Genomic DNA, 113,799 nt, shown 5'->3' on the forward strand with positions numbered 1-113,799 from the left:
GGGTGGAGACCACCTACCGGTCGCTGGGGAACCTTCTGTTCGCATTGCTCTCGGACACAGCGCAATTGGACGCGGTGCGGGCCGACCGCTCGCTGCTCCCGCAGGCCATCGAGGAGGGCGTGCGCTGGAATCCGCCGTTGCTGACGATCACCCGCACCACCACCTGTGACACCGAGCTCGGTGGCGTCCCGATCCCGGCGGGCTGCTCGGTGCTGCCGATGCTGGGTTCGACGAACCGGCAGGAGGACCGCTGGGAGGATCCGGACGAGTTCAACCTGTTCCGCGCGCAGAAGGCGAATCTGGGGTGGGGCTACGGCGTGCACGTCTGCCTGGGCATGCACCTCGCGCGGCTCGAGATGCGCACCGCGGTCAACCTCCTGCTCGACCGCCTGCCCGGTCTGCGTCTGGATCCCGACGGGGACGACCCGCACATCCGCGGCCAGGTCTTCCGGTCACCCACGTCGCTGCCGGTGCTGTTCGATGCGGTGGGGAGCGACGCGTGACCGATCACCCCGACGCCGACGGCATCGACTTCGAGACCGTCGACTACTTCACCGACGCCGCGCTGGTTCCGGATCCCTACCCTTACTTCGACCATCTCCGGTCGAAATGTCCGGTCACCCAGGCGACCCCGTTCAACGTCCTCGCGGTCACCGGGTACACCGAGGCGCTGTCGGTCTACAAGAACCCTGCGTTCTCCTCGTGCAACTCCGTGGCGGGACCGTTCTCCGGCATGCCGTTCGGCCCGGGCGAGAGCGACGACGTCACCGATCTGATCGAGCAGCACCGGGCGGCGGTGCCGATGGCCGAGCACATCACCTCTCAGGATCCGCCCCTGCACACCCGCACCCGGGGGTTGTTGAGCCGGTTGATCACACCGAAGCGCCTCAAGGAGAACGAGGACTTCATGTGGCGGCTGGCCGACCGGCAGCTCGACACGTTCATCGGCCGCGGGAGCGCCGAATTCCTCACCGATTACGCGAAACCGTTCTCGCTGCTGGTGATCGCCGACCTGCTCGGTGTCCCTGCCGAGGACCACGAGCAGTTCAAAGCGGTGTTCGCCGGGGAGACGGTGGGCGAGCTCGGCAAAGAGGCGCCGACCACGCACAATCCGTTGCAGTGGCTCAATGACAAGTTCCACGCCTACATCGAGGATCGTCGCCGCGAACCCCGCGACGATGTGCTGACCGAACTGGCGCAGGCCAAACACGAGGACGGCTCGACACCGGACATCGAGGACGTCATGAACCTGTCGACCTTCCTGTTCGCCGCCGGCACCGAGACGACCACCAAACTGGTCAGTTCGGCCGTCCGGTTCATCGCCGACAATCCGGGCTACGAGGCCATGCTGCGCCGGGACCGGAGCAAGATCCCGGCGTTCCTGGAGGAGACGCTGCGCCTGGAGAGCCCGGTCAAATCGCACTTCCGGATGGCCGCCACGTCGACCACCATCGGCGACGTCGACGTCCCCGCCGGTACGACCGTGATGGTGCTGCCCGGGGCGTGCAACCGCGATGCCCGCAAGTTCGCCGACCCGAACAGCTTTCGCCCCGACCGGCAGAACGTGCGCGAGCAGATCGCGTTCATCCGCGGCGCGCATTCGTGCCCCGGTGCTCCGCTCGCGCGCGCGGAGGGCCGGATCTCGCTGGAGCGGATCCTCGACAGGATGCAGGACATCACGATCTCCGAAGACCATCACGGCCCCGCCGGCGACCGCCGCTACGCCTACGAACCGACGTTCATCATGCGTGGCCTGTCCGAGCTGCACATCACGTTCACCGAGAAGGAGCACTGATGACCGGGAAACTGGAGGGCAAGGTCGCGTTCATCACCGGCGCGGCCCGTGGACAGGGACGTGCGCACGCGATCGCGATGGCCAGGGAGGGCGCCGACATCATCGCCGTCGACATCTGCCGCGACATCCCGTCGAACCCGTACCCGCTCGCGACGCCCGACGACCTCGCCGAGACGGAACGCTCGGTGAAGGAGACCGGGCGACGCGTGGTCGCACGGGTCGCCGATGTGCGTGAGCGCCACGAACTGCGCGAGGCAGTCGAGGCCGGCGTCGTCGACTTCGGCAAAATCGACATCGTGGTGGCCAACGCGGGCATCCTGCCGATGGCCATGGGGAATCCGGACCCCATGGGTTTCGTCGACGCCTCGGACGTCGATCTGGTCGGCGTGATGAACACCGTCGCGGTGGCGATTCCGCATCTGCCCGACGGTGCGTCCGTCATCGTCACCGGGTCCACCGCGGGCATGATCCGCGGCACCACCACGAGCCCGGACATGGGTCCGGGAGGCGCCGGCTACGGCTGGAGCAAGCGCATCGTGATCGAGTACATCGAGGAGATGAGCCTGCAACTCGCGCCGCGCATGATCCGGGTCAACGGGATCCATCCGACGAACTGCAACACCCACCTGCTGCAGAACGAGGGCATGTACGGGGTGTTCCGGCCCGACCTCAAGATGGAGGGCAAGACCCCGACGCGCGAGGATGCCGAACCGCTGTTCTCGCTGTTCCAGGCGATGCCGATTCCGTACATCGAGCCCGAGGACATGGCCAATCTCGGGGTGTTCCTGGCCAGCGACGACAGTCGTTACATCACCGGACAGCAGATCCGGGTCGATGCGGGGTCACTGCTGAAGTGGCCGAACGGGCCTGGGGGATAGGGGTTCTCGATCAGGGCGGTGGAGGAACCCGTGCAGGACCGCCTGGACCAGTTCATCGACGATGATCTCGCGGGACGGTGGATCCTCCCCGAAGAACGTGGACCTCATGGCCACCATGCCCACGATCGTCGCGACCGTCGAGTGCGCGGGCAGATCCGGTTGCTCGGAGTGCAGTCCGCGCAGCCGCATGCCCTCGGCGCTGATCTGCCCCAGCACGCGCAGCGACCGACGGATGTCGGCGATTCCGGCGGCCTCGATGTCCTCGGCGCTGAGGCCGTCCGCGGCCACCAGCGTCAGCAGCAGTCCCCGGTGGTCGACGAGGACGTCGTAGAGCCGGCCGACGAACTGCCGGGACAGCTCCTCCTCGTCGGTCTCCTCGGGAATGACGGACTGCCAGGTGCTCCGGAACTGGTCGAGGAACGAGGTGAAGGGCACCACCAGTGCCTCGCGGAACAGCCCGGCCTTGGATCCGAAATGGCGGAACAGCAGGTACTCGCTGACACCTGCGGCCTCGGCGATCTCCCGGGTGGTGGTGGCGCGGTAGTCCTTGCGCGCGAACAACTCCCGTGCGGCGTCGAGAAGCAGTCGACGTGCCTCGCCGCGCGGCCGGCGACCGTGGCGGACGTCGGCCTGCGGCTTCTGGGGTGAATTTCGCTGGGGCACCGGCATTCAGCGTAGCGGGGTCTTGACCGTGAGCGTTGTAATAGTGTCCACTATTAACATGGGAGCTCTCATCATGATCGGCAGCCTCGTCGCGATCGCCGTGCTCATCGTCGGGGCGGTTCTCTACTTCGATCCGGAGGCGCGGAACTGATGGGTGGTGAACTCTCGCCGGCGCTGATCGCCGGATTGTCCTTCGCCTACATCGGCGGAATCGTGTTCCTGGCGTTCGGGGTGTACCTGAGCATCCGGCGTGGCCGCCTGCATCCCCTTCTGCTGGTGTCGATCTCGGCGATCTCGTTCTCGTGGATCGAGGCGCCCTACGACTGGGCGGTCTATGCCCAGTTCCCGCCTGAGCTGCCGAGGATGCCGTCCTGGTGGCCGATGAACATGACCTGGGGCGGCGGACTGCCGTCGGCGGTACCCATCGGCTACATCGCCTACTTCGTGCTGCCCGCGGTGATCGGTGCCGCGCTCGGCCGGCGGGTGATCGCCCGGTTCGGGTGGCGCCGGCCGCAGACACTGCTGATCGTCGGATTCCTCGTCGGGTTCGGCTGGGCGCTGCTGTTCAACGGCTTCTTCGGTCCGCGGTTGGGAGTCTTCGTCTACGGCTACGTGATCGACGGTCTGGCGATCTTCCAGGGCAGCAGGTACCAGTACCCGGTGTACGACGCGGTCGCGATGGGTCTGCAGATGATGGTGTTCACCTATCTGCTCGGACGGGTCGACGAAGAGGGGCGCAACGTGATCGAGGTGTGGTCGGACAGGCGGTCGTCGAGCAAGATCGGCTCCTCGTTGTTGTCGATCGCCGCGGTGGTCGTGGTCGGTCACCTGATGTACGGGGCGGTGTTCGCGCCACACCTGGCGACCAAGCTGGGCGGGTACGTCACGGAGGGGCCCACAGAGCAGTTGTGGCCCCCGATCGAGAACCAACCGAGGTAGGAGCGCACACCGTGCCGGCACATGACACCGTCGAGTTGTACTACGACCCCTACGATTTCGCGATCGACGACAATCCTTACCCGGTGTGGCGGCGGATGCGCGACGAAGCCCCGCTCTACTACAACGACAAGTACAACTTCTTCGCGCTGAGCCGGTACGCCGACGTGTCGCGGGCGCTGCCGGACTGGCAGAACTACCGCTCCGGGAAGGGGACCACCGCCGATATCCTGTTCAACGGCATCGAGGTGCCGCCGGGAATCCTGCTGTTCGAGGATCCGCCTTTGCACGACATCCACCGGCGGCTGCTGTCGCGGGTCTTCACCCCGCGCCGCATGCTGGCCGTCGAGGATCTGGTCCGCGGATTCTGCGCGCGCGCACTGGATCCGCTCCGTGACGGGGACGGATTCGACTTCGTCGGCGATCTCGGAGCGTTCATGCCGATGCGCACGATCGGCTACCTGCTGGGCATTCCCGAGGAAGGCCAGGAACAGATCCGCCGCCGCACCGACCAGAACATCGCGGTCGGGGACGCGGCGGGGGATGTCAGCGCGACCGTCTTCGCCGAGTCGCTGGCTCTGTTCGCGGAGTACATCGAGTGGCGCTCGACGCATCCCTCCGATGACCTGATGACCGAACTGCTCAACGCCGAGGTGGACGAACCCGGCGGCTCACGCCGGCGACTGGAGCGCAATGAAGTGCTGGCCTACACCGCGATGATCGCCGGTGCCGGAGGTGAGACGACCGCGAGGCTCATCGGCTTCATGGGGGAGTTGCTCGGCAACCACCCCGATCAACGCCGCGAACTCGTCGCAGATCCGTCCCTGATCCCGTCCGCGGTGGAGGAGACGCTGCGGTTCGAACCACCGTCACCGGTGCAGGCGCGCTATGTCGCCCACGACGTCGAATGGTACGGACAGACCGTGCCCGAGGGCTCGTTCATGTTGCTGCTCAACGGATCCGCCAACCGCGACGATGCCCGCTACACCGACCCGGACACCTTCGACATCCACCGCACCGGTGGACATCTGAGCTTCGGGCAGGGCCTGCATTTCTGTCTGGGATCGGCACTGGCGAGGCTGGAGGCGCGCGTCGCCTTCGAAGAGGTCCTCACGAGGTGGCCCGACTGGGAAGTCGACTACGACAACGCCGAGCGGGCAAGGACGTCGAGCGTCCGTGGGTGGGCGCGGATGCCGGTGCTGGCACGCTGAGGGATGTGCGCACCGCACCGCGGTGCCTTGCTAGCTTGGGCGGATGACTGAACCAGCGCCCGACCCGGCGCGACCGCTGGCCGGTGTGCGGGTCGTCGAGATCTCCAGTTTCGTCGCGGTGCCGTTGGCGGGGATGACGCTGGCCCAACTCGGCGCCGAGGTGCTGCGGGTGGATCCGGTCGGCGGCGCCGCGGACTACCGCCGGTGGCCGCTCACCGAGTCCGGCGACAGCATCTACTGGGCCGGGCTGAACAAGGGCAAGAAGTCGCTGGCCGTCGACATGCGTTCCGGGCAGGGACAGGCGCTGGTCGCTCGGCTGATCGCCGACGCCGGTGTGTTCATCACCAACGTTGCTGGGCGACAGTGGCATTCGTATGACGCGCTGCGTACGGACCGTCCCGACCTGATCCATGCGGAGGTGTCCGGCCGTCACGACGGCGGCACCGGCGTCGACTACACGGTCAACGCTGCCATCGGATTTCCGCTCGTCACCGGTCCTCCCGAGCTCAGCACCCCCGTCAACCACGTGCTCCCGGCCTGGGACGTGACCTGCGGCATCTATACGGCGCTGTCGGTGGTGACGGCTCTGCGGCACCGTGACGCCACCGGTCACGGACAGCAGATCAGCATTCCGCTGGAGAACGTCGCGCTGGCCACGGCGGGCAACCTGAGCCTGCTGACCGAGGCGATGATCAACGGGACGTCGCGGCAGCGCATCGGCAACGCCGTCTACGGGACCTACGGCCAGAACTTCACCAGCAGCGACGGCGTGTCGTTCATGGTCGTCGCGCTCACCGGACGCCACTTCCGCGATCTCAACGCATTGACGGGCACCACGGAATCCGTTGCCGCACTGGCCCGATCGCTGGACGTCGACTTCTCCGACGAGGGCGAGCGCTACCGGCACCGCGAGGCGCTCGGCGGGCTCTACGCCGAGTGGTTCTCCGCGCACACCGGCGCCGAAATCTCCGCGGCGCTGTCGGAGACCTCGGTGCTGTGGGAGCGCTACCAGACCTTCGCCGAGACCGCCGCCGACGCGCGCGTGACCGACAATCCGCTGTTCACCGAACTCGACCAGCCCAGGGTCGGTACCCACCTCGCCGCGGGCCTGCCGGTGTCCATCGACGGCGTGTATCCCAGGGCGGTGCCCGCACCTGCGCTCGGTGACGACACCGACTCGGTGCTGGGCGACTGGTTGTCGCTCGATGCCGCGCGCATTGACGAGCTCAGGGAAACCGGCACGGTGGCATGAGCAGGCTGCTGGAACTCCTCGAGGTCACGCAGGCGCAGCCGCCCACCTGGCGCGGTCCGGCGAGCGGGCCGCAGGGCAAGCGCGCCTACGGCGGCCAGTTGGCCGCCCAGAGTCTGGCCGCGGCCGCCCGCACCGTGGACAGGTCGAAAGCGCCGACGGCGATGCATCTGCAGTTCCTGCGCGGCGGTGAGGCCGGCGACCCGACCGACTACGCGGTGGTGAACGTCCACGACGGCCGCACCGCGGCATCGCGCCGTGTCGACGCGACCCAGGGTGAGCGGCTGCTGACCACCTCGACCGTGTCCTTCGCCGTGGCACTGCCCGGTCCTGAACACGGCAGGCGCGAGCTTCCCGCCGAGGACCCGGAGTCGCTGCCGCAGACCGGTCCGCCGGGACCCGCGCCGTCGCTGCCGCTCGACGAACTCGACCTGCGCTACGTCGATGACGGCAGTGGTGAGGGCTTCGTGCGGCGGCTGTGGTGGCGGACCGTCGTCGACCTGCCCGAGGATCCGCTGCTGCACACGCTGATCGCCGTGTATGTCACCGACGTGTACCTCATCGACCCCGCACTGCAGGTGCACGGCCACTCGATGCGGGCAAGGACGCACCGCAGCGGCACCACCGACTCGTCGATCTGGTTCCACCACGAGGTGCGCGCCGGCGAGTGGAATCTCCTGGAGTGTCGCTCACCGGCGGCGGCGCGCGGTCGCGGCGTCGTCACCGCGAACCTGATCCGGCGCGACGGCGTCCTCGCTGCGACCCTGGTCCAGGAGGGGCTCATCGCCGACCGGGAGCCCGCCCCGCCCGCCTGAACCCAGTCGGCCCAGTCGCTGGCGGGCCAGTGTCACCGCCGCCGACACCGAGACGCCGACGACGATCGCGGCCACCACACCGACCAGTTCGTGGCTGCCGAACAGCGGATAGACCTGATAGTGGGTCAGGTAGATGTACAGCGAGGCCTCGGCGATGACGCCGGCCACCACGGCCACGCCGGCCGGGCACCGGATGGCGGGCACCCAGATCAGCAACGCCAAACCTGTCAGCACCATCAGGTGGCGCGACGGTTCGTCGAAGTAGCCGACCAGTCCCACGACGAGCACCGCCGTCACCGCGGCCCGTTGCCACGCGGAGGTGGCCTTCGATGCCGCCCACCCGGCGGCGAAGAACCAGAAGGCGAGCAACGAGAACATCGCGTCGTCGCCCATCGTGATCCCGAGGGCGTCGTAGCGCAGGGCGAGACCGACGCCCAGGAAACACATCGCGAGCGTGAACGGGAGGCGGCGTTCCAGCCGGTCCATCGCTGGTATGCAGAACAGCGCGGCCAGCGCGATCAGCGTCCACACCAGTACCTCGACGAACCACAGCCGCCCGGCCGTCATACTGTCGTGTGGTCCGAGAATCTTGTTGGCCAGCAACAGGTTCGACGCGTGGTAGTCGTCGGTGATCAGCGACGCGAACGCTATCCACAGCACCGACGGGACGGCGATCCACGCGATCGTCGTCCGCAGATGCCGGATCCGTGTCGGCCTGGGCAGCGGCGTCAGGCAGAAGCGCCCGAAGTTGTACCCGGCCACACCGAGCAGGATGTGCGCGCCACCCCAGAGTTCGAACAGCTCCACATGCGACCCGACGATAAGCAGGATCGCGACGGCTCGCAGGGACACGCTGGTCTCCAGCGTGGCGCCCCAGGATTTCCAGCGCCGTGGCTTCGGCGCCGGCAGGTTCCGCAGTTCGCGCAGCGACATCCGCTGCCAGTCGGTGGGCAGCCGTCCGAGAGCGCGTTCCAGCCGCAGCGACATCATCACGTAGGTCAGGGAGTTGCCGCCCAGGTCGACGAAGCTCGAGTCCTCGGTCACCTCGGCACGATCGAGATGCAACACGTCGGCGAACATGCCGCGAAGATCGCCGTCGTGCGGCGCGGGTGCGCTCGCGGCGGCGGCCAGCGTGCGTGCAGCGGGGTAGTCGGGCTTTCCCGACGGGAGCTTCGGCAGCTCCGGCACGCAGGCGACGTCGACGACTGCCGGCGGCAGGCCTGCGGCGCCCGCCGCAGTGCGCCGCACCTCGTCGGGCTCGTGCTCGGCGGTGGCCACCACCGCCAGACGGTCGCCGCTGTCGGTGCACAGCGCCGGGATTCCCGCGTCCCGCAGCGACGTCTCCAGGCGCTGCAGATCGATGCGCAGGCCGTAGATCTTGACGAAGCGGCTGCGACGACCGACGACCTCGTAGAGGCCGTCCGCGCCGCGGCGGGCGATGTCCCCGGTGCGCAGCACATCGGGGCCGGCATCGAGGACGAGGTCGCCGGGGCCGTGCGCGTAACCCATCATCACGTTGGCGCCGCGGTACACCAGTTCGCCCGAGGACGTGTCGGGCCAGTCCTCGACCGGCTCGATGGAGAACTCACCGCCCGGAATCGGGACTCCGATCGCGGTGGGCCGTTCCCGCGCGAGATCCGGCGGCAGATAAGCCATCCGCGCGGTGGCCTCGGTGGCCCCGTACATCACGAACAGCTGCCAACCGCGGTCGCGGGCGGCGGTGGCGTACCTACGGACCCGCTCCGGTGACATCTTGCCCCCGGCCTGGGTGACATACCGCAGGTGCGGGAGGTCCATCGATGTGAAGCCGATCCGGTCGAGAAGTTCGAAGGTGTACGGCACGCCCGCGAAGCTGGTGCCGCGGTGGCGGGCGAACAGCTCCCAGAACTCGGGATCGGCCACCGAACGCTCGGTCAGGATCAGCGCCGCGCCGACCAGCAGATGACTGTGGACGACCGACAGGCCGTAGCAGTACGACATCGGGAGTGTGGTCGCGGCGCGATCGGTCTCGTCGATACCGAGGTACCCGGCGATGGACGTGGCGTTGGCGATCAGGTTGGCACGCGAGAGGCGCACGAGCTTGGGGGATCCCGTACTGCCCGAGGTGGACAGCAGCAGAGCGAGGTCGTCGTGCAGCGCGTGCGCGCCCTCTGAGCGGACGTGCACGCCGGACCCGTCGACGACGACGTCGGGTCGGTACGTGGCGAGGATGTGGCTGTGGTCGCCGGCGGCGGGGACCGGTATCGCCACGTGCCCACCCGCAAGCACGCCCAGATAGCCGACCAGGGTGCTCAGGTCGTTGCGGGTCTCGATGAGGACGAGCTGACGACGGGTGCCGAGCCCGCCGGCGAAGCGGTCCACCCGGTCGGCGAGCTCGGAGTAGCTCACCTGGGCGGATGCGGTCATCACCGCGATGCGGTCACCATGCGTGCGCAGGTGATCGGCCAGGCGGGTCATCCGGTGAGGATACCCTCACCGAACTTCGGGGCCGGAACGTCACATCCGGCCGTAGCGGCTCCGGACGAAGCTGTAGAGGCCGAAGGCGGCGATCCCGACCGCGGCGGCGATCAGCAGGAACTTGCCGAACGGCGCCTGCCCGAGCGTCTTGACCGCGGCGTCGAGCCCGGTGGCCTTGGTCGGGTCGGCCTGCACCGTCGCGAGGATGACCAGCAGGCCCGCGCCGGCGAGGACGAGGCCTTTGGCGGCATAGCCGGTGACGCCGATGACCGTCACCGACTTCCCGTAGGACCCGCGCAGTTCGTCGAGGAACTTCTCCGAGGCGCCTTTGTAGATGTGATAGGCGCCGACGGCGGCGACACCGATGCCGATCGCGATCAGCAGTGCCTTGCCGCCGGTCGACTGCATGAGCTGGGCGGACCACCCCGCGTTCTGCTGGGCGTTCGACTGGCCGCTGCCCATCGCGTATCGGGCTGCGGAGAACGCGAGCGCGAAGTTGACGATGGCGAGTCCGAGGGGTTTGACGCGCTTCCACGCGGGCTTGTCCTCATTGCTGCGCTCCTTCGGTTTGGAGCCCAGCACGGCCTCCGCCACGTACCACAGCCCGAGGGCGACGAGCCCGGCGGCGATGACCCACAGCATCACCGCGCCGCCGGTCTGTCCGGCGACGGTCGCGAGCGCGCCGGACTGGTCGGCGTTCCCGCCACCCCCTGCGCCACCGCCGACGAATGCGAGCTTGGCGATGATGTAGGCGACCAGCAGGTGCAGCACACCGCTGGCGGCGAAGCCGACACGCGCCAGCTTCTCGAGGGCGTTGCTGTCGGCCGCGCGGTCGGCGGCTCCGTGAAGCGAGCGGGGCATCGACCCGCCTGGCGTGCGGACGGCCATTGGTGTCCTCCTGGTCGGCTGGATGATGCGGTGTACCCCCCTTTTGACGGCGGTGAAACCGGAGGTTCCCCGGCTGGGGATGAATTCGGATCTGGGGATGGATTCGCTGCCCTGTCGGCCGGGCGCAGCAGTGTGACGGCATGACCAGAACGGACACCCGCGCCGGGGTCGGCGCGTTGGGGGAACAACTCGCGGTGGACTACCTGCAGGGGCTCGGGCTGCGGGTGCTGGCGCGAAACTGGCGGTGCCGCTACGGCGAACTGGACGTCGTCGTCGCCGACGATGCGGTGCAGGCGGTGGTGTTCGTGGAAGTCAAGACCCGGACCACCGACCGGTTCGGCGGTGTCGCAGAGGCGGTGACGCCGGTGAAGGTCCGTCGCCTGCGCCGGCTGGCCGGCCTGTGGCTGAGCGAGCAGGACGCACGCTGGGAGTCGGTGCGCCTCGACGTCGTGACGGTCCGGATCGGGCAGGGGCGCAGCCCGGAGCTCACGCACATCGAAGGGGTGGGGTGATGGCGCTGGGGCGGGCGTTCTCCGTCGCGGTGCGCGGTGTCGACGGGGAGATCGTGGAGATCGAGGCAGATATCAGCAATGGCCTACCCGGCGTACACCTGGTGGGCCTGGGCGACGCCGCGCTGCGGGAATCGCGGGACCGGGTGCGCGCGGCGATCACCAACTGCAAGTTCGACTGGCCGCAGGCGCGGCTGACACTGGCACTGTCGCCGGCCACGCTGCCGAAGACCGGATCGCTGTACGACGTCGCGCTGGCGGCCGCGGTGTTGTCGGCGCAGACCAAGAAGACCTGGCCGCGACTGGACAAGTCGGTGCTGCTGGGGGAACTCGCGCTGGACGGAAGGGTGCGTCCGGTCCACGGCGTGCTGCCCGCGGTGCTCGCTGCGGTGCATCAGGGTTGGCCCGCCGTCGTGGTGCCGGTCGAGAACCTGGCCGAGGCCAGCCTGGTGGACGGCATCGACGTGTGGGGCGTTCGCAGTCTGGGCCAGCTGCAGTCCTGGCTGGAGGGCAGGGGCGATCTGGCGCCGCGGGTGGACAGCCCGCTGCGCGGTCCCGAGGTGTCGGCCGATCTCGCCGATGTGGTCGGGCAGACGCAGGCCCGGTACGCGGTGGAGGTGGCCGCCGCGGGCGGACACAACCTGTTGATGACCGGCCCGCCCGGAGTAGGCAAAACAATGCTGGCGCAACGTCTTCCGGGCCTTCTTCCGCCGCTGTCGCACAAGGATGCGCTGGAGGTGACCGCGATCCACTCGGTGGCGGGCCTGCTCTCCGGTGACACCCCGCTGATCACCAGGCCACCGTTCGTGGCGCCACACCACACCTCCAGCGTCGTCGCACTGGTCGGCGGCGGTTCGGGCATGGCGAGGCCGGGCGCGCTCAGCCGTGCCCACCGCGGCGTGCTCTTCCTCGACGAGTTCCCGGAGATCAACTCCGGTGCGCTGGAAGCGCTTCGAACGCCGTTGGAAGACGGGGAGATCCGGCTGGCGCGACGCGACGGTGTGGCGCGCTACCAGTGCCGCATCCAGCTGGTGCTGGCCGCCAACCTCTGCCCGTGTGCGCCTCCGGATCCCCGCGACTGCGTGTGCGGCGCCGCGGAGAGGCGACGCTACCGCACCAAGTTGTCGGGCCCGCTGGTCGACCGGGTGGATCTGCACGTCGAGATGCACGCAGCCAGGGAAGGGACGTTCACCGACGAGGAAGGGGAGTCGACTGCCCGTGTCCGCGAACGGGTCTGGGCTGCCCGCGAGGCTGCCGCCGAGCGGTGGCGCCCGTACGGCTTCACCACGAATGCCGAGGTCAGTGGCGCGCTGCTGCGCCGCAGATTCCGGTTGGGGACCGAGGCGATGAAGCCGCTACGCACCGCGGTGGACCGCGGCAGGCTCAGCATCCGCGGCAGAGATCGCACGGTCCGCGTCGCGTGGTCGTTGTGCGACCTCGCCGGCCGTGTGTCGCCGAGCAAGGAGGACGTCACCGCCGCGATGAGCTTCCGAGGACTGGGGGAGGCCTGATGGACGTGATGGATGAGGCCACTCGTCGGGCATGGGCGTACGTGTCCCGGGTCGCCGAACCGCCGCACCGGCTTCTGTCCGAACTCGTCGCCACCGAAGGCGTGGTCGCGGCGGCCGAGCGCATCCGTCGCCGGGACATCGATCCGAAACTACTGCGAGCCACCGAAGCCAGATACGACCTCGACTGTGCGAGAGACGATCTGGAGGTGCTCGACCGGATGGGCGGACGACTGCTCACCGACACCGACGAGGAATGGCCACACCTGGCGTTCGCGGCGTTCCGGGGTGTGGACCACGCGAGACGGCCCAACGGCCGCCCGCCGCTGGTGTTGTGGGTGCTGGGGCCGTTGCTGCTGTGTGACGTCGCCGAACGCAGCGCGGCCATCGTCGGCACGCGCGCGGCGACGTCGTACGGCGAGTATGTGGCAGCAGACCTGGCCGCAGGGCTGGTCGAACGCGACTTCGCGGTGGTGTCCGGCGGTGCGTACGGCATCGACGGTGCCGCGCATCGCGCCACTCTGGCCGCCGATGGCGACACCGTGGCGGTGCTGGCGGCCGGACTCGACGTTCCTTATCCCGCAGGGCATTCCGCACTGCTGCACCGCGTCGGCAAACACGGCCTGCTGGTGAGCGAGTATCCACCGGGCACCCGCCCGACCCGCCGGCAGTTCCTTACCCGCAACCGGTTGGTGGCGGCGCTGGGCCGGGCGACGGTGGTCATCGAGGCGGGGGTGCGCAGCGGCGCGGCCAATACGGCGGGCTGGGCCGACGCGCTGGGAAGGCAGGTCTGCGCGGTGCCGGGTCCGATCACCTCGGCGTCCTCGGTCGGATGCCACGAGCTGCTCAAGAGGGACGGCGTCACCCTCGTGACACGGGCCGCGGACATCGTCGAGCTCGTCGGGCGTTCCGGCGAGTTCGCGCCCGACCTCGACCGGCCCACCACGGGGCTGGACGATCTCGACGACGTGGAACTCGCCGTGTTCGACGCGCTGCCCGGCCGAGGGATGAGCACGGTGGACGAGATCGCCGTCACCGCCGGTCTGCCCGCCACCGACGTGCTCGGGCCGCTGACCATGCTCAACGTGCGTGGATTGGCCGTCCAGGAGAACGGCGGCTGGAAGCTGGCGAAACGCTGGCCCCCTGCGGCGCAGCTGCCGCTCGTATAGTCGTCGGGGAGAGCTGAGCAGTGGAGGATTCGTAGTGGCAGGACGTCCCGTGCACACCTTCGAGGTCGTGCGCACCGAGCAATTGACCCCGCACGTCATCCGAGTTGTGCTCGGCGGCAACGGTTTCGACACGTTCACACCCGGCGACCACACCGACTCCTACGTCAAGCTGGTCTTCGTCGCCGACGACGTCGACGTGTCGTCCCTCGAACAGCCCCTGACGTTGGACAGCTTCAACGCGCTTCCGGCGCAGCACCGGCCCACCGTACGCACATATACGGTGCGCAAGGCCGACCCTGAACGCCGGGAGATCACCATCGATTTCGTCGTCCACGGGGATCACGGCGTCGCGGGTCCGTGGGCGGCGTCCGCGACCCCAGGTCGGCGACTCTTCGTGATGGGGCCCAGCGGCGCGTATTCGCCGGATCCCGCCGCCGACTGGCACCTGTTCGCCGGCGACGAGTCGGCGGTGCCCGCGATCAGCGCTGCGCTGGAGTCCCTGCCCGCCAACGCGATCGGCAAGGTGTTCCTCGAAGTCGCCGGACCGGAGGACGAGATCGAACTCCAGGCCCCCGCCGGAGTCGAGGTGTCCTGGATCTACCGCGGCAGCCGCGCCGACCTGGCGCCCGAGGAGAGTGCGGGCGACCACGCGCCGCTGATCGACGCGGTCAAGGAGACTCCCTGGCTGCCGGGTCAGGTGCAGGTGTTCATCCACGGCGAGGCGCAGGCGGTGATGCACAACCTGCGGTCCTACATCCGCAAAAAACGTGGCGTCGACGCCACCTGGGCGTCGTCGATCTCGGGGTACTGGCGGCGGGGGCGCACCGAGGAGACGTTCCGCGAGTGGAAGCGTGAACTCGCCGCCGCCGAGGCGAAATAGCGCGGAAACCACCGCGCGCGATGGCAGGCTGAGGCCATGACGTTCGGGAACTATCAGCTCGAGATCTACCTGCAGGGTCTGTCGGGCATCATGCCGGCCTACCCGATGGACTTCGCGGGCTGGGAGGCCAGGGCGCAGGCTTCGATGCCGCCGTCGGTCTGGTCCTATGTCGCGGGCGGCGCCGGTGACGAGAACACCCAGCGGGCCAACCGCACCGCGTTCGATCGGTGGGGACTGATGCCCCGCATGCTGGTCGGCACCACCGAGCGCGACCTGACCGTCGACGTGTTCGGCCTCACGCTGCCGTCTCCGATCTTCATGGCGCCGGTCGGTGTCGCCGGGATCTGCTCGCAGAGCGGCCACGGCGACCTGGAGGCGGCCCGCGCCGCGGCGCGCACCGGCGTCCCGATGGCCGTCTCCACCCTCACCGAGGACCCCCTGGAAGACGTTGCCGCCGAATTCGGCGACACACCAGGCTTTTTCCAGCTCTACACACCCACCGACCGCGACCTCGCGGCCAGCTTCGTCCAGCGCGCCGAGGCCGCCGGATACAAGGCGATCATCGTCACCCTCGACACCTGGATCCCGGGCTGGCGTCCGCGCGACCTGTCGACCTCGAACTTCCCGCAGCTACGCGGCCGCTGCCTGTCCAACTACACCAGCGATCCGGTGTTCCGCGGCCTGCTCCCGCAACCGCCCGAGGAGAACATGCAGGCCACCGTCATGCAATGGGCCGGCATGTTCGGTAACGCGCTGTCCTGGGACGACCTGCCGTGGCTGCGATCCCTGACCGACCTGCCACTGATCCTCAAGGGCCTCTGTCACCCCGACGATGTCCGTCGGGCCAGGGACGGGGGAGTCGACGGCATCTACTGCTCGACACACGGCGGCCGCCAGGCCAACGGCGGCCTGCCCGCCATCGACTGTCTCCCCGGTGTGGTCGAGGCGGCCGACGGGCTGCCGGTGCTGTTCGACTCCGGTGTCCGCAGCGGCGCCGACATCGTCAAGGCGCTCGCGCTCGGCGCGACCGCCGTCGGCATCGGCAGGCCCTACGCCTACGGGCTCGCCCTCGGCGGGACGGACGGTCTGGTCCACGTGCTGCGCTCGCTGCTCGCCGAAACCGACCTGATCATGGCCGTCGACGGCTATCCCACGCTGGCGGATCTCACTCCGGACACAGTGCGGCGCGTCACCTGAGGCCGCCCCCCGCGGTCTGAAACGGTGGGGAAATGGACACGGTGCTCGAGGAGTTCGATCGGTACCTGGAGCTGGAACGCGGCCGGTCGGAGCACACCCGACGCGCCTACCTGGGCGATTTGCGGTCGCTGTTCGTTTTTCTCGACGAGCGCAGTCCCGGCACCGGGCTGGGCGGCCTGACGCTACCGATGCTGAGGTCGTGGCTGGCAGCCCATGCTGCGGAGGGCACCGCCCGGTCGACGCTGGCACGCCGCACCTCCTCGGTGAAGACGTTCACTGCGTGGGCGTCGCGCCGCGGCCTGATCGGTGACGATCCCGCGAGCCGGCTCCAGGTGCCGAAAGCGCGGCGTACCCTTCCGTCCGTCCTGCGTCAGGACCAGGCGCGCGATGCGCTGGAGGCGGCGGAATCCGGTGCGCAGCAGGGGGATCCACTCGCGGTGCGCGATCGTCTGGTGGTCGAGATGCTCTACGCCACCGGCATCCGTGTCAGCGAGCTGTGCGGGCTCGACGTCGACGACGTCGACACGTCGCGCCGGCTGCTGAGGGTGCTCGGCAAGGGCAACAAACAGCGGACGGTCCCGTACGGCGAACCGGCCCACGCGGCGCTGACGGCCTGGCTGCACGAAGGCCGGCCGGCGCTGGCCACCGCGGATTCCGGTCCCGCGCTGCTGCTCGGCGCGCGCGGGAAACGACTCGACCCGAGGCAGGCCCGCACCGTCGTCCATCAGACGGTGTCCGCCGTGGGCGGCGCACCCGACATCGGTCCCCACGGTCTGCGGCACAGCGCCGCGACGCATCTGCTCGAAGGCGGGGCCGACCTGCGCGTCGTGCAGGAACTGCTGGGCCATTCCAGCCTCGCCACCACCCAGCTCTATACGCACGTCACCGTCGCGCGGTTACGCGCCGTGCACGACCAGGCCCACCCCCGGGCGTAGGCGGCGGGGGTCAGCGCAGGGGTTTGAGTCGAACGGGCACGGTGACCACCAGTCCCGTCGGGTCGACGTAGTCGGCCCGCGACGACGGACCCCACATCGCGCCCCAGTGCAGGCACGCTGCGGCCGCGCATCCCGGATGGCCCGCCACCAGGTGCCCGAGCGCGGTCCCCGTGGAGACGACCTGGCCCCGCCGCACCACCGGAGACACCGGCTCGTAGGTGGTGCGCAGCCCGCCTGGATGCGCCACCGAGATCAGGGGCCGTCCGGCCAGCTCACCGGCGAACACCACCGTGCCGGACGCCGCGGCCTGGATCACCTGCCCCTCGGCCCCGCCCAGATCGACGCCCCGGTGGCCGCGCTGCCAGTTCGGCGCCGGGGCGTCGAACGCGCGCACCACGGGCGGACGAGGTCGCATCGGCCACTCCAATCGGCCGTCATCGGCCTGTGCGGGGGCGGTGCAGAGCGCGACCAGTGCCGCCACGAGGACAAGAACCCGCATTCGACCAGTTCACCGGGGTGGGAGCGGCCGGCGGTAGCCTCGTTTGCACATCCTGTGGATGTCGCGCTCGGTGGTCAGAGCACCCGTGTCCAGCGTGTAAACTCCTATCCGCAGCTCGCTTGCGCGAGCTGACTTCGCGCGTCTGCGAAACGGACTCCCGCAGTTCAGGAGCACCGTCACCTCGCATGCCGGCGGTCCCGCCTCGACAGAGACGGGTCCGGCATCGAAGCAGTCGCCAGGGTCCGGCTCACCCGATGCCGGACGACAACCGACAACAAAGAGGTATGGCCACATGGCTGTCGTAACCATGAAGCAGCTGCTCGACAGCGGCGCTCACTTCGGGCATCAGACCCGTCGCTGGAACCCCAAGATGAAGCGGTTCATCTTCACCGACCGCAACGGCATCTACATCATCGACCTGCAGCAGACGCTGACCTACATCGACTCGGCCTACGAGTTCGTCAAGGAAACCGTCGCGCACGGCGGTTCGATCATGTTCGTCGGCACCAAGAAGCAGGCGCAGGAATCCATCGCCCAGGAGGCGACCCGCGTCGGGATGCCGTATGTCAACCAGCGTTGGCTCGGCGGCATGCTCACCAACTTCCAGACCGTGCACAAGCGCCTTCAGCGGATGAAGGAGCTTGAGGCGATGGAGCAGACCGGTGGCTTCGAGGGTCGCACCAAGAAGGAAATCTTGATGCTGACCCGCGAGAAGAACAAGCTGGAGCGCTCGCTCGGCGGCATCCGCGACATGGCCAAGGTTCCGTCGGCGATCTGGGTCGTCGACACCAACAAGGAGCACCTCGCCGTCGCCGAGGCCCGCAAGCTGAACATCCCGATCATCGCGATCCTGGACACCAACTGCGATCCGGACGTCGTCGACTACCCGATCCCGGGCAACGACGACGCCATTCGTTCGGCTGCGCTGCTGACCAAGGTGATCGCCTCCGCGGTCGCCGAGGGCCTGCAGGCCCGCGCGGGTGCCGGTGCCGACAAGGCCGAGGCCGGCCAGGACGGGGCGGCCGCCGAGCCGCTCGCCGAATGGGAGCAGGAATTGCTGGCCGGTGCCACCACCGCCGCACCCGAGGCTGCCGCGGGCGAGGCCGCCGCCGCACCCGAACAGTCCTCCTAAACCACGCCGCGTAAGGAAACATTCTCATGGCTAACTACACCGCTGCCGACGTCAAGCGCCTTCGGGAACTGACCGGCGCCGGCATGATGGATTCGAAGAACGCGCTGGTCGAGGCCGAAGGTGACTTCGACAAGGCCGTCGAGTTGCTGCGTATCAAGGGCGCCAAGGACGTGGGCAAACGCGCTGAGCGTGCCACCGCCGAGGGCCTGGTCGCAGCCAAGGACGGCGCGCTCATCGAGCTGAACTCCGAGACGGACTTCGTCGCCAAGAACGCCGAATTCCAGGCTGTCGCAGAGCAGATCGTTGCCGCTGCGGCCGCCGCGAAGGCCACCGACGTGGACGCGCTCAAGGCTGCCAAGCTCGGCGACACGACGGTCGAGCAGACCATCGCCGACCTGTCGGCCAAGATCGGCGAGAAGCTCGAACTGCGCCGCGCGACGTACTTCGACGGTCAGGTCGAGACCTACCTGCACAAGCGGGCTGCCGACCTGCCGCCCGCGGTGGGGGTGCTCGTCGAGTACACCGGTGATGACAAATCGGCGGCCCACGCGGTCGCGCTTCAGATCGCCGCGCTCAAGGCCAAGTACCTGACCCGCGAGGACGTGCCGGAGGACATCGTCGCCAACGAGCGGCGTATCGCCGAGGAGACGGCCCGCGCCGAGGGCAAGCCGGAGCAGGCGTTGACCAAGATCGTCGAAGGGCGTGTGACGGGCTTCTACAAGGACGTCGTGCTGCTGGATCAGCCGTCGGTGTCCGACAACAAGAAGTCGGTCAAGGCTCTGCTCGACGAGGCCGGCGTGACCGTCACGAGGTTTGCCCGTTTCGAGGTCGGGCAGGCCTGACAGGCCGAACCCGTCGCGGTTCGGGCCCCGGCCCGCGCTGACGACACAGAACATCTGGGAACCCCCGAGACCTTCGGTCTCGGGGGTTCCGTCATCTGCGCAGGAGCAGGGCATGTCGTCGCTGCGTGAGAGCGGAATTGCAGAGAACGGGCCTGTCTGTTCGGCACGTTTGCTGTAATCCGTTCGGAGGATGCTACTCACACGAAAATATGTCGAACGGCGAGCAGGGAGCTTTTGCCGGCTGCCGATATTTACGGATACAGCAAATTCTATAGCTAACTCGAACTTTTATTTACGTGTGCGTAGGCGTGCTATTTGTCAACGTCCTTTCACGTGCCGAGTTAACCTATTCGGCATGGCGGAATGCGAAAACTGTTCTGGTCAACGTGACCAACACGGTTGACACCGCCCGTACGGCAAAGGCCGTCACAAACGGGAGGACTTCAGAGGTAGCTCCGGCCGATGGCGGCCAGCTACACAAACGCAGGGGCTGGGAACCGTTCCTGGCGGCGGCGATCGATCTGTCGACGGGATCGCTGGCGGTCGCCGTCGGCATGACGTGGGCGACGGCGAGCGACCTCGAGCTGCCACCCACGTGGATGCTGTTCTTCTTCGCGCCGACCCTCGTCGGCCTGTGTGCGATGCGCGGTCTCTACCGACGCTCCCTGAGGCGCACGTTTCTCGATGAGCTGCCGACGATCGAGTCGTCGACCGCACTGGCCGCGATGCTCCTGCTCAGCGGACTCCTTCTCAGTCCGTTCGTCGACGGATCCGGGGGATCGTCCGTCGGCCGCCTGTGGATGTGCGCCGCGATCCTGGTCCCGCTCGGGCGGCTGCTGTGGATCACGATCAAGAACTACCACTACCGGCACGACCGGCTGACCGCACCGACGCTCATCGTCGGCAACGGAAGAGTCGCCGCCAAGGTTGTCGACAGGCTCAAGGTCACCCCGGAGTACGGCATGACGCCGGTCGGCATCGTCGACGACGAGATGCCGATGATGGGCACCGACCGGGACAAGCCCGCGAGCATCCCCTATCTGGGCAAGCTGGCCGACCTCGACAGCGCGATCGCGGCGACGGGGGCCGAATGCCTGATCGTCGCGTTCTCGCGCACCAGGGACGAGGCGATGTCGGCGGCGGTCAACCTCGCGCACGAGCGCGGGATGTCGGTGTGGATCGTGCCGCGCATCTTCGACACCATCGGCGTGCGGTCCCACATCGACCACATCGGCGGCCTGCCGCTGATCGCTGTGGCACACACCAATCCGCGAGGGTGGCAGTTCGCCGCGAAACACGTGTCGGACCGCGTTCTGGCAAGCGTCGGTCTGTTGCTCATCTCGCCGCTGTTCCTGACCCTGATGCTGCTGGTGCGGCTCAGCTCGCCGGGGCCGATCTTCTTCGGACAGCCGCGGATCGGGCGCGACGGCCGCGAGTTCAGCTGTCTGAAGTTCCGTTCCATGCGCGAACCCAAGGAGTCCGACGCGGCGTTCGTCCGCAGTGCCGACTCCGCCCCCGGCGGCGTCGAGGGCGAGGACCGCCGCACGACGATCGGCAAGATCATGCGGTCGACGTCGATGGACGAGCTACCCCAACTGCTCAACGTGATCAAGGGCGAGATGAGCCTGGTGGGGCCGCGCCCGGAGCGTCCCGAGTACGTCGACCTGTTCAACATCCAGATCGCCCGCTACGGCGACCGGCACCGCGTCAAGGCCGGTATCACGGGGTGGGCGCAGGTACACGGCCTGCGCGGTAAGACCTCCATCGCCGATCGCGCGGAGTGGGACAACTACTACATCGAGAACTGGTCGCTGTGGTTGGACTTCAAGATCCTCGCGATGACGGTGGGGGCCGTCCTGCGCCCAGCCGAGTGACGTACCGTCACGCCATGGAACGTATTGCTGCGTTCGGCGACGACGCCCTCGCAGATTCCGATGCCGTCGGACTGGTCGAGGCGCTGCGCGCCGGTACGGTCTCGCCGACTGAACTGCTCGACGCCGCGATCGCGCGTCTGGAGAAGGTCGACCCGCACCTGAACGGGCTCGCGCACGCCGCCTACGACGGCGCCCGGGCTCGCGCCGCGCAGCACCGCCGCTACGGCGGTTTCTTCGACGGGGTGCCGTCCTTCCTCAAGGACAACGTCGCGGTGGCGGGGATGCCGACGATGAACGGCACAGATGCCTGGGCGCCGTCCCCGGCGGCCGCCCACGGAGATTTCGCGCGCGCATATCTGGCCACCGGCCTGGTGCCCGTGGGCAAGACGCAGATGTCGGAGTTCGGATTCAGTGCTGCGGCGGAACATCCGAGACTCGGTGCCGTGCGCAACCCCTGGAACACCGACCACACCGCCGGCGCCTCGTCCTCGGGCTCGGGGGCGTTCGTCGCCGCAGGCGTCGTCCCGATCGCGCACGCCAACGACGGCGGTGGTTCGATCAGGATCCCGGCATCGTGCAACGGGCTGGTCGGGCTCAAGCCGTCGCGAGGACGGCTGCCGCTGGACCGCGACATGCGGCAGATGCCGCTGCGCATCGTCGCCAACGGCGTGGTGACGCGCTCGGTGCGCGACACCGCCGCGTTCTACCGCGAGATGGAGAAGATCTCCGCCGGCCCCAAGCTGCCCCCGATCGGCGACGTGACCGGTCCGGGTGTGCGACGCCTGCACATCGCGGTGTGCACGCAGTCGATCATCCGGGAGGCGAGCGCCGAAGTGCGCGACGCGACACTGGCGACCGCGGCGCTGCTGGAGGGCCTCGGCCACCGGATCACCGTGATCGACAACCCGGTGCCGAAGAACTTCATCGATGACTTCGTGCTGTATTGGTCGTTCCTGGCCTTCGCTCTGGTGCGGGGCGGACGCCGCACCTTCGGGGCGAGCTTCGAGCGCACCCGACTCGACAACCTCACCCTCGGACTGGAGAGGCACGCCGCGCGCAACCTCCACCGCGTGCCCGCCGCGACCGCGCGACTGGCCCGGACCCGGCGGATCACCGCAAGCCTCTACGGCACCTACGACGCGCTGCTGACACCGACGCTCGCCGAGACCACACCGCCGATCGGCCACCTGGATCCGACGGCGTCCTACGAACAGATCATCGACCGCCTCATCGAGTGGGTGGCGTTCACGCCCCTGCAGAACGCCACGGGCGAGCCGGCGATCTCGTTGCCGCTCGCGCAATCCGCGACGGGTCTGCCGATCGGTCTGATGTTCGCGGCGCCCGTCGGCCACGAGACCCGCCTGCTCGAGCTGGCCTTCGAGCTCGAAGCCGCGCAACCGTGGCCGCGGCTCGCGGCCTGACACAGTCGTGCGGAGCGCCCTGCGGCCCGTGGGGGTCAGGCCGCAGGGCGCGGTTCGCGGCGCAGATGCCCCCGTCCGGTGCATTGCCGGTTGACGACCTCAGCCTAAATTAACTGCTTCGAAATTAACGCCGTTTGGGCGCCGAACTTTCTGCACGACATCACGACGTAACCGGTGGCCGTCCGTGTTAACGCGGGCGAGACCGCGCGCTCCCGCTCACGAAACCTTGCCCTCGCACCATCGCATCTCGTGGAGACCAGTCGGGTCGGCAACGTGCCCACGGCAATTCGCGCGCCGCAGCCGGCGGCGGGGTCAGGAAACACGGTGACGTGCCTGATCCGGTTCGCCCTGGCGAACATTCGCCGCCGCCCGGAGCGCTTCGTATTGGCCGTGCTCGGTATCGCGCTGGCGATCGCGTGTGTGACCGTCGTGCGGACGATATCGGCGAGTTTCGCCGCCACGGGTGAGGAATCGGTCGCCGACGTGCTCGGATCCGCGGCGTTGTGGGTGGTGCCCGCTGCCGGTGTCCATTACGACGCGCAGGCCGGTGCGCTGGTCGCCGACGGAGACGCACCCGAGATCTCGATTCCGGGCGGATGGACCGCCACCCGCGTCCTCTCGGGTCTGGTCGACATCGACGGTGAAGGCGTGTCGTTACGCGGCAGCGACGAGATCGCTTCGGGGACAGCAACTGTGGGCCACGCGTTGGCCGAAAGGCTTGCTGTCGTCGACGGTGGGACCGTGACGGTCGGCGGGCAGCGGCTGCAGGTGTCGGTAGAAGCCGCGGGGCAGTCGCTCACGGTGCAGACTGCACTCGCCAGATCGCTGGTCGGCGAGCGCGGCTGGTGGTTGGTGAACGCGCCGCCGGGCGGTGAGCACCGTCGGGACCTCGGTGCGGCCTTCGCCGCCGCGGTCGGTCTGCCGTTCACCCCGGACCCGGCGGTCCGCCCGGACGGCGACGGTGCGGGCCTGATCTACGACACCGTCGGCGGTTCGGGGCCGTTGACCTTCGAACAGAAGTACTCGGCGCTGTTCTCCGGCAAGGTGACGAGTTCGACGCTCGGACTGATCTCGACCATGGGACTGGGCCTGGGTTTCGTCATCGCCGTGTCGTCGTTCCTGGCGGCGGTGACCGAACGGCGCCGCGAATTCGGCATCATGTCCAGTATAGGCCTGGCCGACGAGGTGCTGTACTTCTTCCTCGTCGAATCTGCGGTCATCTTTCTGACCGCATACCTGGTCGGCGTCACTGCCGCGGGAATCGCTGTGGCCGTGGTGATCCCGGGCATCGCCTCGGTGGCGTCGTGGTTGCAGGGAGCGGCGTTGACGGCGATGTTCCTGCCGGCCATGGCGATTGTCGGAGCGCTGGTCCCCGTTCACCGGCTGCTGCAACAGCGCCCCGTCTCGCTGCTGGGGGACAGATGAGCACGCAAAAGGTTCTGGCCTACGGCTGGCTCGCCGCGAGACGCCGGGTCCGGGAGATGGTGCTGCCGGCGATCACCACGGCAACCGGTGCGTACCTTGTCGTTCTGGTCTTCGGCATGTCCGCGGGCATCAGGGAGCAGTCGGAATCACTCGGCTACGCCGACGAAATCGGCCGCGCCGTGGTGCTCATCGCGGTCACCGTGCTGCTGGTCGGTGTCGCCGAAGTCGCTGTCGTGACCACCCGCACAGTCGCACACCGGACCCGCGAGCTCGGGGTGCTGGCGGCCAACGGCGTTCCCCGGGTGCCGGTGGTGGCTGCGCTGCTGGTCGAGCCGCTCCTTGCCGCTGTCCTCGGTGCACTCGCCGGAGTACTGCTCGCAGTCGTGACCGGCATCGTGCTGGGTATCGCCGGTCTGGTCGCCACGGGGGTCTCGTCCGCCGGCCTTGCGGCGGGCTCGGGCATCGCCGTCGTCGTGAGCGTGGCCGCCGCAGTGGCCACCAGCGTGGTACCGACCTGGAAGGCCGCGTCGCGCCCGCCCGTCCAATCTCTCGCGTCAGGAGCCTGACCATGACCGTCGTCGACGAAACCCCCGACACCCCAACAGGTCCCGTCGCCGACCCGGCGCCCGTGATCGAGATCTCCGATGTGTGGAAACTGCACAAACTCGGCGACGAGGTCGTCAAGGCGCTGATGGCCGCCGAACTGACGGTGATGCCAGGGGAATTCGTCTGCCTGATGGGTCCCAGCGGCAGCGGCAAGTCCACCCTGCTGAACATCATCGGAGGCCTCGACCGTCCCACCAAGGGCAACGTCCGCATCGCGGGCACCGACACCGCGACGCTGACCGAGAGTCAGTATGCCGCGCTCCGGCACGACACCATCGGCTTCATCTTCCAGAGCTACAACCTGATCCCGTTCCTGTCGGCGGTGGAGAACGTCGAGTTGCCGTTGATGTTCGAGCCGTACGACCGAAAGGCGCTGCGCAAGCGCGCGATCGAACTGCTGGAGCTGGTGGGTCTCGGACACCGCATCAATCACCAACCGACCAGGATGTCCGGTGGTGAGCAGCAGCGCACCGCGATCGCGCGCTCGCTGATCAGCAACCCGGCCCTGGTCCTGGCCGACGAGCCCACCGCCAATCTCGACCACCGCACGGGGGAGACGGTGGTGCGCATGCTGCGCGACCTGTGCTCGACCATGGGCGTCACCGTGGTCGCCAGCACCCACGACCCCACGGTGGCCGACGAAGCGAGCCGTGTCGTCCGGATGAAAGACGGACAGATCGTCAACTGATCGAAAACCATAGTGGGAGAGACGAAATGACACAAACGGAGCCTTCGCCGTCCGCCGGGCGTGACAAGCTCATGACCACCGAGCTGGTGCCCGAACAGATTCTGCCGAAGGTCATGACGACGTTCGGCCTCACCGCCGCGTACGTGTTCATCATCTGCTGGATCACCGGCTCGTCGGTGATGGCCGGTGGCGGCTGGACCGCGATCCCCATGTGGGTGCTCGGCATCCTCACCTTCCTGGTGCCCGCGGGCATGGCCGTCGTCGAACTCGGCAACCTGTGGCCGGGCCAGGGTGGCGTGTACATCTGGGCCACCCGCACCATGGGCGAGACCTGGGGGTTCATCGGCGGATACCTGTCCTGGGTGCCGGTGATCCTCAACGCGGCGTCCTCGCCCGCGGTGGTGCTGCAGCTGCTGCTGCTCGCGTTCCACGCCGAGCTCGGACTCACCACCAGCATCATTCTGCAGCTCGTGATCCTGTGGACCGTCATCGGTCTGGCGCTGGCGAAACTCGCCGCCAATCAGAAGATCATGAACGTCGTCTTCGTCGTCTACGGCGTCCTGACGCTGACGATCTTCATCTCGGGTTTGATGTTCGCGGTCGAGAACGGCTCCGCGACGCCGTTCAGCTGGGCCGAGGCGACCATCCCGAACTTCGCGGTGGCCGGGTTCCTGTACGGCACGGTGCTGCTCTACCTGCTCGGGGTGGAGACCCCGTACAACATGGGCGCGGAGTTCCTGTCCGTGCGCAAGAGCGGTCCGAAGATGATCCTCTGGGGATCGGCCGCACTGGTGGCGATCTACCTGCTCACCACGCTCGGGACCATGATGGCGCTGCCCGGTGACCAGATCGACCCGGTGACCGGGGTGATCGGGATGCTGGACGTCGCCGGGTTTCCCGGCCTGATGGAGATCGGTGCCGTCGTGCTGGCCTTCATCGTGATCGTCGCCCTGATGACCTATCAGGTCGCCTACTCCCGGCTGATCTTCGTGTCCGGTCTGGAACGCCATCTCCCGCGGATCTTCACCCACCTCAACCCGCGCACACGAAATCCCGTGACCGCCATCCTGATCCAGGGCGTGATCTCGTCGCTGATCCTGGTCGGGCTGTACTCGCAGAGCAGCATGGCCAACGTCACCGTGTACCTGCAGGGCGGCCTGAGCACCGTCTGGTTGCTGTCCGGGTTCTTCTTCCTGATCCCGGTCGTCGTGGCGCGTAAGAAGTATGCGGATCGCTATGAGAGCGAACAGTTCTGGCGTATCCCGGGCGGCATGGCCGGTGTCTGGACCACCGTCGTCGTCGGTTCGCTGGCCACCGCCGGCGGCATCTACTACTCGTTCGTGACGCCGTGGATCGATGTCCCGTCGTCGACGTGGATGACCTGGGTCGGCAGCATCAGCCTCGGCATGTTCGCCCTCGGCCTCACCGTCTACATCTTCGGGCGCCGCTCCGCGCACAAGGTGAGCCAGGAGGATTCGCTGGCCCATCTCGCCGTCTTCGATCTCACCAACAAGGAAGAGGAACCGACGAAATGACCATGGAGGACACCCGCATCGGTGCGGACCCGGCCGCAGGCCTCGCCCCCTACCCGCTCGACCCGCTGACCGCAGCGGAGATCGAGTCGGCTGCCGCCGTGGTGAGGGCTTCCGACTACGCCACCCCGACCTTGAAATTCGTGATGATCCAGTTGGCCGAGCCCGCCAAGACGCCGTCGCTGACGTTCGCCGACGCCCCCGACACCCCGCGGTGTGCGTTCCTGACGATGTACGACGCGGCGGCCAAGATGATCTACGAGGCCGTCGTCGATCTGAGGGCCGGTCTCATCGAGAGCTGGACGCCGATCCCGGGACGGTTCCCGTCGTATCTGGTCGAGCACATGACCGGCGTCGAGGAGAAGGTCCGCGAGGATCCGCGATGGCAGGAGGCGATGCGCAGGCGCGGCGTCACCGACTTCAGCCTCGCGATGATCGACCCCTGGCCCGCAGGCTATTACGGGGCGCAGGACCATTACGACAACTCGCCACTGGTGTGCCGCCCGCTGACATTCATGCGGGCCGCTCCCTCCGAACACGGGTACGCGCGACCGGTCGAGGGGTTGATCGTCACGTTCGACCTCGACGCGATGGCGGTGATCGACGTCGAGGACCACGGCGTCGTGCCGTTGCCTCCGACGGCGGGCAACTACAGCGAAGCGTTCATGTTCGACCCGAACAACCGGCCGGCGTTCACCGCGTTCCGCGATGACGTCAAGCCGATCGAGATCACCCAGCCAGACGGCCCGAGCTTCACCGTCGACGGCTGGAACGTGAAGTGGCAGAAATGGTCTCTGCGTATCGGGTTCAATCCGCGCGAGGGCATCACGCTGCACGAGGTCACCTACACCGACCGCGGCGAGACCCGGCCCGTCCTGTACCGCGCCTCGCTCTCGGAGATGGTGGTGCCCTACGGCGACTCCGCACCCACGCACTGGAACAAGAACGTCTTCGACATGGGCGAGGTCGGCGTGGGGTTCTCCGCGAACCCGCTGACGCTGGGGTGCGACTGTCTCGGCGAGATCCACTACTTCGACGGCACGGTCAACGACTCCGCCGGCAACGCCGTCACCATCCCCAACGCGATCTGTATGCACGAAGAGGACTTCGGGATCTCCTGGAAGCACACCGACTTCCGCACCGAGGAGGTCGAGGTGCGCAGGTCGCGACGGCTGGTGATCTCGATGATCTGCACCGTCGGCAACTACGAGTACGGCTTCTTCTGGTACTTCTACAACGACGCGTCGATCGAGGTCGAGGTCAAGCTCTCGGGTGTGCTGACCACCGGCGCGGTCGAGATGGCGCCGGGCGAACAACCGCGCTGGGGCAAGATGGTCGCGCCCGGCATCTACGGGCCCAACCATCAGCACTTCTTCAACTTCCGGCTGGACATGAGCGTCGACGGCCCGGGAAACAGTGTCTACGAAGTGGATTCGATACCGGAACCCGACCCGGCGCGCAACCCGCACCGCAACGCCTGGATCACCCGGGACACATTGGTGGCATCCGAGTCGGACGGGGCACGCGACTGGAACTGGTCCACGGGCCGCTACTGGAAGATCGCCAACCCGTCCAGGCGCAACGAGCTCGGAATCCCGGTGGCCTACAAGCTGGTCCCCAAGGACGTCGTCCCGGTGATGGTGCAGGAGGGGTCCTACATCTACGACCGGGCGCGGTTCCTGCAGCACAACCTGTGGGTCACCAGGTACGACCCCGCCGAGAAGTTCGCCGCCGGCGACTACATGTACCAGTCGGCCGACACCCAGGGCCTTCCGGAGTTCGTGGCCGGTGACGAACCGCTGGAGGACAGCGACGTCGTGCTCTGGTACACCCTCGGTGCCCACCACGTGGTGCGACCCGAGGACTGGCCGGTGATGCCGTGCGCCTACACCGGCTTCCACCTGAAGCCGATCGGCTTCTTCGACGGAAACCCGGCCCTGGACCTGCCGCCGTCGCCGCCGAAGGCGTGCCATGCCACCCGCGCGGGGCTGCCCGTGGCCGAACGCGCGCTGGAGTCCTGACCTCCCGCCCCTTGTTCGGCGAGCGCGCGTGTCTGCCCGGCAACACGCCGGTTAGCGCGTGCACTTCGCGCGCGCTCGCCGGGGGTGAAGGCGCGCCTCTCGCCGCCCGTCGAGAGCAGGGCGACCAGGCGTGCTCCGTGGCTGCCCTTCGGTCTCGCCTGACGACGAGACACGCGGGGCAAACGTGTCAGTGGGTGGCGACGAGCGCGCGCTGAATGCCACGGATCGCGGCGTGTCGGCGTGCGGACACTCAGTGTGATGGTGGACGTGCCGCTGTTGCGGTGGTTGGGTCTTTCCACCTGGTGTCTGGCTCTTGTAGACACTGCCTTTGTGGCATTCGCGCGTTGTGCCGGCATCAGGTGGGAAGGACCGACCGGCAAATGACCTGATAGGAGCGTGGCACCGCCCCCACTGAGATATGTCTTGCCGGCCGGCCCGACCTTCACCTCATCCCTTTTCGATGAAAGAAGGCACCGTCCATGGTGATCGTTGGTACCGATGTCCACAAGCGCACCCACACCTTCGTCGCTGTCGACGAAGTCGGACGAAAGCTCGGCGAAAAGGTCGTGCCCGCCACGACCGCCGGGCACCGCACGGCGGTGGCCTGGGCCCGCGAGCAGTTCGGAGACGAGTTGTTGTGGGGTATCGAGGACTGTCGCAACCTCTCGGCACGACTGGAAATCGACCTGCTCGGGATGGCCCAGTCCGCGGTGCGGGTCGCCCCGAAACTGATGTCCCAATCCCGGGCGTGTGCCCGCACTCGGGGCAAGTCTGATCCCATCGACGCGTTGGCCGTGGCGCACGCGGTGTTGCGTCATCCCGACCTGCCGGTGGCCGCCCACGACGAGGTCTCCCGGGAACTCAAGCTGTTAACTGATCGCCGGGAAGACCTTGTCGCCCAGCGCACTTCGACGATCAACCGGCTCCGCCAACGCGTCCACGAACTCGACCCCGCCGCCGAACCCAACCCCGGATCACTGCACCGACCTACACCGTGCGCCACCTTGGCCGCCTGGCTGAACACCCAGACTGGGATTCTCTCCGAGCTGGCCCGCGACGAACTCGCCGACATTGTGCGCCTCAGCGAGGCGATCAACGCTGTCGCTGCCCGCATCGGTGAGCGTGTGCGCGAGGTCGCCCCCACGCTGCTGGCGCTGCCCGGCTGCGGGGAACTGACCGCCGCCAAGATCCTCGGCGAGACCGCCACCGTCAGCCGGTTCCGTAGCGAAGCCGCCTTCGCCCGCCACACCGGCACCGCACCCATCCCAGTGTGGTCAGGTAACACCGCTGGCCGGGTGCGGTTGAGCCGCTCAGGCAACCGTCAACTCAACGCCGCTTTACACCGCATCGCGATCACCCAGATCCGGCTCACCGACAGCGCCGGCCAGCGCTACTACCGCAAACGCCTCGCTGAGGGCAAAGCCACCAAAGAAGCCCTCCGATGCCTCAAACGCCAACTCGCCCGCATCGTCTACCGCCACCTACACACTGACGAAAACACCCGCAAGACAAAGCCCCACAACAACGCACAAACCGCTGCTTGACATAGGAGCAATGCGCGCTCGCGGGGCGAGGTTCGCCGGGCAACCGCACCCATTCGCCAGCGGGGACCGCCGAGTTTGGCAGGATTGGGGCGACTGCGCGTGATGGCAACTGCGTCGATGGCATACCTCGTGCGCGGACCGGAAGGAGCCCGATGGCGGACCCAGTGACCGACCAGACCCCCGAGAGCAGGCGCGCCTACACCAGGGTCCTGCTCAAGCTGGGTGGAGAGATGTTCGGCGGCGGACAGGTCGGACTCGATCCCGATGTGGTCGCGCTGGTGGCGCGCCAGATCGCCGAGGTCGTCCGCAGCGGCGCGCAGGTGGCCGTGGTGATCGGCGGCGGGAACTTCTTCCGCGGCGCCCAGTTGCAGCAGCGGGGGATGGAACGCACCCGGTCGGACTACATGGGCATGCTCGGCACGGTGATGAACAGCCTTGCGCTGCAGGATTTCCTGCAGAAGGAAGGGATCGACACCAGGGTGCAGACCGCCATCACGATGGGGCAGGTCGCCGAACCCTACATTCCGCTGCGGGCCGTCCGTCATCTGGAGAAGGGCCGCGTCGTCATCTTCGGCGCGGGCATGGGCCTTCCGTACTTCTCGACCGACACGACTGCCGCGCAGCGCGCCCTGGAGATCGGCGCCGAGGTGGTCCTGATGGCCAAGGCCGTCGACGGCATCTACACCGACGACCCGCGGCTGAACCCGGCCGCCGAGATGCTCACCGCGATCAGCCACCGCGAGGTCATCGACCGCGGCCTCAAGGTCGCCGATGCGACGGCCTTCAGCTTGTGCATGGACAACGGAATGCCGATTCTGGTGTTCAACCTGCTCACCGACGGGAATATCGCCCGTGCGGTCGCAGGTGAGAGGATCGGAACGCTGGTCACCACGTGACCGGCGGGCGACAGCGACGGGAGACTGGACTGTGATCGACGAAACCCTCTTCGATGCCGAGGAGAAGATGGAGAAGGCCGTGTCGGTGGCACGGGACGACCTGGCGTCGATTCGTACCGGCCGCGCGAACCCCGGCATGTTCAACCGGATCCACATCGACTACTACGGTGCCTCGACCCCGATCACCCAGCTCTCGAGCATCAACGTGCCGGAGGCGCGCATGGTCGTGATCAAGCCCTACGAGGCCGGCCAGCTGCGCCCCATCGAGGACGCGATCCGCAACTCGGACCTCGGCGTCAACCCGACCAACGACGGCAACATCATCCGGGTGTCCATTCCGCAGCTCACCGAGGAACGGCGCCGGGACCTGGTCAAGCAGGCCAAGTCCAAGGGGGAGGACGCCAAGGTCTCCATCCGCAACATCCGCCGCAAGGCGATGGAGGAGCTCGCGCGGATCAAGAAGGACGGCGACGCCGGCGAGGACGACGTCACCCGCGCCGAGAAGGATCTGGACAAGAGCACCCACCAGTACACCAGCCAGGTCGACGATCTGGTCAAGCACAAGGAAGGCGAGCTGCTGGAGGTCTGATCATGACCGACCAGCACTCGACTCCCGTGGGACCTCAGCCGGTCGACGAGCCGCCGAAGAAATCGTCACGCGCAGGACGCAACCTGCCCGCCGCGATCGCCGTGGGCGTCCTGCTCGGCGGCGGCCTGATCGCGATTCTGATCTTCGCGCCGTACCTGTGGCTCGCGCTGCTCTCAGCCGCGGTGGCGATGGCCACCTACGAGGTCAGCAGTCGCCTCGGCGAGGCCGGCTACCGAATCCCGTTCGTGCCGCTGCTGGTCGGTGGCCAGGCCACCCTGTGGCTGACGTGGCCGTTCGGGCCCTCCGGTGCGCTGGGCGGCTTCGCGGCCACCGTGGTGGTCTGCATGATCTGGCGCCTCGTCGGCCACGGCCTCAACCACGCCCCGCAGAACTACACGCGCGACATCGGTGCGACGGTGTTCCTGGCGACCTGGGTGCCGCTGTTCGCCAGTTTCGGCGCGCTGCTGATCTACCCCGACGACGGCGCCAACCGGGTGTTCTGCCTGATGCTCGGCGTCGTGTTCTCCGACATCGGCGGCTACGTCGCGGGCGTGCTGTTCGGCAGGCACACGATGGCCCCGGCGATCAGCCCCAAGAAGTCCTGGGAGGGACTGGCCGGTTCGCTGCTCTTCGGCGTCACCGCGTCGGTGCTCGCCGTGGTGTTCCTGCTCGACAAGCCGTGGTGGGCCGGCGTGGCGCTGGGCCTGATGCTGGTTATCACGGGCACGCTGGGTGACCTGGTGGAATCGCAGTTCAAACGCGACCTCGGCATCAAGGACATGAGCAACCTGCTGCCGGGCCACGGCGGCATGATGGACCGTATCGACGCGGCGCTGCCGTCGGCGGTCGCGACCTGGATCGTCCTGACGCTGTTGGCCTAGTACTACAGCCGTAGATCGTTGCTCGTCGGCGTGTTTGCCTTGCTGGATTGGGTGACCGCGGCATCGTTCGGAGTTTGTGAGAACTAACGATGATGCCGCGGTCGCCGCGGCTTACAGGGTAGACGTTGATCGGTGGCGAAGTGGCTTTGATGAGGTGCTGGATCGGGTCGCGTCACGGTTCGCTCGGTGCGAGCCGCTGCGCAACGCCGGCGCGTTGATGCTCGGGTTGGTCTGTGACATTGACCGTAAGAACTGTTGGACGCTGGCCGAGCGTTGCGGCCACAGCAGCCCGGACCGGATGCAGCATCTGCTGGCGCGGGCGAAGTGGGACGCCGAGGGAGTGCGTGATGATCTTCGCGCCTACGTGGTCGACCACCTCGGCGATGACGAGGCGATCCTGATCGTCGATGAGACTGGAGACGTGAAGAAGGGCACTCATACCGTCGGGACTCAGCGCCAGTACACCGGTACCGCGGGCAGGATCGAAAACGCCCAAGTCGCTGTGTATTTGGCCTATGCGGGGCCCAACAGTCACGCACTGGTGGACCGCGAGCTATACCTGCCGAAGTCGTGGATCGACGACTCGGAACGCCGTCAGTGCGCCGGGGTGCCCACCGATGTCGAGTTCGCCACCAAACCTGCGCTGGCCGAGCGGATGATCACTCGTGCTGTGGCCGCCGGAGTCCCTGCGCGATGGGCCACCGGCGACGAGGTCTACGGCGCCGACCCCGACCTGCGCGCCGCGATCGCCGCCCAGGGGCTGGGCTATGTGCTGGCCGTCGGGTCCAATCGCACCGTCACCACCAGTACGGGCAGCCAGCGAGTAGACGAGCTTGCCCGGTCTCTGCCGCGGCGGGCCTGGCGGCGCGTCAGCGCCGGAACCGGCGCCAAGGGCCAACGCTGGTACTCCTGGACGTTGGTCGAAATCACCGACGCCGAGCCCGGCCACCATCACCTGCTGGTGCGCCGCAACGACAAGACCGCTGAATTGGCCTATTACCGCTGCTACAGCCCCAATCCGGTCACCCTGGCCGACTACGTACGGGTCGCCGGGCGGCGCTGGAAGGTCGAGGAATCGTTTCAAGCCGGCAAGGGCCTGGCCGGGCTCGACGAGCACCAGGTACGGACCTGGACCTCTTGGCACCGCTGGGTCACCCTATCCATGCTTGCCCATGCCTTCCTCGTCGTCACGACCGCCGCTCAACGGCGCAGCGACGAACCCGACGACCAGACCGGCCAGACACTGATCACGTTGACAGTCAATGAATTCCGCAGACTCTTCATCGCCCTGGTATTGCAGCCGCTACACGCGGTTGCCGACGTCCTCGCCTGGTCCACCTGGCGGCGACGACATCAAACGAGAGCCCGCACCTACCATTACCGCAAACAACATCAACAACAATGAACGCTATCTACGGCTGTAGTACTAGCCGCCCGGCCTCGGGGGATACTGGAGCGCAGTCATGCCTGATCCTCTTCCTCTGGTCTTCGATGCCCCGCGTCGCGCGCTGCCGCCGCGGCATTTCGCCGACCTCGCCGACACCGAGCGCGCCGCAGCCGTCGCCGATCTCGGACTGCCCGCATTCCGCGGAAAACAGCTGGCCAACCAGTACTTCGGTCGGTTGATCTCCGATCCGTCGCAGATGACCGACCTTCCCGCCGGTGTGCGGGACCAGGTGGCGGCCGCGCTGTTCCCGGCGCTGCTGGAAACCGCCCGCGAGATCGAATGCGACCGCGGCGAGACGCGCAAGGTGCTGTGGCGTGCGGTCGACAAGACGACGTTCGAGTCGGTGCTGATGCGCTATCCCGACCGCAACACCGTGTGCATCTCGTCACAGGCCGGGTGCGGGATGGCCTGCCCGTTCTGCGCGACCGGCCAGGGCGGTCTGAAGCGGAACCTGTCCACCGCCGAGATCCTGGAGCAGGTCCGCTTCGCGAGCGCCGAGCTGCGTGATCGCGACGGGGGCCGGCTGTCGAACATCGTCTTCATGGGCATGGGGGAGCCGCTCGCCAACTACAACCGCGTGGTCGCGGCGGTCCGAAGGATCACCGCATCATCTCCTCATGGCTTCGGTATCTCCGCGCGGTCGGTGACGGTGTCGACCGTCGGACTGGCACCGGCGATCCGCAAGCTGGCCGACGAGAAACTCAACGTCACGCTGGCCGTGTCGCTGCACACGCCCGACGACGAACTGCGCGACACACTGGTGCCGGTGAACAACCGCTGGAAGGTCGACGAAGTCCTCGACGCAGCGCGCTATTACGCCGACCTGACCGGCCGCCGGGTCTCGATCGAATACGCGTTGATCCGCGATGTGAACGACCAGCCGTGGCGCGCCGATCTTCTCGGCAGGAAGCTGCACGCCAAACTCGGACCGCTGGTGCACGTCAACCTGATCCCGCTCAACCCGACGCCGGGCAGCGAGTGGGACGCGAGTCCCAAACCGGTCGAGCGCGAGTTCGTCCGCCGGGTCCGCGCCAAAGGTGTGTCCTGCACGGTACGTGACACCCGCGGCCGCGAAATCGCCGCCGCCTGTGGCCAATTGGCCGCGCAGGGCTGAGCCTCTAGGACGGTCCGCCCGGACGGTTCACGAACCACACGTTGTCCTCGCGCAGATGACGGCTGCGCCAGCCGTCCGAGGTCCGCACGAGCTCATGGTGGTAGTACCCGCCGCAGGAACTCTGCTCGGCCATGCCGGGTAACTGCATCGGGTTGTAGAACATCGCGCGGACACTCGCGGTGTCGGAACCGCGTTCGAGCACCTCGATATTGGTGATGTAGTGCATCGTCCATGGAATCGCCTCGAACGCCGCGCTGAACAGGTCGGCGATCTCGTCCCGCGATCCCGGCGGGATGCCGGCCGACGAGTAGTCGATGTGCGCGTCCTCGGTGAACACTGAGCGATACAGGTCCCAGTCCTTGGTGTCGACGGCCCGGGCGTAGCGGTACAGCAGCGCGTGGATCTCCAGTTCGTCGGCGAACCCCGGCTCGCTCATCATCTGTCGTTCGCTCGCAAGCTCCCTCACTGGTCGGGCATGCCGATCGTCTTGGCGTCCAGGTACTCCTTGTAACCCTCTTCGCCGTTTCGGTAGCCCAGGCCGCTCTGCTTGGTGCCGCCGAACGGGGATCCGATACCGAAGTGGCTCTTGCCGTTGATGGTCACGTTGCCGGTCCGCATCCGCGTCGCGACGGCGAACGCGCGCTCCAGATCGCCGCCGCTGACTTCACCGGAGAGGCCGTAGATGCTGTTGTTGGCGATCGCGACGGCGTCCTCGTCGGTGTCGTACGGCGTGACCGTCAGGACGGGCCCGAAGATCTCCTCCTGCGCCACCTGCGAATCGGGGTCGACGTCGGCGAGCAGCGTGGGCTGGGTGTAGTAGCCGACGGGCAGGTTCTCCGGGATCCCGCCGCCGGTGACCAGTCGGGCGCCCGAATCGATACCGGATTTGATCAGGCCGAGCACCTTCTGGCGCTGGGTGTCGCTGATCTGGGGTCCCTGCATGATGCCCGGTGTCCACGGGTCGCCGACGGGGAAGTTCTCCATCATGTTCTTGAGGATCTCGATGCCCTCGTCATACCGGCTGCGCGGCAACAGGATCCGACTCGGCAGGATGCAGCTCTGTCCCGACATCACACACGCCATCATCGCGGCCATCGACAGGGCGCTGTTGAAGTCGGCGTCGTCGAGCACGATGTGCGCGGACTTGCCGCCGAGTTCGAGCAGCGTCTTCTTCACCGTCGAGGCTCCGGCGGCCAGGATCGCCCGGCCGGTGGCCGTCGAGCCGGTGAACGTGATCATGTCCACCCGCGGGTCCGACGACAACGCGGCGCCCACCTCGTTGGCGTTGGAGACGACCACGTTGAACACCCCGGCGGGGATGTCGGTCTCCTCGGCGACGATGCGGCCGTACTCGCTACCCGACCACGGGGTCAGCTGGGCCGGCTTGAGCACGACGGTATTGCCGGCCATCAGCGCGGGCACCGTCTCGGCGATGTTGAGGTAGAACGGCACGTTCCACGGGGTGATCGCGCCTACGACGCCGACGGCCTCGTAGTGGATCTTGCGCCGCGCCGGACCCAGCGGGGTGTCGTGGACGCCGTTGTCCACCAGATAGTCGAAGTTCCTGCCGTGCTCGGCCCAGTGTCTGACTTCCTCGATCGGGCTCTCGATCTGGCTTCCCGTGACGCTGACCGGGCAGCCGACCTCGGTGATCAGGATCCGACGCAGCCGCTCCTTGTTGCGCTCCAGCGCCTCGTGCAGCTGGGTCAGGCAGTGGTACCGGAAGTCCAGATCGCGCGACCAGTCGGTGGTGTCGAAAGCCCGACGTGCCGCACCGACCGCACGGGACATGTCGTCGACCGTCCCGTCGGTCGCCACGCCGGCCACCTGCTCGCTGGCGGGATGGATCACATCGAATGTGGCTCCGCTGCCGGTGTTTTGCAATTCCCCGTCGATGAGCATGCGCTCGTCGCCCGCAAGTACCCCGGTCTCTGTCTCCGCTGTCGTCATGGATGACAGCTTTACAAGTTTTCAGCCGAGTGTCACGTGTTTTCGCTTAGCTGGTCTTAATTCCGACGGCATGGCGCAACTGTGCCAGGAACTGGTCGTCGTCGTCGGCGCGCACGATGTAGTGACAGACGGCGACGCGGACCGCGGTGGCGGCCTTGACGGCGCCGTTCGCGCCGGGCAGCAGCTTCTCCAGCTGGGCGCGCATCAGCGGGATGATGTGCGCGAGGCGGGAGATGACGACCTCGGGTTCGATGTCGACGAGACGTACGCCCGAATAGGACTGTTGATATTCGACGATGAAGCGCATCGCGGCGTCGACGCGCTCGGTGCCGCGCAGGCCCGCGGTGGCCTTGAGGATGCCGGTCTCGAACATCTCGCGCTCGTGGACGCCGAACGCCTCGAGCAGCGCCTGCTTGTCGGCGAACCAGCGGTACAGGGTGGGGCGGGAGACCCCGGCCTGCAGGGCAACCTCCGAGAGGCTCAACTTGGTCTGGCCGCTGCGGCCGAGCACTTCGGCGGTCGCGGCGAGGATCCGCTGCCGCGTCGACACGTCGTCGGGCGTCTGGGCGTCGTCTGCAGGTTGGTTCACGTACCGGCCTTACTTACGGGTTCGAGGTAGATCGTAAAGCGCCACGCAGCCTCGGGCGGGCGGCGCGCGGGGCGTCCTTGATCACACAGGCGATCACAGGTTCTTCTCCAGCAGGGCGACCGTCTCAAGGTCGTCCAACGCCTCCAGCGCACGTTCGAGTCCCTTCATCGCGATGTCCTCGACCTGCATGCCTCCCATGCCGACGGTGATCAGCGTCGCGACGTACGGATACAGGGCGGCCTGTCGGTAGCGGTCCCACAGGTCGTCGCGGTCGAGCTCGGGTCCGCCGCCGGCCGCCAGCGCACGCCGGTACACCTCCAGCAGTTCGCGTTGGGATTCCCGGCGCCTCTCGGCGGTCATCGATGTGGTCAGCGTGTAGGCGAGTTCACGGCTGGGATGGCCGCGGCGGACGGCCTGCCAGTCCAGCAGCCCGGCCTGCCCGGCGCGAAAATACAGATTGCCCGGGTGGGCGTCACCGTGCATGACGGTGTGCGGTCCGCGGTCGATCAACGCCGCGGCTGCCCGGTAGTTCTCGTCGATGAAGCGGCCGCGTGCGACCGGTAACGCGGAGCGCTCGGCGAGTCTGCGCGCGGAGGTGCGCAGCAGCGGCGCGGTGAGCAGCGAGGCGCTGTCCTCCGAGGCGGAGTACAGCCAGCCCAACGGTCCGGCGCCCCGGCGCCCGGGCAGCCTGCCCCAGAACGTCGCGTGCAGCCGGGCCAGGAGCTCGACGACGAGCGCGGCGCGGTCGGCGTCGATGGGGTGGAGGGTGTCGGGGAACTCGCACGGACCGGCCGACGCATCGGCGAGATCCTCCAGGATCAGCACGAAGCGCCCGGTGCGGGGGTCGAAGCGCGACCCGTGGCAGCGGGGCACGCCGGTCAGTTCGGCCGACAGATGGCTGTAGAACCGCGTCTCGGTGTCGGCGAGGTTGCCGAGTTCACCCATCAGCCGGGTGGCGACGGTCTCGGCCGCCATCTTGACGAACACGGTCGCCGGTACGCCGTCGCCGGTCAGGGCCAGTCGGGCTCGCGACGAGGTGCCGGCATCGCCGTCGAGTACGGCCACCGAGGTGACCGATCGGCCCATCAGCGACGACATCGCGGCGGGGTCGAGGTCGCCGATGGTGCGGGGCAGGGGGAGCAGACGTCCGATGAGCGTGTCGGTGCCGATTCGGCGTACGCCGCGACCAAGATGCGAGGCGAGCCCCACGGCGGACGCGATCCGCTCGGACAGGACGGACACACGAGCCTCCTAGGCTTGAAAACGCGGCAACAGGTTTACAAGATAGCGGGAATTTGTAAGATCCGACCCGCTTCTCGGCAGGAGAGGACGAAGTATGGCGGGTCCGCTGGAGGGCGTCAGGGTCGTCGAGCTCGGGGTGTGGGTGGCGGGCCCCGCGGCCGGCGGCATCCTCGCGGACTGGGGCGCCGACGTCGTCAAGATCGAGCCGCCCACCGGCGATCCGGCCCGCACGTTCGGGCGGATGCTCGGCATCCCCCCTCAGGACCGACATCACGTCAGCCCGCCGTTCCAGATGGACAACCGCGGGAAGCGCAGCGTCGTGCTCGACCTGGCGTCACCGGACGGGCGACGCAGCGCGCGCGAGCTGATCGACGGGGCCGATGTCTTCGTGACCAACATCCGCGTGGGCGGCCTCCGGCGCATCGGGCTGGATTTCGAGGCGCTGGCCGCGGCGAACCCGCGGCTGGTCTACGGGTTGATCACCGGCTACGGCACCGAGGGGCCCGACGCGGACCGGCCGGCCTACGACGTCGCGGCGTTCTGGGCGCGGGCGGGCCTGGCCCATCTGCTCACCCGTCCCGGCGATGTGCCTCCGTTCCAGCGCGGCGGGATGGGCGACCACATGGCGGGGATGACGCTGGCCGGCGCGATCTGTGCCGCGCTGGTCGCGCGGGCGCGCACCGGAACCGGGCAGTTGGTGTCGACGTCGCTGTACCGGCAGGGCGCCTACACCGTGAGCTTCGACCTGACCACGTTCCTGATCACCGGCAATCCCATCGCGATCGGGCAGCGTGAGGTGATGGGCAACCCGTGCATGAACAACTACAGCGCCGCCGACGGCAAGCGCTTCTGGCTCGTCGGTCTGCAGGGGGATCGGCACTGGCCCGCGCTGTGCGCGGCTGTGCAGCGGCCGGATTGGCCGACCGACGAACGCTTCGCCACGGGCCGGGCGCGGGCGGCCAACGCCGCCGAGCTGATCGCCGAACTCGACGCCATCTTCGCCCGCAGAACGCTGGCGGAGTGGACGGAGGTGTTCGCCGCGCACCCCGATCTGTTCTGGTCGCCGATCAACTCGATGGAGGACGTGATCGGCGACGAGCAGTTCCACGCCGCGGGCGGGATCGTCTACGTTCCCGACGACGAGGCCGGGTCCGTCCCGATGGTGGCCACACCGGCGGACTTTCACGGCACACCGGCGCAGATACGCTGCAGCGCACCGGAACTCGGGGCGCACACCGAGGAGGTGCTCACCGAGCTCGCTCAGCGCACGAATCGCTCGACGTAGGGAGCGAAGCGCCTGCGCAACTCGTCCCTGTCGAGACCGAGATCCTCGGCCCGGTAGTCGACCGTGCCCAGCCGGCCCCTCGTGTGCCCGGCGAGGTATTCGGTGACCGCGGCGCGGGATTCGTCGCTCGGGGTGTATCCGGCGGTGTCCCAGACCCGTTGCACCATCGCCAGATCGTCGGCCATGAACTCGTCGAAGCGCACGTCGATGGTGCGCTCGGCCGGCAGCTTGTCGTGATCGCGCAGGCACGCCGAGAGCATCTTGTCGATGCGGTCGATCCAGTAGCCGGCGACTGTCGGCACGTCGACCTCGTCGACGCTCATCCGCATGGTGTAGGTCATCATCGTGGCCATCGACACCGAGACGTCGACGGGATCGCGGTGGGTGACGATGAACGTCGCGTCCGGGAACACGTTCATGATGGGCACGAACTGTTCCAGATGCTGGGGGCTCTTGAGCACCCAGCGGCGCGTGCTGCCGTCCTGGTGGGAGAGCACCTGCAGCATCATCCGGAGGAACTGGTAGCCCGGCGTCTGGTCGTGGTCGCGCAGGTAGTCCGACCACCGCGGCAGGTGGGTCAGCGTGGTGAAGAACCCGCTGGAGAAGTCCTGCACCATCAACCCGATGTCCTCGTGGATGTGGTCGACGGTCATCTCGTGCATCAGCTGGAAATACGGCATCAAGGTGTTGGAGATGTTCAGCGCGTCCCCGGTGCGCTGTCGGCGCGGCTCGATCGTGCCCTCCTCGCCGGGCGGGGGCAGCGGCTCCTGGGCCTCCCAGTAGGGGAGGGAGCGCAACGCCGGGTCGGCGGCGAGCATGCTGTGCAGGTGGGTGGTCCCGGTCCGGGGCAGGCCCGCGATGATCATCGGCGCCGCGATGTCGATGTCGAAGACCTCGGGATGGCGTTTGAGATGGTCGACGACCTGCAGCCGGCCTTTGAGGAACGTCAGCATCAACGAGAACGCATACGTCCGACCGAAGGACGTCAGCCCGGGGAGCTCCTCGAAAGCCTGCAGCAGCACCGACATTCGTTCCCGGTAGCCCTGGTCGCCGAAATCGGTCAGGCCCGTCTGTGCGGACGCCTGCTCGTGCAGGGCCTCGGCGGTCAGCGGGCAGTACGGCGCCATCGCGGCCATCCCGTCGATGATCACCTGCGCCTGCGGCGTGAACGTCGGGCGGGCGAGATCGGTGATGTGCACGGCCACGGCGGGGACGCTACTCGACCATTACAGAACTTACAAGCAGTGTTGCTTTGTAAATTTGTCGATATCATGCTGCCATGTCCTCCACCGAGAGCGCGGCCGCATGGCGCGAATTACTGTCTGCCTTCGCCGAATTCGACAACCAGTTCCTCGACGGGCCGAAAGCGGTGCGGGGTCAGACGGCGGTCGCCGAGGGGTACCAGAACCTCGCGACGATGCTCGCCCTGTCCCTGGACATGCACTTCTTCGCCGATCCGGTGGCGCCGCGTTTCCTCGACACGCTGACTCCCTTCCGGCCCGACCGTCGTTGGGGCGGAGACAACACCGACTGCTACTACGGGTATGCGGTCGTCGACCCGCGCCGCACCTACCGCGTCAGCGGTACACCGAACGACAGCGTCATGTACTCGATCACCGTGTACAACGAACCCGAGCCCGGAGCGTGGCCCAACCGCACCGTCGGCCTGCTCTACGACACCGACATGCCGATCGGGGAGGACGGCCGCTTCTCGTGCGTCCTCGGCCCGCGGCGTCCCGACGGCTACGGCGGTCCCTTCATCGAACTCGCCCCCGATGCCCGCGGCATCATCACCCGTGACTATCACGAGCATCCCGAGTCCGGGGTCCGCGTCGAGTGGGACATCGAGGTCGTCGACCACGCCGGCCTTGAGGTCGTGCCGGCGAAATCCGATGCCGACGTGGCGAGATCGTTGCGCGCGACGCTGCGGTTCGCCCAGGACATGTATGCGCTGATCCCACTGATCCTGGCCGAACGCAAGCCTGTGGAGCTGGCCGACGGACAGTCGCTGAGTCTGAACACCCTCGCTCCGCCGTACCGTGCCGGCGCTGCGACGCACGGCTTCTCGATGCAGGACGCGTGTTACAGCCTCGGTGGGTTCTCGCTGGAACCCGGTGAGGCGCTGGTGATCACCTCGACACACCCGAGGTGCCGGTTCTGGAACCTGACGCTGTGGAATCAGTACATGGCCGCGCTCGACGTCGAATACGGCAGGGCCGGAATCAATTCCGGATCGGCGGTGCCGAACTCCGACGGTTCGGTCACCATTGTGGTGAGTACCGAGCAGCTCGCTCATCCCAACGCGCTGTCGACCAAGGGGCACCCGGAGGGGTTGATGTCGTTCCGCTGGTTCCTCAGTGACGACCTCCCTGAGCGTCCGGTCGCCGAGGTGGTGCCGGTCGCACAGGCACCGGTGTCGGTCAGCTGACGGGGCCGGCGCCCGCTGCCATCGCAGGACCGATCCACAACCGCAGGTACTCGCGCAGCGCGACCGGATCACGCGGCGGGTCCGGCGGTGCGATCACCATGGACTGGATCATCCGCAGCAGGAACTCCACCAGATCGTCCATCCGGCTTCCGCCGAAACCCGCTGATGCCCAGTCGATTCGGGTGTTCTCGAGCATCTCGCGCGAGCGCCGCACCGCGGCCGGCATCACCATCTGACGGCTCATCACCCGTGTCCGGTCGGTTTCCAGCATCGTCGCCAGCAGCGGTTCGTGGGGCAACTTCTCGATCAGATACGCGACGGCTTCGACGAGGAAGTCGGTGGCGTCCTCGAGCCTGACCGCCATCCGGCCGATCCGCGCCGTCCAGTGGTCGAGTGCGATTTCGGCCGCCGCGGCCAGCAGCTCGTCGGTGGAGCCGAAGTGGCGATAGATGGTGGGTCGGGTGATCCCGAGATCGGCGGCCACCTCGGTCAGCGTGGTCAGGCGCGGCCCCCGGCGCTCGATGCTGGCCAGTGCGGCGCGCAGGATGCGGTCACGCGCTTCGGCGTCATCGGTGGGCGGGACCCCGCCCCATCCCTTGCGCCCCATGGGGGCACTTTACCGACCCGGATGTCTGACCCGGGCCGCGTGACGCAACTGGGCGAGGAAGTCCGCGGAATCGTCGCTGCGGACCAGGTACTGCGAGATCGCGACACGGACGGCTGTCGCGGCGGACAATGCCGCGTCGGGTCCCGTGCACAGACGTTCCAGCCGCTCGCGCATCAGCGGAAGCACCCGCGACATCCGCCGGATCACCTGATCGGGTTCGACGTCGACCATGCGCATCCCGGGATAGGACAGCTGGTATTCGACGATGACCCGCAGCGCGGCATCGAGTCGTTCGTGGGCCGGCAGCTCCGCGGTGGCCTTCGCGATCGCGCGTTCGTAGTACTGACGTTCCCACACGACGAAAACGTCGAGTAGTTCCCGCTTGTCGGCGAAATAGCGGTACAGCGTGGGGCGGGAGACGCCGGCCTGCGCGGCGACCTCGGACAGCGACAGCCTGGTGGTTCCGTTGCGGCCCAGCACCTCCGCCGTGGCAGCCAGGATGCGCTGGCGGGTCGGATTGTCCGGATCCGCGGAGCCCGGCGCCGGCGATGGCATGGTCATAGCTTTACAAACAATCGGCTAAGTGTCACGCTTATGGCAGAATGTCGCGAAACCCGTTCAGAGAGAGGCTGACTCGCATGAAGGTGGAAGTCGATCTCGCGAAGTGCACCGGACACGGGATCTGCGAGACGATCGCCGAGGACGTCTTCGAGGTGCAGGATGACGGCACTGTCGTCATCCTCGACGCGGTGCGTCCGGAGAGCGACCGCGAGCGGTTGCAGCAGGCGGTCACGCAGTGCCCCGCGGCGGCGCTGCGTCTGCATGAAGGCTAGCGCGGCCGCACCAGAACCGACTGCTGGATCGCCCCGACCGCACCGGTCTGGTCGAACAGTGTGCCGAGGGTCGTGCCGATTCCATCAGGCCCGTAGCTGGTTTCGGCCCTGATGCCGATCCATTCGCCGTCGGGCAGCCGGTGGATGTGCACCGCCAGATCGGTATTGAGGAACGTCCACCTGCGGATGTCGAGCCTGGTGCCGATGCCGTTGGCGTCATCGGCGACGGCGAACAGCCGCTGCAGCGGTGTCATCGCCTCGCCGCCGACCAGATCGACTTCGGGCCTGATCCATGACTCCCCGGGGCCGTCGGCCATCGGCGCGGTCAGCCACCGCCAGTCCAGGCTGTGTACGTAATTGCGGTCCCAGTCCTTCTTCATGTCGCGGCTGCGGGCCTGCGAGAGCGGGCGCAGCGGTGCTGCCGGCGCGTGCAGCACAGCGACGGTGTCGAGGGTCTGCAACCTCCATCCACTCGCCCTGGCGACGGGCCGCGGCTCGCCGTCGGGACCGGGTGCGAGCAACTCCGTCACGACCAACTCGATCTGCCTGCCCGGACGTTCGATCCGGGCGCGCACCCAGAGGTCGCCTTCCGCGGGCACCGGACCCAGCAGGTCGACGAGCACCCGGCTCAACCTGGTGTCGTCACGCCGTTCGCAGTGCTCCAGCGCGCGGACCAAGAGGGCCGACACCGGTGCCGCGTGCTGGATCGAGGCAGACCACGTGCTGCGCACGAGGTCGGTGGCCGCGAACCTCTCCCCGCGCGCGTCGTCGGCGTCGACCAACTCGTAATAGGAATCTGACATGTCGCCCTCTCAGTGCCTCTTAATGCACGTGCACTTCGCCGACGAAGCCCGCTGCCGGGACGTCGACGGTGACGGCGTCGAGACGCGACAATGTCGTGCCGCGAAGCCGTTCCGGATAGGCGTCGGTGGTGGTCACCAGAAACAGCGTCCTGCCCTCCGGACCGCCGAGCGTGCACGCGATCGCGGTGCGTCCGCCCATGTCGATCCGGTCGGTGACCCGGGCCTGGCCGCCGGTCTCGACGACCCGCTCGAACTGGTGGGCCAGTGTCATGCCCACCCACACCCCGCCCTCGTCGTCGAGGCAGATGCCGTCGGGAGGGCCGTCCAGGCCGTCGGCGAAAATCCTTCTGTCAGAGAGGGTGCCGTCATCGGCGACGGAGTAGGCCGTCAATCGTCGCCCGGTGGACTCCGCGACGATCAGTGTCGCGCCGTCGGCGGTGAGCGCCATGCCGTTGGGGAACTGGAGATTCTCGGCGACCACCGTCGCGCGTCCGGTGTCGGGATCGACCCGCACGATGACCCCGCCGTCGCGGGCCTGTGATCCGACGTACGCGCAGCCGTGCCGGTCGACGGTCATGTCGCCGAGATTCGCCGGGACCAGCGCCGACAGGTCGGCGACGGTGACGACGGTTTCACCGTCATAGCCCAGCACCTGCCGCAGTTCGGTGGACACGATCAGCAGCGTGCCGTCGGGGCGGAAACCGAGACCGGACGGCGCATGACCGGGCAACGCGAGAGTGCTCGTCGCGCCGTCGAGGGTCACGGTGTGCACCGCTTCGCCGAGCATGTCGGAGAACCACACCAGACCCTCGAACCAGCGTGGTCCCTCGCCGAAGCAGAAACCGTCGGCCAGTGGGGTGAGCGTCATTTCGTGACTTTACAAAACACCGGACAAGTGTCACGCTCGCTGGGTGCAGCTGTCAACCAGGAGCATGTCGTGAACATGAAGAAATATCACAGCCACACCCTGCTCTATCTGCACGAGACCATGGATCTCGGGACGGCCCGCGGGGATCGGTTCATCGCCGAGTTCAGTGCCGTGTACCACCCGATGATGAGCGAGCTCGGCGCCCGGCTGTTCGCGATCTGGGAGACCACCCCCTACAACGGCCACTGGCCGCAGGTCACGATCATCTGGGAGATCGACGCTTTCGCCGACTACGCGCGGATCGGGCGGGCTCAGGCGCGCGGCGGAAGCCATGAGGCCGCCGCCGCGGCGTGGTCGACCTATCTGCACGACACCGGAGTTCGCGGCGAGGGCAGGATCATGTACGCCGGACGCAGCAACAGGACGCTGGCGCAGTTGCAGGAGGCCGACTTCAAGGCCGGCCTGGTGATCCAGGAGGTCATGCAGACCAAGCCGGGCCGCCAGGACGATTACATCCGGGAACTCGAACGGCTCTACGTGCCGTGGTCGGAATCGACCGGCAAGCGCTGGCTCGGCTCGTTCATCACGACGTTCCGCTTCAACGAGGTGATCCACTACTGGGCCCTCGAGGGGGACTGGGCGTGCTTCGAGAACCACTATCCGTCATGGAAAGACAGTCCGCCGGCAGAGATCGTCACCTGGATGAGCGTCGCACCGGCGCTGCGTGACGGCTGGGAGGACTCGATTCTGGCGGCCCTTCCACCGTCCCCGCTGCAGTGAGATACGACCCGTTCGATCCGGCCGTGATGGCCGATCCGCTGCCGTACTACCGTGTCCTGCGCGACGAGCACCCCGTCCATTACCTCGAGACATGGGACACCTACGCCCTGTCACGGTTCGACGACATCTGGAACGTGTTGGAGATCAACGACGGAACGTTCGTCGCGTCCGAGGGCACACTGCCCGCCGCCGCGGTGCTGGCGCGGCACAACGACGGCCCGGTGGCCGATCCGCCGCTGCACCCGATGCCGTTCCACGCCAACTTCGACAGCCCGATCTACGAAGACGTCCGACGGTGCACCGCAACGCCTTTCCGGCCGAAGAACGTCGCGAAGCTGCGGGACCGGATCCGGGTGCTGGCCAACGAACGGCTCGACGAACTGTTGCCGCTCGGCCGGTTCGACCTCACTCAGGACTACGGCGGGATCGTGGCCGCGTCGGTCGTCTGTGAACTGGTCGGGCTTCCTGCCGAGATGGCGGCCGATGTGCTGGCCACCGTGAACGCCGGTAGCCTCGCGCAGCCGGGTAGCGGCGTCGAGGTGGCCAACGCGCGCCCGGGCTATCTGGAGTACCTGACGCCGGTGGTCGAACGGACCCGCGCGGGCGAACCGGGCGACCTTCCGATCGTGGACAACCTGCTGGCCTACCGGCTTCCGGACGGCTCGGCACTGTCCGACATGGAAGCCGCCGTCCAGATGCTCGGAGTGTTCATCGGCGGCACGGAGACCGTCCCGAAGATCGTCGCCCACGGCCTGTGGGAGCTGTCGTCGCGACCGGACCAACTTGCCGACGTCGTCTCCGATCTCGACGCGAACGTGCCGGTGGCCCGGGAGGAGATGATTCGCTACTGCGCTCCGGCCCAGTGGTTCGCCCGCACGCTGCGCCGTCCGTTCACCCTGCACGGCACCACGATGCGTCCGGGACAGCGGATCATCTCGCTGCTCGCGTCGGCCAACCGTGACGAGCGCGAGTACCCGCAGCCCGACGAGTTCCTCTGGAACCGGCCGATTGCGCGCCTGCTCGCCTTCGGGCGCGGACAGCACTTCTGCCTGGGCGCGCACCTGGCTCGCCTGGAGATCACCATCATGGTGACCGAATGGCTCAAGCGGGTCCCGGAGTTCCGGGTCGACGCCGCCGCCGCGTCGCGGCCGCCGTCGAGCTTCCAGTGGGGCTGGAACAACCTGCCCGTCGACGTCCACGGGGTGGGTGGCTGACGTGTGGTCCTACCGGCTGGTCGCGCCGTACACCTTCGAGAGAACCGAACAGCCGCAACGCTCCCCGGAGTCACTGGCCGAGAACCAGGTGCTGCTGCGCTTTCTCGCCGGCGGAATCTGCGGTAGCGACCTGCCGGGATTCCGGGGCGCCAGGGGCAGGTTGGCGTTCGACACCGGACGACAGGCGGCCGAGAAGGACGGCTTCCCGATCCACGAGGTCGTCGGAGAGGTGCTCGCGAGCAGGCATCTCGCGCACACGCCGGGAGACCGCGTGGTGGGCTGGGCGTCAGGGTTCGACGGGCTGGCCGAGGAGGTGGTCGCCGACGGGGAGGGGCTCGCCTCCTACGATCCCTCGCTGGATCCGGCCCACGCCGTCGCACTGCAGCCGCTCGCCTGCGTCCTGTACGCCGTCGAGCAGATGCCCGATCTCGCCGGACGCCACGTCGCGATCCTCGGACAGGGTTCGATCGGGCTCCTCTTCTCCTATGTCGCCAAAGCCGCAGGGGCAGCCCATGTCACCGGCGTGGACCCGGTCGACCGCTCCGCTGTCGGGGCCGCGTTCGGCGTGGACACCGTCGTGCGCGCCACCAGCGACCGCTGGGTCAGCCACCTGGGCGCCGATGACAGACCCGACGTCGTGATCGAAGCCGTCGGTCATCAGGTGGCCACCCTCACCCACGCCGTGGAAGCCGCGGCGTTCGGCGGCTTCGTCTTCTATTTCGGTGTGCCCGACGATGATTGGTATCCGATCAGCATGCGCACGATGCTCAGGAACAACCTGACACTGAAAGCCGGGGTCACGCTGGAGCGTCGTCGGGTGTTGCGGTGTGCCGACGAGTTCGCCGCCGCGCACCCGGGGCTGCTCGACCGCTACCTGACCCACACGTTCGGTGTCGACGACGTGCAGCAGGCCTTCGAGCTGGCGGCGCGTCCCGTGCCGGGGCGCGTCAAGATCGCGATCGAGGCGCGATGACGAGTCGACTGCAGCAGGCGCTCTCATCCGGAGGGCCGGTGTGGGGAGGCTGGGTGGTGGGCCCGACCGTGATCGGGCCCGAGGAATACGCCGCCGCCGGGTACGACTACGTCGGAATCGACGTCCAGCACAGCTATCTCAGCGACGCCGACGTCGCGCTGATGCTCCGCCGTCTCGAGCACGTGCCGATCGCCACGGTGGTGCGACTGCCCGATGCGGCGCCCGCGCCGATCGGCAGGGTGCTCGACGCCGGCGCGGACGGCGTGATCATCGCGATGGTCGAGTCCGCAGCGGACGCCGCCGCCGCGGTCGCGGCCACCCGGTACGCCCCCGGCGGTGTCCGCAGCTTCGGTCCGTTGCGCGCAAGCCTCGGGCTGGACCCGTCGGCGCTGCAGGAGCGGGCGTCGGTGTTCGCGATGATCGAGACGACGCGCGGACTCGCCGCCGTGGACGAGATCTGCCGGGTCGACGGACTGACGGGGATCTACGTGGGGCCAGCGGATCTGGCGATCTCGATGGGACACGGACCGACCGACGCGTGGTCGCGCCGCGATGTGTTCGACGTCATCCTGACCGCCCAGCGCGCCGCAGCCGCCGCCGGTGTGGTCAGCGGCATCCACGCCAGTGCCGGTTCCGCCGGTAACATGCTGGCGCAGAACGGATTCCACATGATCACGCTCGCCTCGGAGTCGCAGGCGTTGCGCCGGGGCGCGGCCGCACATCTGTCCGACGCGCGAGGGGAGTCCGGCGATGGCCGCTGATCGTATCGCTCTGGTCACCGGCGCGGCCCGCGGACAGGGCGCGGCGATCGTGACCAGGCTGCTGCAGGACGGCTTCCGGGTGGCCGCGTGTGATCTGCTCGGCGACGACGTGACCCGCACCGTGGCCGCACACGACACCGACCACGCCGTCGCGATCGAACTCGACGTCACCTCGGCCGAGCAGTGGACCCGGGCAGTCGGTGAGGTCGTCGACAGGTTCGGCGGACTGAGCACGCTGGTCAACAACGCGGGAGTGCTGCACCGGGCGTCGCTGGCCGATGAGACGCCGGACGGTTTCGAGGGCAGCTGGCGGGTGAACTCACTCGGCCCGTTCCTCGGGATCCAGGCCGCACTGCCGCACCTGAAGGCGGCCGAGGGTGCAGCGATCGTCAACACGTGCAGCACCGGCGCGATCCGTCCGTTCCCCAACCACGCCGCCTACGGTTCGTCGAAGTGGGCGCTGCGCGGCCTGACCCAGGTCGCGGCGGTCGAGCTCGCGCCGTCGGGGATCAGGGTCAACGCGGTGTTCCCGGGCCCCGTCGAGACCCCGATGCTGGACGCGAACACCCAGACCAGGTTGGCCGCGAACGCATTGATGGGCCGTATCGGCAAGCCGATGGAGATCGCCGACGCCGTCGCGTTCCTGGTCTCCGAGCACGCCACGTTCATCACCGGCTCCGAGCTCATCGTCGACGGTGGGCAGTCACTGCAGATTGGATGACGACCCTATGGCCAAGTCACTGTCGGTGGGCATCATCGGCGCCGGACCCGGTGGGCTGGCGCTCGGAATCTTCCTGCGCAGAGCGGGATTCGACGACTTCACGATCTTCGACCGGGAGGACGGCGTCGGCGGGACGTGGCGGATCAACACCTACCCGGGGCTGGCGTGCGATGTGAAATCGCACCTGTACTCGTACTCGTTCGATCTCAACGCGCACTGGTCACGACTGTGGTCCGGGCAGAAGGAGATCCTGGAGTACTTCGAGCGGTGCGCGCAGCGGTACCGGCTGCAGGAGAAGCTGCGGTGCAACACCGAGATCGTCTCGGCCCGGTGGGTTCCGAGCGAGCGCCGGTGGCGGCTGAGGACCTCGACCGGCGCGGAGCACAGCTTCGACGTCGTGGTGTCGGCGGTGGGGATGTTCACCCAGCCGGTGATGCCGGACCTCGTCGAAGAGGAGCCGTTCACCGGGACGGTCATGCACACGGCGCGCTGGGACCACTCCGTCGACCTGCGCGGGGCCAGGGTCGCGGTGCTGGGGACGGGTTCGACTGCAGCGCAACTCGTTCCGGAGGTCGCCAAGCAGGCCGCGGCCGTGTACTCGGTGCAACGTTCCCCGACATGGGTGCTGCCCAAGCCGGACCGGCCCTACACGGACCGGGAGAAGTGGATGTTCGCCCATGTCCCGTTCGCGAAGAAGATCTACCGGACCAGGCTGTGGCTGCGCAGTGAGTCCAACATCTCGGTGATCGAGCACGGCAGCGACAAGACCCAGGAATTCAAGAGCATCGCGCTGCGCACGCTGGAGGCGACGGTCTCCGACGACGAGTTGCGTGCCCGGCTGACACCGGACCATCCGCTGGGCTGCAAGCGCCTGGTGTTCGCCACCGACTATCTGAAGACGCTCACCGAACCTCACGTCGATGTGGTGTCCAGCCCGGCGCGCGCGTTGCGGTCCAGGTCGCTGGTCACCGAGGACGGCACCGAGCTCGACGTCGACGTGGTGCTGTGCGCGACGGGGTACGCCGCCGCCGACTACCTCGGCCAGATCGACGTGCGCGGCGCCGACGACATCCCGCTGAGCCAGACCTGGCGCGACGGCGCATTCGCCTACCTCGGGATGTCGGTACCCGGCTATCCGAACTTCTTCATGCTGTACGGACCCAACACCAACGTCGGCTCCAACAGCGTGATCTTCGTCCTCGAAGCGCAGGCCCGCTACATCGTGCGCGCGCTGAAACACCTGCGCCGCAGAAACAGGTCGTACATCGAGGTGCGGTCCGACGTGATGAAGCGGTACCTGGACAAGATCGACTCGTGGATGCAGGGGACCGTGTGGCTCACCCGGTGCAGCAACTACTTTCGGGCTCCCAACGGGAGGGTCGTCACACAGTGGCCGCGCAGCGCCCGCGACTTCTGGGCGCTGACCCGCTGGTTCCGGGCCGGGGACTACGTCTTCGAAGCACCGAGCGCCCGGGAGACCATCAGCGTCGGCGCCCAGGCGGAGGCCGAAAGGTGACCCGCGACATCGCCGAACGTCTGGACCCGCAGTTGCGGCACCTCGCCGCGGCCCGAACCGATCTGTCCCCTCCGGTGCTGGGCGCGGTGCGGGACTCACTGAACCAACGGCGTGCGGAGACGGCCCGCACCGCGGATCTGATCGGCGTCGAGGTCGAACAGCGCGAGGTCCCGGTGCCGGCCGGACATACCGTCACAGTCCGGATCTACCGCGGTGGGCCGCCGCAGTCGCCCGCGGTGATCTACTGCCACTCGGGCGCTTTCGTGCTCGGCAACCTCGACACCGACCACCGGCAGTGCATCGAGATGGCCCGCCGGGGACGCTGCACCGTGCTGTCCGTGGACTACCGGCTGGCCCCCGAGCATCCGTATCCGGCGGCGCAGGACGACGTGTCGGCGATCCTGGACTGGGCCGTGCGCTGCTCGGCCGAACTGGGCATCGACGCTACCGCCGTCGCTGTCGCCGGAAGCAGTGCGGGCGCTGCGCTGGCCGCGGGTCTGGCCCGCCGTTCCGCGGCGGGGGACGGGCCGCCGGTCGTCTTCCAGATGCTGCACCAACCGGTGCTCGACGACCGGCCCTCACCGTCGAAGGACGAGTTCACCACCACACCGGGATTCGACGCCGAGGCGGTGGCGTGGATGTGGCGTCACTACGGCGGTGACGCATCACTGCCGGACGAGGCCGTGCCCGCCCGGATCGAGGAGATGTCCTCGCTGCCCGCGGCGTTGATCACCTGCTCGGAGCTCGACCCGCTGCGTGATGAAGCGCTCGACTACGCACTGCGTTTGCTGTGGGCCGGGGTCGCCGCGGAGCTGCACGTGTTCAGCGGAACGTGCCACGGATTCGACTCGCTGGTCCCGGAGTGGGAGATCAGCCGCCAGCTGTTCGACATCCAGGGCACCGCGCTGCGCCGGGCCTTTCTACGCTGAATCCTCCAGCGCCAGTTCGCGCGCCACGGCTTCGTGGTAGGCGTCGATGTTGGCGGGGTTCACGGTGCGGAAGAACCCGTCGGGCAGCGGAGCGTCCCGGTACGCCTCGACGGTCATCGTCCGGCTGAACAGCGTGATGCCCTCGCCGGGCTGAGTGAACTTGTACTGCACGGTGATCCGCCCCGGCATGCCGCCGTTGCCGTCGCTGTCGTGGCCGAGGTTGCCGACCGAGTTGAACATCCACAGCTTCGGCCGCATCGCGATGGCCAGATGCCAGGTGAAGATGCGCGAACCGTCCGGGCCGGTCTCGGTCCAGGTGTCACCGACCTCCAGCGGCAGCTTCTCCGGGATCCGGCCGACGTGTGCGCTGCCCGGGTATGTCCGGGTCCAGTTCACCGGGTTGGTCACGAAGTCGTAGATCTGCTCGGGGGACTGCGTGAACGCGGTCTCCGAGGTCGTCGTCACGATTCCCACGCTGCTCGCCTCTTTCGGGTACTTTACAAAGTGTTGCCATAATGTCACGCTGCGTGGCAGGCGCCAAGTGTGGGTGACGGAGCGGACGTGGGGGTGGCGGTGGACTTCTCGGAAGTGGAACTCTGCGACGCGGACAAGGCCTTTCGGGACGAGGTGCGGGAGTTCCTCGCCGCGGTCGTGACCGACGACGTCATCCGCCGTGATCTGGAGAGCGGCGACAACTTCGACGAGCAGGTCCACCTGGCGCTGGGTTCGGCAGGGTATCTGGAGCGGGACTGGCGCGCCGAAGCCGACGGCGGGTTCACCGCGGTGCAGAGGCGGATCTTCGAGCTCGAGATCGGACGGGCGCACACCCCGTGGTTCCACTGGCCGACGACCGCGATGGTCGCGAACGCGGTCGACCACTTCGGCTCCGATGAACTCAAGGACGAGGTGCTCCCGCAGGTGCTCGCGGGGCGGTATCGCCTGTGTCTGGGCTACACCGAGCCCGAGGGCGGGTCTGACATCGCAACGTGTAAGACGCGGGCGGTGCGGGAAGCGGATGGTTCAACGTGGATCATCAACGGCTCCAAGATGTTCACATCGAATGCCCACCACGCCCAGTACGTGTATCTGATCACCAACACCGATCCGCAGGCGCCCAAACATCAGAGCCTGACGATGTTCCTGGTACCCCTTGATTCGCCGGGAGTCGAGATCCAACCGATTCGCACCGTCGACGGTGATCGCACGAACATCACCTTCTACAGCGACGTCCGCGTCGACGACCGTTATCGCATCGGACCGGTCAACGGCGGGTGGGGAGTGCTCAGGGAGGCGCTCAACGCCGAACACGGAACCGTCGAGCGTGATGCGAGCGGTCTGCAGAAGATCGCCGTGATGACCGAGCACGCGCTGCTTCTCGCCGAGGAGGTGGACCGGGTCGCGTCCGTCGTGGGCGACCGGTTGGGCGACGGGGAGGTGGCCTATCGGCTGGGCCGCAGCGTCGCGCGGCTGGAAGCGGCGCTGAGCACGCCGGAGATGTTCGGCCGGGTGGCGATAGCGCAGACGCTGCGGGACATCACACCCGACTTGATGGACATCCTCGGCCCCGCTTCGGTATTGCCGTCCGGCCGCAGCGCTGAGTACCTGTTCCGGCTCGCGTTGCCGATGGGTATCTACGGCGGGACGCTCGACGTGTTCCGCAACATGATCGCCCAGCATGCGCTCGGGCTGGGAAAGCCGAACTACTCACCACCGCGCTAAAAAGGCGGGTCGTTGCCGCGGGGGCTGTCGGTGCGGTGTTCGACGTTGTGGGTGCGTTCGGCGGTGATGTAGGCGGCGCGGTTCTGGGCGCGGGTCTTCGCGCGGCGGGGCATCATGGCGCCGCGCCGTTCACGGATCGGGACCTGGGGTGGGTCGCCGGTCCAGAGGGTGGCGGTGGGGCGGCAGAGGGTGGGGAAGAGCAGGCGGCTGCCGGGGTGGGTGATGTAGGTGTGGCCGGTCGGGCTCGTCCAGGTGATGGTGCCGTCGGGGTGTTGTCGGTCGTGCCAGCCGCCGGGTCCGGTCCAGAACGTTTTCAGCAAGTGATGAAAACGGCACAGGCATTTCAGGTTTGACGCGTGGGTGGGTCCGACGGGGTGGGCGACGGTGTGGTCGATGTCGGCCTCGGTGGCCGGTGTGTCGCAGCCGGGGAAGCGGCAGGTCAGATCGCGGCAGCGGATGAAGTCGGCCAGCGCGGTGGAGGGGGTGTAGCGGGGTTCGGGTCCGGCCTGGCCGGGGTGGATGATCTCGCGGATCTTGGCACCGTCGAGCAGGGCGTCGTCGAGCAGGGCGTCGAACAGTGGGGCGGGCATGAACCCGGACCCGAACAGGTATCCCGAACGGCCGGGCAGGAGTGTGGGCTTGGAGCGGCGGGGCTTCGGTGCCGTCGGCGGTGAGGACGTGGGTGGCGGGGTGGGCTGTTGTGCGGAGGTGCAATCAGCGTCAGCCGCGGCGACGCCGTCGGTTTCGGGGGCGTCCTCGTTGTCCGATTCGGCGGTCGCGTCGCCTCGCGGTTCTTCACTCACGGCGTCTGCGGTGGTCTGGTCGGTGAGGGCGTAGACGGTGAGCTCGCGTGGGGGTCGGGGGTTGGTGGCGGCGTCGCAGTCGTCGTTGGCGCAGCGGCAGGCCAGGGTGGTGATGCCGTGGAAGAGGGCGGTGAGGGCGTCGTTGCGGCGCTCATCGAGGGTGCGGGGGTCGTTGTCGCAGACGCTGTAGGCCATCGCGGTCAGGGTGCGTTGGCCGGCGGCGGCGTCGCCGGCGAACATGCGCGCCCAGACGGTGGTGTATCCGGGCGCATCGCCGGGGTTGCCGATCTCGATCGTGCGGCCCACGTCGTGTTGACGGCTTTGGCGCACGGCGTCGGGGTCGTGGCGTTCGACGATGTGGTCGATGGCGGCTTCGGTTTTTTTGGCCGACTGTGGCCCCCAGTGCAGGATGTCGGCGGCCAGGTCGGCGTCGACGACGGCGATGAGTTCGGGGTCGGTGATCAGGTCGGTGCGGGTGATGATGGCGCGGACCAGCAGTTCACTGAGTAGCCCTTGCAGGAACAAGGCCCCTACTTTGGGGAGGCGGTCGCGCAGCACGACGGCCCGGTAGGTCTGGTGGGTGGCCAGGCCCTGGGTGATGGTGACCGCGGCGGCGATTTCGGCGGCCACGGCGGCGTCGGGGTCGACCCACCAGTTCAGCCGGTCTTCGGGGGCCAGATCGACGCGGCGGGTGAACAGTTCGGCCATCACGGCCAGCTTGCGGGCACAGACCGCGTTCTCCGCGCGCGCGGCGGCGCCCGCGGCGTCGACGAGTTCGGCATCCGAGAGCCCGGCCAGGGCACCAGGCTCGGGAACCAAACTATCGAACATGTGTGCGAGTTTACCGTTCCGCACCGACAGGTCGGGGCACAATTTTCACGGCCTGGGGATCAATTCGGATGTGTGGATACTCGGCGTCAGAGTCGCGGAATGATCTCGGAGGCAAGCAGTTCCAGTGTCTGATCCGAGCAGCGGTCGTGGGTGAACAGCACGATCTGCCCGAAACCGATTTCCACAAGTCGGCCGAGCTTGGCTGCGATCTCGGCCGGCGTCCCGATCAGCCCAGTATCGTGAAGTCCGAAACCCGGTCCGCGGAAGCGCTTTTCGGCCAACATCCGCACCGATTCGAGCGATTCCTGGTCGGGGGCGACCGCCATCACCGCCTCGATCGAGAGCACGATGCTGTCCGGGTCCCGACCGATGTCCTCACAGATCGACCGCAGCACCGCGATCTTCGGCTCGATCTGGTCCAGGGCATAGGTGGGCACGTTCCACACGTCGGCGTAGCGAGCCACCAGCGGCAGCGTGTACTTCTCGCCGACTCCACCCACCACGATCGGCGGGCCGGACTTCTGCACCGGACCCGGTTTGATCGGAAAGTCCGTCACCGTGAAGTGCCGGCCGGCGAAGTCGACGCGCTCGTCGGTGAACGCCTGCCGCAGGATCTGCAGCGTCTCGCCCAGCTGTGCGGAACGCTCGGCGAACGTCCCCCACGGCAGGCCGGCGCGCCGGTGCTCGTCCTCGATCGACCCGCTACCGATGCCCAGCGAGAGTCGTCCCCCGGAGATTTGATCCAGGGTGGTCACCATTTTCGCCAGTGTGACGGGATGCCGAAACTGGTTGCACAGCACCATGTGTCCGATGCGCAGCCGCTCGGTACGGCTCAGCAGAGCGGTCGCCAGCGTCCAGGCCTCCATCGACGGGTAGTCCGGCATCCCAGGCCCGTACAGGTGGTCGTAGAGCCACAGGGAGTCGATCCCGAGGTCTTCGCAGCGCCGCGCCCGGTGCAGGACCTCATCGAACGAGAAGCCCATCTGGGGCAGGTAGACGCCGATCTCCGGCCTGCGCATGTTCACTCCCGCCGCTGTACATTCCGTCGCTCGCATGGTAACGACATTCTCGTAGCTGGAGAAGCCGGTTCTGACAAGAAGGACGCTCGATGCAGTTCGCGATCACCCATCCGATGCACAGTCACCCGTACAACCCCGAGCTGGTGACCGGTGCGGGCATCGCACGGGTGGCCGTCGCGGCGGAGAAGGCCGGGTTCGGCGGGTTCGGGTTCACCGACCACCCGGCGCCGACGCAGCGATGGTTGGAGGCCGGCGGACACGACGCGCTCGACCCGTTCGTCGCGATGGGATTCGCGGCCGCGCACACCACGACGCTGCGACTGATCCCCAACATCGTGGTGCTGCCGTACCGCAACCCGTTCGTGGTCGCCAAGGCCGGCGCGACGCTGGACTTGATCTCGGACGGGCGGTTCACCCTCGCCGTGGGAGTGGGTTACCTGAAGCGTGAGTTCGCGGCGCTCGGAGTCGAATTCGACGAGAGGGCCGCCGTCTTCGAAGAGGCGCTGGACGTGATCACGCAGATCTGGACCACCGACGACCTCAGCTACGACGGCAGGAATTTCAGCGCCAAGGGCATCACCGCGCACCCGAAGCCGCTCACCACCCCGCATCCGCCCATCTGGGTCGGCGGCAACACCTCGGCGGCACGCGCGCGGGTGGCCAAGTACGCACAGGGGTGGTGCCCGTTCCGGGCTCCCGCGATGCTGGCGCAGACCGCGCGCACCGCGGCGCTGGAGACGACCGAGCACCTCGCGAAGGGGATCGACGATCTGCGGCGCCGGCTCGAGGACGCCGGTCGCGACCCCGCCGACGTCGACATCACCTTCACCAACGACGCCGGCGGGGCACCGGGCACCGACGACTTCAATGCCGACGAATTCCTGGCCGGGGCCGAGGAACTCGAGCGAGCCGGGGTGACCTGGCTTCAGGTGAACGTGCCCGGCGACAGCCTGGCCCATGCGGTGGAGGCGATCGAGGGTTTCGGCGAGACGGTCATCGCCCAGCGGTGAGCGCGGGCCCGACCCAGCGGTGCAGGTAGCTACGCAGTGCCGCCGAATCCCGCGGCGGCTCCGGGGGAGCGATCACCATCGACTGGATCATCCGTAGCAGGAACTCGATCAGTTCGTCGATGTCGGCGTCGCTGACATAGCCGAGCCCCTCCCAGTCGATCCGGCTGTGCCGCAGGATGACTCGGCACCGGTCGATGACCGGGGCGCTGAGCATCCGGCGGCTGAACTGGTTGGTGCGGTCGTTCTCCAGCAACAGCGTCAGCAGCGGCTCCTCGGGCAGCCGTTCGACGATGAACGCCACCACCTCGACCAGCTGTCCGGCCACGTCGTCGATATCGGCGGTGATCGTCTCGATCCTGCGGACGAACCCACCCAGCGCGACTTCGGCTGCCGCGGTGAACAAATCCTCGGTGGTCGCGAAGTAGCGGTACACCGTCCTGCGCGTGATGCCGAGTGTGTCGGCGACATCGGAGAGGCTGGTCTGCGACGGACCGTGACGCTCGATGCACGTCAGTGCGGCCTCGACGATCCGCGTGCGTGCCTCCTCGTCGTCCCGCGGGGGCGCGCCGGCCCACCCCTTACGGCCCATGGTGATTGACTCCTTCGCGGTCGGCAGGTCATCATTACAGAAGATACACCAGATGTCTCAGTGTGTAATGATAGCCGGAGGTCGATGCCATGACGGAGCTGCACGTGCGTCGCCCTCGCTTCGACTTCACCGCCGACGTCCCGTGGCAGTGGAATCCGGCCAGTCCCGCCTTCTCGTACTTCATGAACGCGACGTCGATCATCGCCGTCTGTTTCGAGCAGATGATCGTCGCCGCGGTCACGGAGGCCAGGCCATTGATCTCCGACCCGTCGGTCGCCGAGGAGGCCACGGCGTTCCTGCGGCAGGAGGCCCAGCACTCGGCCAGTCACCGCAAGCACGTCAACGCGCTGATCGCGCACTATCCGGGTCTGCAGCACACTGTCGACGCGACGATGGCGGAATTCGACGCCCTGACCGCATCCACCCCGCCGGCCTACCGACTCGCCTACATCGCCGACCTCGAGGCGACCTTCACGCCGAGCTTCAAGCTGATGCTCGACAACGAGGCGTCGCTGTTCCGGCCCGGTGACGAACGGGTCGCGTCGCTGTTCCTGTGGCATTTCGTCGAGGAGGTCGAACACCGCAGTTCGGCATTGGTGATCTACGACGCCGTGATCGGCGACCCCTGGTACCGCCTGCGCAAGGTGCCCGCGGTGGTCAGGCATCTCCTCGGCGTCATCGCGGTGATCGCCGAGGGCGTCAACACCCACATCCCGGAGTCCGACCGGGCGGTCGACGCCCGGACCATGCATCCGTGGCATGGAACGCGAACCGCCCTGCGGCAGAAGATCTCCCGCGACCGGCACACGGCCCCGCCCGCATTCGCCAGCGTGCCCCGCACGCAGAAGCTGATCGCGGGATGGCGGGTGCTGCTGAGCCAGCTGCCGTTCCACGACCCCGCCGACGAGCCGCTGCCCGGATTCGCCGACGAATGGTTCGCACGTTGGGAGCGCGGCGAGGACGTCACACGCTGGTACTCGTCACAACGAGCGGGTTGAGGCGTCGTCACCGATGCCGAGCCTGACCAGGGTCTTGCCGGTGTTGACGCCGGTGAACAGGCCATTGAGCGCGTCGACGCAGGATTCGATGCCGTCGAAGATGTGCTCACGATGAGTGAGCAATCCCTGCTCCTCCCACCGACGCAACGCGGCGAACGCCTCGTCGAACCGTCCCCATTCGTCGAGGGCGTTGAATCCCTGCATGGTGGCCGTCTTGGCGAGCAGGTTCACGTAGTTCGCCGGGCCGGGGTGCTCGCCGGTGAGGTAGCTCGAGATCACGCCGCACAACACCACGCGCGCCTTGTGGGCGAGCCGGCCCAGCACGGCGTCGAGGATGGGGCCGCCGACGTTGTCGAAGTAGACGTTCACCCCCTGGGGGCAGTGCCGTTTCAGCTCGGCGCGGAGGTCGTCGTTGCGGTAGTCGATACATGCGTCGAACCCGAAGTCCTCGACGACCGCCCGGCACTTGTGCGGGCCGCCGGCGATGCCGACCACCCGGGCGCCGGCGATCTTGGCGATCTGGCCGGCCACCGAACCGGTCGCGCCCGCGGCCGCCGATACCACGATCGTCTCGCCCGGTTGGGGACGGCCGATACCGACCATGCCGAAATAGGCGGTGGCGCCCGTCGGTCCGTAGATCGACATCACGGCGAGTTGATCGACCTGGTCCGCGGGGCCGGGGACCGGGGTGGTGAACAGGTCGTCGCGCACCAGGGTGTACTCCTGGAAACCCGTCAGCGTGGTGACGATGTCACCGACGGCGTAAGCCTCGCAACGGCTTTCGATGACCTCGCCGATCCCGGCCGCGCGGATCACCTCGCCGAGGCCGACGGGCGGAAGGTAGCCGGGCTGGTCGTCGAGCCAGGTTCTGGCCGCGGCGTCGATGCCGACATAGGTGGTGCGGACCAGGGCCTCGCCGTCGGCTGGTTCGGGCGCGGGAACCGACACCAGCTCGGTGTCCTCGGGATCGACCAGCCCGGTGGGACGGCGTCGTAACAGAATCTGGCGGTTCGTCAGCGTCGACACTCGCCAGAACCTACCGAAGGGTGCCGGTCCCGGTGCCCGATCTCGTGATACCGCCTCGGATCACAACCGCCACAACGCTTCCTGGGTGGTGGTGGCGACCAGCGAGCCGCTGCCGTCGTACAACGAGCCGTGCACCAGCCCCCGGGAATCGCCGACGTTGAGTGGGTGCACCTCGTAGCGATGCCATTCGTGCGGGTCGAAGGGGCGGTGAAACCACACCGAGTGGTCGAGGCTGGCTGCCTGACCCGTCCCGGGTCGCAGCGGGGTGTGCTGCGGATGGGCCGCGGGTACCGGCCCGAAATCGGACAGGAACGTCAGGGCGCACGCCCGGATCAGCGGATCGTCCTCGACCTGTTCGCGGCTGCGGATCCAGAACGGCGGGATCACGAAGATGGACGGGTCGCCGGGTCCGGTGCGGATCTCGAAGAGATCGGTGAACTCGACGTCGGGTTCCATGCTCTCCGTCTCATCGAGGGTGACCGACGGCGGATGCGGCGGGAACTCGTCGGCGCCGGGCTCGGGCGTGTGGAACGACGCGATCATCTCCAGGATCACCGCGCCCTGTTGCACCGCGGTGACCCTGCGGGTGTCGAAGGATCTGCCGTCGCGGGTGCGTTCCACCTGCAGTTCGACATCCGCGTCGTACCGACCACCGCGGACGAAGTACAGGTGCAGTGACTGTGGATGCTTGCCCGGGTCGACGGTCGCCCCCGCAGCGCCCAGCGCCTGCGCGGCGATGAGCCCGCCGAACAATCGCAGTCCCGGAGCCACCTCGGGCGGCGTGGTGACGAAGGTGTCGCCACGGCGCTCGAACTGCAGGAACTGCGAAATCCAACTCAACTTGACACCTGTCATCAGGAGTCGACCCTATCGGGCGTCCCGCTATCCGCGCTCCGGGGTTGCCGGCAGCTCAGCGGTCACGGCCACCCGGGTCTCGTCGAAGCTGACCATGCCGGCGATGGGCAGGCTCTCGGGTGGGGGGTCGGCGTAGCTCCACGCGACGTCGTCGACCACCGTGCCGTCGATGTCCAGGCTCCAGTACGTCGCGTAGCCCTTGTAGTTGCAGTAGCTCGTCGTCGATGAGCGCCGCAGCAGGTCGGTGCGCACCGCCGAGGGGCGCACGTACAGCCGCGGCGGCAACGCCGTCTCGAACAGGATCGTCGTGTCGGTGGTGTCGACCAGCGTCACCTCGCCCGCGTCCACCCGCAGCCGTCGGGCGGTGGGGCGGCAGTCCACCCGGTGATACGGGTTGGGGGGATAGTGCACCAGCTCTCTGCCTTCCTCGAACCAGCTGTCCACCGCCGACCACGGCACGACCGCGTAGCCGGGTGCCTCCGGAACGGGGGTGCTCGGCAGGTCTCCGATGTCGCCGGCGCTGAACGCGTAGCTCAACGGTGCGCCGCGCCGATGCACCATCAGCGCGTGTTCGGTGTCGATCACCGTGCGGCCGCCGAGGACGGCCTGCACACGGCGGGGGTGCGGTTCGACGTACACCAGATCGTCGGCGACCGGAGGAAACAGCTGACCGGCCCGGTCACGGCTGAGGGGTCCGCGGCCGGCCACCAGGCTCATCGAAGTGTCCCGGTGGCAACAGTTTTCGTCGGGCTCATCGGTCCTCGGCTCTCGTCGGTGTGCAGTGGCGACCATGCTGGCAAACTCACCGCCGATTGTCACCGGGCAGTGTTGTGCCGATGCCGGGGCGCGTCAGATCTGCTAACAAAGGAGTATCAATTCGGCGGACAGCCATCCCAGGTTGGCGAATACGGGTGAAACGGGTACGACACTTGCGCGGATCGAGGACAAGGGGTGGCAGCGGTGAAACGACTCAATGGCGTGGACGCCATGATGCTCTACAGCGAGACGCCCGAGATCCATATGCACACCCTCAAGATCGGGGTGCTCGACGTGTCCGGCATCGGCGGCTACGACTTCGAGTTCTTCCGGCGGGCCGCGCTGCCGCGACTGCATGCGCTGGCTCCGCTGAGGTATCAGCTCGTCGACATCCCGTGGAAGCTCCATCACCCGATGTGGATCCAGAACGCCGAGATCGACGTCGACTACCACCTGCGCCGGGCGAAGGTCGCCGCGCCGGGAGGGCGGCGTGAACTCGATCAACTGATCGGCGAGATCGCGGGCACCCCGCTGGACCGCACGCGTCCGCTGTGGGAGATGTACATCGCAGACGGTCTGGCGGACAACAAGATTGCGGTCATCCACAAGGTTCACCACGTACTCGCCGACGGTGTCGCCTCGGCGAACCAGCTCGCCATGGCCATCCAGCCCCGCGAACCCGCCGTCGGTGGTCAGCTCGAGGCGGTGCCGGCCGACTCGATGGGCCGCGCGAATCTTCTCGCCGGCGCGGGCCGCGACCACTGGCGACAGGTCCGGCGGCTGCCGAAGTTGGTGGGCGAGACGGCCTCGGGAGTGTCGCGGGTGCGCAGGAAGGCCAGGGAACGCGGCGCCAATCCCGACCTCGCGAAGAACTTCGCTCCGCCGCCGACGTTCTTCAACCATGTCGTGACGCCGGGGCGCCGGTTCGCGACGGCGCCGCTGTCGCTCGCCGACGTCAAGGAGACGGCACGTCACCTCGGTGTCACGCTCAACGACATCGTGCTCGCGACCGCCGCGGGCGCGCTGCGACAACTGCAGCTCACCTACGACGGGCACGCCAACTCCCCGTTGATCGCCGGGGTTCCCGTCAGCTTCAACTCCTCTCCGGACCGCCTGATGGGAAACGAGTTCACCTATATGACGCCGTCGCTGCCGGTCCACATCGAGGACCCGTTGGAGCGGGTGAAACTGACCGCGACGGCGACGGCGATCGCGAAGGAGAATCACAACCTGCTCGGCCCCACCCTGCTCCCGTCGTGGCTGACCTACCTGCCGCCGGGCACGACCCCGCAGGTCTTCCGGTCGCAGGCGCGGCGCGTGGAATCGGCGATGGTGATGAACCTGACCATCTCGAATGTGCCCGGTCCGCGGGAGCGCGGTTGCATGGAGGGCGCGGTGATCGACGAGATCTACTCGGTGGGTCCGATCGTCGCGGGCAGTGGAATGAACATCACGGTGTGGAGCTACGTCGACCAGCTGTCGATCTCCGTGCTGACCGATGACCGCACACTCAAGGATCCGCACGAGGCCACCGACGCCCTGCTCGCCTCGTTCGTCGAAATCCGTCGTGCGGCTGGGCTGCCAAAGGAGTTGACACCCGTCGAGAAGGCCATGCCGCCGGCGCCCGCCCTCTGAGTACCGGAACCTGTTAAGCCCTAAACGGTTTCGTGTCAGCACCGCCCCCGGCGGGATGGTCTGAGATCTGATCGACACTTTACAGATCGTTTCCGAAGTGTCACGCTGTCTGAGGCACGACGCGATGGGCCGAAGGGTGGCGCGATGACGATGTTCGAAGTGGACGGCCTCGGGTCCTCCGAAAGGGCGGGATCGGGAGTGCGGGTCTCGGCCGAGGTGGTCCATTCCTACGACCTGACGGTGATCGCCGCCGACGTCGACGGGGTCGTCGCGTCCGCGGGCGGCTGGCTGTGCGACCGCGTCCGGGCCGGGTGGCAGGTCACGGTGCTGGTAGCAGCCGGCGCCGACACAGGTGCGCTCACCGTCCTGGGCGTGCGGGACGAAGCGCTGGACTCGGCTGCCGCCGCGCTGCGCCGACCCACGGCCGCAGTCGCCGTCGACACCCGCGTGCTGACTCACGACGAGAACGCGCGCACCGAGGTGCTGCGCCTGCTCGACTCCGGTCGCACCGAGGTCACAGTGTGGGGGACACCCTCGCCGGTGACCTCCGAGCTGCTCTCCGACGCGCGCTTCGACACCGTGTGCCACCGGGCCAGTGCGGCCGCCCGCGCATTCAAGGCCGGCGCGCTGCGGACATGCGGACACGACGCGACCGGCCCGAGCGTCGAGACCTTCATCAGCGCGGGGCTCTGGTATCCGCCCGACGGTGGCGATCTGGTACCGGTCTCGGGAACCTGATGGCGTCGTCGCGGCGGTTCATTCCGGCCGGCAAGCCCGCGGACGGCGAAGGCCTGCACCGCTACCGCGTCGTTGCGGTCACGTCCGACATCGCCGCGCTCGTCGAATGCGCGGGAGGATTCCTCTGCGACCGGGCCCGCGCCGGGTGGAATGTCCGGGTGCTCGTCGACGGACCCGGCGAGACGCGTCCGCTCACGATTCTCGGGGTGTCGGCGGACGCGGTGAGCGGTCAGACCGACGCGGGTGCGGCGATGAGCGGGTTCGGCCCGGGGACAACCGTGATCGTCGGCGCCGACCTGCTCACTCGAGACTCCCGCCTGCGCGCGAGCGCGGCGCGTCTGGCCACCGCGGGCGCCGCCGTCCACGTGTGGGGGCCGCCGTCGTACCCGGGGTGCCGGCCCGCGCCGATCCAGCACGAATTGAGCACGGCGGCACAGGCGTTCAAGAACTCGGCGCTGCGGGCGGCGCGGATCGACCGCGCTGCTGAACCCGTGGAGACGCTGTACCGGTTGGCCGACGGATCGCCGCGCCGGCTGCGCTCGGTCTGAACGTCAGCGGGTGTCGCGGTTGCGGGTGGTGTACACGCTGCGTGCCACCAGACCGAACGTCAGCAGCGCGAACCCGATCATGAACAGGTCCTCGACATGACCCTGATGGTTGCCGATCGTCAACAGCAGGAAGAAGATCCCGACGATGGTGCCGCCGATCTGGTATCCCCGCACGCTGCCCGACGACCAGCCCCACTGCGCGGACGGCACTTCTTCGACGTCGACGCCGGTGTGTCGTTCCACCTCGGTGCTTGCCACGGCTGGCTCCTCATGCTCTTCGATGGTCGGTGCGCAACGTCGCCATTCTGACACAGACCTACTACACGTCACCGTAGAGCCTGACTTTGCGCACAGTAGGCTGACCGGTCATGACGGCTGATGCGCCCCACGGTCTCTTCGACGGCAAGGTCGTGCTGGTCACCGGCGCCGCCCGGGGCCAGGGCCGCGCCCATGCGGTGCGCTTCGCCGAGGAGGGCGCCGACGTCATCGCCGTCGACGTGTGCGCGCAACTCGACTCCGTCGCCTACCCGATGTCGACTCCCGAGGACCTCGACGAGACCGCGCGGCTGGTGGAGAAGACCGGCCGGCGGGTCGTCGCCGAGCAGTGCGACGTCCGCGACCGCGACCGGCTCGCAGACGTGGTGGCGGCCGGGGTCGAAGAGTTCGGTCGGCTCGACTTCGTCCTCGCCAACGCCGGAATCCTGCCCATCGCCGGGGACCAGGGCCGTTCGATCACCGCGTTCACCGACGCGGTCGCGGTGATGCTGAACGGCGTGTACTTCACCGTCGACGCCGCGCTGCCCGCCCTGTTGCGCAACCCCGACGGCGGCGCGATCGTCATCACCAGCTCGGCGGCCGGATTCACCTCCGTGAGCACCGGGTTCGACACGATGAACCACGGCGCCGCGGGCTACACCGCCGCCAAGCACGGCGTGATCGGCGTGATGCGCCACTTCGCACGCTCGCTGGCCGAGAAGAACATCCGGGTCAACTCGGTGCACCCGGGCGGCGTCGCGACGCCGATGGTGCTCAACGAGGCACTGGCGCAATGGTCGGGCGAGCATCCGTCGTTCAGCCAGGCCCAGCAGGCCCTGCTGGCCATGCCGATGATGGAGCCCGAGCACATCAGCGACACGATGGTCTACCTGTGCGGGCCCGCGGGCCGGTATGTCACCGGTGTGGCGCTGCCGGTGGACGCGGGCCAGACACTGAAATAGGCGTTCGGCTCAGCCCCGCAGCGAGTTGTAGCGCCGCAGCGCCTCGGCGCGCTCCTGCGCGTGGTCGACGATCGGCTCGGGATAGTCGGCGGGCCGGTCACGGTCCAGGTTGTGGACGTCGACAGAACTGGCAACGTCGCGGAGCTCTTCGACCCAGCGCTTCACATACACCCCGGCCGGATCGAACTTCTTGCCCTGGGTGGTCGGGTTGAATACGCGGAAGTACGGTGCGGCGTCGGTGCCGCACCCCGCGGCCCACTGCCAACCGTGCTGATTGTTCGCCATGTCGCCGTCGGTGAGCTGATCGAGGAACCAGCGCGCACCCCACTGCCACGGCAGGTGGAGATCCTTGACCAGGAACGACGCGACGATCATGCGGACCCGGTTGTGCACGAACCCGGTCTCGGCCAGCTGACGCATCCCGGCATCGACGATGGGGAAGCCCGTCCTCCCCGCTTTCCACGCCTCGAACGCTCGCTGTGCGTCGGGCCCGTCGTCGACCTCGATCGCGTCGAAGGTGGAGTTCCAGTTCCACCACGTGCTGCGCGGCCACTCCGCCACCACCGCCGCATAGAAGTCGCGGAACGCCAGCTCACGCAGATACGCCTGGGCGCCCTTGCCCCGGCCGAGATCCGCCGCGAGGGTGCGCGGGTGGATGGTGCCGAACTTCAGATGCGCCGACATCCGGCTGGTCGCGGCGAGGTCCGGACGGTTGCGGTCCTCGGCGTAGCCGGCCAACCCGTCGTCGACGAATTGTTTCCACTGCCGGCGGGCGGCCGTCTCCCCGGCGGGCAGGTCGAGTTCGACCCCGGCGTCGGGGATGTCGGTGATTCCGGGTTTGCCCGCAACGTCGGCGGGGTCGAGCCAGTGCGCGGACCGGGGTCCCGATTCCGCCGGCGGGCGCCACCCGTGCTGACGCCACGCGTCGAAGAACGGTGTGAAGACCTTGTAGGGCGAGCCGTCACCCTTGGTGACGCGGCCCGGTGACACCAGATACGGCGAGCCCGTCGCCACCAGCTCCACGTCGCCCAGCGCGTCTCGGACCTGCTCGTCGCGGCGCATGCCGAACGGTGTGAAGTCCTCCGAGACGTGCACCGACGACGCGCCGACGGCCGCGGCCAGCACCGGAATCCGGGAGACCGGATCGCCGCGGGTGATCAGCAGCCGACCGTCGAGCGATTCGCGCAGATCGCGCAGGGCGTCGTAGAGGTACTGCAGCCGGCGCGAACCTCCCGTCGCCTTCAGCCGCGGGTCTAGGACGTAGCAGGCGAGCACGTCGCCGTCGACCTCCGCGGCGGCCACCAGAGCGCGCAGGTCGGCCAGCCGCAGATCGCGGCGGAACCACAACACGGCAGGCATTCCTTGATGCTGCCCGCGATCCCCGGACGAGAAACAGAAGCCGGTCGTTGTGACGAAAGGGTCAGATCTGCGTCAGATCTGGGTGGCGCCGACACGACGATCCCCGCACCCCCGGGGGAGGGGTGCGGGGACCGGTGAGGGGTGCGTCTACATCGCAGGCGGCATCAGCACGGTGTCGATCAGGTACACCGTCGCGTTCGCGGTCTGCACTCCGCCGCAGGCCACCGAGGCGTCGTTGACCATGAGGTGATCCGGTGCGCCGGTGACGTTCACCGTCGCTCCCTGAACGGTGACGTGCTCACCGACGACCTGATCGGGCGCAGCCTGACCCGGAACCACGTGGTAGGTCAGGATGTTCGTCAGCAGGTTGCTGTCCGTCTTGAGCGTCTCGACGGTCGCCGGGTCCAGCTTGGCGAACGCCTCATCGGTCGGGGCGAACACGGTGAACTCCGCGCCGTTGAGGGTGTCGACGAGGTTGACGTTCGGATTCAGTTGGCCGGACACGGCTTTCGTGAGCGTCGTCAGCAGCGGGTTGTTCGATGCCGCGGTCGCCACCGGGTCCATCGCCATACCCTGCACGGAACCCGGACCTTCGGGAACCTGCTGCACGTAGGCGGCACATCCCGGGCCGGCCGGTGCGGCCGACGCCGTCGTCGCGGTGGCGAACGACAGCCCGAGTGCGGCCGTGACGGCCAGCCCCGCCCCGGCGAATGATTTCATCATGATGGTCATCTCGTGAATTCCTTTGCAGAGCAGATCAGTTGGCGGGGGGCATGAGGACGGTGTCGATCATGTAGACGGTCGCGTTGGCGGTCTTCACCCCACCGCACACCAGCCCGGCGTCGTTGACCATCAGGTCGTTGCCCGCGCCGGTCACCGTCAGCGGCGCACCCTGGACAGTGGTGTGCTCGCCGGCGACCGCGTCGGGCGCCGCCTGGCCGGGGACCACGTGGTAGGTCAGGATGCTGGTCAGCAGCTCGTTGTCGGTCTTGAGGGTCTCCAGCGTGGCCGGATCGATCTTGGCGAACGCGTCGTCGGTCGGGGCGAACACAGTGAACTCGGCGCCGTCGAGGGTGTCGACGAGGTTGACGTTCGGATTGAGCTGACCGGACAGGGCCTGGGTCAGCGTGGTCAGCATCGGGTTGTTCGACGCCGCGACGGTCACCGGATCAGCAGCCATACCCGCCACCGATCCCGGCCCCTCGGGGACCTGCTCGGCGTAGGCGGCACATCCTGAGCCGATGAGGTTGGCGGCCGGGTCGGCCATCGGCGCCGACGACGATGTCGTCATCTCACTGGTCGCCGACTCCATCGCCGACGTCGCCGAGCTCGTCGCCGAGGACGCGTTGTTTCCGGCTTCCTCGCTCGAACAGGCGGCACCGAAGATGGCCACCGCGGCGATCCCCGCAACTGCGGCTGTCTTTCGTCGAGTTGTCATCATTTCCTCATCCCTTTTCATTCCCATCGAGCGCCGGGCACCGTTGCCCGCACACCGGTGATTCCCAGCTGCGGTCGGTTTGGATGGGTGATGAGCGCCGGTGTCATATTCACGTAACATCTGCCGGCCCGGCACAATGGACAGGTGAATGAGCGGCTTCGCGTACTGATCCTCGGCAGCACCGGCTCGATCGGAACCCAGGCGCTCGAGGTGATCGCCGCCAATCCCGACCGGTTCGAGGTGGTCGGGCTGGCTGCCGGCGGCGGCAACCGCGACCTGCTGGCCAGGCAACGCGCCGAGACCGGAGTCACCAACATCGCCGTCGCCGACGAGGCCGCGGCCGCCGCGCTGGGTGAGGTCACCTACTCCGGACCCGACGCGGTGACCCGGCTGGTCGAAGCCACCGAGGCTGATGTCGTGCTCAACGGACTCGTCGGAGCGCTCGGCCTCAAGCCCACGCTCGCCGCGCTGGCCACCGGGGCCCGCCTGGCGCTGGCCAACAAGGAGTCGCTGGTCGCCGGCGGGCCCCTGGTGCAGAAAGCCGCCGCACCCGGGCAGATCGTCCCGGTGGACTCCGAGCATTCCGCGCTCGCGCAGTGCCTGCGCGGCGGTAGCGCCGACGAGGTCGCCACACTCGTCCTGACCGCATCCGGGGGTCCGTTCCACGGGTGGTCGGTGGACCGGCTCGAGGACGTCACGCCCGAGCAGGCCGGCGCCCACCCGACGTGGTCGATGGGGCCAATGAACACGCTGAACTCGGCATCGCTGGTCAACAAGGGTCTGGAGCTGATCGAGACCCACCTGCTGTTCGGCATCGACTACGACCGCATCGACGTCGTCGTGCATCCGCAGTCGATCGTGCACTCGATGGTGACCTTCACCGACGGATCCACCCTGGCCCAAGCCAGCCCGCCCGACATGAAGTTGCCGATCGCGCTGGCGCTGGGCTGGCCCGCACGTGTCGCCGGCGCCGCCGCGGCCTGCGACTTCAGCACCGCTTCGCGCTGGGACTTCGAGCCGCTCGACGACGAGGTCTTCCCGGCGGTGGCCCTGGCCCGCGAGGCCGGCAAGACCGGGGGATGCATGACCGCGATCTACAACGCGGCAAACGAGGAAGCGGCCGAGGCGTTCCTCGCGGGCAGGATCAGGTTCCCCGCGATCGTGCGCACCGTCGCCGAAGTGCTGCGCGCTGCCGACCAGTGGGCCGCCGAACCAGCTACCGTGGACGACGTACTCGACGCACAGAACTGGGCCCGTGACCGGGCGCGGAGCGCCGTCGAGCGGGAATCCGCAGGTAGCAGAAGTTAGGACTGGCCGCCACGATGATGTACGTGCTTGGCGTGACGCTGTTTGCGCTCGCCATTCTGGTGTCGGTCGCGCTGCACGAATGCGGCCACATGTGGGTGGCGCGCGCCACAGGCATGAAGGTGCGCCGTTACTTCGTCGGCTTCGGGCCCACGCTGTGGTCCACCCGCCGCCCGAACAAGCTGGGGGAGACCGAGTACGGCATCAAGGCCGTGCCCCTCGGCGGCTTCTGTGACATCGCGGGCATGACGGCGGTCGAGGAACTCGACCCCGCCGACCGGCCGTACGCGATGTACAGGCAGAAGACGTGGAAGCGGGTGGCGGTGCTTTTCGCCGGGCCCGCGATGAACTTCATCATCGGCCTGGTCCTGATCTACGGCATCGCGATCGTGTGGGGGCTGCCCAACATCACCGCCCCGACCACCGCCGTCGTCGGTGAGACGTCCTGCATCAAATCCGAAGTGACACAAGGGGAGTTGGGTGACTGTGTCGCCAACAGCCCGGCGGCCGCTGCCGGCATCGAGGCCGGCGACGTCATCGTCAGGGTGGGCGACACCGAGGTCCCGACGTTCGACGCTCTCGTCGAGGCGGTGCGACAGGAGAGCGGTCCCACCGTCCTGACCGTGCAGCGCGACGAGAACGGCCAGGTCCGGGAGTTCACCACCACCGTCGATGTCACCCCGAGCCAGCGCTACGTCGCCGGCGAGGACGGCGGACCCGCGGTGCCGGTCGATGTCGGCAGCATCGGCGTCACGGCCGCGCAGTTCGGGCCGACCCAGTACAACGCGTTCACCGCGGTGCCGGGGACCTTCGTGTTCACCAAGGACCTCGCCGTCGAACTGGGCAAGGCCGTCGTCAAGATCCCGACCAAGATCGGGGCGCTGGTCGACTCGATCAGCGGCGGAGAGCGCGATCCCGAGACGCCGATCAGCGTCGTCGGCGCATCCCGGATCGGCGGCGAGACCGTCGAGGCCGGCATCTGGGTGGCGTTCTGGTTCTTCCTCGCGCAGCTCAACTTCGTGCTCGGCGGCATCAACCTGGTGCCGCTGCTGCCGCTCGACGGCGGACACATCTCCATCGCGCTGTACGAGAAGGTCCGCAACAAGATCCGGGAGGCGCGCGGCAAAGTGGCCGCCGCACCCGTCAACTACCTCAAGCTGATGCCCCTGACCTATGTCGTGATCATCGTGATGGTCGGCTTCACCTTGCTCACCGTGACAGCAGACGTGGTCAACCCGATCACGCTGTTTCAATAAAGACGTGGTTCCAACGATCACTAGGTTCCAGTAGGAGAATCAATCGTGACCTCCACCGCCGGCGTCGGGCTCGGGATGCCCGCACCGCCGCCCCCCGTTCTCGCACCCCGCCGCAAGACCCGCCAGCTGATGGTCGGCGACGTCGGCGTCGGCAGCGACCACCCGATCGCGGTGCAGTCGATGTGCACCACCAAGACCCACGACATCAACGCGACGCTGCAGCAGATCGCCGAGCTCACCGCCTCGGGCTGCGACATCGTGCGGGTGGCCTGCCCGCGCCAGGAGGACGCCGACGCGCTGCCGGCGATCGCGAAGAAGGCGAACATCCCGGTGATCGCCGACATCCATTTCCAGCCGAAGTACATCTTCGCCGCGATCGACGCGGGATGCGCGGCGGTGCGGGTCAACCCCGGCAACATCAAGGAGTTCGACGGCAGGGTCAAGGAGGTCGCGAAGGCCGCCGGAGATGCAGGCATCCCGATCCGCATCGGGGTCAACGCCGGCTCGCTGGATCCCCGGATCCTGAAGAAGTACGGCAAGGCCACCCCGGAGGCACTCGTCGAATCGGCGATGTGGGAGGCGTCGCTGTTCGAGGAGCACGGCTTCGGCGACATCAAGATCAGCGTGAAGCACAACGACCCGGTCATCATGGTCGCCGCCTACGAACAGCTCGCTGCGCAGTGCGACTATCCGCTGCACCTCGGCGTCACCGAGGCGGGTCCGGCGTTCCAGGGCACCATCAAGTCGGCGGTCGCATTCGGCGCGCTGCTGAGCAAGGGCATCGGCGACACCATCCGGGTGTCGCTGTCAGCGCCGCCGGCCGAGGAGGTCAAGGTCGGCAACCAGATCCTGGAGTCGCTGAACCTGCGGCCGCGCGGTCTGGAGATCGTGTCGTGCCCGTCATGCGGGCGCGCGCAGGTCGACGTCTACACCCTGGCCAACGAGGTGACCGCGGGCCTGGAAGGCCTCGAGGTGCCGTTGCGGGTCGCGGTGATGGGGTGCGTGGTCAACGGACCCGGTGAGGCCCGGGAAGCGGATCTCGGGGTGGCCTCCGGTAACGGCAAAGGTCAGATCTTCGTCAAGGGCGAGGTCATCAAGACCGTGCCCGAGGCTCTCATCGTCGAGACGTTGATCGAAGAGGCGATGCGGCTCGCCGCCGACATGGACACCACGCCAGGTTCCGAGGAAGCCTCCGGTTCGCCCGTTGTGACCGTAAGCTGAACCCGACCCCAGGGGGTGGGGTCGCCCTGTCGGGTCAGTCGCAGAAAGAACGCAGATGTCGGCTCCTCCGCTTTTCCGCCTCGTTGACGAGCGAAGAGTGTCGGTGGTTCGCGACATCCAGGCGGTTCGACAGGTTCTCGACGACGATCCGGTCGCATCCTGCATGGTCGCCAGCCGCGTCGCCGAACACGGCATCGACCCCGCCGCCATCGGCGGTGAGCTGTGGACCCGGCGACGCGCCAACGAGTCCCTGTGCTTTGCCGGCGCCAACCTCATCCCGCTGCGCGGCGGCGCGGGCGACCTGAACGCGTTCGCCGACAAGGCGATGAGCAGCGTCCGCCGGTGTTCCTCACTGGTCGGTCGCGCCGAACTCGTGCTGCCGATGTGGCAAAGGCTCGAACCCGTCTGGGGCCCCGCGCGCGACGTGCGCGCCCATCAACCGCTGATGGCGCTGAACACCGCGCCGTCCTGTCCGACGGACCCCGCCGTCCGGCCGGTGCGCATGGAGGAACTCGACGCGTACCTCGTCGCGGCCATCGACATGTTCATCGGAGAGGTCGGGATCGACCCGCGTCTGGGGGACGGTGGCCGCGGCTACCGCCGACGGGTGGCGGGGCTGATCGCCGCCGGACGCGCCTGGGCCCGCTTCGAACGTGGCGAGGTGGTGTACAAGGCGGAGGTGGGTTCGCAGTCGCCGGCGGTGGGCCAGATCCAGGGGGTGTGGGTGCATCCCGAGCGGCGGGGCTGCGGGCTTGGCACGGCCGGCACCGCCTCGGTGGCCGCCGCCGTCGTGGGCGCGGGCCGCATCGCCAGTCTCTACGTCAACAGCTTCAACACCGTGGCCAGGGCGACCTACGCGCGCATCGGATTCACCGAGATCGCGTCCTTCGCGACCGTCCTGCTCGACTGAGCCCCGCGCCGCCTACTCTCCAGACATGACGGAGCACGATTCGACCGCGACACGTCGGGAGATCGCCGACGCGATGATGAAGGCGCTCGACCGACGCCATGAGCTCCTCGACGCGGTCGTCGCCTCCGAGGACTACGACGCGGCGATCGAGGCGATCGCCGACCTTCTCGACGCGTCCGCCGAGGCCTCCGAGGCCGTGCTGCGGTTGTCGTTCGACCGGCTGACCAAGGTGTCGCGGCGCCGCATCGCCGCCGAGTTGGAGAACCTCAACAGCAAGGTGCTGACCTTCGCGTCCTCCGAGCAGACGCCGGGTTCTGCGCGCCGGCTCATGCTGAGGCCGTTCTCCGCTGCCCACGACCGGGACGTCTTCGCCGAGCGCACCGCCGATGTACGCTCGGCCGGCGACGGGACCGCTGCTCCCGCAGGCGATCTCGGGGATGAGATCCGCGCGGCGGTGACACGGATGGCCGCCGAGGAGGCGGTGTGGCTGGTGGCCGAGGTCGGCTCGACCAAGGTCGGCATGGTCTTCGGCGAACTGGCCGACGGTGAGGTCGACGTCCGGATCTGGATTCACCCCGCGCACCGCAAGCACGGCTTCGGCACGGCAGCCCTGCGCGCGTCGCGCTCGGAGATGGCGGCCTACTTCCCGGCCGTGCCGCTGGTCGTGCGGGCACCCGCCGCGGGCTGACGATCCCGCCCCACCCCCCGCCGAAATTGTATTCCACGGGCGATGTCAAGCTGCTTGGAGTCGGTCGGGGTCGTTTTCGGTGGGGAGGTTGATGCCGACGACGGGGCTGGGGCTTTTGGTTCGTGGACGGTTGCGGAACCGTTCGGGGTGAGCGTCGTAGTAGGCCTGTAGGGCGGTGTCTCGTCGGTCCCAGAGCTGCGCCCACGTGCCGTCGTGGACGGAGTCTGGGGTGAACAGTTCGACGCCGCTGTGGCGGTGATGCTGGTTGTACCAGGACACGTAGGCGCTCACCCAGGCGCGGGCGGAGTCAAGATCTGTGAAGACACCGGGATAGTTCGGTCGGTACTTCATCGTGCGGAACTCCGATTCGGAGAACGGGTTGTCATTGCTGACCCGGGGCCGGTTATGGGTTTGGCCAATCTTGAGACCGGCCAGGAGGTCTTTGAGGACCGTCGAGCGCATCGCCGGCCCGGAATCGGCGTGCACGACCGCGGGGAGGCCGTGCCCGGCGAACGCGGCTTCGAACATGTCCACGGCGAGGTCGTCGCATTCCCGTTCCTCCACGCGCCAGCCCACGATCTTGCGGGAGTAGATGTCAAGGATCGAGTACGCCTTGAACGCCACACCGCGCCACGGGCTGCGCAGGTCGGTGATGTCCCAACTCCAGATCTGTTGTGGTCCTGTCGCTTTGAGTACCGGCGCCTGCCGGGGCGTCTTGCTCGTCGAGCGGGTCGGTGCGACTGGGCGCGCACTTTGGTCCTCGATCGCGGCGGCGATCCGCCACCAGGAACGCCGCGAGGCCAACATCACGCCCTCGTCCCAGCTGGCGGCGAACGCATGGTCCACCGAGCTGCCCGCCTCCCAGCCGGCGAGGATCTTGTCTCGGATCACTGCCCGGTCGGCCTCATCGATGCGCGATGGGTAAGCCCGATGCTTCTGCGGCAGCGGGTCGCTGACCGGCGGGCGCGGGTTGGTCCGGTAATGCCACGTCGAACGCGACAGATCGATCATCGCCAGCGCCTGACGTTGCGAACCGATCGCCGCGGTCAACTCGGTGACAAGTCCGTTCTCGGCGTCGATGAATCGTCGAGATCGTGGATCGTCGGGGCTGCGTCGGGCTCGTGCGCGCTCATCGTGTGCAAGAGCCCGATAGCTTTTCCCAAAGCCTCGTTGGTTGCCTCGAGCTCGCGAACTCGCTCTCGTAGCTGAGCGAGTTCGGCCTCGTCGCGGTCCTGCCTGGCTGCATCAACTTTGGCCAACGCTTTGCGCAGCGCCGGGGGAACTGTCATCTCACTACCTTCTCGCGGAATCAGGCCACGGTCGAGGTCACCGCTAAACACTGCGGCCTGCCACCGTCTGAACTGACCGCCAGAGACCCCTGAAGCAGCAAGCCACGACCCCTTCTGCCCATGAGGCACCCGCTGATACTCGACAACGAACTCACGAATCTCGGCGATACTGAACCCTGCACTGATCGACACACTCATCCCCTTCGCACTGACTCCCACTGACTCACAACGAGCGTGGCAAAGAGGGCCAGCAGGACTTTTGCGAGTGCGGGCCTGCCGGAATGCAATTTCGGCGGAGGATTGGGGGTACCGGAGCGCGGTGTGCCTCCCCACGGTTGAGGTCTCAGCTTCGTAACATCAGTCGCAATGGCATCACTGTTCACATCAGTCACACGCGCGGCGGCGCTGGCGTCGGCCGCGGCGCTCGTCGTCACCCTCGGCGCCTGCACCCCGCGCCCCAACGGACCCGAACCCACCGCCGAGGAGTTCTTCGAGGCGCTCGCGACCGGGGACACCGGCGCGGCGGCGCAGCTCGCCGACGACCCCGAGGGGGCGCGCGCCGCGCTCAACGAGGCGTGGGCCGGTCTGCAGGCCACCGGTCTGCAGGCCCAGATCCTGAGCTCCAAGTACGCCGAGGACACCGGCAGCGTCACCTACCGCTACACCTGGCACCTGCCCAAGGACCGCACGTGGACCTACGACGGCCAGCTGAACCTGGTTCGCGACGAAGGCCGCTGGGAGGTGCGGTGGAGCGCCACCGGCCTGCACCCGAGGCTGGGGGAGAACCAGACGTTCGCGTTGCGCGCCGAAGCGCCGCCGCGGGCATCGGTCCACGAGCGCACCGGCACGAATGTCCTGGTGCCCGGATACCGGTACCACTTCGCCCTGGACGCCAAGGCCGCCGGCGCCGACCTGATGGCCACGGCGCGCACCGTCGCCGGTGATCTGCACCGTTTCGACAACACCCTCGACCCGCAGCGGCTCGCCGAGCTCGCCAGCTCGACCAGGGGTGCGCTGAGCCTGATCACGCTGAACCAGGCCGATCACGATGCGGTGGCGCCCGCGCTGCGCTCGCTGCCCGGTGTGGTGATCACGCCCCAGCCCGAGATGGTGCCGACCGACCCGACCTTCGCGCCCGCGGTGGTCAACGAGGTGAAGAGGAACGTCGCCGAGGACCTCGACGGTGACCCGGGGTGGCGTGTCGTCACGGTGAACCAGAACGGCGTCGACGTCGACGTCCTGAACGAGGTGGCCGGGACGCCGGCGCCGTCGGTGAGCATCAGCCTGGACCGGTCGGTGCAGACCGCGGCACAGAACGCCGTCAACATCACCGGCAAGCAGGCGATGATCGTCGTCATCAAACCGTCCACCGGTGAGATCCTCGCCGTGGCCCAGAACGCCGCGGCCGATCGCGAGGGACCGTTGGCCACGATGGGGCTCTACCCACCCGGGTCGACGTTCAAGATCGTCACCGCCGGCGCCGCGATCGAGCGTCAGATGGCAACGCCCAACACGCTTCTCGGTTGCCCCGGCCGGATGGACATCGGGCACCGCACGGTGCCGAACTACGGTGGCTTCGACCTCGGCACGGTGCCGATGTCGCGGGCGTTCGCAAGCTCGTGCAACACCACGTTCGCCGAACTCGCCAGCAGGATGCCGCCGCGTGGTCTGACCGAGGCCGCGTCGCAGTACGGCATCGGGCTCGACTACGACATCCCCGGACTGTCCACGGTCAGCGGATCGGTGCCGCCGACCGTCAACCTGACCGAACGCACCGAGGACGGCTTCGGTCAGGGCAAGGTTCTCGCCAGTCCGTTCGGGATGGCGCTGGCGGCCGCGACGGTGGCGGCCGGTCACACCCCGGTGCCCCAACTCATCGCGGGCCGCGAGACCGCGGTCACCGGTGCGCAGCAACAGATCCCGCAGGACGTGGTGGAAGGCCTTCGCCCGATGATGCGGCTGGTGGTCACCAACGGCAGCGCCAAGGATTTGGCCGGAAGCGGCGACGTGCGCGGCAAGACCGGCGAGGCCGAGTTCGCCGGCGGTTCGCACTCCTGGTTCACCGGTTACCGCGGCGACATGGCGTTCTCGGCGCTGATCGTCGGCGGCGGCAGTTCGGAGTACGCGGTCCGGATGCTCAAGGGCATGCTGGACTCACTCCCGCCGGATTACCAGGCGTAGCCCGGAGGGCGGTGCGCGCCGGGGGTACCGTGGAAACGCCATGACCGACATCAACCACGGCCGATCCCTCGAACCCGTCGAGATGAGGATCTCCGACGCCGACCGCAACGGCACCCTGCGCCGGCTGCACAACGCCGTCGCCCTCGGGCTGATCGACATCGGCGAGTTCGAGGAACGTTCGGCGATGGTGTCGCAGGCGCGGCAGCGGTCCGAGCTCGACGCCCTCGTCGGGGATCTGCCCGGCCCCGGCGCGATCGTGACCTCGGCCGCGGACCGGGTCGAACTGCGCGGCGTGCTGGGCTCGCTGAAACGGCAGGGGGAGTGGGTGGTGCCGTCGCGGCTGGCGCTGCACCGGCGAATGGGGTCGGTAGACCTCGACCTGACCCGGGCGCGCTTCGCCGGTCCGATCGTCGTGATCGAGCTCGACATGAGGTTCGGCGGGCTGGATCTGCGGCTGCCCGACGGCGCGAGCGCGTCCATCGACGATGTCGAGGTCAACGTCGGCAGCGCCCACGACCACCGCAGAGACGCACCGGCGGAAGGCAATCCGCACGTAATCCTCACCGGCAAGGTGGTGTGCGGCTCGGTCGACATCCGGGGACCGCGAAAGTCGTGGCGCCCGGGGCTGTTCCGCGCTACCTGAGCACTTCGTCGGGAACGCCGAAGCGCTCCTGGTAGGTGCGCACCTGCGCGCGGACCTCCGCGGCGTCCAGACCGGTGTCGGCCCAGCGATAGCGGTCGCCCGCGTGGTCTCCGGGATGGGCGGCCAGAAAGTCCCGCATCCGCTGTTCGGCGACCGGCTCGAGCTCGCGCCCCAGTCGGGCGTACAGTGCGCGGATCGTCTCGAACGGGTCGCGCATGAAGTCCCGGAAATGCACGTCGACGATCTGGTTCGCCGCCGGCACCCCGGAATCACGAAGTCGCACCGCGTATTCGAGCCCGGCGACGATCTGCTCGCGCGACTGTGCCGCACACTCGGGAATCGACGAGTCGTCGGAGGCCAACCTGCGCAGGTGGTGCAGCAGCGCGCTGATCGACGCGATCACGTTCAGTGGATCGCGGTGTGTCTGCACGATCAGCGCATCCGGATACTCGGCGAGCAACGCCTCGAGTTGCCACAGGTGGGCCGGCGACTTCAGCAGCCACTGGCAGGACGGCCCGCCGACACCGGACTGCAGGTGCTGCAGGAACATACGGTGATACCGATAGGCCGGACCGTGATCGGCCTTGTAGAGCAGCCACCGGTAGTAGTCGGGCATCCGGTATTGCGTCGGGTAGATCATCGAGCAGAACTGGCCGGCGACGATCCGCACGCATTCCTGGCCGACGAGCGCGCCCATCGGGTGGTGGCCCAGCAGGCCCGGCACGATCTGCTCGGACATCTCGATGCTCGCCTGCGTCTGCGCGATCCGCGGGTCGCTGGTGTAGGTGTCGAGTCGGGGGAGCGGGAACGGGTTGTCGACCTCCCAGGTCAGCGGAGGCCGCAGCGCGGGATCCTGGGCGAGCAGGTCGAACAGGATGGTCGTCCCGGTCCGTGGTTGCCCGACGATGAAGATCGGACGCGCGACCGGCGCGGCGGCGATCTCGGGATGCTGCGTGCGCCAGCCGACGATGTGAAGCCGGCTGGTCAGCGCCCGGTGGAGGTCGGCGGCCGCGATCTCGACGCCGATCTCGTTCAGGCGCGCATCGGTGGTCAACCCGTCGCAGACCAGGTCGAGGCCGTCGCGCCAGGTGTCGTCGTCCCCGAAGTCGTCGAGTCCGGTCGCCTCACAGGCCCGGACGATGAGCTGCTCGGGTGCGAATCGGTTCACGGTCACGGAGCGCCGCGCACGACAGTGCTGCGCACGGTGGGGGCCTGCGGGTTGTCGAGCCACCGCACCACGACGAACCCGCGGCGCCGGCCGCCGGTATCGAGCCAATGGCCGTGCCCGAAGTCTCTGGCGCCGATGGCGATTCGCACCTGGCCGGCCGAATCGGGGCGCACTCCCGCGTTGGTGACCGAGCCTCCCTGCCGGCGGGGTGCGACGCATTCGTGCCAGACGCTCTCCAGGGCGACATTCCAGTAGCGGGTGTCGGGCGGTGTGAACTCCAGAACCAGAGTTTCGTCGGAGTCCAGTGCGAAGGACCCGATCATGTACAGGTTGTCGGGGGTGGTGTCGGCGCTGCCGAGTTCGGCGGCCTCGGCGGTGACCAGAACGTTGGGCCGGGTCAGCAGTTCGGGCTTGATGGTGCGGTGCAGCGTGGTGAGCTTGACGATCGTCCACGCCATCGCCGTGAACGTCTCTGCCAGAGCCGGATCCGAAAGGGGTTCCGCGGGCCGGCTGTCGAGGCATTCGATGGTCATCATCGCGGCGAGTTCGCTGTCGAAGTCGGCGATGTACTCGCGCACCACGATGGAGGTCGCATCCGCGGGGATCTGCACCCACTGGGCTGCGCCGAGCACCTCGGGCGCCGGCTCGTGTGCGGACAGGAGGAAGTTGAACGTGCCTCTGCTGCAGTGTAATTCGCGATCGCTGAGGTAGGCGGCCATCCGGCGGGGATTCATCCCGGAGCCCGCAAGCACCTGGAAGCCGAGATAGGCCGAGTCACCCCGGCTTCCGATCACGCGGTAGGTGCGGTCGCCCCGGATCATCGCCAGCAGATACCTGCCGTCGGGATTGGAACCGCCGAGCAGGCGGGTGTCGGTGCTCATCTCGAAGAAGCGCGGCCGCTGCGGGTCGGCTTCGACGGTCATCTCGGTGCACAGCGCGGTGACCTTGGCCAGCACGCTGAGCCCTTCCAGCAGCTCGCGCTCGCTGGTCGCGTCCTCGATGACGGTCTTGGTCAGATCGGCGAGCATCTGCTGGACGAACGTCCATGCCCCGAGGCTTGCCGCCGCCGCTTCCCTGACGTTGCCATCCGCATCCATGTGAGACATAGTCTCATCATGGACGCAGTCTCAGGTCCGAAATCGGGGGAAAGCCTGACGGTCCGCAGGCAGCGCGCGACGAAGGCCCGCATCGCCGCCGCGGCCGCCGAGGCGGTGGCCGCCCACGGCCTGGCGGGGGCGACGATCGAGCACATCGCCGCGGCCGCCGAGGTCGGCCGCGCGACCTTCTTCCGTTATTTCAGCGCCAAAGAGGATGCGGTGGTCGAGGGGATGGCGGCGCACTGGCTCGATGCCATCGCCGACGCCATCGCCGCCCAACCGCCGGAGCTGGCCGCCGACGCCGCGGTGGTCGCGGCGTTCCAGGATCTCGGGCACGGCTTCGAGGCGGTCAGCGACCAGGTGCGCGAACTCGCGGTGATGACGCGGTCGTCACCGGTGTTCAGCGCGTGGACGCTACAGCTGTATCTGCGCTACGAGGCCGCGATCGCCGACCTGGTCGGCATTCGGATGGCCGACCCGGCGCCCGACGACCCCCGGCCCCGGCTACTGGGAGCGCTGGCGATGGCCTCGGTGCGGATCGCGCTGGACGACTGGCTGGTGCACGGCGGCTCGCTGCCCGAGCGGGTGCGCACGGCACTCGCGTCGCTGCACGTCCGTTAGCGCGGGTCGAGCACCGCGAAGCTGACGGTGGCACGCGCGGCGAGGCGATCGCGGGCGACATCGATCACGTCCACCGCGATCACCGACACCCGTCGTCCGGCCCGGACCACGGTGGCCACAGCGCGCGCCGGACCCTCCAGCACGGGCGCCAGATAGTGGATCGTCAGGTCGGCGGTGGTGACGTCCTGACCCGGACCGACGTGGCGGTCGGCGAGCCTGCCTGCGGCGATGTCGATGAGCGTGGCGACCAGACCGCCCTGCAGGGCGCCGCGCCGGTTCACCAGATCCGGCCGGTTGTCGAGCTCGATGACCATCCGCTCATCGGTGTCCTCGACGTCACGGAAATCCAGCTGGGCGAACAAATGGCCCGGGGTGACCTGCATGGCGGAACGCTAGCATTACTACATGTCTGTACGGACCGCCCTCCGACCCGGCACGGTCTCGCCGATGCTGGCGGTGCCCAAGTCGATCGACCGCCCCGAGTACGTCGGTAAGCCGACCGCCCGAGAGGGCAGCGAGCCGTGGGTCCAGACCCCCGAGGTCATCGAGAAGATGCGAGTCGCCGGACGCATCGCCGCCGGCGCGCTGGCCGAGGCCGGCAAGGCCGTCGCACCGGGAGTGACCACCGACCGGCTCGACCGGATCGCCCACGACTACATGGTCGACCACGGCGCCTACCCGTCGACGCTCGGCTACAAGGGCTTCCCCAAGTCGTGCTGCACCTCGCTGAACGAGGTCATCTGCCACGGAATCCCGGACTCCACCGTCATCGAGGACGGCGACATCGTCAACATCGACGTCACGGCCTACATCGACGGCGTCCACGGCGACACCAACGCGACGTTCCTCGCCGGCAACGTCTCCGAGGAGCACCGCCTGCTCGTCGAGCGCACCCACGAGGCCACGATGCGGGCGATCAAGGCGGTCAAGCCGGGACGCGCGCTGTCGGTCGTCGGGCGGGTGATCGAAGCGTACGCGAATCGCTTCGGCTACAACGTTGTTCGCGACTTCACCGGGCACGGGATCGGCACCACCTTCCACAACGGGTTGGTGGTCCTGCACTACGATCAGCCGTCGGTGCAGACAGTTCTCGAGCCCGGGATGACGTTCACGATCGAACCGATGATCAACCTGGGCAGTCTGGACTACGAGATCTGGGACGACGACTGGACGGTCGCGACCAGGGACAAGAAGTGGACCGCGCAGTTCGAGCACACGCTCGTGGTCACCGAATCCGGCGCGGAGATCCTGACCCAGCTGTGAGGCGTCGGTAGCCTGAGCCCATGACCAGGCGTGCGGCGATCGCGGCGATCGCGGCGTGCCTGCTCAGCGGATGTGGTCACGACACCACCGGAACGGCCACCTGGCCCGGCGCGCGCCTGGAGAAGGCGGTGCTGACCGAGGCCGACTTCCCGTCCGGCGTGGTTTTCGAGCGCATCACCCGCGATCCGGCCGACGGCGACGACGCCGCCGGGCCGCCGCCGATGCTGTCGGAGCCCGAAGGGTGCACCGACGGTCTCACCCGGGATATCGCCGGCGATGCCGAGCGCGGCCCGGGCAGCGCGGTCGAATACGTGGTCGTCTACGACGGGGCGCGAATGGTCATCACGGTGCTGTCGTGGCGCCTCGATCTCGACCGGCTCGCCGCGACCGCGCAGCGGTGCGCCGAGTACCGGACCTTCTTCGACGAATCCGATCCCGGCGTCGCGATGACGACGACGCCGGTGCCCGTCTCGCGTGCCGACGCGCTGGCCTATGAGCAGACGATGTACCTGCCGGGTCAGGAGACCAGCGTGTACTTCGCGTTCGAGAACGTCGGCGCCATGGCCGTCTTCGGCATCGCGTTCCCGACGCCCGATCCCTCTATTCCGGTCAAAGGTGCGCTCCCGCAGACCTTTCTGGACATCACCGCCAAGCAGGCCGAGCGCGCGCGGACGGTCTGACGCCCGCAAAGCACCTCGCCGACGCACGTCCGCCCTGTAGCGTGGCGCAATGCCCACTCCGATGGTGACCGTTGACGGCTTCGGTGTGCCCGTCGAGGTCACCGGACCGGACAAAGGATCCGTCGTCGTGCTGCTCGGCGCGGCGCATCAGGCACCGGCCGCCTACGAGGGCATCTGCCAACGGTTGCACACGGCGTCGCTGAAGACCGTTGTCATCGGGGCGGATCCGCGGCTGACCGCCAAATCGGTGATCAGCATCCTCGACGAGGTGGAGGTCCGGTGGGCCCTGCTCGTCGGGGACCGGCACGGCGGCGAAATCGCATGGGACCTCGCAGCGACCCGGCTCGACCGCTTCATCGGCCTGGTGGTGATCGACCGGGGCCATCCCCGTGTCGCGGACCTGACGGGCGCGGTGCGCGACGAGCACTGTCCGCCGGTGGAACTGAACACCACAGCCCTGGTGAGCACCAGCGCCGCCCGTGCGGTGGCCAAAGCCAGCCAGCGTTTCGTATACGGCGAGTACCGCATCGTCGATCTGCTGGGCCGGCGCAACGCCGCGGATTCGACAGCTCAGCTGGCCGCCGAGATCGTGATGCGCACCAGCACCTGGTGACGGTGCGTCAGGACTGGACCTCGTCGGGGGTCCACGCCTGCGGCAGCCCCGGCTGGTTCGGAAACAGGAAATCCACGAATGCCTGTGCGGTGGGCTGTGGTTCGTGGTTGGCCAGCCCCGGGCGTTCGTTGGCCTCGATGAACGCGTACTCGGGTTTGGTCACATCGGGCACGAGCAGGTCGATGCCGGTGACCGGGATGCCGATGGCGGCTGCGGCCGCGACCGCCACCCGGCACAGCTCGGGATGCACGGTGGCGGTGACGTCGTGGATCGTGCCGCCCTGGTGCAGGTTCGCGGTGCGGCGCACCCGCAGGCGCTCACCCTCGGGCAGGACGTCGTCGAACGTGTAACCGGCTTCGCGCACGGTGTTCTCGGTGACCGCGTCGATCGGGATCTGCGACTCGCCACCGGTGGCCGCCGCCCGGCGCCGGCTCTGGGTCTCGATCAGTTCGCGGATGGTGTGTCGGCCGGTCCCGGTGATCTCGGCGGGCATGCGCAGCGCCGCGGCGACGACCTTGCCGTCGATGACCACGAGTCGCAGATCGTCGCCCTCGGCGCGCTGTTCGATGAGCACCTCGGGGTGCTGCTCGCGGGCCCGGGCCAGCGCGGCGTCGAGTTCCTCGGCGCTGTCCACGCCGACGGTGATGCCTTTGCCCTGCTCTCCGCGGGTGGGTTTGACCACGACGTCGCCGACCTCGGCGAGGAAATCGTGATCGGCCTGATCGAAGGTGGCGAGGCGGCCCTTGGGCACGGTGATTCCGGCCTCGGACACGATGCGCCGGGTGAGCCGCTTGTCGTCGCACCGGGCCATGGCGACCGCCGAGGTGTATTCGGACAGCGACTCACGGGTCACGACGGTCCGGCCGCCGTGCGAGAGGCGCATCTCGCCCGCCTCGGCGTCGAGGACCTCGACCCAGATGCCCCGGCGCATCGCCTCATCGGCCAGGATCCGCGCATACGGGTTGAGGTCGTCGACCGTCTCCGGGGGATGGGTGAACAGCGGTTCGTTGATCGCGTTCTTGCGCTTGACCGCCATCACCGGAACCCGTGCGAATCCGAGCTTCTCGTACAGGGCGATCGCGGCGACGTTGTCGTGGGCCACCGACAGGTCCATGTAGGCCCGTCCGCGGTCGCGGTAGAGCGAGGCCAGGGCGCGCGTGAGGGCAGCGCCCACGCCGGGCAGCGCGGCCGTCGGATCCACGGCGAGCGTCCACAGGCTCGACCCGTTCTCCGGGTCGGAGAACAACGCGACGTGATCGACCCCGGTGACCGTGCCGAGCACGGTGCCGTCCTCGTCGCTGACCGCGACCAGGTAGTCGACCGACGGCTGTTCACGGTGGTTGTCCCACAACACATCCGTCGGCGCGGGCACCATCCCGCACCGCAGGTAGACGCGGTTCATCTCGTCGGCGTCGGCGCGCTCGGCCAGGGTGCGCACCCGGAACCCGGTGGGCGTGGAGCCGCTGTCCTCGACCTCGGCGAACCGCAGGCGGTAGGTGTGGCTGGGGTCGATGAACAGTTCGGCCGGCGCCTTGGACACCAGCACGTGCGGCTCGCGCGCGTAGATACAGATGTCGCGACGACCCTGCCCCTCCTGGCGCAGCACCTCGGCGAGCCGCTCGGGGTCGGCGAAGGTCTGCCCGAAGATCAGACGGCCCCAACCGAGTTCGAGCACGACATCGTCGGCCATCGAGTCCAGCTGATCGGCGGTCGCGGCCTCGTGCAGTGCGAGGGTGATCGCTTCGGGGTTGTCCGCGGTGGGATCGGCGGTCATGCGGCGGCGCCGGTGATGCCGTGGCGCTGCAACCACAGTTCCAGCAGCGCGATCTGCCAGAGTTCGTTGCCCCGCAACGGCGTCAGCCTGCCGTTGGGATCGGCCAGCAGCCGCTCGACCGCGTCCGGCCGGAACAGGCCGCGTTCCTTGGCCACCGGCGCGTAGAGCGCGTCACGGACCAGCTCCAGATACGGACCCTCCAGGTGCGTCAGCGCCGGGACCGGGAAATAGCCCTTCGGCCGGTCGATGACCTCGGACGGAATGACCTGGCGCGCAGCCTGTTTGAGGACGCCCTTGCCCTCGTGGGCAGTCTTGTACTGCGGCGGGCAGGTGGCGGCGAGCTCGACGAGCTCGTGGTCGAGGAACGGGACGCGGCCCTCCAGGCCCCACGCCATCGTCATGTTGTCCACGCGCTTGACCGGGTCGTCGACCAACATCACCGTGGTGTCCAGACGCAGCGCGCGGTCGACCCCGGTCTCGGCACCGGCCCGGGCGAAGTGCTCGGTGACGAACAACTCGCTCGGGTCGTCGCCGGTGAGGTAGCCCGGCGCCACGATGTCGGCGTAACCCGCCCGGTCGCGGTCGAAGAACGCCCCGCGGTAGCTGGCGACCGAGCCTTCCAGCGATGCGGCCGCCGGCTCGCCCATCGGCGGATACCAGTGGTAGCCGGCGAACACCTCGTCGGCGCCCTGACCCGACTGCACGACCTTGACGTGCTTGGCGACCTCCTGGCTGAGCAGATAGAACGCCACGCAGTCGTGGCTGACCATCGGCTCGCTCATCGCGCCGATCGCACCGTCGAGGGCGGGCAGCATGCGGGCGGTGTCGATGCGGATCTGGTGATGGTCGGTGCCGAAGCGTTGGGCGATGATGTCGGAGTACTTGAACTCGTCGCCGGCGACGCCGTTGACCGACTCGAAGCCGATCGAGAAGGTCGCCAGGCCGTGCTGGCCGGCCTCGGCGAGCAGACCGACGATCAGGCTGGAGTCGACCCCGCCCGAGAGCAGGCAGCCGACGGGGACGTCGGCGACCAGGCGTCGCTTCACGGCGGTCCGCAGCGAGTCGAGAGTCGCTTCCTCCCAGTCCTTCTCGGACCAGTCGGCCCGGTCGGCATGCCGGGTGAAGTCGGGCTCCCAGTAGGTGGTCGTCGTGATCCTGCCATCCGGCTCGATCGCCATCAGCGACGCCGGCGGAAGCTTCGTGACACCGCGCAGGATGGTGTGCGGCGCGGGCACCACGGAATGGAACGTCATGTAGTGGTGCAGTGCGACGGGATCGATGCGGGTGTCGACACCGCCGCCGGCGAGCAGCGCGGGCAGCGACGACGCGAACCGGATCCGGTCCGGGGTCAGGGTGAGGTAGAGGGGCTTGATGCCGAGGCGGTCGCGGCCCAGCAGCACGCGTCCACTGTCACGTTCCACGATCGCGAAGGCGAACATGCCCTTGAGGTGATCGACGAAGCGGTCACCCCAGTGGTGGTAACCCTTCAGCAGCACCTCGGTGTCGCTGTGGGAGAAGAAGCGGTAGCCGTGACCGGCGAGCTCGTCGCGCAACTCCTCGTAGTTGTAGATGCAGCCGTTCCAGGCGATCGTCAGACCGAGATCGGAGTCGACCATCGGCTGGGCGCCCGCCTCGGTGAGATCGATGATCTTGAGGCGCCGGTGGCCCAGGGCCACCCGGCCCTGCGACCAGGCGCCGGCGGCGTCGGGACCGCGGGGGACCATGACCTCGGCCATGGCTGCGACAGCTCGGACATCTGGGCTTGTGCCGTCGAGTCTTACCTCGCCGGTGGCTCCACACACGTGATCGACCCTACTCTGTGGCGGCTGAACGGGCAGGCCCTGCATCTGGCCTGGGGCAACCGTGCCACGCGAGGTAGCTCGGCAGCGCCGTCGTTAATTACCCCCGCACCCTCGGGCCAAACCGGCCGCGCGGAAATCAAGATCGAGACAGTCGTCACAGGGACGCGTGCGCTGAATTCTTTCGACAAACCGGTCGTCTATTGGTTGGTTGCCCTACCTTTGGACAGGGAAAAGGGTTCATGGGATCGTGACAGACCGTACGAAGGGCAGGCTTGAGCTGATGACCACACGCGGAATGCTGACGCTGGAGGACCTGGAGAAACAGGTCGCCGACGGAGACATCGACACCGTCATCGTCGCGTTCTGCGACATGCAGGGCAGGCTTACCGGAAAGCGGATCTCGAGCCGATTGTTCGTCGACGACGTCGCCGAGCACGGCGCCGAATGCTGCAACTATCTGCTCGCGGTCGACGTCGACATGAACACCGTCGACGGGTACGCGATCTCGAGCTGGGAGAAGGGCTATGGCGACATGGTCATGACCCCGGACATGTCGACCCTGCGCCGGGTGCCGTGGCTGCCCGCCACGGCGCTGGTGATGGCCGACCTGTCCTGGACGGACGGTCGTCCGGTGACGCAAGCGCCCCGCGGCATCCTGCGCGCCCAACTCGACCGCCTGGATGCGCTCGGCCTCGACGCCGTCGCCGCGACCGAGCTCGAATTCATGGTGTTCGACACCGGATTCCGTGACGCCTGGGCCGCCGGGTACCGCAATCTCAAACCCGCCACCGACTACAACATCGACTACGCGATGCACGCGTCCACGCGGATGGAACCGCTGCTGCGCGACATCCGGCTCGGGATGGACGGCGCCGGCATGTACTGCGAAGGCGTCAAGGGGGAGTGCAACCTCGGGCAGCAGGAGATCGGATTCCGGTACGAGCAGGCGCTGGTGACCTGCGACAACCACACGATCTACAAGAACGGGGCCAAGGAGATCGCCGACCAGCACGGCAAATCCCTGACGTTCATGGCCAAGTTCGACGAGAGCGAGGGCAACAGCTGCCACATCCACATCTCGTTCCGTGGGCGTGACGGTAGTCCAGAAGATATAGCCGTCTTCGCCGACGACAGCGACGAACTGGGGATGTCGTCGATGTTCCGGAGCTTCATCGCGGGCCAGCTGGCCACCCTGCGGGAGTTCACGCTGTTCTACGCGCCGAACATCAACTCCTACAAGCGATTCGCTGAGGGAAGCTTCGCCCCGACGGCAGTGGCGTGGGGTCTGGACAACCGCACCTGCTCGCTGCGCGTGGTCGGGCACGGCCAGGGCATGCGGATGGAGAACAGGGCGCCCGGTGGCGATGTGAACCAGTACCTCGCCGTGGCGGCGCTGATCGCCGGGGGTCTGTACGGCATCGAGAACAAGCTCGAGCTCGAAGACGCCGTGGAGGGCAACGCTTACACCAGTGGCGCCGACCGGCTGCCGACCACGCTGAGCGAGGCCGTCGAACTGTTCGAGAACTCGAAGATCGCCCGCGACGCATTCGGCGACGACGTCGTCGATCACTACGTCAACAACGCGAGGGTCGAGCTCAAGGCGTTCAACGCCGCCGTCACCGACTGGGAGAGGGTGCGCGGGTTTGAGCGTCTCTAGCCGCCCGGTGATCGGTCTGACCACCTATCTGCAGCAGGCGCAGACCGGTGTGTGGGACGTCCGTGCCAGTTTCCTGCCGGCCATCTACTTCGAAGGTGTCGGGATGGCGGGCGGCATCGCCTCGCTGCTGCCGCCCCAGCCCGTCGACGACACGATCGCCGAGCGGGTGCTCGACGGCATCGACGGCCTGATCATCACGGGAGGCCGCGACGTCGACCCGTCCACCTACGGCGCGCAACGCCATCCCAGGACCGACGAACCGGACACCGACAGCCGCGCCCGCGACGCGTTCGAGTTCGCGTTGGTGCGGGCGGCGCTGCGGCGCGCCATGCCCGTCCTCGGGATCTGCCGCGGCGCGCAGGTGCTCAACGTGGCCCTGGGCGGGACACTGCACCAGCACGTTCCCGACGTCGTCGGCCACACCCGCCACCAGCAGGGCAACGCGGTGTTCACCACCTCCTCGATCGCGACCGTGCCCGGCAGCCGGGTGGCCGCCCTGGTCGGCCCCGACACCGAGGCGCAGTGCTATCACCATCAGGCCATCGACCGGCTCGGCGACGGTCTGGTCGTCAGCGCCTCCGATACCGACGGCGTGATCGAGGCTGTCGAGGTCGATCTGTCAGCCCACCCGGACCATTGGGTGATCGCGGTGCAGTGGCACCCCGAGGAACGGCTCGACGATCTTCGGCTGTTCGCCGGACTGGTCGGGGCCGCAGGCGTTTACGCGACACAGAAGACACAGAAGGTGAATCGATGACCGCAAGTGATGTGATCAACCCGGCGACCGAGGAGGTGCTGCGTACCGTCGAGCACACCGACGAGGCCGGCGTCGACGACGCGGTGGCCCGGGCCAAGGCCGCCCAACGTTCGTGGGCCCGTCAGGCACCCGCCGAACGGGCGGCGGCGCTGCGCGCGTTCGCGGCGGTGGTCGATGCCCATGTCGAGGAACTCGCCGCGCTCGAGGTGGCCAACTCCGGGCATCCGATCGGTAACGCGCGGTGGGAGGCCGGCCACGTCCGCGACGTGCTGCAGTACTACTCCGCGTCGCCGGAACGGTTGTCGGGAAAGCAGATCCCGGTCGCCGGCGGCCTGGACGTCACGTTCAACGAGCCGCTCGGCGTCGTCGGCGTGATCACTCCGTGGAACTTCCCGATGACCATCGCCTCGTGGGGGTTCGCACCCGCGCTCGCCGCCGGCAACGCGGTGCTGGTCAAGCCCGCGGAGTGGACCCCGCTGACCACGATCCGCCTCGGCGAGCTGGCCGTCGAGGCCGGTCTGCCCGCCGACCTGTTCCAGGTGCTGCCCGGGCGTGGATCCGTCGTCGGGGAGCGGTTCGTGACCCATCCCGACGTCCGCAAGATCGTGTTCACCGGATCCACCGAGGTCGGCACCCGGGTGATGGCGCAGGCGGCCACCCAGGTCAAGCGCGTCACCCTGGAGCTGGGCGGCAAGAGCGCCAACATCGTGTTCGACGACTGCGATCTGGAACGGGCGGCCGCGACCGCACCGTACGGGGTGTTCGACAACTCCGGTCAGGACTGCTGTGCGCGCAGCCGGATTCTGGTGCAGCGCAGCGTCTTCGACCGGTTCATGGAACTGCTGGAGCCCGCCGTCAAGGGTGTGGTGGTCGGCGATCCCGGCGCCGAGGGCACCGAGATGGGGCCGTTGGTGTCCAAGGCGCACTGGAACTCGGTGTCGTCCTATGTGCCCGACGACGCACCCGTCGCATTCCGTGGCTCCGCGCCGCAGGGTCCGGGCTTCTGGTTCCCTCCCACGGTGCTGACCCCGGCGCGTGACGACCGCACCGTGGTCGAGGAGATCTTCGGCCCGGTGGTGACCGTGCTCCCGTTCGACGACGAGGCCGACGCCATCGCGCTGGCCAACGACACCGTCTACGGACTCTCCGGATCCATCTGGACCGACAACATCTCCCGGGCGATGCGGGTGTCGCGCGCCGTGGAAGCCGGCAACCTGTCGGTCAATTCGCACTCCTCGGTGCGCTACAGCACGCCGTTCGGCGGCTTCAAGCAGTCGGGGCTGGGCCGCGAACTTGGCCCGGACGCCCCGCTGTCGTTCACCGAGACCAAGAACGTCTTTTTCGCAGTAGAGGAGAACTAGATGGACCTGAGTCAGCGCCTCAAGGACAAGGTCGCCGTGATCACCGGTGGCGCAAGCGGAATCGGCCTGGCCACGGCCAAGCGGATGCGATCCGAGGGTGCCATCGTCGTCATCGGCGATCTCGACGAGAAGACCGGCAAGTCGGTCGCCAACGACCTGAACGTGACCTTCGTGCAGGTCGACGTCTCCGATCAGGTCGCGGTGGACAATCTGTTCGACACCGCGTTCGAGGTCCACGGCGGAGTCGACATCGCGTTCAACAACGCCGGCATCAGCCCACCCGAGGACGACCTGATCGAGAACACGGGCATCGATGCGTGGGACCGGGTGCAGGACATCAACCTCAAGTCGGTGTTCTTCTGCTGCAAGGCCGCCTTGCGCCACATGGTGCCCGCGCAGAAGGGGTCCATCGTCAACACCGCGTCCTTCGTGGCGGTGAACGGATCGGCGACGTCGCAGATCTCCTACACCGCGTCCAAGGGCGGCGTGCTGGCGATGTCGCGGGAACTCGGAATCCAGTACGCGCGCCAGGGAATCCGGGTCAACGCGCTGTGCCCGGGGCCGGTGAACACGCCGCTGCTGCAGGAGCTGTTCGCCAAGGATCCCGAACGTGCCGCGCGGCGGCTGGTGCACGTGCCGATGGGTCGGTTCGCCGAACCCGAGGAACTCGCCGCCGCAGTGGCGTTCCTGGCCAGTGACGACGCGTCGTTCATCACCGGATCGAGCTTCCTGGTCGACGGAGGCATCACCGGTCACTACGTCACGCCGCTGTAGCGCGCGATGGCCGCGCCGGACCCCGCCGACAGCAGCGATGCCAGTGAAGCGCTGTTGCGTCCGGTGCGGCCGCTCAACGCCTTTGAGGACACCGTCGAGCGGCTGCTGCAGACGATCCGGCTCGGCGTGCTCACCCCCGGCGAATCCCTGCCCCCCGAAAGGGAACTGGCCGCGCGGCTGGGGGTGAGCCGTGACACGGTGCGGGAGGCGATCAAGTCGCTCGCGGACGCCGGTTATCTGGTGTCCCGCCGCGGGCGCTACGGCGGGACGTTCCTCGCCGACGCGTTGCCCGCGCCGCGGGCCGACGGAACCGAGATGCACCGCGACGACATCGACGACGCGGTGCGCCTGCGCGAGATCCTCGAGGTCGGGGCAGCGCGGATGGCAGCAGTGCGCACGTTGGCCGCGGTGGAGCGGGAGGCCCTGCGGAGTCGACTCGCCGATGTCCGAGGCGCCGACCCCGCCGACTACCGTCGCCTCGATTCTCGGCTGCACCTCGCGATCGCCGAGGCGGCCGGGGTGCCGTCGCTGGTTCCACTGGTGGCGCAGAACCGGATGCGGCTCAACGAGTTGCTCGACCGCATACCGCTGATGACCCGCAACATCGCCCACTCCGACGAACAGCACGAGGCGATCGTGTCCGCGATCCTGGCCGGTGACGCCGACACCGCGGCGCAGACGATGGCCGCCCACGTCTGGGGCTCCGCGGCGCTGCTGCACGGCTTCCTGGACTGAATCCTTGCGGCGGCGAATCGCTCCCACGCGCCTGTGACCTGGTGGAAGCTGTGTTCATGAGGCAAACCACAGTTCACGAAGGAGTACGACATGGCGACCGTCGACAACGAGGACGACAGGGCATTGAAGGCCAAACACCGCGCGCTCTGGGCGTCCGGTGACTACCCGGCCGTCGCGGCCGAGCTGATCCCGTCCCTCGGACTCGAACTGGTCCGTGCGTGCGGTGTCCGGTCCGGCGACCGCGTCCTCGACGTCGCCGCCGGGTCGGGCAACGCGTCGATCCCCGCGGCCGCCGCCGGCGCGGTCGTCACCGCGAGCGACCTGACGCCGGAACTGTTCGACGCCGGGCGCCGCATCGCCGCCGAGCGCGGCGTCGCGGTGGAGTGGGTGGAGGCCGACGCCGAGGCGCTTCCGTTTCCCGACGACAGTTTCGACGTCGTGATGTCCTGCGTCGGTGCGATGTTCGCGCCCCATCATCAGGCGACCGCGGACGAGATCGTGCGGGTGACCCGTCCCGGCGGCACCCTCGGGCTGATCAGCTGGACACCCGAGGGTTTCATCGGCCACCTGTTCGCCACGATGAAGCCCTACGCACCACCGCCGCCCCCGGGCGCCTCCCCGCCGCCGATGTGGGGCTCGGAGAATCATGTCGCAGCGCTGCTCGGCGACCGTGTCAGGGATCTGACGATGCGCCGGCAGACCGTCCGCTTCGACCACTGCGCCTCACCGCTGGACTTCCGCGAGTACTGGAAGCGCAATTACGGTCCCACCCTCGCCGCCTACAGGTTCAACGAGGACCGGCCCGAGCGCCTCGCGGAACTCGACGCGGCGTTCCTGGACTTCCTGACCACCTGGAACCAGGCCGACGGCGCCGACGGTACCGCCTACGACGCGGAGTATCTGCTGGTCACCGCCACGAAACGCTGACCGGGCGGATGATGGTCACCGCGGGGTGGCCGGGTACTACATTTGCCCTGTGGAGGATCAGCAGCTCGTCGACCGGGCCTCGTCGGCGTTGGCGGAGGTGGACACCCCCGGCTGGGCGCAGCGCTTCGACCTGGTGTCGGACCCGCACCGCCTGGAGATCCTGCTGTGTCTGCACCGCGCACCGGGCATCTGCGTCAGCGACCTCGCCGCCGCGCTGGGGCGGTCGGAGAACACCGTCTCGCAGGCGTTGCGGGTGTTGCGCCAGCAGGGGTGGGTCACCAGCACCCGTGCCGGACGCTCGGTCACCTACCGCCTGGAGGACGAAGTGGTCCACGACCTGCTGCACTGGATCGGCGCCCGGCACGGCTGAGCCTCCTGTTCATATGTTCAGCTAGACAGGTGACGGAAAGGCGGCCTACGCTCGCCGAGTGAGCGCCCACTACGTCGCGATGCACATGAGCGACGGCATCATCAATGCGCCGATCTCCATGTTGTTCGTCGCGATCGCCGTCGCAGCGCTCGGTATCTGCGCGTGGCGGGCCCGCGAAGAACTCGACGAGCGCACGGTGCCGCTGGCGGGGCTGGTGGCGGCGTTCGTCTTCGCCGTGCAGATGGTGAACTTCCCGATCCTGCCCGGCGTCAGCGGTCACCTGCTCGGCGGCGCCCTTGCCGCGATCCTCGTCGGTCCCTACACCGGGGCCCTGTGCGTCTCCATCGTGCTGATCGTCCAGGCGTTGCTGTTCGCCGACGGCGGGGTGACCGCGCTCGGCACCAACATCACCAACATGTCCGTGATCGGCGTCGCAGCCGGCTACGGCACCGCGGTGCTGCTCTACCGGGTGCTGCGGCGCCGGCGGGCCGACCTCGCCGTGCCCGTGGTCGGGGTCATCGCCTTCGTCTCCGCTGTGGTCGGGACCGTCTGCGCGGCAATGGGATTCGTCGCGCAGTATGCGCTCGGAGGGGCGGCGACGACCTCGCTCGGAACGGTTGCGGCCTACATGTTCGGCACCCACGTGCTGATCGGTATCGGGGAGGGCGTCATCACCGCGCTGACCGTGATGGCGGTCGTGCGGGCGCGCCCCGACCTGGTCTATCTGTTGCGAACCCACCCCGCGCGGCAGGCGGTGCCGGTATGACCCGGCCGTCGGGCGGACGCCGCTGGTTCTTCTGGGCCGCATTCGCCGTCGCCACGCTGCTGATCGCCGGTGTCGTGTCCTCCTTCGCCAGCTCCAGCCCCGACGGTCTGGACTCGGCGACGTTGCGGGGCTGCGAGATCGTCGAAACCGCGGCCGGAGAACAGCTCCGGGGCGAGTGCATCGCCCAGCATGCGCAGGAACATCCTCTGACGAGTTCACCGCTGGCCGACTACGCCGTCGAGGGCCGCGACGGCACTGGGGGTGCGGCGGGTGTCGTGGGCGTGCTGGTCACCGTGCTGGTTGCCGGCGGCGTGTTCTGGTCCATCGCCCGATCGCGCGCACGGCCGAAATCGTCAGTGGGGGAGTAGCGGTGGGCGGCGGGCATTCCCATCCGCTCTACCGCGACGGCGACTCACCCGTGCACCGGCTGCCCGCCGAGGTCAAGATCGTATGCCTGGCGGCCTTCGTGCTCGCCGTGGTCGCCACACCGCGAGAGCTGTTCTGGCCGTTCGGTGTCTACGCGCTCATCATCCTGGCCGTGTGGCGGGCGGCGCGCATCCCGCTGCGGTGGATCCTGCCGAGAATGCTCATCGAGGCGCCGTTCCTCGTGCTGGCGGTGCTGCTTCCGTTCTCCGAAGGCGGCGAGCGGGTCAGCCTCGCCGGGATGCACCTGTCGATCGCGGGCCTCTACGCGGCGTGGGGCATCGTGATCAAGGGCACGTTGGGTGTCGCGGCGTCGCTGACGGTGGCCGCGACGACGACGTCACGCGAACTGCCGGTCGCGTTGAGCAGGCTGCGGGTCCCGGCGATGATCGTGTCCGTGTTGACGCTGATGATCCGCTACATCGACGTGCTGGCCGCCGAAGCCCGCCGGATGCGGATGGCGCGCGTCTCCCGCGGCGACTCGCCGCGGATGTTCCATCAGATCGGCGCGACCGCCCGCGGTGTCGGATCGCTGTTCCTGCGGTCCTACGAACGCGGTGAGCGTGTGTACCTGGCCATGCTGTCGCGCGGGTTCGACGGCCATGTCCCGGCGCTGGCGGTCGGGGCGGGCAGCGTCGCGGCCGCGACGCCGCGTCAGTGGGTGATGGCGCTGCTGCCGGCGGCCGCCGCCGTCGCGGTGGCCGCGAGCGCGTGGGCGACGCTGTGAGCGGACCGGCGATCCGCGTCAGGGGCCTGCGGTACAGCTACCCCGACGGGCACGTCGCACTCGACGGGATCGACCTCGACATCGCCGACGGCGAGCGTGTCGCGTTGCTGGGACCCAACGGGGCCGGCAAGACCACCCTGATGTTGCATCTCAACGGCGTGCTGCGCGCCTCGGCCGGCGACGTCGAGATCGGCGGGACCGTGCTGTCACGCAGCACGCTGCGCGACATCCGCCGACGGGTCGGGCTGGTGTTCCAGGATCCCGACGACCAGTTGTTCATGCCGACGCTGGCCCAGGACGTCGCCTTCGGTCCGGCCAACTTCGGGGTGCGCGGCGCCGAGCTCGACGCCCGCGTCGCGCACGCACTGGCGGTGGTGTCCATGACCGAGCTCGCCGGACGCAGCCCCGCCCACATGTCCGGTGGGCAGCGGCGCAGAGCCGCGCTGGCGACCGTGCTGGCCTGCGAGCCCGAGGTGCTCGTGCTCGACGAACCGTCGGCCAACCTCGATCCGGTCGCCCGGCGCGAACTCGCCGAGACACTGTCGGGCCTGGACGCGACGATGCTGATCGTCACCCACGACCTGCCCTACGCCGCGCAACTGTGCCGGCGGGCGATCGTGATGGACGGCGGCGTCATCGTCGCCGACGGTGCGATCGACGACGTGTTGTCCGACACCGCGCTGCTCGCCGCACACCGCCTCGAATTGCCCTGGGGCTTCACCGTCGGGCTCCGCTGACCCAACCCTGCGCCGAAATTGCGTTCCAGCAGGGGAAGTCGAGAAGCGGCCTGCTGGAATGCAATTTCGGCGCTAATGCCGCCGGGGCTTCGGCTTCTGCCTAATGCCGCCGAGGCCGCGGCCAGGGCGGCTCGCCGCACAGCGACAGCAGCGCATTCTCCACCACCTCCGGCAACGCCGGATGGATCCAGTACTGGCCGCGCGCCATGTCCTGGGCGGGCAACCCGAACGCCATCGCCTGGATCAACGGCTGAATGATCGACGACGCCTGATGACCCATGATGTGTGCGCCCAGCAGCAACCCGGTCTCGTCGTCGACGATCAGTTTCGCGAACCCGGTCGAATCCTCCATCGCCCACCCGTAGGCGACGTCGCCGTAGTCCTGCACCTTCGACCGGATCCGGTACCCCGCCGCGCGGGCCTCGTTCTCGGTCAGCCCCACGCAGGCGATCTGAGGCTCGGTGAACACCGCCGACGGCACGTTGTCGTGATTGGCAGGCATCAGCGCCTCGGTGTCGTCCCAGTCCTGAAGCAGGTTGTGCTTGACGACCCGTGCCTCGTGGTTTGCGACGTGCTTGAGCTGATAGGGCGAACTGACATCGCCGAGCGCGAACACGTTCCGTGCCGTGGTGCGCTGGAATTCGTCGACGGTCACCAGGCCGTCCGTGACCTCCACGCCCGCGAGGTGCGCATCGAGGCGGTCCCCGTTGGGGACGCGGCCCGTGGCGACCAGCAGGACGTCGGCGCGCAACGTCGCGCCGTCGTCGAGTCGCAGTGACACACCGGACCCGTCTGATTCGCCGGAGACGATGTTGCGTCGACTCCGGATCTCCCACTTCTTGCCCGCGATGTCGGTGAACCGTTCACAGACGGTGTCGTCGCAGTGGCTGAGCATGGTCGTGCCACGCAGCACGATCGTCACCCGGGAACCGAGCGCGGAGAACACATGCGCGAACTCCGCGGCGACGAAGCCGCCGCCGACGATCACCAGATGCTCCGGCAGATCCGAGACCCGCATGATGGTGTCACTGGTGTGGTAGGGCACCCCGCACTCGAGAATCGCCTGCGGCACAGTGGCTCTCGCGCCGGCGGCGATCACCACCTGCTCGGCGGTGAACTCGTCGCCGTCGTCGGTGTGCAGCCGGTATCCGTCGCCGGAATCGGGTCCCGCGAACCTGGTGTGGCTCGCGAACACCTCCACGTTCGGCGACGAGCGGCGGTACTGCTCACCGCCGCCGGCCAGCGGATCGATCCTGCCGAAAACCCGCGACACGATGTCGGGCCAGCGCACCCCGTCGAGGCGCCCGTCCACGCCGAAACGGGCTGACTCCCTGATCTGTTCGGCCACCCCGGCGGCATAGACGAACATCTTCGTCGGGATGCACCCGACGTTCAGACACGTGCCGCCGAACACACCCTGCTCGCAGATCGCCACCCGCTTGTCGACATAGCGTTCGTCGAGGATCGAGTTGCCCGAGCCGGTGCCGATGATCGCGAGGTCGAAATCAGCCATGGGGTGTGCTCCCGTCGGACGGTGGTGGCTCGGAGGGTGTCGACGGCGCCGCCGACCCGGCCAGATATGAGTCGAGCCAGCGGTCGAGCTCGGCGTACGCCGCGGCGCGCGGCCCGGGCAGCGACAGGAAGACGTCGTGTTTGGCGTCGACGACAGGCACGATCGTCGACCGGTTTCCGATGCATCCGGCCCAGCGCGCGATCTGCGCCACGTCGAGCACGGCGTCGCCGCGCTGGATCAGCTCCGGGTCCGGCGCCTCACGCACGCTGTGATCGGAACGCAGGATCAGGTTGGGCACCCCGACGTCGAGACCGCGGTGCAATGCCGCCTGACCGCGCCGGATGGCGTGGATCCAGCCGACCGTGACCGGAAATCCGCCGATCGGCTTCCACTGCAGGTTGTAGTCGAACTCGCCCGCGTAGTCGCGGTGCAGCGTCGCGCCGTAGCCGCCGCCGGGGTTGGGCCGGCGGACCACCGAGTGCTTGCGCGTCCGCGCCATCGCCCGCAGCGCCGCCGTGATCGGCGGCGTGCGCAGGATCGCATGCCCCTGCAGATCGAGCCACGGTGCGTTCAGGACGAGGCCGGCCACGCCCGCGGACGCGGTGGCGCCGCGTGCCCGCAGCCGGTCCAGCCACAGCGACACCACCAGACCGCCGGCCGAGTGACCGTAGACGAGCACCCGCGCGGCGGATTCCTCGGCGATGACGGCGAGGGAACGTTCGAGCTCGACGTCGTAGCGCGCCAGGTCGGTGGTGAAGTGCGGCGTCTGACCGTCGCGGTGTGAGCGCCCGCATTTGTGCAGGTCCAGCGCATAGAACGCGAAGCCGCGGGCAGCGAAGTGATCGGCGAGCTCGGTGTTGAAGAAGTAGTCGGTGAAGCCGTGCACCATCAGCACCGCATGTCGGGCGCGGGTGTCGGGATCGCCGCGGCGCACCAGCGTCGCCTCGAGATCGCCCTCCCCGTCGGGATCGGGCCCGAGGGCAAAGGTGCGCTGCCGGTATCCGGGCAGCGGGTCGGGCTCCCATCCGGACACGACAGCCACCCTAGTGGCGTGTTGCCGCCGGCGAGCGCCGCCTGAGCGCGGTCGCCCGGTTACGACGGACCCTGGCGGGATAACCTGAACACCGGAAAGCCGTGTGCAACGGGCAGCGACCACGAAGGACTCACGAAAAGGTGTCAGAAGCAGAGAAGACCGACGTCCTGCTCGTCGGCGCCGGCATCATGAGCGCCACCCTGTGCGCGCTACTGCGGCTGTTGGAACCGAACTGGTCGATGACGCTGGTCGAGCGCCTCGACGGCGCGGCGGCCGAGAGCAGCGACCCGTGGAACAACGCCGGTACCGGCCACTCGGCGCTGTGTGAGCTCAACTACACCCCGGCGCGGCCCGACGGCTCCATCGACATCGCCAAAGCGGTCAACGTCAACGAACAGTTCCAGGTGTCGCGCCAGTTCTGGACCTACGCCGTCGAGAACGGCGTGCTGCCCGACGTCCGCAGCTTCCTCAACCCGATCCCGCACGTCAGCTTCGTGACCGGGGCCGACAACGTGCAGTACCTGCGCAAGCGCTACGAGGCGCTCGTCGGCAACCCGCTGTTCGGCACCATGGAGTTCATCGACGACGCCGGCGAGTTCGCCCGCCGCCTGCCGCTGATGGCCGAGGGTCGCGACCTGCGCGAGCCCGTCGGTTTGAACTGGACCCAGGACGGCACCGACGTCGACTTCGGCGCGTTGTCACGACAGCTCCTCGGCTTCGGCGCCCAGCAGGGCATGGACACCCTGTTCGGCCACGACGTCACCAACCTCAGCCAGAATTCCGACAGCACGTGGACGGTCAAGGTCGTCAACCGCCGGACCGGCCGCAAGCGGACGTTCAACGCGAAGTTCGTGTTCGTCGGCGCCGGCGGCGGAGCCCTGCCGCTGCTGCAGAAGGCGGGCATCAAGGAGGCCAAGGGCTTCGGCGGTTTCCCGGTCGGCGGCCAATGGCTGCGCACCGGCAATCCCGAGCTCACTGCGAAGCACCAGGCGAAGGTCTACGGACTGCCGCCGCTGGGCGCGCCGCCGATGTCGGTGCCGCACCTCGACACCCGGGTGATCAACGACAAGTCGTGGCTGCTGTTCGGTCCGTTCGCCGGCTGGTCGCCGAAGTTCCTCAAGCAGGGCAAGGTCACCGACCTGCCGTTCTCGGTGAAGCCCGACAATCTCGTGTCGATGCTCGGCGTCGGGCTCACAGAGATGGGTCTGCTGAAGTACCTGATCGGGCAACTGCTGCTCAGCGAGGCCGCCCGCGTCGAGAATCTGCGTGAGTTCGCGCCCAGCGCAAAGGATTCCGACTGGGAGCTCGACATCGCCGGTCAGCGCGTGCAGGTGATCCGCAAGGCCAAGGGCAAGGGCGGCGTGCTGGAGTTCGGCACCACGGTGCTCTCGGCCGCCGACGGCAGCATCGCGGGCCTGCTCGGTGCGTCCCCGGGTGCGTCGACGGCGGTGCCGGCGATGTTCGACGTGATGAAACGCTGCTTCGCCGACCGTTACCCGAGCTGGGAGCCCAAGCTCAAGGAGATGGTCCCGTCGCTGGGCGTCACGCTGTCCGACGAGCCGAAGCTGTTCGAGGAGGTGTGGGCGCGCGGCACGAAGGTGCTCAAGCTCGACAAGCCCGCCGGGGCGATACCGGCCACCACGGACGGCCAGTCGACGGCGGGCACCGAACACACTCCGACAGCGGCGACCGTTTGATCCGGGCGCGCACATGACGGTGGCGCTGCGTCGCAGCTGGGCCAAGGACCTCAGCGCCGCGACGCTCTACGAGCTGTTGAAGTTGCGCGTCGAGGTGTTCGTCGTCGAGCAGGCCACCCCGTATCCCGAGCTCGACGGTCGCGACCTGCTCGCCGAGACCCGGCATTTCTGGCTGGAAAACCCTGAAGGAGAAGTCATTTCGACATTGCGGCTGATGGAGGAACACCCGGCCGGCCAGAAGGCGTTCCGGATCGGCCGGGTGTGCACCAAGCGCACCGCCCGCGGTCACGGACACACCGCCCGGTTGCTGACCGCCGCGCTGGCCGAAGTCGGTGATTTCCCGTGCCACATCAACGCCCAGACCTATCTGGAGGAGATGTACGGCAGGCACGGGTTCGTGCGCGACGGCACGGAATTCCTCGACGACGGCATCCCGCACGTCCCGATGGTCAAACCATGACCGGCACCGCGTCCCCGCCCATCTATCCGCTCAGCGCGGTGATCGGGCACGACCGTCTCCGGCTCGCGCTCGTCCTCTGCGCGGTGCGACCCGACATCGGGGGAGTGCTGATCCGCGGGGAGAAGGGGACCGCCAAGTCGACCGCGGTGCGGGGCCTGGCGCAGGTGCTCTCCGCGGCGTTCGCGGCGGCGGGAGACGACGGCGGCCAGTTGGTCGAGTTGCCGATCGGCGCCACCGAGGACCGCGTCGTCGGCTCGTTGGATCTGCAGAAGGTGCTGCGTGACGGTGAGCACGCATTCTCTCCCGGCCTGCTGGCGCGCGCACACCGTGGTGTCCTCTACGTCGACGAGGTCAACCTGCTGCACGACCACCTCGTCGACGTGCTTCTCGACGCGGCGGCGATGGGTCGTGTGCACATCGAACGCGACGGTGTCTCCCACAGCCACGACGCCCGCTTCGTGCTGATCGGCACGATGAATCCCGAAGAGGGAGAGCTGCGTCCGCAGCTGCTCGACCGGTTCGGGCTCACCGTCGACGTGGCGGCTTCGCGCGACGTCGACGTCCGCGCCGAGGTGATCCGGACCCGTCTGGCGTATGAGGCCGACCCCGTGGCGTTCGCCCGGCGGTACGCCGACGCTGACGCCGACCTCGCCGCGCGCATCGCCGACGCCAGGGCACTGGTACCCGATGTGGTGTTGCCCGACAACGAGTTACGGCGCATCGCCGCCCTGTGTGCCGCCTTCGACGTCGACGGCATGCGCGCCGATCTGGTGGTCGCACGGACCGCGATGGCGCACGCGGCGTGGCGCGGTGAGGTGACCGTCGACGAGGACGACATCCGGGTGGCAGCGGAACTGGCGCTGCCGCACCGCCGCCGCCGCGATCCGTTCGACGATCCCGGGCTGGATCCCGGCACCCTCGACGAGGCGATGGAACAGGCCGGCGAATCCGCCGACCAGACGCCGGATCCGGAGCCCGAGCCGGACCCGCCGGGAGGCGGAGCGGACGGCTCGGCCGACGGGCAGCCGCCCCAACAGAATTCGTCGTCACATCCATCCTCATCGACGCGCCAGAGCGCACCGCCGTCGCCCACCTTCAAGACCAGGACGCTCGTCGTCCCCGGCGTGGGCGAAGGCGCCCCGGGCCGGCGCTCACGGGCCCGCAACCGCACCGGGTCGGTGGTGTCGGCGACGTCGGACCCGCACGTGGGCCACGGCATGCACGTGTTCGCGACGCTGCTCGCGGCGGCCGGCCGGCAGACCGGTTCGGGCGCAGTGCGTCCCGGTCCCGACGACGTGCACCGTGCCGTCCGGGAAGGGCGTGAGGGCAATCTGGTGATCTTCGTCGTCGACGCCTCGGGGTCGATGGCCGCCCGCGACCGGATGTCGGCGGTCAGCGGGGCGACGTTGTCGTTGCTGCGCGATGCCTACCAGCGCAGGGACAAGGTCGCGGTCATCACGTTCCGGCAGCAGGACGCGCAGGTGCTGCTGCCGCCGACCACGTCGGTCCACATCGCCAGTCGCCGGCTCGCCCGCTTCGACACCGGCGGTAAAACGCCGCTGGCACAAGGACTTCTGGCCGCTCGGGACATGGTGGTCCGGGAACGGGCGCGCGATCGCGCGCGCCGCAGCCTCGTCGTGGTGCTGACCGACGGGCGCGCCACCGGCGGGCCCGACCCGCTGGGCCGGACCCGGACGGCGGCCTCGCGGCTGGTGGCCGAGGGTGCGGCCGCCGTCGTGGTCGACTGCGAAACCTCCTACATCAGGCTCGATCTCGCCCAGGAGCTGGCGCGGCAGCTGGGTGCGCCGGCGGTCCGGCTGGAGGAGTTGCGGGCCGAGAATCTGACCGCGCTGGTGAGAACCGCCGCGTAGAAGGGTGATGCGATGCCTCAGGGACAACCGCTGACGGTTCCCGATGACGGCCTGACGACACGGGCCCGGCGCAATGCCCCGCTGCTGGCGGTGCACACCGGCCCGGGGAAAGGGAAGTCGACCGCGGCGTTCGGGATGGCGCTGCGCGCCTGGAACCAGGGGTTCGACATCGCGGTGTTCCAGTTCGTCAAGAGTGCGAAGTGGCGAGTCGGGGAGGAGTCCGCGCTGACCGAACTCGGCCGCGCGCACGACGAACGCGGCGTCGGTGGGCCAGTGGAATGGCACAAGATGGGGTCGGGATGGTCCTGGACACGTAAGTCCGGCACCGAGGTCGACCACGCGGCGGCCGCCGCCGACGGCTGGGCCGAGATCTCGCGGCGGCTCGCCGAGCAGCGCCACGACTTCTACGTGCTCGACGAGTTCACCTATCCGCTGAAGTGGGGCTGGGTGGACGTCGACGACGTCGTCGAGACACTCGCGCGCCGGCCGGGGAACCAGCACGTGGTGATCACCGGGCGCGACGCCCCGCAGGCGCTGCTGGACGCCGCGGATCTGGTCACCGAGATGACGAAGGTGAAGCATCCGATGGACGCGGGCCGCAAGGGCCAGAAGGGGATCGAGTGGTGAGCGTGCGCCGCGGTCCGTGCGAGCGTGCGCAGAGTTCGGTAATGGCGCGGCGTGTCGCCCGCGGACACGCACGCTCGCGGCTGTGGGGGAGAGCGGCGTGAGCACGCCCGCTGTGGTGATCGCCGCCCCGTCGTCGGGCAGCGGCAAGACCACCGTCGCGACCGGGCTGATGGGCGCACTGCGCCGGGCCGGGCATCGCGTCGCGCCGTTCAAGGTCGGCCCGGACTTCATCGACCCCGGCTACCACGCGCTGGCCACCGGGAGGCCGGGACGCAACCTCGACCCCGTCCTCGTCGGCGAACCCCTGATCGGCCCGCTGTACCGGCACGGCAGCGACGACGCCGACATCGCGATCGTCGAAGGGGTGATGGGCCTGTTCGACGGGCGCATCAGCGACGGCGGAGCCGGCCCGGCCCGCGGCTCCACCGCGCACGTCGCCGGACTGCTCGGCGCCCCCGTCGTCCTCGTCGTCGACGCCCGGGGGCAGAGCCACAGCGTCGCGGCGCTGCTGCACGGGTTCGCGACGTTCGACCAGACGGTGCGGCTGGCCGGGGTGATTCTCAACCGCGTCGGGTCGTCGCGGCATGACGAGGTGCTGCGCCAGGCGTGCGACCAGGCCGGTGTCGCGGTGCTCGGCTCCATCCCGCGCGCCGACGAACTGGCCGTCCCGTCCCGCCATCTCGGACTGGTGACCGCCGAGGAGCACGGCAGGCACGCGACGGCAGCGGTGGCCGCGATGACGGAACTGGTGACACGCCACGTGGATCTGGCCGCGGTGACGGCGGTCGCGGGCGGCGACGTCGCCGACGCGCCCTGGACCCCGACGCAGTTCGCCGCCGGACCGACGGCGACGGTCGCGCTGGCGGCGGGCAAGGCGTTCACGTTCGGTTACGCCGAGCATCGCGAGATCCTGTGCGCTGCGGGCGCAGACGTCGTCACGTTCGATCCGCTCTGCGACCCACTGCCCGTGCACACGTCGGCGCTGGTGCTGCCCGGCGGCTTTCCCGAGGAGTTCGTCACCGAGCTGTCGGCCAATGAGCCGGTGCGCAGCCAGATCCGGGCGCTGGCGGCCGCCGGCGCGCCGATCCACGCCGAGTGCGCGGGCCTGACCTATCTGGTCGACGAACTCGACGGCCACCCGATGTGCGGGGTGCTGGCCGGGTCGGCGTCGTTCACGCCCTCGCTGACCCTGGGCTACCGGGACGCCGTCGCGGTCGCCGAATCGTCGCTGCACGCCGTCGGCGAGCGGGTGACCGGACACGAATTTCACCGCACCGCAGTGCAATTCGCGAGCGACAGGCAGGCGGCGTGGCAGTACAGGGGCCGCGGTGGGGCCGCCGTCGAGGACGGCGCAGTGCTGGGCGGGGTGCACGCCGGCTACCTGCACACCCACGCCGCGGCGCACCCGCAGGCCATCGCCCGCTTCGTGGCCGCCGCGGCAACCACTAAGCCTTGATCCACCGATCGAATAGGAGTTGGGGCGGGTTGTAAAAACGAAATGCCCTGTCGCGGTGAAAGAATGGGATTTGTCTAGGATCACATTCGGTCAGAACGAAGGGCATCTCGTAGATGCAACTATCTCACACTCGTCCTGTGGCGTCAGCCCGCTTTGATGACCCCAATCTGGTGTCGTGTGCCGGGCTGGTCCCGATGGCCGCTCTGGCTCATCAGTGCGGGTTGAGCAGCCTGGCTGATGAGCACATCACGGTGCCGACCGACAAGGGCGCCAACGCCGGGGCGAAAGTCTTGTCGCTGGTCGCGGGCATGGTAGCTGGTGCTGACAGCATCGATGACATGGCCTTGCTGCGCCACGGCGCGATGGGCACCGTGTTCGACCGCCCGTACGCCCCGTCGACGCTGGGATCGTTCCTGCGCGAATTCAGCTTCGGTCATGTCCGCCAACTCGACGCCGTGGCGGCGCGGTTGCTGGCCGGTCTGCACGAACGCACTCCGGTGCTGGCCGGTGTTGACGGTCCGGTGTGTGTTGATCTCGATGACACCATCATCGAAGTGCACGGCTACACCAAACAGGGATCTGGTTACGGATACTCCGGGGTCCGTGGGTTAAATGCGCTGATCGCCACGCTCACCACTGAGCATGGTGCACCGATCATCTGCGGCCAACGCCTACGCAAAGGCGCCTGCGGATCAGCACGTGGAGCTGCCCGCATCGTCGGCGACACGCTGGCCACCGTGACACGACTGCGCTCTTCGGCGGCAGCCACCCGGCCGCTGCTGCGAGCCGACTCGGCGTTCTACGGCTACCCAACCGTGGCGGCTGCTCTGCGCGGTGGTGCCGACGTGTCGATCACCGTGCGCCTGGACCCAAAAGTCAAAGCCGCCATCGCCGCCATACCCGAGGACGCCTGGATCCCGATCCAGTACACCGACGCGATCTACGACGAGAACACCCAGCGCTGGATCTCGCGCGCCGAGGTCGCCGAGATCGACTTCACCGCGTTCAGCTCCCGCAAAACCAGCGAGCAGATCCCCGGCAGGCTGGTGGTGCGGCGCATCCCCGACCTCAACCCCGCCAGCGGCGAGGGGCAGACCACCCTGTTCGACACCTGGCGCTTCCATGCCTTCTTCACCACCACCGACCTCGATACCGTCACCGCCGACAAGACCCACCGCGGCCACGCGCTCATCGAGCAGGTCCACGCCGACCTCAAAGACTCTGCTCTGGCCCATCTGCCCTCGGGGCGATTCGGCGCCAACGCCGCCTGGCTGGTGTGCGCAGCGATGGCGTTCAACCTCACCCGCGCCGCGGCCACCCTGACCGGACCAGCGCTGGCCAAAGCCCGCACCGGCACCATCCGCCGCACCCTGATCAGCGTGCCGGCACGCATCGCCTCCTCGGCCCGACGCCTGACCCTGCACCTGCCACGCAACTGGCCCTGGGAAACCGCGTGGAACACCCTGTTCCACAGTCTGTTTGGCCGAAACCGGCCACTGCTGGCCTAACAGAGCAACCCCAACCGCCCGCACGAGACGAAAGACCCACAGGAACAAGCCGATACCGAGATCGGGCCATCACACACACCCACCTCACGGCACACCCCGGGCCCAACGCACACAATCGAAATCGACTTCACACCGACAGCTCACCGGTGGATCGAGGCTAAGCTCGCCGGGTGAGTACGTACGACAACGCCTATCTGGTGGGCCTGCGCCTTTCCGGCAAGAAGGTCGTCGTGGTCGGCGGGGGCACGGTCGCGCAGCGACGACTGCCGCTGCTGGTCTCCAACGGCGCCGACGTCCACGTCGTCACCAAGGCCGCCACCCCGGCCGTCGAGGCCATCGACGGAATCACCCTGACACTGCGGGAGTTTCGTGACGAGGATCTCGACGGCGCCTGGTATGTGATCGCCGCCACCGACGACCCGGCCGTCAACGCGGCCATCGTCGCCGGTGCCGAGCGCCGCCGCATCTTCTGTGTGCGTGCCGACATCGCGGTCGAGGGCACCGCCGTCACCCCCGCCACCTTCGAGTACGAGGGCCTCGAGGTCGGCGTGCTCGCCGGTGGCGAACACCGCCGGTCGGCGGCCATCCGCACCGCGATCCGCGAAGCGCTGCAGCAGGGCGTCGTCACCGACGAGAGCGGCGACGCGCCCGGCGTCGTCAAGGGCGGCGTCGCACTGGTCGGCGGCGGTCCCGGCGATCCCGAGTTGATCACCGTGCGGGGCCGACGGCTGCTTGCGCACGCCGACGTGGTCGTCGCCGACCGCCTCGCCCCGCAGGAACTGCTCGCCGAACTCTCGCCCGAGGTCGAGGTGATCGACGCGTCGAAGATCCCGTACGGCCGGGCGATGGCGCAGGACGCGATCAACGCCGTCCTGGTCGACCGCGCCAAGGCGGGCAAGTTCGTGGTCCGGCTCAAGGGCGGAGACCCGTTCGTGTTCGCGCGCGGCTACGAAGAGGTGATCGCGTGCGCCGAGGCCGGCATCCCGGTCACCGTGGTGCCCGGTGTGACAAGTGCCATAGCAGTGCCCGCGCTGGCCGGCGTTCCCGTCACCCACCGCGGTCTCACCCATGAATTCGTGGTGGTCAGCGGCCATCTCGCGCCGGACCACCCCGAATCGTTAGTCAATTGGGATGCGCTCGCGGCGATGAGCGGCACCATTGTTTTGCTGATGGCGGTCGAGCGCATCGAGCTTTTCGTCAAGGTTCTTCTCAAGGGCGGCCGACCTGCGGATACTCCGGTTCTGGTCGTGCAGCACGGAACCACGTCGTCCCAGAGGACTTTGCGGGCGGGGCTCTCGGAGGTGCCGGAAAGGATCCGTTCGGACGGGATCCGGCCCCCGGCGATCGTCGTGATCGGCGCCGTGGCGGGCTTCGGCACTTAAAGGGTTCTTAAGATTACTGTAAGGTAACCCGGTATGACGGCTCTCAACGATGCGGAGCGTGCCGCCATCCAACGTGATGCTGAAGGCAGAGGAAAACGAGGCTCGGATCGGGCCTCGGGTCGTGCTCTGCCCGCTCGCGTCACCGGTTCGGGTGAGTCGGCGGGTGGCCGCGGAGGTGACGCGGGACGCCGGGGCAGGACCCCGGCCTGGATGCCGTCGCGCCGGTTCTTCGCCGCGGTCATCGCGATCGGCGGCATGCAGTTGCTGGCGACGATGGACAGCACGATCGCGATCGTCGCACTCCCCAAGATCCAGGACGAGCTGGGTCTGTCGGACGCGGGCCGCAGCTGGGTCATCACCGCCTACGTCCTGACCTTCGGCGGTCTGATGCTTCTCGGTGGCCGCCTCGGCGACACCATCGGACGCAAACGGACCTTCATCGTCGGCGTCGCGCTGTTCACCATCGCGTCGATCCTGTGCGGAATCGCCTGGGACGAGGCGACGCTGGTGATCGCGCGGCTGCTGCAGGGCGTGGGTGCGGCGATCGCGTCGCCGACGGCGCTGGCGTTGATCGCCACGACATTCCCCAAGGGCCCCGCCCGCAACGCCGCGACCGCCGTGTTCGCCGCGATGACCGGTGTCGGCTCGGTGATGGGTCTGGTCGTCGGCGGTGCGCTGACCGAGGTGTCGTGGCGGCTGGCGTTCCTGGTGAACGTCCCCATCGGCCTGATCATGATCTACCTCGCGCGCAAGACGCTGCGCGAGACCAACCGCGAGCGCCTCAAGCTCGACGCCGCCGGCGCGCTGCTCGCCACGATGGGCTGCACCGCCGCGGTGTTCGGCTTCTCGATGGGCCCCGAGGCGGGCTGGATGTCGCCGGTCACGATCGGCTCCGGCATCGCCGCGGTCGGCTGTCTCATCGCATTCCTGTGGGTCGAGCGCACCGCCGAGAACCCGGTCGTGCCGTTCGAGCTGTTCCTGGATCGCAACCGGGTGGCCACGTTCGCCGCGGTCTTCCTGGCCGGCGGCGTGATGTTCACGCTGACCGTCACCATCGGGCTCTACGTCCAGGACATCATGGGGTACAGCGCCCTGCGCGCAGGCGTCGGCTTCATCCCGTTCGTGATCGCGCTCGGCATCGGCCTCGGCGTGTCCTCCGCGCTGGTCTCGAAGTACCCGCCGCGGGTGCTGGTGATCGGCGGCGGCGTCCTCGTGCTCGCCGCGATGATCTACGGCTCGACACTCGACGCCAACATTCCGTACTTCCCGAACCTGGTGCTGCCCATCACCATCGGCGGCCTCGGCATCGGCATGATCGTGGTGCCGCTGATGATCTCGGCCATCGCCGGCGTCGGCTTCGACCAGATCGGCCCGGTCTCGGCCATCGCGCTGATGTTGCAGAACCTCGGCGGGCCTGTCGTGCTGGCGATCATCCAGGCCGTCATCACCTCGCGCACGCTGTACCTCGGCGGGACCACCGGTCCGGTCAAGGACATGAACGCCGCCCAGATGCACGCGCTGGACCAGGGCTACTCCTACGGCCTGCTGTGGGTCGCGGCGGTCGCGGTCATCGTCGGCGCCGTCGCGCTGTTCATCGGCTACACCGCCCAACAGGTCGCACACGCGCAAGAGGTGAAGGACGCGATCGACGCCGGAGAGCTGTAGCTCCGTGGACAAGTAAGGTGATCCGCTGTGATCACCCGCATGTCCGAGCTGTTCCTGCGCACGCTGCGCGACGATCCCGCCGACGCCGAGGTTCCCAGCCACAAGCTGCTCATCCGCGCCGGATACGTCCGCCCCGTCGGCCCCGGGCTCTACAGCTGGCTGCCGCTCGGACTGAAGGTGCTGCGCAAGATCGAGCACATCGTGCGGTCCGAGATGGACGCGATCGGCGGCCAGGAGATCCTGTTCCCCGCGCTGCTGCCGCGGGCGCCCTACGAGACCACGAACCGCTGGACCGAGTACGGCGACACCCTGTTCCGGCTGCAGGACCGCCGCGACAACGACTATCTGCTCGGCCCGACGCACGAGGAGATGTTCACCCTCACCGTCAAGGGTGAGTACTCGTCGTACAAGGACTTCCCGCTGCGGCTCTACCAGATCCAGAACAAGTACCGCGACGAGGCCAGGCCCCGTGCCGGAATCCTGCGCGGGCGGGAGTTCCTGATGAAGGACTCCTATTCGTTCGACGTCGACGACGACGGACTCAAGAACGCCTACCACGCCCACCGCGAGGCCTACCAGCGAATCTTCGACCGGCTCAAGGTCCGCTACGTGATCGTCTCGGCTGTGTCGGGCGCGATGGGCGGCAGCGCGTCCGAGGAGTTCCTGGCCGAGAGCGAGGTCGGCGAGGACACCTTCGTGCGGTGCGCACAGTCCGGGTACGCCGCGAACGTCGAAGCCGTCGTCACGACCGCCCCGGACCCCATCCCGCTCGACGGGCTGCCGGAAGCGGTCGTCTACGACACGCCCGACACCCCGACCATCGCGACACTCGTCGACTGGGCCAATACCGCGGATCTGCCCAGCTTCGCCGGGCGCGCCGTCACCGCAGCCGACACGTTGAAGAATGTGCTGCTGAAGGTCCGCGAACCGGGCGGTGACTGGGAACTGCTCGCGATCGGTGTGCCCGGTGACCGCGAGGTCGACGACAAACGGCTCGGCGCCGCGCTGGATCCCGCCGAGTACGCGATGGCCGACGACGCCGACTTCGCCGCGCACCCGTTCCTGAAGAAGGGTTACATCGGGCCGAAGGCGCTGCTGGCCAACGGTGTGCGATACCTCGTCGATCCGCGGGTGGTCGACGGCACGGCATGGATCACCGGGGCCGACGAGACGGGCAGGCACGTCGTCGACCTCGTGGCGGGACGCGACTTCACCCCGGACGGCACCATCGAGGCGGCCGAGGTGCGCGAGGGTGACCCGTCACCCGACGGCGCCGGGCCGCTGGTCGCCGCGCGCGGGATCGAGATCGGTCACGTGTTCCAGCTGGGGCGCAAGTACGCCGACGCGTTCAACGCCGACGTCCTCGGCGAGAACGGCAAGCCGGTCCGGCTGACGATGGGTTCCTACGGCATCGGGGTGTCGCGGCTGGTCGCGGTGATCGCCGAGCAGCACCACGACGAGCTCGGGTTGCGCTGGCCGGGTTCGGTCGCGCCCTTCGCCGTGCACGTCGTCATCGCGAACAAGGATGCCGAGGCCCGCGCCGGCGCCACCGAACTGGCCACCGCGCTCGACCGTGCCGGTGCCGACGTGCTGCTCGACGACAGGACGGCCTCGCCGGGGGTGAAGTTCAAGGACGCCGAGTTGCTGGGCGTGCCGTGGATCGTCGTCGTCGGCCGCGGCTGGGCCGACGGCGTGGTCGAGCTGCGCGACCGGTTCAGCGGCGAGAAGCGGGAGATCCCCGTCGGCCCGGACACCACGGCCGCCGAGCAGATCCTTGCGGCGATCACCGGCTGAGGACTACTCCGACCCGCCGGGGAAGGCGGCGGTGACCGTCGTGTCGCCGCGGACCGCCCGCCACCGCGCGGCGGTCACCGCGCACTCGGTCAGCGCCGTGACGCCGAAGGCGCGCACGCCCTGATCGGTGGCCTGCTCGACGACGGCGCGCCAGGCTTCGGCGGCGTCCTCCTCCATCTGGACGGCCAGGTTCGTCGCGTCCGCCGGGGTGTCGACCTCGAACGGCATCTGATAGCCCGCTTCGGGGACGGCGGGATCGACACCCTGTTGCTCGCACAGTGCGATGGCCGCCTCGCGGCGCGCGCGATGCTCCGCGATGGCGGCCGACACCAGGTAGTTCAACTCCGGTGTGGAGTGCGCCGACACCACTCCGTACCCGTAGATGGTGGCGTGTTCGGCGGCGAGGGCGTCGAACAGCGCTCCCGCCGCGGCGTCCTCGGGACGGGTGGGCAGCGCCGCGTCCGTCGGTGCAGGTGTCGGTGATGTCACGGTGTGCTTCCCGCTCCTGCCAGCGCGACGGTGAACGATGCCGTGCAGGACGCCGCGATCGAGGCCAGCAGCCCGGCGCGATACCCCGTGAGGGAACCGGCCGCCGCAGTGGCGCTGTCGGCGGATGCGCGCAACGCACCGATGACGTCGTCGACGGTGGGATCGGGCACGGAGGCCGCGGACGTGGTGGTCGTCGAGGCCGCCGCCGTGCTGGGTGTCGGGGCGGCGTGGCCGGTCAGCCGCACGATCTCCTCGGAGAGCGCCTCGGCGTGCGCCGCCCGCTGGGCGGCGATGGTGGTCAGCGCGTCGGCGAGCGTCCCCCTGGCCCCGGTCGCGACCTCGGCGGCGAGGTCGCCGTCGGAGCGGGCCCGGTCCAGCGCGGTGGTCAGATCGTCGAGGTCCGGGGGAGGCGGCGGGGTGCCGCAGCCGGCGGCGGTGACGCTCAGCGCTGCCAGCGCCGCCGCGCCGACGAGAACGCGTCGACGGCTCAGGGTCGGCGGTCGGCTCGGCACGAGCAACATCCTGCCACCCGGCTCCGGACGGGTTCGCGGGCCTGTGACCGCATGCTCGCCCGCAGCCCGCTCTTTTCGTTATTTGTCCCTGCCCCGCTGGCGTATCGTGGGGAGTCGTGTTCGCAAGGGTCTTCCCTGCGGACCGGGTCCGGACAACTCAAGACGAGGAGCTCGCCGTGGCGGAGCGGTCTACGGATTTTCGGCCGGGATTACCGTCGCAACGACAGGTGGTCGAACTTCTCGACGGGGAATTCGCGCGTGCCGGATACGACATCGAGGACGTCGTCATCGACGCCGCCACGCGTCCGCCGCGCATCGTCGTGATCGCCGACGGCGACCGGGGACTGGACCTCGACGCGGTCGCCGAACTGTCCCGGCTGGCGTCTGAGCAACTCGACACCCTCGA

111 protein-coding genes and 1 pseudogene (2 of these 112 running past the window's edge) are annotated in these 113,799 nt (G+C 68.3%); 77 read left to right on the forward strand and 35 right to left on the reverse strand.

All coding sequences use genetic code 11. The features are described 5' to 3' along the window. The 3 genes in view from DYE23_RS10300 to DYE23_RS10310 are tightly spaced (each overlapping or abutting the next) and all read left to right on the forward strand, a layout consistent with a single transcriptional unit that may run on beyond the window. Positions 1-503, forward strand: partial view of a cytochrome P450 gene (locus tag DYE23_RS10300; protein ID WP_011894999.1) — the 3' end only. It extends 724 nt beyond the left edge of the window; the window shows 503 of its 1,227 coding nt (coding positions 725-1,227); its start codon lies beyond the left edge, outside the window; its stop codon occupies positions 501-503. Next, positions 500-1,795, forward strand: a complete 1,296-nt coding sequence (locus DYE23_RS10305) for a cytochrome P450 (protein ID WP_011894998.1) — start codon at positions 500-502, stop codon at positions 1,793-1,795. Before DYE23_RS10300 ends, DYE23_RS10305 begins: the two co-directional genes overlap by 4 nt. After that, positions 1,795-2,673, forward strand: coding sequence for a mycofactocin-coupled SDR family oxidoreductase (locus tag DYE23_RS10310; RefSeq protein ID WP_099961250.1), 879 nt, complete (start codon positions 1,795-1,797; stop codon positions 2,671-2,673). The genes DYE23_RS10305 and DYE23_RS10310 overlap by 1 nt, the downstream gene beginning before the upstream one ends. On the opposite strand, the gene DYE23_RS10315 is transcribed toward DYE23_RS10310, so the two are convergent. Then, entirely contained in the window at positions 2,638-3,342 is a 705-nt protein-coding gene (locus DYE23_RS10315; RefSeq protein WP_115327159.1) for a TetR/AcrR family transcriptional regulator, read from the reverse strand. The two genes, DYE23_RS10310 and DYE23_RS10315, sit on opposite strands and share 36 nt — an antisense overlap. A 144-nt stretch (positions 3,343-3,486) precedes the next feature. Between DYE23_RS10315 and DYE23_RS10320 the strand changes: the two genes are divergently transcribed. The 4 genes and pseudogenes from DYE23_RS10320 to DYE23_RS10335 form a co-directional block, all read left to right on the forward strand. After that, positions 3,487-4,275 (forward strand): spirocyclase AveC family protein, encoded by a 789-nt coding sequence (locus DYE23_RS10320; RefSeq protein WP_115327160.1) that lies wholly within the window; start codon positions 3,487-3,489, stop codon positions 4,273-4,275. 11 nt (positions 4,276-4,286) lie between these two features. After that, complete coding sequence (locus DYE23_RS10325) at positions 4,287-5,483, forward strand: cytochrome P450 (protein ID WP_011894994.1); 1,197 nt, start codon at positions 4,287-4,289, stop codon at positions 5,481-5,483. A gap of 43 nt (positions 5,484-5,526) precedes the next feature. Further along, positions 5,527-6,735, forward strand: coding sequence for a CoA transferase (locus DYE23_RS10330; RefSeq protein ID WP_099961252.1), 1,209 nt, complete (start codon positions 5,527-5,529; stop codon positions 6,733-6,735). Beyond that, positions 6,732-7,541, forward strand: a pseudogene (locus tag DYE23_RS10335) (acyl-CoA thioesterase); the annotation flags it as partial. The gene DYE23_RS10330 and the pseudogene DYE23_RS10335, both read left to right, overlap by 4 nt. Here the strand turns inward: DYE23_RS10335 and DYE23_RS10340 are convergent. Both DYE23_RS10340 and DYE23_RS10345 read right to left on the reverse strand, forming a co-directional pair. Next, positions 7,422-10,004 carry an AMP-binding protein gene (locus tag DYE23_RS10340; protein ID WP_235660370.1) on the reverse strand — a complete coding sequence of 861 codons (2,583 nt, stop codon included), beginning with the start codon at positions 10,002-10,004 and terminating at the stop codon, positions 7,422-7,424. The pseudogene DYE23_RS10335 and the gene DYE23_RS10340 sit on opposite strands and share 120 nt — an antisense overlap. A 39-nt stretch (positions 10,005-10,043) precedes the next feature. Then, entirely contained in the window at positions 10,044-10,892 is an 849-nt protein-coding gene (locus tag DYE23_RS10345; RefSeq protein WP_011894990.1) for a DUF1206 domain-containing protein, read from the reverse strand. A 140-nt stretch (positions 10,893-11,032) separates the two neighbouring features. Here DYE23_RS10345 and DYE23_RS10350 point away from each other — a divergent pair, with 140 nt between their 5' ends. Genes DYE23_RS10350 through DYE23_RS10375 form a run of 6 tightly spaced genes read left to right on the forward strand, consistent with a single transcriptional unit; the run spans position 11,033 to position 17,090 of the window. Further along, a complete protein-coding gene (locus DYE23_RS10350; RefSeq protein WP_011894989.1) occupies positions 11,033-11,404 on the forward strand; it encodes a YraN family protein in 372 nt (123 codons plus the stop codon). After that, positions 11,404-12,912, forward strand: a complete 1,509-nt coding sequence (locus DYE23_RS10355; protein ID WP_115327162.1) for a YifB family Mg chelatase-like AAA ATPase — start codon at positions 11,404-11,406, stop codon at positions 12,910-12,912. The genes DYE23_RS10350 and DYE23_RS10355 overlap by 1 nt, the downstream gene beginning before the upstream one ends. 8 nt (positions 12,913-12,920) lie before the next feature. Continuing rightward, positions 12,921-14,078, forward strand: a complete 1,158-nt coding sequence (dprA, locus tag DYE23_RS10360) for a DNA-processing protein DprA (protein WP_172527904.1) — start codon at positions 12,921-12,923, stop codon at positions 14,076-14,078. A 34-nt stretch (positions 14,079-14,112) separates the two neighbouring features. Continuing rightward, the gene (locus DYE23_RS10365) at positions 14,113-14,958 is read left to right on the forward strand and encodes a siderophore-interacting protein (RefSeq protein WP_115327164.1); all 846 of its coding nucleotides are present in this window, start codon (positions 14,113-14,115) and stop codon (positions 14,956-14,958) included. 36 nt (positions 14,959-14,994) lie between these two features. Beyond that, entirely contained in the window at positions 14,995-16,155 is a 1,161-nt protein-coding gene (locus DYE23_RS10370) for a lactate 2-monooxygenase (protein WP_115327165.1), read from the forward strand. 32 nt (positions 16,156-16,187) lie between these two features. Further along, positions 16,188-17,090 carry a tyrosine recombinase XerC gene (locus tag DYE23_RS10375; RefSeq protein ID WP_115327166.1) on the forward strand — a complete coding sequence of 301 codons (903 nt, stop codon included), beginning with the start codon at positions 16,188-16,190 and terminating at the stop codon, positions 17,088-17,090. A gap of 10 nt (positions 17,091-17,100) precedes the next feature. Here DYE23_RS10375 and DYE23_RS10380 read toward each other — a convergent pair whose 3' ends face one another. Next, entirely contained in the window at positions 17,101-17,589 is a 489-nt protein-coding gene (locus DYE23_RS10380) for a M23 family metallopeptidase (RefSeq protein WP_115327167.1), read from the reverse strand. Positions 17,590-17,881: 292 nt separating this feature from the next. Here DYE23_RS10380 and rpsB point away from each other — a divergent pair, with 292 nt between their 5' ends. The 15 genes from rpsB to rlmN all read left to right on the forward strand — a co-directional run bounded on the left by rpsB (position 17,882) and on the right by rlmN (position 35,601). Next, positions 17,882-18,721, forward strand: coding sequence for a 30S ribosomal protein S2 (gene rpsB, locus DYE23_RS10385; protein WP_011894982.1), 840 nt, complete (start codon positions 17,882-17,884; stop codon positions 18,719-18,721). A gap of 26 nt (positions 18,722-18,747) precedes the next feature. Next, entirely contained in the window at positions 18,748-19,563 is an 816-nt protein-coding gene (tsf, locus tag DYE23_RS10390) for a translation elongation factor Ts (RefSeq protein ID WP_011894981.1), read from the forward strand. 386 nt (positions 19,564-19,949) lie between these two features. Then, positions 19,950-21,437 carry a sugar transferase gene (locus tag DYE23_RS10395; RefSeq protein WP_235660371.1) on the forward strand — a complete coding sequence of 496 codons (1,488 nt, stop codon included), beginning with the start codon at positions 19,950-19,952 and terminating at the stop codon, positions 21,435-21,437. A 14-nt stretch (positions 21,438-21,451) separates the two neighbouring features. Further along, positions 21,452-22,858 carry an amidase gene (locus DYE23_RS10400; RefSeq protein WP_115327169.1) on the forward strand — a complete coding sequence of 469 codons (1,407 nt, stop codon included), beginning with the start codon at positions 21,452-21,454 and terminating at the stop codon, positions 22,856-22,858. Positions 22,859-23,107: 249 nt separating this feature from the next. Further along, a complete protein-coding gene (locus DYE23_RS10405) occupies positions 23,108-24,283 on the forward strand; it encodes an ABC transporter permease family protein (protein ID WP_115327170.1) in 1,176 nt (391 codons plus the stop codon). Beyond that, positions 24,280-24,849: an FtsX-like permease family protein gene (locus DYE23_RS10410; protein ID WP_115327171.1), complete on the forward strand. Its 570-nt coding sequence runs from the start codon at positions 24,280-24,282 to the stop codon at positions 24,847-24,849. Before DYE23_RS10405 ends, DYE23_RS10410 begins: the two co-directional genes overlap by 4 nt. Positions 24,850-24,851: 2 nt before the next feature. Then, a complete protein-coding gene (locus tag DYE23_RS10415; RefSeq protein ID WP_011894976.1) occupies positions 24,852-25,577 on the forward strand; it encodes an ABC transporter ATP-binding protein in 726 nt (241 codons plus the stop codon). 26 nt (positions 25,578-25,603) lie between these two features. Continuing rightward, the gene (locus DYE23_RS10420; RefSeq protein ID WP_011894975.1) at positions 25,604-27,112 is read left to right on the forward strand and encodes an APC family permease; all 1,509 of its coding nucleotides are present in this window, start codon (positions 25,604-25,606) and stop codon (positions 27,110-27,112) included. Further along, complete coding sequence (locus DYE23_RS10425) at positions 27,109-29,130, forward strand: primary-amine oxidase (protein ID WP_115327172.1); 2,022 nt, start codon at positions 27,109-27,111, stop codon at positions 29,128-29,130. Before DYE23_RS10420 ends, DYE23_RS10425 begins: the two co-directional genes overlap by 4 nt. A 479-nt stretch (positions 29,131-29,609) precedes the next feature. Continuing rightward, a complete protein-coding gene (locus DYE23_RS10430) occupies positions 29,610-30,674 on the forward strand; it encodes an IS110 family RNA-guided transposase (protein ID WP_011891451.1) in 1,065 nt (354 codons plus the stop codon). 152 nt (positions 30,675-30,826) lie between these two features. Beyond that, on the forward strand, positions 30,827-31,570 hold the full coding sequence (gene pyrH / locus DYE23_RS10435; RefSeq protein ID WP_011894973.1) for a UMP kinase: 744 nt from the start codon (positions 30,827-30,829) through the stop codon (positions 31,568-31,570). A gap of 31 nt (positions 31,571-31,601) precedes the next feature. Continuing rightward, the gene (frr, locus tag DYE23_RS10440) at positions 31,602-32,159 is read left to right on the forward strand and encodes a ribosome recycling factor (RefSeq protein ID WP_099961259.1); all 558 of its coding nucleotides are present in this window, start codon (positions 31,602-31,604) and stop codon (positions 32,157-32,159) included. A gap of 2 nt (positions 32,160-32,161) precedes the next feature. Further along, a complete protein-coding gene (locus tag DYE23_RS10445; protein ID WP_011894971.1) occupies positions 32,162-33,040 on the forward strand; it encodes a phosphatidate cytidylyltransferase in 879 nt (292 codons plus the stop codon). A 76-nt stretch (positions 33,041-33,116) separates the two neighbouring features. Then, complete coding sequence (locus tag DYE23_RS10450; protein WP_435404778.1) at positions 33,117-34,445, forward strand: IS701 family transposase; 1,329 nt, start codon at positions 33,117-33,119, stop codon at positions 34,443-34,445. Positions 34,446-34,503: 58 nt separating this feature from the next. Next, entirely contained in the window at positions 34,504-35,601 is a 1,098-nt protein-coding gene (rlmN, locus tag DYE23_RS10455; RefSeq protein WP_013472107.1) for a dual-specificity RNA methyltransferase RlmN, read from the forward strand. 4 nt (positions 35,602-35,605) lie between these two features. On the opposite strand, the gene DYE23_RS10460 is transcribed toward rlmN, so the two are convergent. From DYE23_RS10460 to DYE23_RS10475, 4 genes are all read right to left on the reverse strand, one after another. Beyond that, the gene (locus tag DYE23_RS10460) at positions 35,606-36,037 is read right to left on the reverse strand and encodes a nuclear transport factor 2 family protein (protein WP_115328928.1); all 432 of its coding nucleotides are present in this window, start codon (positions 36,035-36,037) and stop codon (positions 35,606-35,608) included. Positions 36,038-36,063: 26 nt separating this feature from the next. Beyond that, positions 36,064-37,551, reverse strand: coding sequence for an aldehyde dehydrogenase family protein (locus tag DYE23_RS10465; protein WP_115327173.1), 1,488 nt, complete (start codon positions 37,549-37,551; stop codon positions 36,064-36,066). Positions 37,552-37,597: 46 nt separating this feature from the next. Then, entirely contained in the window at positions 37,598-38,140 is a 543-nt protein-coding gene (locus DYE23_RS10470; protein WP_115327174.1) for a TetR/AcrR family transcriptional regulator, read from the reverse strand. A gap of 93 nt (positions 38,141-38,233) precedes the next feature. Beyond that, a complete protein-coding gene (locus tag DYE23_RS10475; protein WP_115327175.1) occupies positions 38,234-39,382 on the reverse strand; it encodes a phosphotransferase in 1,149 nt (382 codons plus the stop codon). Positions 39,383-39,476: 94 nt separating this feature from the next. On the opposite strand from DYE23_RS10475, the gene DYE23_RS10480 reads away from it, so the two are divergent. Continuing rightward, positions 39,477-40,667, forward strand: a complete 1,191-nt coding sequence (locus DYE23_RS10480; RefSeq protein ID WP_115327176.1) for a CaiB/BaiF CoA transferase family protein — start codon at positions 39,477-39,479, stop codon at positions 40,665-40,667. On the opposite strand, the gene DYE23_RS10485 is transcribed toward DYE23_RS10480, so the two are convergent. Then, complete coding sequence (locus DYE23_RS10485) at positions 40,643-41,872, reverse strand: sulfotransferase family protein (protein WP_115327177.1); 1,230 nt, start codon at positions 41,870-41,872, stop codon at positions 40,643-40,645. The genes DYE23_RS10480 and DYE23_RS10485 overlap by 25 nt on opposite strands. Before the next feature lie 74 nt (positions 41,873-41,946). Between DYE23_RS10485 and DYE23_RS10490 the strand changes: the two genes are divergently transcribed. Beyond that, entirely contained in the window at positions 41,947-43,095 is a 1,149-nt protein-coding gene (locus tag DYE23_RS10490; protein WP_115327178.1) for a DUF1214 domain-containing protein, read from the forward strand. On the opposite strand, the gene DYE23_RS10495 is transcribed toward DYE23_RS10490, so the two are convergent. Together DYE23_RS10495 and DYE23_RS10500 are read right to left on the reverse strand one after the other, a co-directional pair. Beyond that, the gene (locus DYE23_RS10495; RefSeq protein ID WP_011894962.1) at positions 43,088-43,702 is read right to left on the reverse strand and encodes a TetR/AcrR family transcriptional regulator; all 615 of its coding nucleotides are present in this window, start codon (positions 43,700-43,702) and stop codon (positions 43,088-43,090) included. The genes DYE23_RS10490 and DYE23_RS10495 overlap by 8 nt on opposite strands. A 9-nt stretch (positions 43,703-43,711) precedes the next feature. Beyond that, positions 43,712-44,263, reverse strand: a complete 552-nt coding sequence (locus tag DYE23_RS10500) for a TetR/AcrR family transcriptional regulator (RefSeq protein WP_011894961.1) — start codon at positions 44,261-44,263, stop codon at positions 43,712-43,714. A gap of 77 nt (positions 44,264-44,340) precedes the next feature. Between DYE23_RS10500 and DYE23_RS10505 the strand changes: the two genes are divergently transcribed. Next, positions 44,341-44,535: a ferredoxin gene (locus DYE23_RS10505; protein WP_115327179.1), complete on the forward strand. Its 195-nt coding sequence runs from the start codon at positions 44,341-44,343 to the stop codon at positions 44,533-44,535. Here DYE23_RS10505 and DYE23_RS10510 read toward each other — a convergent pair. Both DYE23_RS10510 and DYE23_RS10515 read right to left on the reverse strand, forming a co-directional pair. Next, positions 44,532-45,338 carry a thioesterase family protein gene (locus DYE23_RS10510; RefSeq protein ID WP_099961263.1) on the reverse strand — a complete coding sequence of 269 codons (807 nt, stop codon included), beginning with the start codon at positions 45,336-45,338 and terminating at the stop codon, positions 44,532-44,534. The two genes, DYE23_RS10505 and DYE23_RS10510, sit on opposite strands and share 4 nt — an antisense overlap. A gap of 19 nt (positions 45,339-45,357) precedes the next feature. After that, complete coding sequence (locus tag DYE23_RS10515) at positions 45,358-46,206, reverse strand: SMP-30/gluconolactonase/LRE family protein (RefSeq protein WP_011894958.1); 849 nt, start codon at positions 46,204-46,206, stop codon at positions 45,358-45,360. Positions 46,207-46,281: 75 nt separating this feature from the next. Between DYE23_RS10515 and DYE23_RS10520 the strand changes: the two genes are divergently transcribed. Genes DYE23_RS10520 through DYE23_RS10550 form a run of 7 tightly spaced genes read left to right on the forward strand, consistent with a single transcriptional unit; the run spans position 46,282 to position 53,100 of the window. After that, positions 46,282-46,986, forward strand: a complete 705-nt coding sequence (locus tag DYE23_RS10520; protein ID WP_041788665.1) for a hypothetical protein — start codon at positions 46,282-46,284, stop codon at positions 46,984-46,986. Between the two features lie 26 nt (positions 46,987-47,012). Beyond that, positions 47,013-48,200: a cytochrome P450 gene (locus DYE23_RS10525; protein ID WP_235660569.1), complete on the forward strand. Its 1,188-nt coding sequence runs from the start codon at positions 47,013-47,015 to the stop codon at positions 48,198-48,200. Between the two features lies 1 nt (position 48,201). Continuing rightward, positions 48,202-49,173, forward strand: a complete 972-nt coding sequence (locus tag DYE23_RS10530; RefSeq protein ID WP_011894955.1) for a zinc-binding dehydrogenase — start codon at positions 48,202-48,204, stop codon at positions 49,171-49,173. After that, positions 49,170-49,934: an HpcH/HpaI aldolase family protein gene (locus tag DYE23_RS10535; protein ID WP_115327180.1), complete on the forward strand. Its 765-nt coding sequence runs from the start codon at positions 49,170-49,172 to the stop codon at positions 49,932-49,934. The genes DYE23_RS10530 and DYE23_RS10535 overlap by 4 nt, the downstream gene beginning before the upstream one ends. After that, a complete protein-coding gene (locus DYE23_RS10540; RefSeq protein ID WP_011894953.1) occupies positions 49,924-50,655 on the forward strand; it encodes an SDR family NAD(P)-dependent oxidoreductase in 732 nt (243 codons plus the stop codon). Before DYE23_RS10535 ends, DYE23_RS10540 begins: the two co-directional genes overlap by 11 nt. A gap of 7 nt (positions 50,656-50,662) precedes the next feature. Next, positions 50,663-52,171 carry a flavin-containing monooxygenase gene (locus tag DYE23_RS10545; RefSeq protein WP_115327181.1) on the forward strand — a complete coding sequence of 503 codons (1,509 nt, stop codon included), beginning with the start codon at positions 50,663-50,665 and terminating at the stop codon, positions 52,169-52,171. Further along, positions 52,168-53,100 carry an alpha/beta hydrolase gene (locus tag DYE23_RS10550; protein ID WP_011894951.1) on the forward strand — a complete coding sequence of 311 codons (933 nt, stop codon included), beginning with the start codon at positions 52,168-52,170 and terminating at the stop codon, positions 53,098-53,100. The genes DYE23_RS10545 and DYE23_RS10550 overlap by 4 nt, the downstream gene beginning before the upstream one ends. Here the strand turns inward: DYE23_RS10550 and DYE23_RS10555 are convergent. Next, positions 53,092-53,574 (reverse strand): polyketide cyclase, encoded by a 483-nt coding sequence (locus tag DYE23_RS10555; RefSeq protein ID WP_011894950.1) that lies wholly within the window; start codon positions 53,572-53,574, stop codon positions 53,092-53,094. The genes DYE23_RS10550 and DYE23_RS10555 overlap by 9 nt on opposite strands. A 99-nt stretch (positions 53,575-53,673) precedes the next feature. On the opposite strand from DYE23_RS10555, the gene DYE23_RS10560 reads away from it, so the two are divergent. Beyond that, positions 53,674-54,819 (forward strand): acyl-CoA dehydrogenase family protein, encoded by a 1,146-nt coding sequence (locus DYE23_RS10560; protein ID WP_041800822.1) that lies wholly within the window; start codon positions 53,674-53,676, stop codon positions 54,817-54,819. On the opposite strand, the gene DYE23_RS10565 is transcribed toward DYE23_RS10560, so the two are convergent. Both DYE23_RS10565 and DYE23_RS10570 read right to left on the reverse strand, forming a co-directional pair. Continuing rightward, positions 54,816-56,453, reverse strand: coding sequence for an HNH endonuclease signature motif containing protein (locus tag DYE23_RS10565; protein ID WP_115328929.1), 1,638 nt, complete (start codon positions 56,451-56,453; stop codon positions 54,816-54,818). The genes DYE23_RS10560 and DYE23_RS10565 overlap by 4 nt on opposite strands. Before the next feature lie 86 nt (positions 56,454-56,539). Beyond that, complete coding sequence (locus DYE23_RS10570) at positions 56,540-57,472, reverse strand: LLM class flavin-dependent oxidoreductase (protein WP_011894947.1); 933 nt, start codon at positions 57,470-57,472, stop codon at positions 56,540-56,542. 89 nt (positions 57,473-57,561) lie between these two features. On the opposite strand from DYE23_RS10570, the gene DYE23_RS10575 reads away from it, so the two are divergent. Next, positions 57,562-58,482 carry an LLM class F420-dependent oxidoreductase gene (locus DYE23_RS10575; RefSeq protein ID WP_011894946.1) on the forward strand — a complete coding sequence of 307 codons (921 nt, stop codon included), beginning with the start codon at positions 57,562-57,564 and terminating at the stop codon, positions 58,480-58,482. Here the strand turns inward: DYE23_RS10575 and DYE23_RS10580 are convergent. After that, positions 58,466-59,071, reverse strand: coding sequence for a TetR/AcrR family transcriptional regulator (locus DYE23_RS10580; RefSeq protein ID WP_011894945.1), 606 nt, complete (start codon positions 59,069-59,071; stop codon positions 58,466-58,468). The two genes, DYE23_RS10575 and DYE23_RS10580, sit on opposite strands and share 17 nt — an antisense overlap. Positions 59,072-59,160: 89 nt before the next feature. On the opposite strand from DYE23_RS10580, the gene DYE23_RS10585 reads away from it, so the two are divergent. Further along, positions 59,161-60,069, forward strand: coding sequence for a metal-dependent hydrolase (locus DYE23_RS10585; RefSeq protein ID WP_115327182.1), 909 nt, complete (start codon positions 59,161-59,163; stop codon positions 60,067-60,069). Here the strand turns inward: DYE23_RS10585 and DYE23_RS10590 are convergent. Genes DYE23_RS10590 through DYE23_RS10600 form a run of 3 tightly spaced genes read right to left on the reverse strand, consistent with a single transcriptional unit; the run spans position 60,052 to position 62,667 of the window. Continuing rightward, on the reverse strand, positions 60,052-61,095 hold the full coding sequence (locus DYE23_RS10590) for an NADP-dependent oxidoreductase (protein WP_115327183.1): 1,044 nt from the start codon (positions 61,093-61,095) through the stop codon (positions 60,052-60,054). The genes DYE23_RS10585 and DYE23_RS10590 overlap by 18 nt on opposite strands. A gap of 60 nt (positions 61,096-61,155) precedes the next feature. Further along, entirely contained in the window at positions 61,156-61,950 is a 795-nt protein-coding gene (locus tag DYE23_RS10595) for an acyl-CoA thioesterase (RefSeq protein ID WP_115327184.1), read from the reverse strand. 27 nt (positions 61,951-61,977) lie between these two features. After that, positions 61,978-62,667: a DUF427 domain-containing protein gene (locus DYE23_RS10600; RefSeq protein ID WP_115327185.1), complete on the reverse strand. Its 690-nt coding sequence runs from the start codon at positions 62,665-62,667 to the stop codon at positions 61,978-61,980. A 243-nt stretch (positions 62,668-62,910) separates the two neighbouring features. Between DYE23_RS10600 and DYE23_RS10605 the strand changes: the two genes are divergently transcribed. The 3 genes from DYE23_RS10605 (at position 62,911) to DYE23_RS10615 (ending at position 65,627) form a co-directional block, all read left to right on the forward strand. Next, positions 62,911-64,341, forward strand: coding sequence for a WS/DGAT/MGAT family O-acyltransferase (locus DYE23_RS10605; protein ID WP_115328930.1), 1,431 nt, complete (start codon positions 62,911-62,913; stop codon positions 64,339-64,341). A gap of 144 nt (positions 64,342-64,485) precedes the next feature. Further along, a complete protein-coding gene (locus DYE23_RS10610; RefSeq protein ID WP_115327186.1) occupies positions 64,486-65,079 on the forward strand; it encodes a hypothetical protein in 594 nt (197 codons plus the stop codon). After that, on the forward strand, positions 65,079-65,627 hold the full coding sequence (locus DYE23_RS10615; protein WP_115327187.1) for a hypothetical protein: 549 nt from the start codon (positions 65,079-65,081) through the stop codon (positions 65,625-65,627). Before DYE23_RS10610 ends, DYE23_RS10615 begins: the two co-directional genes overlap by 1 nt. Positions 65,628-65,630: 3 nt before the next feature. On the opposite strand, the gene DYE23_RS10620 is transcribed toward DYE23_RS10615, so the two are convergent. Further along, positions 65,631-65,885, reverse strand: a complete 255-nt coding sequence (locus DYE23_RS10620) for a DUF2631 domain-containing protein (protein ID WP_011894937.1) — start codon at positions 65,883-65,885, stop codon at positions 65,631-65,633. A gap of 110 nt (positions 65,886-65,995) precedes the next feature. On the opposite strand from DYE23_RS10620, the gene DYE23_RS10625 reads away from it, so the two are divergent. After that, entirely contained in the window at positions 65,996-66,844 is an 849-nt protein-coding gene (locus DYE23_RS10625) for a mycofactocin-coupled SDR family oxidoreductase (protein WP_013472087.1), read from the forward strand. Between the two features lie 9 nt (positions 66,845-66,853). Here the strand turns inward: DYE23_RS10625 and DYE23_RS10630 are convergent, their stop codons facing one another. The 3 genes from DYE23_RS10630 to DYE23_RS10640 form a co-directional block, all read right to left on the reverse strand. Then, the gene (locus DYE23_RS10630; RefSeq protein ID WP_115327188.1) at positions 66,854-68,203 is read right to left on the reverse strand and encodes a cryptochrome/photolyase family protein; all 1,350 of its coding nucleotides are present in this window, start codon (positions 68,201-68,203) and stop codon (positions 66,854-66,856) included. Positions 68,204-68,350: 147 nt separating this feature from the next. Beyond that, positions 68,351-68,935 (reverse strand): fasciclin domain-containing protein, encoded by a 585-nt coding sequence (locus DYE23_RS10635; protein WP_011894934.1) that lies wholly within the window; start codon positions 68,933-68,935, stop codon positions 68,351-68,353. A 25-nt stretch (positions 68,936-68,960) separates the two neighbouring features. After that, entirely contained in the window at positions 68,961-69,644 is a 684-nt protein-coding gene (locus DYE23_RS10640; protein WP_011894933.1) for a fasciclin domain-containing protein, read from the reverse strand. A 141-nt stretch (positions 69,645-69,785) separates the two neighbouring features. On the opposite strand from DYE23_RS10640, the gene dxr reads away from it, so the two are divergent. From dxr to DYE23_RS10665, 5 genes are all read left to right on the forward strand, one after another. Beyond that, complete coding sequence (gene dxr, locus DYE23_RS10645; protein ID WP_115327189.1) at positions 69,786-70,949, forward strand: 1-deoxy-D-xylulose-5-phosphate reductoisomerase; 1,164 nt, start codon at positions 69,786-69,788, stop codon at positions 70,947-70,949. A 14-nt stretch (positions 70,950-70,963) separates the two neighbouring features. Continuing rightward, positions 70,964-72,202, forward strand: coding sequence for a M50 family metallopeptidase (locus DYE23_RS10650; RefSeq protein WP_011894931.1), 1,239 nt, complete (start codon positions 70,964-70,966; stop codon positions 72,200-72,202). A gap of 75 nt (positions 72,203-72,277) precedes the next feature. Beyond that, the gene (gene ispG, locus DYE23_RS10655; RefSeq protein WP_041788659.1) at positions 72,278-73,423 is read left to right on the forward strand and encodes a flavodoxin-dependent (E)-4-hydroxy-3-methylbut-2-enyl-diphosphate synthase; all 1,146 of its coding nucleotides are present in this window, start codon (positions 72,278-72,280) and stop codon (positions 73,421-73,423) included. Positions 73,424-73,478: 55 nt separating this feature from the next. Next, entirely contained in the window at positions 73,479-74,333 is an 855-nt protein-coding gene (locus DYE23_RS10660; RefSeq protein ID WP_013472082.1) for a GNAT family N-acetyltransferase, read from the forward strand. 25 nt (positions 74,334-74,358) lie between these two features. Then, entirely contained in the window at positions 74,359-75,021 is a 663-nt protein-coding gene (locus DYE23_RS10665) for a GNAT family N-acetyltransferase (RefSeq protein ID WP_115327190.1), read from the forward strand. A 45-nt stretch (positions 75,022-75,066) separates the two neighbouring features. Here DYE23_RS10665 and DYE23_RS10670 read toward each other — a convergent pair whose 3' ends face one another. Continuing rightward, on the reverse strand, positions 75,067-76,071 hold the full coding sequence (locus DYE23_RS10670) for an IS3 family transposase (protein WP_011891385.1): 1,005 nt from the start codon (positions 76,069-76,071) through the stop codon (positions 75,067-75,069). Then, positions 76,068-76,310 (reverse strand): hypothetical protein, encoded by a 243-nt coding sequence (locus tag DYE23_RS31350; RefSeq protein WP_235660295.1) that lies wholly within the window; start codon positions 76,308-76,310, stop codon positions 76,068-76,070. The genes DYE23_RS10670 and DYE23_RS31350 overlap by 4 nt, the downstream gene beginning before the upstream one ends. 366 nt (positions 76,311-76,676) lie before the next feature. Here DYE23_RS31350 and DYE23_RS10680 point away from each other — a divergent pair, with 366 nt between their 5' ends. Together DYE23_RS10680 and DYE23_RS10685 are read left to right on the forward strand one after the other, a co-directional pair. Further along, positions 76,677-78,491: a penicillin-binding transpeptidase domain-containing protein gene (locus tag DYE23_RS10680; protein WP_115327191.1), complete on the forward strand. Its 1,815-nt coding sequence runs from the start codon at positions 76,677-76,679 to the stop codon at positions 78,489-78,491. A gap of 40 nt (positions 78,492-78,531) precedes the next feature. Further along, positions 78,532-79,134: a DUF1707 SHOCT-like domain-containing protein gene (locus DYE23_RS10685; protein WP_011894925.1), complete on the forward strand. Its 603-nt coding sequence runs from the start codon at positions 78,532-78,534 to the stop codon at positions 79,132-79,134. Here the strand turns inward: DYE23_RS10685 and DYE23_RS10690 are convergent. Both DYE23_RS10690 and DYE23_RS10695 read right to left on the reverse strand, forming a co-directional pair. Beyond that, positions 79,127-80,308, reverse strand: a complete 1,182-nt coding sequence (locus DYE23_RS10690) for a sulfotransferase family protein (RefSeq protein ID WP_099961279.1) — start codon at positions 80,306-80,308, stop codon at positions 79,127-79,129. The genes DYE23_RS10685 and DYE23_RS10690 overlap by 8 nt on opposite strands. Further along, positions 80,305-81,399: a DUF1254 domain-containing protein gene (locus DYE23_RS10695; protein ID WP_085981136.1), complete on the reverse strand. Its 1,095-nt coding sequence runs from the start codon at positions 81,397-81,399 to the stop codon at positions 80,305-80,307. Before DYE23_RS10695 ends, DYE23_RS10690 begins: the two co-directional genes overlap by 4 nt. 18 nt (positions 81,400-81,417) lie before the next feature. Between DYE23_RS10695 and DYE23_RS10700 the strand changes: the two genes are divergently transcribed. Then, positions 81,418-82,020 carry a TetR family transcriptional regulator gene (locus DYE23_RS10700; protein WP_115327192.1) on the forward strand — a complete coding sequence of 201 codons (603 nt, stop codon included), beginning with the start codon at positions 81,418-81,420 and terminating at the stop codon, positions 82,018-82,020. On the opposite strand, the gene DYE23_RS10705 is transcribed toward DYE23_RS10700, so the two are convergent. Further along, a complete protein-coding gene (locus tag DYE23_RS10705; RefSeq protein WP_011894921.1) occupies positions 82,017-82,403 on the reverse strand; it encodes a PaaI family thioesterase in 387 nt (128 codons plus the stop codon). The genes DYE23_RS10700 and DYE23_RS10705 overlap by 4 nt on opposite strands. Positions 82,404-82,425: 22 nt before the next feature. Between DYE23_RS10705 and map the strand changes: the two genes are divergently transcribed. Genes map through DYE23_RS10720 form a run of 3 tightly spaced genes read left to right on the forward strand, consistent with a single transcriptional unit; the run spans position 82,426 to position 84,576 of the window. Next, on the forward strand, positions 82,426-83,283 hold the full coding sequence (gene map / locus DYE23_RS10710; protein ID WP_115327193.1) for a type I methionyl aminopeptidase: 858 nt from the start codon (positions 82,426-82,428) through the stop codon (positions 83,281-83,283). 20 nt (positions 83,284-83,303) lie between these two features. Further along, complete coding sequence (locus DYE23_RS10715; RefSeq protein WP_011894919.1) at positions 83,304-83,963, forward strand: hypothetical protein; 660 nt, start codon at positions 83,304-83,306, stop codon at positions 83,961-83,963. Between the two features lie 49 nt (positions 83,964-84,012). Then, complete coding sequence (locus DYE23_RS10720; protein WP_011894918.1) at positions 84,013-84,576, forward strand: alpha/beta fold hydrolase; 564 nt, start codon at positions 84,013-84,015, stop codon at positions 84,574-84,576. Between the two features lie 7 nt (positions 84,577-84,583). On the opposite strand, the gene ngg is transcribed toward DYE23_RS10720, so the two are convergent. Continuing rightward, positions 84,584-86,350: an N-acetylglutaminylglutamine synthetase gene (gene ngg / locus DYE23_RS10725; protein ID WP_011894917.1), complete on the reverse strand. Its 1,767-nt coding sequence runs from the start codon at positions 86,348-86,350 to the stop codon at positions 84,584-84,586. Further along, complete coding sequence (locus tag DYE23_RS10730; protein ID WP_011894916.1) at positions 86,347-88,152, reverse strand: N-acetylglutaminylglutamine amidotransferase; 1,806 nt, start codon at positions 88,150-88,152, stop codon at positions 86,347-86,349. The genes ngg and DYE23_RS10730 overlap by 4 nt, the downstream gene beginning before the upstream one ends. A gap of 280 nt (positions 88,153-88,432) precedes the next feature. Between DYE23_RS10730 and DYE23_RS10735 the strand changes: the two genes are divergently transcribed. From DYE23_RS10735 to DYE23_RS10785, 11 genes are all read left to right on the forward strand, one after another. Then, complete coding sequence (locus tag DYE23_RS10735) at positions 88,433-89,809, forward strand: glutamine synthetase family protein (RefSeq protein ID WP_013472073.1); 1,377 nt, start codon at positions 88,433-88,435, stop codon at positions 89,807-89,809. Further along, complete coding sequence (locus DYE23_RS10740) at positions 89,796-90,566, forward strand: gamma-glutamyl-gamma-aminobutyrate hydrolase family protein (RefSeq protein WP_011894914.1); 771 nt, start codon at positions 89,796-89,798, stop codon at positions 90,564-90,566. The genes DYE23_RS10735 and DYE23_RS10740 overlap by 14 nt, the downstream gene beginning before the upstream one ends. Next, a complete protein-coding gene (locus DYE23_RS10745) occupies positions 90,563-91,927 on the forward strand; it encodes an aldehyde dehydrogenase family protein (protein ID WP_011894913.1) in 1,365 nt (454 codons plus the stop codon). Before DYE23_RS10740 ends, DYE23_RS10745 begins: the two co-directional genes overlap by 4 nt. Further along, positions 91,928-92,701, forward strand: coding sequence for a 3-oxoacyl-ACP reductase (locus tag DYE23_RS10750; RefSeq protein ID WP_011894912.1), 774 nt, complete (start codon positions 91,928-91,930; stop codon positions 92,699-92,701). 6 nt (positions 92,702-92,707) lie between these two features. Then, the gene (locus DYE23_RS10755; RefSeq protein ID WP_013472070.1) at positions 92,708-93,436 is read left to right on the forward strand and encodes a FadR/GntR family transcriptional regulator; all 729 of its coding nucleotides are present in this window, start codon (positions 92,708-92,710) and stop codon (positions 93,434-93,436) included. A 90-nt stretch (positions 93,437-93,526) separates the two neighbouring features. Beyond that, the gene (locus DYE23_RS10760) at positions 93,527-94,363 is read left to right on the forward strand and encodes a class I SAM-dependent methyltransferase (RefSeq protein WP_115327194.1); all 837 of its coding nucleotides are present in this window, start codon (positions 93,527-93,529) and stop codon (positions 94,361-94,363) included. A gap of 49 nt (positions 94,364-94,412) precedes the next feature. Continuing rightward, the gene (locus DYE23_RS10765) at positions 94,413-94,733 is read left to right on the forward strand and encodes an ArsR/SmtB family transcription factor (protein ID WP_217889564.1); all 321 of its coding nucleotides are present in this window, start codon (positions 94,413-94,415) and stop codon (positions 94,731-94,733) included. 58 nt (positions 94,734-94,791) lie between these two features. Next, positions 94,792-95,499, forward strand: coding sequence for an energy-coupling factor ABC transporter permease (locus DYE23_RS10770; protein WP_172527743.1), 708 nt, complete (start codon positions 94,792-94,794; stop codon positions 95,497-95,499). Then, positions 95,496-95,867, forward strand: a complete 372-nt coding sequence (locus DYE23_RS10775) for a PDGLE domain-containing protein (protein WP_011894907.1) — start codon at positions 95,496-95,498, stop codon at positions 95,865-95,867. Before DYE23_RS10770 ends, DYE23_RS10775 begins: the two co-directional genes overlap by 4 nt. 2 nt (positions 95,868-95,869) lie before the next feature. Then, the gene (gene cbiQ / locus DYE23_RS10780) at positions 95,870-96,649 is read left to right on the forward strand and encodes a cobalt ECF transporter T component CbiQ (RefSeq protein ID WP_011894906.1); all 780 of its coding nucleotides are present in this window, start codon (positions 95,870-95,872) and stop codon (positions 96,647-96,649) included. Continuing rightward, positions 96,634-97,386: an energy-coupling factor ABC transporter ATP-binding protein gene (locus DYE23_RS10785; RefSeq protein WP_235660372.1), complete on the forward strand. Its 753-nt coding sequence runs from the start codon at positions 96,634-96,636 to the stop codon at positions 97,384-97,386. The genes cbiQ and DYE23_RS10785 overlap by 16 nt, the downstream gene beginning before the upstream one ends. A gap of 100 nt (positions 97,387-97,486) precedes the next feature. Here the strand turns inward: DYE23_RS10785 and mtr are convergent, their stop codons facing one another. After that, the gene (gene mtr, locus DYE23_RS10790) at positions 97,487-98,899 is read right to left on the reverse strand and encodes a mycothione reductase (protein WP_099961286.1); all 1,413 of its coding nucleotides are present in this window, start codon (positions 98,897-98,899) and stop codon (positions 97,487-97,489) included. Further along, positions 98,892-99,932 (reverse strand): alpha/beta hydrolase, encoded by a 1,041-nt coding sequence (locus DYE23_RS10795; protein ID WP_099962679.1) that lies wholly within the window; start codon positions 99,930-99,932, stop codon positions 98,892-98,894. The genes mtr and DYE23_RS10795 overlap by 8 nt, the downstream gene beginning before the upstream one ends. 140 nt (positions 99,933-100,072) lie before the next feature. Between DYE23_RS10795 and mqo the strand changes: the two genes are divergently transcribed. The 9 genes from mqo (at position 100,073) to DYE23_RS10840 (ending at position 112,392) form a co-directional block, all read left to right on the forward strand. Further along, complete coding sequence (gene mqo / locus DYE23_RS10800; RefSeq protein ID WP_011894902.1) at positions 100,073-101,629, forward strand: malate dehydrogenase (quinone); 1,557 nt, start codon at positions 100,073-100,075, stop codon at positions 101,627-101,629. Positions 101,630-101,642: 13 nt separating this feature from the next. Continuing rightward, positions 101,643-102,089, forward strand: a complete 447-nt coding sequence (locus DYE23_RS10805; RefSeq protein WP_115327195.1) for a GNAT family N-acetyltransferase — start codon at positions 101,643-101,645, stop codon at positions 102,087-102,089. After that, positions 102,086-103,960, forward strand: coding sequence for a magnesium chelatase subunit D family protein (locus tag DYE23_RS10810; RefSeq protein ID WP_115327196.1), 1,875 nt, complete (start codon positions 102,086-102,088; stop codon positions 103,958-103,960). Before DYE23_RS10805 ends, DYE23_RS10810 begins: the two co-directional genes overlap by 4 nt. A gap of 12 nt (positions 103,961-103,972) precedes the next feature. After that, positions 103,973-104,587, forward strand: a complete 615-nt coding sequence (gene cobO, locus DYE23_RS10815) for a cob(I)yrinic acid a,c-diamide adenosyltransferase (RefSeq protein WP_115327197.1) — start codon at positions 103,973-103,975, stop codon at positions 104,585-104,587. A 97-nt stretch (positions 104,588-104,684) separates the two neighbouring features. Next, positions 104,685-106,043, forward strand: a complete 1,359-nt coding sequence (locus tag DYE23_RS10820) for a cobyrinic acid a,c-diamide synthase CobB (protein ID WP_115327198.1) — start codon at positions 104,685-104,687, stop codon at positions 106,041-106,043. A gap of 113 nt (positions 106,044-106,156) precedes the next feature. Continuing rightward, positions 106,157-107,551, forward strand: a complete 1,395-nt coding sequence (locus tag DYE23_RS10825) for an IS1380 family transposase (RefSeq protein WP_115326321.1) — start codon at positions 106,157-106,159, stop codon at positions 107,549-107,551. A 170-nt stretch (positions 107,552-107,721) separates the two neighbouring features. Beyond that, positions 107,722-108,933: a uroporphyrinogen-III C-methyltransferase gene (cobA, locus tag DYE23_RS10830; protein WP_011894897.1), complete on the forward strand. Its 1,212-nt coding sequence runs from the start codon at positions 107,722-107,724 to the stop codon at positions 108,931-108,933. A gap of 33 nt (positions 108,934-108,966) precedes the next feature. Further along, complete coding sequence (locus DYE23_RS10835) at positions 108,967-110,598, forward strand: MFS transporter (RefSeq protein ID WP_013472059.1); 1,632 nt, start codon at positions 108,967-108,969, stop codon at positions 110,596-110,598. Between the two features lie 27 nt (positions 110,599-110,625). Further along, positions 110,626-112,392: a proline--tRNA ligase gene (locus DYE23_RS10840; protein WP_011894895.1), complete on the forward strand. Its 1,767-nt coding sequence runs from the start codon at positions 110,626-110,628 to the stop codon at positions 112,390-112,392. Between the two features lie 3 nt (positions 112,393-112,395). Here the strand turns inward: DYE23_RS10840 and DYE23_RS10845 are convergent, their stop codons facing one another. Beyond that, on the reverse strand, positions 112,396-112,881 hold the full coding sequence (locus tag DYE23_RS10845; protein ID WP_115327199.1) for a ferritin-like domain-containing protein: 486 nt from the start codon (positions 112,879-112,881) through the stop codon (positions 112,396-112,398). Further along, the gene (locus DYE23_RS10850) at positions 112,878-113,402 is read right to left on the reverse strand and encodes a hypothetical protein (protein WP_011894893.1); all 525 of its coding nucleotides are present in this window, start codon (positions 113,400-113,402) and stop codon (positions 112,878-112,880) included. The genes DYE23_RS10845 and DYE23_RS10850 overlap by 4 nt, the downstream gene beginning before the upstream one ends. 167 nt (positions 113,403-113,569) lie before the next feature. On the opposite strand from DYE23_RS10850, the gene rimP reads away from it, so the two are divergent. Beyond that, positions 113,570-113,799, forward strand: partial view of a ribosome maturation factor RimP gene (gene rimP, locus DYE23_RS10855; protein WP_011894892.1) — the 5' end (the start) only. It continues 307 nt past the right edge of the window; 230 of the gene's 537 nt are visible here — the first part of the coding sequence; the start codon lies at positions 113,570-113,572; its stop codon lies off the right edge, out of view.

The sequence above is a fragment of the Mycolicibacterium gilvum genome (assembly GCF_900454025.1).
GTDB classification, from domain to species: Bacteria; Actinomycetota; Actinomycetes; order Mycobacteriales; family Mycobacteriaceae; genus Mycobacterium; species Mycobacterium gilvum.

What these genes read in the sequence shown, in the direction of transcription:
- DYE23_RS10310 (WP_099961250.1), top strand. Translation starts at nt 1,795, where the DNA reads ATGACCGGGAAACTGGAGGGCAAGGTCGCGTTCATCACCGGCGCGGCC.
- DYE23_RS10315 (WP_115327159.1), bottom strand. Translation starts at nt 3,342, where the DNA reads ATGCCGGTGCCCCAGCGAAATTCACCCCAGAAGCCGCAGGCCGACGTC.
- DYE23_RS10320 (WP_115327160.1), top strand. Translation starts at nt 3,487, where the DNA reads ATGGGTGGTGAACTCTCGCCGGCGCTGATCGCCGGATTGTCCTTCGCC.
- DYE23_RS10330 (WP_099961252.1), top strand. Translation starts at nt 5,527, where the DNA reads ATGACTGAACCAGCGCCCGACCCGGCGCGACCGCTGGCCGGTGTGCGG.
- DYE23_RS10340 (WP_235660370.1), bottom strand. Translation starts at nt 10,004, where the DNA reads ATGACCCGCCTGGCCGATCACCTGCGCACGCATGGTGACCGCATCGCG.
- DYE23_RS10345 (WP_011894990.1), bottom strand. Translation starts at nt 10,892, where the DNA reads ATGGCCGTCCGCACGCCAGGCGGGTCGATGCCCCGCTCGCTTCACGGA.
- DYE23_RS10350 (WP_011894989.1), top strand. Translation starts at nt 11,033, where the DNA reads ATGACCAGAACGGACACCCGCGCCGGGGTCGGCGCGTTGGGGGAACAA.
- DYE23_RS10355 (WP_115327162.1), top strand. Translation starts at nt 11,404, where the DNA reads ATGGCGCTGGGGCGGGCGTTCTCCGTCGCGGTGCGCGGTGTCGACGGG.
- dprA (WP_172527904.1), top strand. Translation starts at nt 12,921, where the DNA reads ATGGATGAGGCCACTCGTCGGGCATGGGCGTACGTGTCCCGGGTCGCC.
- DYE23_RS10370 (WP_115327165.1), top strand. Translation starts at nt 14,995, where the DNA reads ATGACGTTCGGGAACTATCAGCTCGAGATCTACCTGCAGGGTCTGTCG.
- DYE23_RS10375 (WP_115327166.1), top strand. Translation starts at nt 16,188, where the DNA reads ATGGACACGGTGCTCGAGGAGTTCGATCGGTACCTGGAGCTGGAACGC.
- DYE23_RS10380 (WP_115327167.1), bottom strand. Translation starts at nt 17,589, where the DNA reads ATGCGGGTTCTTGTCCTCGTGGCGGCACTGGTCGCGCTCTGCACCGCC.
- rpsB (WP_011894982.1), top strand. Translation starts at nt 17,882, where the DNA reads ATGGCTGTCGTAACCATGAAGCAGCTGCTCGACAGCGGCGCTCACTTC.
- tsf (WP_011894981.1), top strand. Translation starts at nt 18,748, where the DNA reads ATGGCTAACTACACCGCTGCCGACGTCAAGCGCCTTCGGGAACTGACC.
- DYE23_RS10400 (WP_115327169.1), top strand. Translation starts at nt 21,452, where the DNA reads ATGGAACGTATTGCTGCGTTCGGCGACGACGCCCTCGCAGATTCCGAT.
- DYE23_RS10410 (WP_115327171.1), top strand. Translation starts at nt 24,280, where the DNA reads ATGAGCACGCAAAAGGTTCTGGCCTACGGCTGGCTCGCCGCGAGACGC.
- DYE23_RS10415 (WP_011894976.1), top strand. Translation starts at nt 24,852, where the DNA reads ATGACCGTCGTCGACGAAACCCCCGACACCCCAACAGGTCCCGTCGCC.
- DYE23_RS10420 (WP_011894975.1), top strand. Translation starts at nt 25,604, where the DNA reads ATGACACAAACGGAGCCTTCGCCGTCCGCCGGGCGTGACAAGCTCATG.
- DYE23_RS10425 (WP_115327172.1), top strand. Translation starts at nt 27,109, where the DNA reads ATGACCATGGAGGACACCCGCATCGGTGCGGACCCGGCCGCAGGCCTC.
- DYE23_RS10430 (WP_011891451.1), top strand. Translation starts at nt 29,610, where the DNA reads ATGGTGATCGTTGGTACCGATGTCCACAAGCGCACCCACACCTTCGTC.
- pyrH (WP_011894973.1), top strand. Translation starts at nt 30,827, where the DNA reads ATGGCGGACCCAGTGACCGACCAGACCCCCGAGAGCAGGCGCGCCTAC.
- DYE23_RS10445 (WP_011894971.1), top strand. Translation starts at nt 32,162, where the DNA reads ATGACCGACCAGCACTCGACTCCCGTGGGACCTCAGCCGGTCGACGAG.
- rlmN (WP_013472107.1), top strand. Translation starts at nt 34,504, where the DNA reads ATGCCTGATCCTCTTCCTCTGGTCTTCGATGCCCCGCGTCGCGCGCTG.
- DYE23_RS10460 (WP_115328928.1), bottom strand. Translation starts at nt 36,037, where the DNA reads ATGAGCGAGCCGGGGTTCGCCGACGAACTGGAGATCCACGCGCTGCTG.
- DYE23_RS10465 (WP_115327173.1), bottom strand. Translation starts at nt 37,551, where the DNA reads ATGACGACAGCGGAGACAGAGACCGGGGTACTTGCGGGCGACGAGCGC.
- DYE23_RS10480 (WP_115327176.1), top strand. Translation starts at nt 39,477, where the DNA reads ATGGCGGGTCCGCTGGAGGGCGTCAGGGTCGTCGAGCTCGGGGTGTGG.
- DYE23_RS10490 (WP_115327178.1), top strand. Translation starts at nt 41,947, where the DNA reads ATGTCCTCCACCGAGAGCGCGGCCGCATGGCGCGAATTACTGTCTGCC.
- DYE23_RS10495 (WP_011894962.1), bottom strand. Translation starts at nt 43,702, where the DNA reads ATGGGGCGCAAGGGATGGGGCGGGGTCCCGCCCACCGATGACGCCGAA.
- DYE23_RS10500 (WP_011894961.1), bottom strand. Translation starts at nt 44,263, where the DNA reads ATGACCATGCCATCGCCGGCGCCGGGCTCCGCGGATCCGGACAATCCG.
- DYE23_RS10505 (WP_115327179.1), top strand. Translation starts at nt 44,341, where the DNA reads ATGAAGGTGGAAGTCGATCTCGCGAAGTGCACCGGACACGGGATCTGC.
- DYE23_RS10510 (WP_099961263.1), bottom strand. Translation starts at nt 45,338, where the DNA reads ATGTCAGATTCCTATTACGAGTTGGTCGACGCCGACGACGCGCGCGGG.
- DYE23_RS10515 (WP_011894958.1), bottom strand. Translation starts at nt 46,206, where the DNA reads ATGACGCTCACCCCACTGGCCGACGGTTTCTGCTTCGGCGAGGGACCA.
- DYE23_RS10520 (WP_041788665.1), top strand. Translation starts at nt 46,282, where the DNA reads ATGAAGAAATATCACAGCCACACCCTGCTCTATCTGCACGAGACCATG.
- DYE23_RS10525 (WP_235660569.1), top strand. Translation starts at nt 47,013, where the DNA reads ATGGCCGATCCGCTGCCGTACTACCGTGTCCTGCGCGACGAGCACCCC.
- DYE23_RS10535 (WP_115327180.1), top strand. Translation starts at nt 49,170, where the DNA reads ATGACGAGTCGACTGCAGCAGGCGCTCTCATCCGGAGGGCCGGTGTGG.
- DYE23_RS10540 (WP_011894953.1), top strand. Translation starts at nt 49,924, where the DNA reads ATGGCCGCTGATCGTATCGCTCTGGTCACCGGCGCGGCCCGCGGACAG.
- DYE23_RS10545 (WP_115327181.1), top strand. Translation starts at nt 50,663, where the DNA reads ATGGCCAAGTCACTGTCGGTGGGCATCATCGGCGCCGGACCCGGTGGG.
- DYE23_RS10565 (WP_115328929.1), bottom strand. Translation starts at nt 56,453, where the DNA reads ATGTTCGATAGTTTGGTTCCCGAGCCTGGTGCCCTGGCCGGGCTCTCG.
- DYE23_RS10570 (WP_011894947.1), bottom strand. Translation starts at nt 57,472, where the DNA reads ATGCGCAGGCCGGAGATCGGCGTCTACCTGCCCCAGATGGGCTTCTCG.
- DYE23_RS10575 (WP_011894946.1), top strand. Translation starts at nt 57,562, where the DNA reads ATGCAGTTCGCGATCACCCATCCGATGCACAGTCACCCGTACAACCCC.
- DYE23_RS10580 (WP_011894945.1), bottom strand. Translation starts at nt 59,071, where the DNA reads ATGGGCCGTAAGGGGTGGGCCGGCGCGCCCCCGCGGGACGACGAGGAG.
- DYE23_RS10585 (WP_115327182.1), top strand. Translation starts at nt 59,161, where the DNA reads ATGACGGAGCTGCACGTGCGTCGCCCTCGCTTCGACTTCACCGCCGAC.
- DYE23_RS10595 (WP_115327184.1), bottom strand. Translation starts at nt 61,950, where the DNA reads ATGACAGGTGTCAAGTTGAGTTGGATTTCGCAGTTCCTGCAGTTCGAG.
- DYE23_RS10600 (WP_115327185.1), bottom strand. Translation starts at nt 62,667, where the DNA reads ATGAGCCTGGTGGCCGGCCGCGGACCCCTCAGCCGTGACCGGGCCGGT.
- DYE23_RS10610 (WP_115327186.1), top strand. Translation starts at nt 64,486, where the DNA reads ATGACGATGTTCGAAGTGGACGGCCTCGGGTCCTCCGAAAGGGCGGGA.
- DYE23_RS10615 (WP_115327187.1), top strand. Translation starts at nt 65,079, where the DNA reads ATGGCGTCGTCGCGGCGGTTCATTCCGGCCGGCAAGCCCGCGGACGGC.
- DYE23_RS10625 (WP_013472087.1), top strand. Translation starts at nt 65,996, where the DNA reads ATGACGGCTGATGCGCCCCACGGTCTCTTCGACGGCAAGGTCGTGCTG.
- DYE23_RS10630 (WP_115327188.1), bottom strand. Translation starts at nt 68,203, where the DNA reads ATGCCTGCCGTGTTGTGGTTCCGCCGCGATCTGCGGCTGGCCGACCTG.
- DYE23_RS10635 (WP_011894934.1), bottom strand. Translation starts at nt 68,935, where the DNA reads ATGACCATCATGATGAAATCATTCGCCGGGGCGGGGCTGGCCGTCACG.
- DYE23_RS10640 (WP_011894933.1), bottom strand. Translation starts at nt 69,644, where the DNA reads ATGATGACAACTCGACGAAAGACAGCCGCAGTTGCGGGGATCGCCGCG.
- DYE23_RS10650 (WP_011894931.1), top strand. Translation starts at nt 70,964, where the DNA reads ATGATGTACGTGCTTGGCGTGACGCTGTTTGCGCTCGCCATTCTGGTG.
- ispG (WP_041788659.1), top strand. Translation starts at nt 72,278, where the DNA reads ATGCCCGCACCGCCGCCCCCCGTTCTCGCACCCCGCCGCAAGACCCGC.
- DYE23_RS10660 (WP_013472082.1), top strand. Translation starts at nt 73,479, where the DNA reads ATGTCGGCTCCTCCGCTTTTCCGCCTCGTTGACGAGCGAAGAGTGTCG.
- DYE23_RS10665 (WP_115327190.1), top strand. Translation starts at nt 74,359, where the DNA reads ATGACGGAGCACGATTCGACCGCGACACGTCGGGAGATCGCCGACGCG.
- DYE23_RS31350 (WP_235660295.1), bottom strand. Translation starts at nt 76,310, where the DNA reads ATGACAGTTCCCCCGGCGCTGCGCAAAGCGTTGGCCAAAGTTGATGCA.
- DYE23_RS10680 (WP_115327191.1), top strand. Translation starts at nt 76,677, where the DNA reads ATGGCATCACTGTTCACATCAGTCACACGCGCGGCGGCGCTGGCGTCG.
- DYE23_RS10685 (WP_011894925.1), top strand. Translation starts at nt 78,532, where the DNA reads ATGACCGACATCAACCACGGCCGATCCCTCGAACCCGTCGAGATGAGG.
- DYE23_RS10695 (WP_085981136.1), bottom strand. Translation starts at nt 81,399, where the DNA reads ATGGATGCGGATGGCAACGTCAGGGAAGCGGCGGCGGCAAGCCTCGGG.
- DYE23_RS10700 (WP_115327192.1), top strand. Translation starts at nt 81,418, where the DNA reads ATGGACGCAGTCTCAGGTCCGAAATCGGGGGAAAGCCTGACGGTCCGC.
- DYE23_RS10705 (WP_011894921.1), bottom strand. Translation starts at nt 82,403, where the DNA reads ATGCAGGTCACCCCGGGCCATTTGTTCGCCCAGCTGGATTTCCGTGAC.
- map (WP_115327193.1), top strand. Translation starts at nt 82,426, where the DNA reads ATGTCTGTACGGACCGCCCTCCGACCCGGCACGGTCTCGCCGATGCTG.
- DYE23_RS10715 (WP_011894919.1), top strand. Translation starts at nt 83,304, where the DNA reads ATGACCAGGCGTGCGGCGATCGCGGCGATCGCGGCGTGCCTGCTCAGC.
- DYE23_RS10720 (WP_011894918.1), top strand. Translation starts at nt 84,013, where the DNA reads ATGCCCACTCCGATGGTGACCGTTGACGGCTTCGGTGTGCCCGTCGAG.
- ngg (WP_011894917.1), bottom strand. Translation starts at nt 86,350, where the DNA reads ATGACCGCCGATCCCACCGCGGACAACCCCGAAGCGATCACCCTCGCA.
- DYE23_RS10735 (WP_013472073.1), top strand. Translation starts at nt 88,433, where the DNA reads ATGACCACACGCGGAATGCTGACGCTGGAGGACCTGGAGAAACAGGTC.
- DYE23_RS10745 (WP_011894913.1), top strand. Translation starts at nt 90,563, where the DNA reads ATGACCGCAAGTGATGTGATCAACCCGGCGACCGAGGAGGTGCTGCGT.
- DYE23_RS10750 (WP_011894912.1), top strand. Translation starts at nt 91,928, where the DNA reads ATGGACCTGAGTCAGCGCCTCAAGGACAAGGTCGCCGTGATCACCGGT.
- DYE23_RS10755 (WP_013472070.1), top strand. Translation starts at nt 92,708, where the DNA reads ATGGCCGCGCCGGACCCCGCCGACAGCAGCGATGCCAGTGAAGCGCTG.
- DYE23_RS10760 (WP_115327194.1), top strand. Translation starts at nt 93,527, where the DNA reads ATGGCGACCGTCGACAACGAGGACGACAGGGCATTGAAGGCCAAACAC.
- DYE23_RS10775 (WP_011894907.1), top strand. Translation starts at nt 95,496, where the DNA reads ATGACCCGGCCGTCGGGCGGACGCCGCTGGTTCTTCTGGGCCGCATTC.
- mtr (WP_099961286.1), bottom strand. Translation starts at nt 98,899, where the DNA reads ATGGCTGATTTCGACCTCGCGATCATCGGCACCGGCTCGGGCAACTCG.
- DYE23_RS10805 (WP_115327195.1), top strand. Translation starts at nt 101,643, where the DNA reads ATGACGGTGGCGCTGCGTCGCAGCTGGGCCAAGGACCTCAGCGCCGCG.
- DYE23_RS10810 (WP_115327196.1), top strand. Translation starts at nt 102,086, where the DNA reads ATGACCGGCACCGCGTCCCCGCCCATCTATCCGCTCAGCGCGGTGATC.
- cobO (WP_115327197.1), top strand. Translation starts at nt 103,973, where the DNA reads ATGCCTCAGGGACAACCGCTGACGGTTCCCGATGACGGCCTGACGACA.
- DYE23_RS10825 (WP_115326321.1), top strand. Translation starts at nt 106,157, where the DNA reads ATGCAACTATCTCACACTCGTCCTGTGGCGTCAGCCCGCTTTGATGAC.
- DYE23_RS10835 (WP_013472059.1), top strand. Translation starts at nt 108,967, where the DNA reads ATGACGGCTCTCAACGATGCGGAGCGTGCCGCCATCCAACGTGATGCT.
- DYE23_RS10850 (WP_011894893.1), bottom strand. Translation starts at nt 113,402, where the DNA reads ATGTTGCTCGTGCCGAGCCGACCGCCGACCCTGAGCCGTCGACGCGTT.